Genomic DNA, 113,846 nt, shown 5'->3' with positions numbered 1-113,846 from the left:
AAGAGCGCGAAGGCGAGGCCGCTGATCATCCCGATCTGCCAGTCGGCGAGGCCGAGGTCGGCCTTCATCGGCTCGACGAGGATCGTCACGATCTGGCGGTCGAGCATGTTGAAGGCGTAAACCGTCATCAGCAGGAACAGCGCGCCATAGGGCATGGACGCGGGCCGGGCCGTGTCGGGGGTGATCGTGTCGCTGGTCATCGGCCTCTCCATGGCGGGCGCTTTGCCCGTTCTTCGCAGGCGCCACTCTAGGCTTAGGCTGGCAAGACGACTGGGCGAGAGCGCGAAGGTTGGCCATTATCCCCATGCTGATTTGTCACCCCGCGCGCGCATCGCGCTCGCCGAGGTGTCGTGCGGCGCGCAGACGGGCGGGCGAGGAGAAGCAGCCATGGCCTTCGCGACGAACGGTGCCGTCACCATCCATTATGAGCGCATGGCGGCGGGCAACGGGCCCGTCGTGATCCTGCTGGCTGGGGCAGGGCGTCCGTCGACCGATTTCGATTATGGCTTTTGCGCGCCGCTCGTCGCGGCGGGCTTCGTGCCGATCCGCATCGACAGCCGCGATACCGGACGTTCGACCGCGCTGGTCGATGATGTGCCCGACCTGCATGCGGTCAAGGCCGCGGCGCTGGGGCAGGGCGATGCGCCGCCGCCTTATGGCATCGCCGATATGGCGGCCGATGTGCTTGCGGTGATGGAAGCCGAGAAGATCGGTGCGGTGCATCTGGTCGGACGCTCGATCGGCGGGCTGGTCGCGCAGCAACTGGCGGTGCAGGCGCCCGGGCGCGTGCTCAGCCTGTCGCTGGTGATGGCGATGAGCCGGTCGATGGCCGACGCGGTTCCCGATGCCGCGCTCGACCGGCTTGCTGCCGACCATATCCCCGACGAGAATAGCTATGCCGCACGCCAGCTCGGCGTCGCGCAGGCGAACGGCATGGCGGCGGATTTCGACGCGGGGCGCGTTGCCGAGGAGGCGCGGACAGCCTGGCGCCACGGCGTGCATCGCGGCGGCACCGCACGCCATTTCGCTGCCAGCCTTGCGGCGCCCGACCTGCGCCCCGCGCTCGGCGCGCTGTGCGTGCCGACGCTGATCCTCCATGGCCGCCACGACAAGGTCATTCCGCTCGCGCGCGCGCTCGAGACGGCGGAGGCCATATCGGGTGCGATCATCGAGATCGACGAGCAGATGGCGCATGACGGGCCGCCGCGGCTGCGCGCCGCCTGGGGGGCGCGGATCGCCGCGCATCTGGCGGGTTTGCCACCCATGTCCTGAGCTTCACCGGATATCACATATGTGATATGACCGATCGAAGTCACGCTTTTGCCCGTCCGGCGGAGGCGGGCCGCTATCGTGCGCGCAGCAGAGACCGCCCGCAAGGCGGCAGATTGACCGGCCACAGATGGCTTCAGCGCTGTCGTTGTTGGGGTGGAGAGATGAAGAGAAAACCCGTCAAATCGGCATCGCGCACCTTTGAAGTGCTCGAACTGTTCCGCGACCGCCGCGAGCCGTTGCGGCTCAACGAGATTTATTCGGCGCTCGGCTATCCGCAGTCGAGCACGACCAATCTGCTCAAAAGCATGGTGATCGAAGGCTATCTCAACTATAATCGCAAGACGCGGACTTACCTGCCGACGCTGCAGGTCGCCTCGCTCGGCAGCTGGCTTTACGGCCATGTCGCCTATGGCAATGGCTATAACTGGCTGATCGACGAGCTGTTCCGCAAGACCGAGGAAACCGTCGTCCTCGTCACGCAGAACGACCTGTTCATCCAATATGTGACGATGCGTACCCCCGACCATCCGCACAAGCGCCCGCCCAATCCGGGCGAGATGCGGCTGATGCTCGACGCGACCGCGGGGATGGCGCTGATGAGCCGGATGCGCGACCGCGAGATCGACAAAATCTATCGTTATTCCAACTATTATGAGCTCAATCCCGACAAGGCGATCACGCTGGAGGATGTGATGAGCCGGATCCGCTGGATCCGCCACACGGGCTATTGTTACTGGCCCGAGCATCCGGTGCCGGGGATCGCGTCGATCGCGATGCCGCTGGGCAACAGCAGCCATGGCATCCCGCTGGTGATCGGGATCGGCGGCACGACCGAAAGGCTGTCGCCGCGCCGCGCCGAGTTCGTCGAGATCATGCGCGAGACGATCGCCGAATTCCACCATCGCTTCCCGCAGGATTATCGCGGCGATGACAGCTCCGACGAGAGTGAGGAATTCGCCATCGCGGCCGAATGAACAATCGCATCTGAAATAAGCGGCGGCGCCGGACCGACCGGCGCCGCGCGTTCGCGTGCAGCGGCTATCCTCTGCCGTCACAAGAGGAGAAGATCATGCCCGTCGCCATCGACCTGTTGCCCGCCGGCGTCGCCGGGCTGGGCGAAAGCCCGCTGTGGGATCATCGCAGCGAACGGCTTTACTGGGTCGATTCGATCGCGCCCGAAATCCTGTCGAGCGATGCGGAAGGGGGCGATGTGCGCCGCTGGACGCTCGAACAGCCGGTCGGCAGCATCGGGCTGGCATCGGACGGCCTGATCGCCGCGCTGGCCGATGGTTTTTACCGGTTCGATCCCGAAAGCGGCCAAGAGGCGGCGATCGCGCACCCCGTGATGGCGCCCGCGACGCGGCTCAACGATGGCAAGGCCGACCGCCATGGGCGTTTCCTGACGGCGTCGATGCGCACGGGTTATGACGATGACGCGGGGGCGCTGTTCCGCCTCGATGCCGACGGCGGCTGGGCACAGCTCGAGGGCGGGGTGGCGATCGGCAATGCGATCAGTTTCTCGCCCGATGGCGCGACGCTCTATTTCGCCGACAGCCTCGATGGGCATCTGCGGCGTTATCGCTACGATTTCGAAAGCGGGGCGATCGGGCCGCGCGAGGACCTGGTCGATTGCCGCGAGCAGGGATCGGGCCCCGACGGCGCGACGGTCGATAGCGAGGGGCGGATCTGGGCGGCGCTGGTGCTGGCGCAGGCGGTGGCCTGTTATTCGCCGCAGGGTAAATTGCTGCGCTCGATCCCGCTGCCGCTGCCGTTCCCGTCGTGCCCGGCATTCGGCGGGCCGGGGCTCGACACGCTGTACCTGACGAGCATCGCCAATTCGGGGCATCGGCTGGTGGCGGATCATCCCGATGCGGGGCGGATCACGGCGATCCGCGGGCTCGATGCGCGGGGGATTGCCGAGGGGGTTTACGCTTAGCTGCGTTTTGAACCGTAGCCCTGAGCCTGTCGAAGGGCGCCTGTCAGAGAAGCGCCCTTCGACAGGCTCAGGGCTACGGTAATATCCTCAGCGCAAGGCGATCGAGATACCGCCGTCGACGAGCAGCGACTGGCCGGTGACGAAGCCCGAGCGGGCGCTGTCGGCGAAGAAGAGCACCGCCTCGGCGATGTCCGAGGTTTCGCCGAGACGGCCGAGGGGGGTGCTCGCGACGCGCGCCGCGAAGGTCGCGTCGTCGAGCATCGCGCGCACGCCTTCGGTCGCGACGGTCGAGGGGGCGACGGCGTTGACACGGATGACCTCGGGGGCGAGTTCGATCGCCGACGAGCGCGTCATGCCCTCGACCGCCGCCTTGATCCCGCAGTAGACCATCGCACCCGGCAGCCCCATGTGCGCCGACACCGAGGCGATGTTGACGATCGACCCGCCGCCACGCGTCCGCATATGCTTCGCCGCGGCCTGGGTACCCCAGATAATGCCCGCGATGCCGACCCCGAGCATCTTGTCGAGGCTTTCGGCGTCGATGCCGTCGATCGGCGAATATTTGGTCCACATCGCGTTGTTGACGACGATGTCGATGCCGCCGAGGTCGGCCGCCGCGCTGTCGAACGCCTCATGCAGCGCGTCGCGATCGGAGACGTCGCAGCCGAGCGCGACGGCTTTGCCGCCGTCGGCCTCGATTTGCTGGACGAGGTCTTCGGCCCAATGCGCCTTGCGGTCGAGCAGCGCTACGGCCGCGCCATTGGCGGCGAGCTTGAGCGCGATGTCGCGGCCGAGGCCGCGCGATGCGCCGGTGACGAGCGCGACGCGCCCTGCGAGTATCTTGGTCATGGATGGATTGCCCATAAAAATGGAGCCCGCTTTTGGGGCGGGCTCCAGTGGGAGAGAGATCAGAATTTGTAGCCGACTTCGACCCCGTAGACCCTGCCCTTGTTGAGCGGGGAGAAGGTCGAACCGGCGAAGAAGGGCAAAGGTGCCTCGGTGCCGAAGGTCGCTTCGTTGAGCAAATTGTTGCCGTAGACCGAGACTTTGACCCGACCATGGGTGACCGCGAGGCTGGCATCGACCATCGTCGCGGCGCGGAGCAGGCCGGTGTTCTGATCGTTGTAGAAGGCGGCATCGCGGTGGTTGGCACCGATGCGCGCTTCGGCATCGAAATCGCCGCCGACATTGGTGGCATAGGTGATCGAGCCGCCATAGCTCCACGGCGACAGGCGCGGCAATTTCAGGGCGAAATCGCGGTCGTTGATGACGCCGTCAGCGTTGAGATCGAACAGGATTTTTTCGTACTTGCCCTTGGTGTAGCCGAACTGGCCGGCGATCGTCAGGCCCGACACGGGCTTGACCAGCAATTCGCCCTCGAGCCCCTTGATCGACACGTCGGCGGCGTTGGTGATGATCTGGAAGTTGCCGAAGGGCGCGAAGGGCGCCTGGAACTCGCGCTGGGTGCCGTTGATGCGGTTATAGAAGCCGGCGAGGTTGATCCGCGCGACATTGCCGAATTCCTGCTTCAGCCCGACTTCATAGGCGTCCTGCTTTTCCTGGTCGAACGGACCCGGCGCGACATTGGGGTTGAGGTTACGGAAGTTGTAGCCGCCGCTGCGGAAGCCCTGTGCGAAGGAGGCGTACAGCAAGGTGTCCTCGGTCGGCTTGAACTGGACGCCGACGCGGGGGGTGAAGCCGCTCCAATTGTCCTTGTCGACGAAGTCGTAGGAACAGCGCAGCGTGTCGAGGTTGCAGCCGCCGACGCCGATCGAGCGGACCTGCACGGCCTTTTCTTCGGCCGAATAGCGCGCGCCGACGCTGACCGTCAGCATGTCGGTGATGTTCCAGTCGATCGTCGCAAAGACGCCGCCGGTCTTCTGCTTCTGACGCCCGCCGCCCGAAACGGTGAGCGCGCCGCCCGAGAGCAGGCGCTGTTCGGCGTAGTTGATGTCCTGGTCGAAATAGAAGAGCCCGGTCGTCACGTCGAAGGCGCCGAAGGTGCCCGCGTAGCGCAACTCGTTGCTGATCTGCCACTGCTCGATATTGTTGCGCGAGTGGAGGCTGGTGATCGGCGAGCCGTCGACATCGGCGCCGCTGTCGTTGCTCAGCGCGCGGACCGCGGCGATGTTGGTGATCGTGCCGTCACCGAAGGCGGTGTCGATGTTGATCTCGGCGATGCCCTGATCCCAGTCGGTCTTGGTGAAGCCCGCGTAATTCTGGTTCACGCGGAAGCTGTCGCGCGGGAAGAGGCCGTGGTTGGTGACCGCCGGGCCGTCGCCGCGGATGCGGCCATGTTCGTAGCGCAGGATCAGGTCGAAACTGTCGTTGGGCTGGAAGCGCAGGGCAGGGCGGACGATCAGCGTTTCGCTGCCGCCGATCTTCTTGCCGTCGAAGTCGTTTTTGAACCAGCCGTCGTCGTCATTGTAATAGACTGCGATTTTGCCGCTGAGCACGTCGCCGACGAGCGGGCCCGACACCGAGATGCTCGCGCGCTTTTCGAGGCCGGTCGACAGCGCGGCCTTGGCATCGAGGCGGAAGCGGTTGGTGGGCGTGGTGGTGCGCAGCAAGACCGCGCCGCCGGTGACGTTGCGGCCGAAGAGCAGGCCCTGCGGCCCGCGCAGCACCTCGACGCCCTCGAGGTCGAAGGTGTCGAACAGGACGCCAGCGCTGACGCCGAGATAGACCCCGTCGACGAACACGCCGACGGTCGGGTCGATCGAGGGGATCGAGCTGTTGATACCGAGGCCGCGGATCGAGAAATTGGCGTAGCCCGGGGTGGTGCCGACGCTTTCGAGCGAGGCGTTGGGGACCGCATAGCTGACGCTGGCGATCGAGCGCGCGTGGATGCTGTCGAGTTCGTTGCTGCCGAAGGCGGTGACCGCGATCGGCACGTCCTGGACATTCTGCGCCGAGCCGCGCTTGGTCGCGGTGACGACGATCGCGGTGAGGCCGCCCTCATCGGCCTGCGTCGCTTCGTCCTGCGCGACGTCGTCCGATGCGTCCTGCGCGAAGGCGGGGGCCGCGGTCAGGAGGGCGGCGATGCCGGCGCCCGCCAAAAATATGCTGTGCTTCTTCATCGTCCACTCCCTGATGAATCGCGCTTTCCTTGTCATCCCTCGATGGCGTTCGCCTCGAAGGGGGTGCGCGGGGTTTTAAAGGTCTTGGTGCAGCCCGTCGGGCAGGTTGCCCGGCCCCGTTCGTGGGTTGCGGGGCGAAGGGCAATGCGGGCGGCCCGGCCGCCCCCGATAATCACAAGCGCGATTCCGGAAGCGCGTGTTTCAATCGCGAATGAGATTTTTGGCGCCATGGACGGCTTTCGCGTCCGGTGGCCGCCGCCCGATGCCATGGAGACGGCAACTGGGAGAAACGGATATGAGCAACATTCGCACCGAAGTCGAAAACCATGTCGCGCTGGTCACGCTCGACAATGCGCCGGTCAACGCCGCCGCGCTCGATATGCTGCAGGAACTGACCGACGTCTTCGACAGCTTCAACGACCGCGACGATGTGCGCGTCGCCGTCCTCACCGGCGCGGGCAAATGCTTCAGCGCGGGCGCCGACCTCAAGAACCGGCCCGACCTGTCGATCCCCGGCAAGCGCTGGAACCGCAACCGCGTCGTCCGCGAAGTCGCGTACTCGATCGCCGATTGCGCCAAGCCGGTGATCGCCGCGGTCAACGGCCCGGCGCTCGGCGCCGGCTTCGGCCTCGCCGCGAGCTGCGACATCATCGTCGCGTCGGAAAATGCGGTCTTCGGCCTGCCCGAGATCGACGTCGGGCTGATGGGCGGCGGCAAGCACACCTCGCGCATCGTCCCGCACTCGCTGGCGCGGCGCATGATGCTCACCGGCTATCGCGCCCCGGCATCCGAAATGTATCGCCGCGGCATCATCGAGGCGTGCCTGCCCGTCGACGAACTGCTGCCCTATTGCATGGAGATGGCGGCGGTGATCGCGTCGAAGAGCCCGCTCGCGACGCGCTATGCCAAGGACAGCATGCGCACGATCGAGAATATGACGCTGCGCGACGGCTATATCTATGAGCAGGGCAACACCGCCAAGCTGTCGACCTCCTATGACGCGCAGGAAGCGGTCGCGGCGTTTGTCGAAAAGCGCGCGCCCGTCTTTCAGGGTCGCTGAGCGGAGCCGCCGTCATGGACTGGAATTTCGGCGACCTGCTCGATGCGACCGCGGCGCATGTGCCCGGCGATCGCCCGGCGATCATTCGCGGCGACCATGTCACCAACTGGGCGGATTTCGACGCCCGCACCAACCGGCTGGCGCGCGCGATGCGGGCGGCGGGGCTTTCCGCCGGTGCGCGTATCGCGATCCTGGCGCGCAACATCCCCGAGTTCATCGAGATCGCGGCCGCGGCGTTCAAGGCGCGGCTGACCCACGTCAATCTCAACTATCGCTACACGACGTCCGAGATCGAATATGTGCTGCGTGACTGTCAGGCGGCGGGGCTATTCTATCAGGACGAGTTCGGGCCGGTCGTCGCATCGCTGATCGGCGGCGCGATCGACCATCTGACCTATGCCGTGCAGATCGGCAGCGACGGGGCCTATGATGGCATCGTGGCGGAGGGCGACGCGTCGCCGCTGGGCATCGCGCGTTCGCCCGACGACGGCTATTTGCTCTACACTGGCGGTACCACGGGGCGGCCCAAGGGCGTGATGTGGCGTTCGGCCGATGCGCGGCGCTCGCAGCTCGAATCGCCGGTCGCCGTCACCACGCCCGCGAGCATGGACGACCATGTCGCGCAGGTGCTGAAGGGTGCGGCAGGCCGCGTCATGCCCGCCTGTCCGCTGATGCATGGCGCGGGGCTCAACAGTTCGCTCGCCGAGTTGCTCGTCGGCGGCACCGCCGTGCTGCTACCGTCGGACCGGTTCAGCGCCGAGGAATTGTGGAGTGAGGCCGAACGGCATCGCGTGACCCGCATCCTGATCGTCGGCGATGCCTTCGCACGCCCGATGGCTGACACCTTGCTCGCCCATCCGGGACACTGGGACCTGTCGGCGCTGCGGCTGATTTCGTCCGCCGGGCTGATGTGGTCCGAGCAGGTGAAAGCGGCGCTGCTCGACGCGCTGCCGCAGCTGACCCTGCTCGACATTCTCGGCGCGTCGGAGGCCTCGGGTTTCGGCTATGCGATCACCAACAAGGATCGCGCCACCCCGACCGGGCTGTTCGAACCGGGGCCGCAGACGGTGATCGTCGACCATGACGGCGGCCGCGTCCTCGCCGACGACGAGGTCGGCTCGGGCTGGCTTGCGCGGCGTCCGCCGTTCGGTGCCGGCTATCATGGCGACCCCGAAAAAACCGCGAGCGTCTATCGCATCATCGACGGCCAGCCCTATGCGGTGCCCGGCGACATGGCCGAACGCCTGCCCGACGGGCGGCTGCGCCTGCTCGGACGCGGCAGCATGTGCATCAACACCGGCGGCGAAAAGGTCTTCGTCGAAGAGGTCGAGGAGGCGCTGAAGCGCATCGACGGCGTCGCCGACGCGATGGTGTTCGGGCTGCCCGACCCGAAATGGGGCAGCGTCGTCACCGCGCTGGTCGAAGCGGGCGATGCCCCCGACGACGAGGCGCTGCGCGCCGCGCTGTCGCACGACCTCGCCGCCTATAAGCAGCCGCGCACCATCATCCGCGTCGCCGTGCTGCCGCGCCATGCGAGCGGCAAGAGCGACTATCGCACGGGGATGGACATCGCGCGCGCGCAGCTCGCCGATGCGGGCTGACCCGCGCCGCACCCGATACAAGAATCCCCGGAAAGACTATCATGCAACAGGCTGAAAATATGAGCGCAACCTCTCCCCGCCGCCTCGACGCGCTGATCATCGGCGCGGGTTTCGGGGGCATGTATGCGCTGCACCGTACGCGCGGCATGGGGCTCGACGTCCATCTGATCGAGGCGGGCGACGATGTCGGCGGCACCTGGTACTGGAACCGCTATCCGGGCGCGCGCTGCGACGTGATGAGCATCGATTACAGTTACTCCTTTTCGGACGAGATCCAGCAGGAGTGGACGTGGAGCGAGCAGTTCGCGGCGCAGCCCGAAATCCTGTCCTATGCGCGTTTCGTTGCCGACAAGCTCGACCTCAAGCGTGACATCAGTTTCGAGACGCGCGCGACTGCGGTGCAATATGACGAGGACGCCGCGCTGTGGCGGATCGAGACCGATGGCGGGGTCGTCTACGAAGCGAATTATTGCCTGATGGCGACCGGGCCGCTGTCGGTGCCGAAGCAGGTCGACATTCCCGGCGCCGCCAAGTTCAAGGGCGAGCTTTATCTGTCGGGCAAATGGCCGCATCACGACGTTGATCTCAAGGGCAAGCGCGTCGCGGTGATCGGCACCGGATCGTCGGGCATCCAGATCGTCCCTGTCGTCGCCGAGCAGGCCGAACATCTTACCGTCTATCAGCGCACTCCGAGCTTCACGCTGCCGATGCGCAACCGCAAGCTCGACGCGGACTATGTCGCGCATATCAAGGCGCATTATCCGGGGCTGCGCGCGGCGGCGCGCCACTCGCTGACCGGCGGCGTCCGCCCGATCACGCACCGCCCGGTGTTCAGCGTGACCCCGGCCGAAAGTGAAAAGCTGATGGAGGACGCCTGGGCGCACAGCGGGCTGTCGTTCCTCGGCCTCTTTTCCGACCTGCTGACCAATCGCGAGGCGAACGAGGTTGTCGCCGAATTCGTCCGCGGCAAGATTGCCGAGACGGTGAATGACCCCGAAACGGCGCGCAAGCTGACCCCACGCGGCTACCCGATCTTCGCGCGGCGCCCGTGCCTCGATACCGGCTATTACGAGGCGTATAACCGCGACAATGTGACACTGAAAGATTGCCTCGAGCATCCGATCGTCGAGATCACCGAAAAGGGCATCCGCACCGCCGAAGGCGAGGTCGAGGTCGACATCATCATCGCCGCGATCGGCTATGACGCGCTGACCGGCGCGATGCTGTCGATCGACATCACGGGCAAGGACGGCCGCGCGCTCAAGGACAAATGGGCCGATGGCGGGCGCTCGCACCTCGGCCTGATGATCGAGGGCTTCCCGAACCTGTTCGTCATCGCCGGGCCGAACGGTCCCTCGGCGCTGGCCAATTTCATCATTCTGAACGAACAGAATGTCGACTGGGTGTGCGATTGCATCACCCATATGCGCAGCGAGGGCATCCGCTCGATCGAGGCGAATGCCGACGCCGAGGACGGCTGGATGCAGAAGGTGACGACGCTGGGCTCGCTGTCGCTCTATCCGACCGCCAACACCTGGTACACGGGGGCCAATGTGCCGGGCAAACCGCGCACATTCCCGGTTTATATCGGCGGGCTTGGCCGCTACCGCGAAATTTGCGCCGATGCGGCCGCCGAGGGTTATCGGGGCTTCACGCTGCGATAACCGGCGCCCTGCGTCCCTGTCTGGAAAGGTCCCTCCTGTTGCCCGATCGGCTGTTCGAACCGCTGTCGCTGTCGCGCGGTCCCGCGATACAAAACCGTTTCATGCTCGCGCCGCTGACCAACCGGCAAAGCCATGCCGATGGTCGCTTGTCCGACGCCGAACATAAGTGGTTGGAGATGCGCGCCGCGGGCGGGTTCGGGCTGACGATGACGGCGGCGGCGCATGTACAGCCGGTGGGGCAGGGCTTTACCGGGCAGCTTGGCGTTTTCGACGAGGAGCATGTGGCGGGACTGACCGCGCTGGCCACCGCGATACGGGCGAAGGGCTCGCTTTCGTCGGTGCAATTGCATCATGCCGGCAGCCGCGCCGAGACGGCGCTGGTGGGCGCGCCGGTCGCGCCGTCCGCAGTGCCCGACCGCGGCGTGCGCGCGCTGACCGAGGCCGAGGTCGCGGCGCTGCGCGACGATTTTATCGCAGGCGCGGTGCGGGCCGACCGCGCGGGGTTCGACGGCGTCGAGATTCACGGCGCCCATGGCTATATCCTCGCGGAGTTCCTGTCGGCGGCGTCGAACAGTCGCAGCGATGACTACGGCGGCAGTCTGGAAAACCGCGCGCGCATCCTGTTCGAGATCGTCGACGGCATCCGCGCCGCGACGCGGCCCGATTTCCAGCTCGGCCTGCGCCTGTCGCCCGAACGCTTCGGGCTGGTGCTCGAGGAAATCCGCGATCTGGCGGTGGAGGTCATGGCCGGAGGCAAGATCGATTATCTCGACATGTCGCTGTGGGACGCCCGCAAGGAGCCCGAGGACGACAGGCTGAAAGGGCGCTCGCTGCTGAGCTATTTCGCCGAATTGCCGCGCGGCGACGTTCGCCTTGGCGCCGCGGGCAAAGTGATGACCGCCGAAGACGCGCGCGATATGCTCGACGCCGGTTGCGATTTCGTCGTCATCGGGCGCGCCGCGATCCTGCGCCACGACTTCCCCGAACGCGTCCGCCGCGACCCGGCCTATCGCTCGCCGCCGCTGCCCGCGTCGGTGCCGCACCTGCTCGGTGAAGGGCTGAGCGACGAATTCGTCCATTATATGCGGCGCTGGCCGGGATTCGTCGAAGAGGAAGCGGCCGGATAATCTTTTGCAGGCGAATGACCCGCCGCTCCCATTTTTGCTGATGTCCCGCCGTCGGTCCCCGCGATACTCTCTCCTTCAAAATCACAAGAGGAGGATGCGATGGATCTGGGTCTCAAGGGCAAGAAAGTCATCATGAACGGCGGCGCGCACGGCCTGGGGCTGGCGTCGCTCAAGATTTTCGCCGCCGAGGGCGCCGATGTGGCGTTCTTTTCGCGCGACGCCGAAAAGGTCGCGGCGGCGGTCGCGGCGATCGACGCGGCGGGGCCGGGCAAGGTGTTCGGCGAGCAGTTCGACATGACCGGCAATCCCGACGGCTATCGCGCCTGGCTGGAGAAGGCGCGCGATACGCTCGGTGGCTGCGACATCTTCATCCACACCGCGAGCTCGTCGGGGCAGGGCGCGACCGGCGACTGGCAGCGCGGGCTCGACATGGACGTGATGGGCGCGGTGCACGGGGTAGAGGTGCTGACCGAGGCGCTCGCGGCGTCGGGATCGGGATCGATCATCTTCATGTCGTCGACCGCGGCGGTCGAGACCTTCATCGTCCCGCAGGCGTTCAATGCGCTCAAGGCGGCGCTGATCACCTATGGCTCGCAGCTGAGCCAGTCGCTCGCGGCGCAGAATATCCGCGTCAATATCGTGTCGCCCGGCGCGATCTATTATCCCGGCGGCAATTGGGAGGTCATCAAGTCGGCGGTGCCGGCGCTTTACGAGGGCACGCTGGCGCAGATGCCGCTGGGGCGCTTCGGCGAGCCCGAGGAAGTGGCGAAGGGGATCGTGTTCATGGCGTCGCCCGCCTGTCCGTACATGACCGGCGCGCATCTCGTCATCGACGGCGGTTTCACCAAGCGCGTCCAGTTCTGAGGATCGCGCAATGAAGCTCTATCAGTCGCTCGGCCCCAATCCGCGCGTGGTGCTGATGTACCTCGCCGAGACCGGGGTCGCGGTCGATCGGCAGTTCGTCGACATCATGACGGCCGAGAACCGGCAGCCCGATTTCTGTGCGAAAAGCCCGCTCGGGCACACGCCCTTGCTCGAACTCGACGACGGGGGGTGTCTCGCCGAGAGTGTCGCGATCTGCGAATATCTTGACGAGACGCTGGGCGGTCATGCGCTGCTGGGCGCGACAGCCGAGGAACGCGGGCGGACGCGGATGCTGGTGCGGATCGTCGACCAGCTTGTCGTCGTGCCGATGACCGCGGGCTTTCGCGGTGCCGAGGGGTTGCCGATGTTTCAGAGTCGGCTGCTCTGCCTGCCCGACGCGGCGGCGGACCTGAAGCGACTCGCCGCCGACGGGCTGGCGCAGCTCGACCGGATTGTCGGTGCGGGGCCGTGGCTCGCGGGCGAGCGGTTCAGCCTTGCCGACATCTTGCTTTACAGCTTCGTCGCGTTCGGCGCGATGGTCGGGCAGCCGCTCGATCCGGCGCTGACCAACCTTGCTGCCTGGCGCGACCGTGTTGCGGTGCGCCCCAGCACTGCCGCCAGCGCCAACCCCCAATATGGCATCGGAGAATCTGCATGACCGAGACGATCGATCGCGACAAGTTGCGCGATATCTACACCCGCACGATGCGCGTCGCGCGCGCCGACGAGAAATTCCGTTCGCTGCTGATGACCGGCAAGCTCGCGGTGATCTATTACACCGTGCGCGGCCAGGAACTGGTGTCGGCGGCGGCGATGGCGGCGCTCGAACAGGACGATTATCTGGTCACCACCTATCGCGGCCAGCACGACCAGATCGCCAAGGGCGTGCCACTGAACCCGCTGTTCGCCGAGATCGCGGGCAAGGTCGGCGGCACCTGCCGCGGCAAGGGCGGGTCGATGCACATCACCCATCCGGACTCGGGGGTGATGGTGACGACCGGCGTCGTCGGATCGGGATTGCCGATCGCCAACGGCCTCGCGCTCGCGTCGCAGAACCGCGGCGACGGCAAGGTGACGATCGTCTGTTTCGGTGATGGCGCGACCAATATCGGCGCCTTCCACGAGGCGATGAACATGGCGCAACTGTGGAAACTGCCGGTGATCTTCCTGTGCCAGAACAACCGTTATGGCGAGCACACCGCGTTCGCCGACCACACCAAGGTCGACTCGATCGTCACTCGCGCCAAGGCGTACGGGATGGAAGGTGTGAAGGTCGACGGCAACGACGCGATCCTCATGTACAACACCACCAAGGCTGCCGTGGATCGCGCGCGCGCGGGCGAGGGGCCGACGCTGATCGAGGCGATGTGTTACCGGATGATGGGGCATTTCTTCGGTGCCGACTTCTCCTACATGCCCAAGGAGCATCTCGCCGAGATGGCGGCCGAGGACCCGCTGCCGCGGCTCCGCCAGTTGATGCTCGACCACCAGTTTTCGGAGGCCGAGCTCGACGCGATCGTCGCCGACCTCGATGTGCAGATGGACGCGGCGGCCGAGTTCGCGGCGAACAGCCCGCTGCCGGGGCCGGAGGAAATCCGCAAGGATGTCTTCGAAGAGGAGATTGCGGCATGAGCGCGCAGATCACAGTGACGCAGGCGATCAACCGCGCGATCGACGAGGCGATGGCCGAGGATGAAGGCGTGATCCTGCTCGGCGAGGATGTCGCCGCGAAGCAGGGCGGCGGGGTGTTCAAGATATCGGCGGGGCTGACCGAGAAATATGGCGAGAACCGCGTCCGCGCGACGCCGATTTCGGAGCAGGCGATCGTCGGCGCGTGCGTCGGCGCGGCGCTCGCGGGTTTCCGCCCGATCGCCGAGATCATGCTGATGAACTTCGTGACGGTCGCGATGGACCAGATCGTCAACCATGCCGCGAAGCTGCGCTTCATGTCGGGCGGGCAGACGCATGTGCCGCTGGTGCTGCGCACGACGACCGGGGTCGGGGTCGGGTTCGGCGGGCAGCATAGCGACATGCTCGAGGCCTGGTTCGCGCATGTGCCGGGGCTGAAGGTGGTGACGCCGTCGAACGCCGCCGACGCGCAGGGGCTGATGCGCGCGGCGATCGCGTGCAACGACCCGGTGATCTTCATCGAAAATATCCTCTGTTATGGGCTGAAATCGGACGATCCGGGGCCGGGGCATATTGTTCCGCTGGGCAAGGCGGCGGTGACGCGCGAGGGCAGCGACTGTTCGATCATCACCTATGGTCGCACCGTGCTCGACGCGCTTGAAATCGCCGAGCGTCTGGCGGGCGAGGGCATTTCGGTCGAGGTGATCGATCTGCGCACTATCGCGCCGTATGACGAGGCGACGGTCACGGCGTCGGTCGAAAAGACCGGCCGCGCGCTCGTGCTCCACGAAGCGGTGAAGCAATATGGCACCGGCGCCGAGATCGCCTCGCGGCTCAATGAAAAGCTGTTCGGCAAGCTGAAGGCGCCGGTGACGCGCATCGGCGGTGCCTTCTCGGCGGTGCCGATGGCGAACGCGCTCGAACAGGCGTGGATCCCTAACAAGGACGCGATCGCCGATGCGGTGCGGACCGCGATGAACTGGAAGGGCTGAGGCGATGGCGGAGGAATTGCGCATACCGAAGATCGGCATGTCGGCGACCGAAATGACGCTCAACGAATGGATGTTCGGCGACGGCGAGCGCGTCGAGGTTGGCGACATCCTCTATACCGTCGAAACCGACAAGACGACGGTCGAGGTCGAGGCCCAGGTCGCGGGGATCATCCGCCCGATCGGCGTCGAGGGCGAGGTCTATCCGGTCGGCGCGCTGGTCGGGACGATCGAATGACCCCGCTCGAAGCCAGCAAGGCGATGTACGACGCGGTGCACGCAGGCGATTGGAATGCGGTCGCCGATTTCATGGCCGAGGATTTCGTCATCCATGAACCCACGTCGCTGCCCTATGGCGGCGAATGGCGCGGGCGCGATGCGCTGCAACGGCTCTACACGCATGTCATGGGTTATTGGGACGATCCGGTCGTCAAATGGCAGGAGTTGGTCGGCGGCGAGAAATATGCCGTCGCACTGCTCCATTTCACGGTGACCGCGAAGGCGAGCGGCAAGCGCTTCGAGACGCATATCGCCGAGGTCACCGCGTTCGACGACGCCGGCAAGATGGCGTCGATGCGTATCCATTATTTCGACACGGCCGACATAGTCGGCCAATTGAAGGCATAAGCCATGGCCGAAGCGCCGCATGTCATCGTCCTCGGTACCGGCGGCGCGGGGTTCACCGCCGCGATTGCGGCGCATGAGGCCGGGGCGCGGGTGTCGCTGTTCGAAAAGGGCGAGCAGGTCGGTGGCACCACCGCCTGGTCGGGCGGAATGATCTGGGTTCCGAACAACCATCATGAGGCGACGCTGGGGGTCGAGGACAGCCGCGACAAGGCGCTGACCTATCTGATGTCGATGTCGCATGGGCTGATGCAGCAGCCTCTGGTCGAGGCGTTTCTCGACCACGGGCCGGAGATGGTCGCGTTCCTCGAGGCGAACACCCCGGTGCAGTTCCGGCCGATCCCCGAATTTCCCGACTATCACGCCGAGTTTCCGGGCGGGATGCCGAATGGCGGGCGGTCGCTCGATTGCCCGCTCTATTCGTTTCACGAACTGGGCGAGTGGGCCGACCGGGTCACGCTGTCGCCCTATTATCCGATGCCCTATTTCTCGATCTACGACACGCCACTGGGGCAGGCGAAGCCGCAGCCGCTGACGCCCGAGGAATTGCAGCGCCGGATCGACGGCGACTTGCGCGGCAGCGGGCAGGCGCTGGTTGGCCGTCTGCTGCGGGCTTGCCTCGATCGCGGTATAGAACCGCAGACCGGCCATCGCGCGGTACGGCTGCTCATGGATGACGACCGCGTGGCGGGCGTCGTGTTCGAGACCGTCGACGGCGAGGTCGAGGTCGGCGCCGATGCGGTGATCCTCGCCACCGGCGGCTTCGAATGGGACGCCGACCTCCTCCGCGCCTTCATCCGCGGCCCGATGACGCATCCGCTGAGCCCGAAGACCAATAGCGGCGACGGGCTCAAGATGGCGATGCGCGTCGGGGCGATGCTCGGCAATATGCGCGAGGCCTGGTGGATGCCGGTGGCCGAGGTGCCTACGAACGAAAGTTCGACGGGCAAGACGCTCGTCGCGGGGCAGCGCAGCCTGCCGCATTCGATCATGGTCAACCACGCGGGCCAGCGCTTCACCAACGAGGCGGCGAATTACAATGCGATCGGCGCGGCGTTCCACGACCAGGACGTCAGCGCGTTCGATTACAAGAACCTGCCGTGCTGGCTGCTCTTCGACCAGCAATATATCGACCGCTTCGGTTTCGGCATGATCAGCGGCGAGCGTGGTGTCGCGCCGCCGCAATGGGCGATGCGCGCCGAGAGCCTGTCCGAACTGGCGAAGCGGCTGGAGATCGATCCCGACGCGCTCGAAGGGACGGTCGAGCGCTTCAACGCGCATTGCGCGGGCGGGCGCGACCCCGATTTCGGGCGCGGCGATGCGGCGCACGACCAATGGTGGGGCGATCCCGACGGGCGCGGCTCGACCGCCGCGACGCTCGGGCCGATCGGCCAGGGGCCCTTCTTCGCGGTCGAGATCAAGAGCGGGGCGCTCGGCACCAAGGGTGGGCCGCAGACCGATGTGAATGGACAGGTGCTGAGCGTCGACGGCGGATCGATCCGGGGCCTCTATGCCGCGGGCAATGTCATGGCCTCGGTGATGGGCATGACTTACGGCGGCCCGGGCGGGACGATCGCGCCGGGCATGGTGTTCGGCTTCCTCGCGGGGCGCCATGCCGCGACCGTGTCGGCGAAGCAACTGGAGGGCGCGGCATGAAGAAAATCCTCGTCCTCGGCGCACCGGCCGACCAGGGCGTTCCGCTGCTCACCGCGCTGAAGGCGCGGGGGCTGGAGCCGACCGCCGGCGTGCGGCGCCCCGGCGCGATGGCGACGACCGCGCACCCCGACGTTCCCGAGGTCGCGGCCGACCTCTACGACGTCGCCAGCCTCACCGCCGCCTTTCACGGGCAGGATGCGCTGGCGATGCACCTGCCGTTCGAGTTCGACCGCGCCCGCGCGGCGACGATAGGGCGCAATATTGCCGAAGCGGCGCGTGCGGCGGGACTGAAGAAGATCGTTTTCAACACGAGCTGTTTCGTCGCCGACCGCGACCTCGATCTGTCGGCGCACGACGGGCGGCGCGACATCGAGCGCGCGATCCACGACAGCGGCGTTCCCTATGTGATCATCGAACCGATGGTGTTCATGGACAATATCACCCGCATCTGGTCGCGCCCGGCGATCGTGGGCCGCGGGGTGTTCGCCTATCCGGCGGCCGAGACGCTGAAGATCAGCTGGGTCTGCCTGGAGGATGTCGCGGCCTATATGGTCGCGGCGCTGCTCCATGAGGATCTGGTCGCCGACCGGATCGCGGTCGGCGGGCCCGAGGCGCTCATTGGCGCCGAGGTTGCCGAGCGGCTGTCCGTCGTGGCGGGCCGACCAGTGCGTTTCCAGAGTCTCAGCCCCGACGAATTCGCCGCGCGGATGAGCGAACTTGTGACCGGATCGCGTGAGGTGCAGCCCGCGAGCATCTATGACGGGATGGCGAAATTCTATCGCTGGTACAACGAGCAGCCGGTGTCGCCCGTCGCGCTCGACGCGGTGCCGGCGGCGCGGCTGCTGGGGGTGACACCGACGCCGTTCGCGGAGTGGGCGGCGCGGCAGGACTGGTCGCCGGTGACGGCGTAGTTCCGCTTTTTTTTTTCGCGATTGGATCTCTTGCAAATCCATGGAACGACCGTTTTCGACCGGTTGCGGACGCTCAGTATGCTGGCAAGGTTTTGGCATCGGCAACAGCGTCTTCACCCGCCTGAATGTCGAGAGAATGCACCTCCCAACAGGCGTCGAACCCACGCGCCAATGCGGTTTGTCTCAATTCCGGGAAATCGTCCTTCAACAATGCCAGGAACATCGACCAATGGGCTGCGCTCAACTCTGCTCGCCCAGGGACGCAGTGTCGATCGGGATGGCCCTGTCGAACGGAATATATGGAGCCGAAATCATCTGGTTCGGTAAATTCTGCCATAATCTCTCGGAAAGCCGGGGTAGGCAGGTAAACCAGATAAGCTGTACCGATCAACGTCATGCGCCAGCTTAGATTTAGAAGTGTCCGGTTTCTAGCTATTTCAACCGTTCGATACCGATGCGCATGCGATGACCGCTTTCGGGCGTTGGTTGCCGCGGAAGGAATAATGCTCTCTCCCCTTCAGGGGAGAGATACGCAGGCTTGCCGGTTTACCGGCTAGCCGGAGTTGAGAGGGGCGTGACGATGTCCCCCTCTCCCAACCCTCTCCCCTAAAGGGGAGAGGGCTAAATGCCCGCTCCCCACCCCAAAGCCCACGCTCGTTTCACCGGTTCGCAAAAAAAGATATGCGCACCCTTTTTATGGCAGGTGACCCTCGACATATTTCTCCAGCGTACGGTGGAAATGGCGGATGCGGCTTTCCTGATAATGGCCGAGCTCGATCACGCCGTTGGGCGAGGACTTCATGCCCTCCTGCACATAGGGCAGGTTTTCCATATCCTGGTCGAACACCCCGGCGAGCGCGGCGCCGATCAGGTGGCTGGCGCTGGCGAAGGGCTGGTCGTCGGGGATCAGGTGCATCGGCGCCGATTTGGGGGCCTGCTCGCCCTTGGGCGTGCGCATCAGGATGCGGACCTCCATCAGGCAATGGTCGGTGTCGCCCCAAGGCCGCCAGCGATAGACGATGTTCGGTACCAGCCCGCCCCATGGCGACCAGTTGGGGAAGACATTATAGGTGAAATTGTCGAGCATCTCGCTGTCGGTCGCGTCCGAATAATCATGCCCGTTCATCGCGCCAAAAGCATCGCGGTTCGCCTGCGCCAGCACCTTGCGCGCGAGCATCGGATCGTCGGCGTCGAAGCCCTTGAGGTCGGTCGGATCGCCGGTCGCGCGCCGCGCGCGGCTGTCACCGCCGCCGATGAAATCCTCGAGCGACTTCAGGACATAGAATTGGTCCTTGCCCTTGATGTGCGGCGACATCGCGCCCGCCGGGGTGATCGCGCGGTTGAGGAAATCGCCATAGAGGTCGTAGCGGGTGTTCGCGTCGGCGGTGAAACCGAGGATCTGCGGATGGGTGACGATGCTGTGCCACGCCTCCATGAACGCCTCGGCGACCGCCTTCCAGTTGGCGGGAATGACCCGGCCGACCCACGCGGCGGTGTGGCATTCGTCGAGCCGCCAATTGTCATAATGTTCGACGCCGGGGCCGACCCAGTCGCGGAAAGGCGGCAGGTTATGGTTCTCGGTGACGAGCAGGAAACCCTGCCAGCTTTCGACCTTCAACTCGGGAAGGCTCATGTCCTTGTCGTCGAGATGCTTGAAGTCCCACGCGCACGGCGCTTCCTTGAAGCGGCCGTCGTGGTGCCAGGAAAAGCCGTGGAAGGGGCAGCGCAGATTCACCGCGGGGCCGCTCTCGGTGCGCAGCTTGCGTCCGCGATGGAGGCAGACGTTGTAGAAGGCTTTGACCGACAGATCCTTCTGGCGGACGAGCAAGATGCTCTTTTCGTTGATGTCGTAGACGACGGTGTCGCCGGGGTTCGGCATATCCTCTTCGCGCGCCGCGAACTGCCAGATGTTCGGCCACATCTTTTCGCGTTCGCGCTTTGCCCAATCGTCGCTGACATAACGCTCGATCGCGATCGGCTCGTCGCCGAGCTCCTGGTTCGATTCGGCGAAGAGATAGTCGGGGACGCGCCGCGTGTCGGCGTTGAGCATGTCGGTGTAGCTGGTGCCGGGGCAGCGGTCGTCGCGGGTCTGGTCCTGGGGAGGCGAGAGGTCGTTCATCGGTAACTCCGAAAGGTCAGGCAAGCTGGTCGAGCGGCATGCCGCAAGCGGCGGCGATCGAGCGGTGGACGCCGTGGAGCGCGGGTTCGTTCGCGCCGAGGACGACGCGGAAGTCGGCGGGCGCGGTCATCAGATTGGCATAGCCGTTGCTGGCGACACGATAATCCTCGGTCTGCACCACGGTCGCGGTCATGTCATAGGCCATTTCGCACATTGTGCGATGCTCGTCGCTCTCGACGCCGAACGGCGCATAGACCGCGAACTGGCAGAACATCTTGCCCGGGCCATCGGGGAACAGTCTGAAAACCTGCGTGAAATAAACGCCGGGGGTGACCGCGCCGAAAAAGATCACGGTGTTCGGGAACAGGAAATGCACCCCGCCATATTCGGTCTCGGGCCACTCGCTCTCGTCCTTGCCGACGAGCGCGCCGATCGACAGGTCGGGGAAGCTGACGCGGTGGTGACGGCCGATCGGTTCATAGACGTTGCGGTCGCTGTAATGGGTGCCGCCGATCGTCGAGGCGTGGAGCATCTTGAAATGATAGCTCTCGCCATAGGTGTCGAGCGCGAACTTCCAGTTCGAATCGGCGGTGAGGATGCCCTTTCTGACCGGCTCGGCGCGGTGCAGTTCGAGCTGCGCGAGCACCGGGCCGAAATCGCCCAGATGCGCCTCGGCATCGATCGGCGCGCCGTCGGGATTGGCGCACACGAAGATGAGGCCGAGATGCTCGGTGCAGGGCAGTTCGATGAGGTTGCGGGCGCCGATCTCGCAATCGGCGAAACCCTCCTTGCCCGGCTGACCGACGAGGGTGCCGGCGGGGTCGAAGGTCCAGGCGTGGAAGGGGCAGACGAGGCGCGGGCGCGGGCCGCTCCACGGTTCGGTCTCCTCGACCAGCTTGGCGCCACGGTGGGTGCACATGTTGAGGAAGGCGCGCGCGACGCCGTCCTTGCCGCGCGCGACGAGGATCGACGGGCCGGCCGAGTCGAAAACCAGCGTGTCGCCCGTCTTGGGAATGTCGCCCGACAGGCCGGCGACGATCGGTTCATTGCGGAAAATATGCTGCATCTCGGCCGCGTTGCGGGCTTCGCCGGTGTAGATGCTCTTGTGCAGCGGCAGCGGCGCCTCGGCGCGGTCGGTGCGGTTTTCGGCGACGATCGATACCAGCTTGCGCAGCCCGGTCCGCGCATTGCGCTTGCGGACGGCGGGCCAATCCTTCTGGACGATATGGGGATCGGACTCGGCCATGGCTCTCCTCACATTTTGCCCAGTATGACTCCGGGTCTCGAACAGCTTATCGCACAAAGCCCGGCGCTTGTGCGCTATCGCTTTTGAGGGGGAGAGACCCGATGACCCGACCCGCCACGCTCGCATCGCTGGGCGAGATCATGCAGTTGGCTTTCGTGCCGGCGGATTTCGACGCGGCGCTGAAGCACTGGACCGAGGTGATGGGCGCGGGGCCGTTTTTCCTGCTGCCGAACGTGACGCTTCCCGGCGGGCGCTATCGCGGCGAGCCGAGCGATCCGGTGTTCACCATGGCGCTGGGGTATTGGGGCGAGATGCAGATCGAGCTGATCCGGCCCGAGAATGACGCGAAATCGCTATATCGCGGCGAATATGCGGTGGGCGAGGGGCTGCACCATGTCTGCGTGCTGGTCGACTCGATCGCCGAGGCGCGGGCGCGGTGCGGCGAGGTCGGCGCGGAGATTATTTTCGAGGCGCCGGTCGGCGAAAGCGGCGGGGTGATCTACGCCGATCCGGGGACCGGGCCGGGGACGCTGGTCGAACTGCTCGAACCGCAGGCGGGGACGCGCGAGCTGTTCGCGATGATGCGCGATGCGGCGAAGGGATGGGACGGGAGCGCGCCGCTAAGGTCGCTGGGATAGAGCGCGGACTTTTCGCCAAAAGCTTCGTCATTGCGAGCGAAGCGAAGCAATCCTGAGCGGTTTACGCAGGCTCTGGATTGCCGCGTCGGTTTGCTCCTCGCAATAACGGGGTTTAGCTGTTCGCCCCCAGATACCCCAGTTGCCCGGCCTTGAAGATCGTCTGGGCGCGGTTGACCGAGTTCAGCTTCTCGCCGGCGCGGTGGACGTGATAGCGCACCGTCGCGTGGCTCAGCGAGATGATCATGCCGATCTCGCGATCGGTCTTGCCGATCGCCGCCCAACGCAGGCACTCGACCTCGCGCTTCGACAGCTCGCAGTCCGACGGAATGCGCCTTTTGGTCCGCATCGCCGAGGCATAGCCCGCAATGAAGCGCCGCGTCGCCAGCGACAGCGTGTCGCCGATTTCCGCGAACAAATCGGACAGGTCGTCGATGTCGGGATCGGTCGGATGAAAGCTGTTGGCCGAAATCTGGCCGAACGGCAGATGCACCGGAATAACGATCGCCGCCTTGTAGCGCGGGTTCGCGGCGAAATAGCGCGCCGGGTCGATTTCATCGAGATAGGGGTTCGGCTGCGCGGTGCGGAACCCGTCGCTGTTGCACCAGAAGGGCTCGCTTTCGTAGCGGCACGAGCGCGGCAGTGGCGAATGGAGCGCCAGCCGATGATCTTCCCACCAGCGTTCGCCGTCGCCAAGCCAGCCGAACAGGTCGGCGGCGAGGACGGCACCATCGGCGTCGACCATCGTTTCCTTCGACGCGATATCGTCGCACAGCGCGGCGCGCAGGCCAAAGGCCGCCGCATAGTCGCGCAGCAGCACCGCGGCATCGTGGATATCCTCCACGTTGCGGATCGTGACCGCGTCGACGAGCGTCCTGGCATCCATTGGGGGCGCGAACCCGTCGAGCGGCAGTTTTTCTGCCTGTTCTCCCATGATCGGGACTATTTCATACTGGCCGGCAAGTCGCAATGCATGTGTCATAAGCGGAGCACCGTCTTTGCTATGATGTTTTTCTGAACTTCGCTCGAACCGCCGAATACGGTCCAGGCACGGCTGTTGAGATAGCGCGCGGCGGCGACCTGCGCGTCGGCGTCGCCGATCGGGGGCGGGGCTTCATTGCCGTAGAGCGGGCGGACGGTCGGCAGTTGCAGGCCGTCATAGCCATGGAGGTCCATCGCGAGGCCGTCGATCCGCTGGTGGAGTTCGGACGAGATCAGCTTGACGAGCGAGGTCTGGGGGCCGGCGGGCCGGCCCTTGGCGATGTCGGCGAGGATGCGCAATTCGGTGGTTTCGAGCGCTTCGGCTTCGAGCCGCAGCCGCGCGATTTGCGTCGCGACCTGGATGTCGCCGCCGAGCGAGCCATTGTGCCCGCTCGGCGCTATGCCTGCGAGCTGTTCGAGATGGTCGATCGCGCGGATCAGGCGCGGCGCGTGGAAGGATCCGCCGCGCTCGTTCTCGAGCAGGAATTTGGCGATCGTCCAGCCCTGGCCTTCTTCGCCGATGCGGTTGTCGACCGAGGTGCGCGCGGCGTCGAGGAAGACCTGGTTGACCTCATGGTCGCCGGCCATGGTGACGATCGGGGTGACGGTGACCCCGGGCTGGTCCATCGGCACGAGCAGGAAGCTGATCCCCGCCTGTTTCCTGACCTCGCCGTCGGTGCGGACGAGGCAGAAGATCCAGTTCGCGTGATGCGCGTGGGTCGTCCAGATTTTCGACCCGTCGACGATATAATCGTCGCCGTCGCGCCGCGCGCGGGTGCGCAGCGAGGCGAGGTCGGAGCCGCTTTGCGGTTCGCTATAGCCCTGGCACCAATAATCGGTGCCGGCGCGGATCGCGGGGAGGAAACGGTCCTTCTGCTCCTGCGTGCCGAAGGCGCAGATGACGGGACCGACGAGACGGAGGCCGAGCACCGACAGCGCGGGTGCGCCGGCGATCGCGCATTCCTTTTCGAAGATATAGCGCTGCATCGGGGTCCAGCCGGTGCCGCCGCAATCCTCGGGCCAGTGATAGGCGACCCAGCCCTTGTCATTGAGGATGCGGTGCCAGACGAGCCCGATATCGGGTTCGACAAATACCCCGGGGGTGCGCTTGGCGCCGTCGCGGACATAGTCGGGCAGCGAGGTGCGCAGGAAATCGCGCACCTCCTCGCGAAATTCGAGTTCGTCTTGGGTGAGGTCTAAATCCATGATTTCACTAGCGTTCGAGGATCGCCACCGCCGACAGGCCGGGCGCTCCATAGACATGAGAATAACCGACCTTGGGGTCGTTCGGGACCTGCCGCTCGCCGCCGCGACCGCGCAGTTGCACCGTGTTTTCGTAAACCTGCCGCAGCCCCGACGCACCGATCGGTTCGCCGCAGGCGAGGCAGCCGCCGTCGGTGTTGATCGGCAGCTTGCCGCCGATTTCGCTCCAGCCCTCGGCGAACCATTGTTCCTGGTCGCCGTCGGCGCAGAAGCCGTTTTCGGCCATGTGCATGATCTCGGCGCCCGATTCGGTGTCCTGCAATTGCGCGACCGAGACGTCGCCGGGACCGATGCCCGCCATTTCGAAGGCGGCGCGGCTGGCGACCTCGGTGGGCTTGCCGCCGCCGCCGACGCTGACCGACGGCGCGAACACCTCGAACGATCCCTCGGGGCGGGTGCGGAAGGCGACGCTGGCGATACGCACCGCGTCGGACCCGAGTTCGCGCACCTTCTTCGCGCTCGCGAGCACCAGCGCGACCGCGCCTTCGGCGGGCGAGCAGAACATATATTTGGTCAGCGGGTCGTTGACCATCGGCGCGTTCAATATCGTGTCGAGCTCGACCGGCGAGCGGCGCCAGGCATGGTCGCAGAGCGTGCCGTTGCGAAAGGCCTTTTCGGCGACGAGGCCCAGGGTGCGGCGGCTGATCCCGTGGAGCGCCATGTAACGCTGGATCTTGAGCGCGAAGAATTGCGTCGTCAGCATCATGCCGGTTTCGCCATACCATTCGGGCAGGCCATATTCGGCGGGCTTGGCGTTGAAGGCGCCGCGCGGATGCTTGTCGAAGCCGACCGCGAGCGCGATATCGCACGCCCCCGCCGCGATGGCGTTGCGCGCCGAGGTCAGCGCGCTGCCGCCGGTCGCGCAGCCGTTGGCGACGTTGATGAAGGGGACGCTGGTCAGGCCCAGTTCGTTGACCATGATATCGGCCGACCCCGCCGCCGCCGAGCCGCCATAGGCGAATTCGATATCGCTCCACGCGATGCCGGCGTCGCCGAGCGCCTGCCCTACGGCATAGACGCCCTGGTCGCGGCCCGAGCGGCCGTCGGTGCGGCCGAAGGGGTGGATGCCCGCGCCGATGATATAAACGTCGTCGTTCATGCGGTGCTCCGGGGCCTGAAGGCATAGGTCGAACGGTTGTCGTCGAAGGCGACGACGGCGAATTCCATCGCCATGCCGATGCGCATGTCGGCGGGCGTCGCATCGACGATCCGCGTCTCGACGATCACCTCGCCGGGCAGTTCGACATAGCCGATGAGGAAGGGCTGGAAGGGCTGGGGGCCGCTATAGGGTTGCTTGGGTTCGAAACCCTGCGTGGTCCACGACCAGAGCGTGCCGTGGCGCGCCAGCGCGACCGGTTCGACCAGCGCCGCGGCGTCGCCGTCGGGAACCGGAAAGACGATCTCGCCACTGGCGCGCCGCCCGCCGATCAGCCGGGGTTCGGCCTCGTCGGTCCACAGGCCGGGGGCGATGGGGGTCAATGCGGTCATGCCGCCCTCGCATAGCTGCGCAGGCAATAGGCCTGATCGCCCAATAATTTGTCGAGCAGCATGACGCGTTTCAGCGCATGGCCGATCGCGAGTTCGTCGGTCTGGCCCATGCCGCCGTGCATCTGGACCGCTTCGAGCCCGATCCGCGTCGCCGCTTCGCCGACAAAGGCCTTCGCGCCTGCGGCGATGCGCGGCCAGTTGGCATCGTCGGTCGTCGGGTCGAGCATCGCGGTGCGCAGCACCATCGAACGTGCCTGTTCGAGCGCGGCATAGCATTCGACGAGCCGGTGCTGGAGCGCCTGGAAGCTGCCGATCGCGGCGCCGAACTGCTGGCGCTCGCCGACATAGGCGAGGGTGTCGTCGAACATCGTCTGCGCGAGGCCGAGCATCTCGGCGGCAGCGAGCAGGCGGACGTCGCCGATGACGCGATCAAAGGCGGCGCGCGGCAGGTCAAAGATTTCGGCCGGGGTGCGGTGCAGATCGACGATCGCCGCGTTCGATCCGTCGATGACCGGATAATCCTGCTGCACGATTCCGGCAGCGCCGCTCGCAATCTTCGCGAGCTTCCCGCCGGCGAGCGTCACGAGCAGCGTATCGGCCATCGGCGCACCGAGGACGAAGGTCTTGGCGCCGGCGACATGGTCGCCGTCCGACTTCGTCCCGACGGCCTCGGTCTCATAGCGGCGGCCGGGTTCGGCAAAGGCGACAGCGGCGAAGCGCTCGCCCGCGAGCAGGTCGCCGACTAGCGCCGTTTCACCCACAGCAGCGGCAAGACGGATCGGCAGCACGCCATTTTCGAGCCAGGGATCGATCGCAAGGCCCTTGCCCAGCGCTTCGCCGACCAGCGCGAGATCGACCATCGTCCCGCCCATGCCGCCCATCGCTTCAGGCGCGGCGAAGGCAAGCAGGCCGAGGTCGGCGAGTTGCCGCCAGCGATCGCGCGAATAGCCGCCGGCCTGCCCGCGCATCGCGTGGCGTGCCGCGACGTCGACCGGGCCGAGGAAGCGGCCGATCGACTCGCGAGCCATCTGCTGGCCTTCGTCGAGATCGAAATTCATGCGCGCCGCCCGAAGTTGATCGGCAGGGTGGTGAGCCCGCGCAGCAGCATGTTCGGCGGCCAGCTCGGCTGGTGGCCGTCGGCGACGCGGAAGTCGGTCAGGCGTTTGAGCAATTCGGTGTAGGCGACCGCCATCTCCTTGCGGCTCAGCATATTGCCGACGCACATATGAATGCCCTTGCCGAAGGCGAGGTGGCTGCGTGCATTACTCCGTTCGATGTCGAAACGGTCGGGATCGGGATATTTGGCGGGATCGCGGTTCGCGGCGGCATAGCGCAACTGGACCATCGCGCCCTTGGGGATCGCGACGCCGCCGAGTTCGGTGTCCTTGAGAACCATGCGCCACATGCCCGCGGTCGGGCTTTCGGTGCGCAGCACTTCTTCGACGAGGTTGAGGATCGCGCGCTCATTGTCTTCGTCGACCGCCGCGACCGCCTTCGCCATCTGGTCGGGGTTTTCGATCAGCTGGAGCAAGCCGCCGGCGAGCGCCGAGGTCGTGGTCTCGTTCCCCGCGACCATCAGCTGCTGCATGATCGACAATATTTCCGCGTCTTCGAGCGGGCGTTCGCCATCGACCTCTGCGTAAACGAGGTCGGAGAGCAGGTCCTCGGTGCGGTTGGCGCGGCGCTCGTCGATCTTGGCTTTGACGAAATGCTGAAATTCGACGACTTCGCGTGCACATTCGAGTTCGCGATCCTTGGGGATCATCCGCCCGAGGCGGTCGACGAAGGCGTCGGACCAGCGCTTCACCTTGTCGAGATCGTCGTTCGTCATGCCGATCTGGCTGGCGATCATCGCGACGGGCAGGGGGATGCCGAAATCGCGCACGAAATCGGCTTCGCCTTTTGCCGCCATCTTGTCGATCAGGTCGATCACGACGCCGCGCATATTCTCCTCGATCGCGGCGACGCGCTTCATCGAGAAGGCAAGGTTGACGAGCTTGCGAAAGCGCGTGTGGGTCGGCGGGTCGGCGGTGAGCAGCGTATCGACCTGTGGCCAGCCGTCGGCGAGGATCGCCGCGACATCGCCATCCTCGGCCATCGCGCCCGACAAGGTACCCTGAAAATTGTTCGAGAAGGTTTCGACGTCGCCGGTCGCCTGCGAACAGAGATCGTAGGAGAGGACGAGGAACATGCCCTCCGACAGCTGGACGACCGGGCTCTTGGGCATCCACGCGCGATAATAGTCGAACGGGTCCGCAATCACCTGTGGTTCGAAAAAACTGCCTGCGGCGATGTCGTTCACGCGCCTCTTCCCTCAATCTTGTTCTTATACGCCCGACTATATGCAGCCGCTCCCCGGGCGCGATGCACAATTTCGTTAGGCGACTGCCAAATCGGGGGCGACATAGGCGAGGGCATTGGCGAGCAGGCGGCGGAAGTTCGGGTCGGCATAAGCGGCGGGTCCGTCGCCGGGCTGCAGGTAGACGAGGCGGCCGGCGCCGACGGGTTTTTCCCAGGCGATGAGGTCGGTTTCGGGGCGATGGTCCCAGCCCGTATTGCTGAACATCTGCCCCGCGACGGCCTGCGCCGCCGAATAGAAATTGTCGCGAACGAAGGCGTGGTCGGCGCGGAGCAGCGGTTTGTCCGCGCCCCAGACCGGGGCCAGATACAGCTCATCGCAGAGCGGAAAGCGGGACGGCAGTCCGGCGGTCACGGGATGTTCGGGGTCGAGGACGATGGCGTCGTATTGGACCTCGTGGCGATAGCCCGAGTCGAGATGCGCAGCGCCGTTCGCTTCGCCGGGCGCATAGAGAAAACGCCCGCCGACCATCTCGGCCCACTCGGGCCATTCGGCCCAGCCCGCGATCGCATGGTGCATCGCTACCGCACCGCCGCCGCGGGCGAAATGGTCGGCGATGGCGCGGCGATAGGTGAAGGAGGGCGGCCGCGCCGCCGCCCTGCCACCCTCGAAACGATAGCCGGGCATGTCGTAGAAGAGGATCGCGTCGGCGTCCTGCGCCGCGCCTTCGGCGATCGCCGTCTCGGCCTCGGGGTGGATCAGATGCGTGACCGTCCAGCCGGTGAAGCTCGCGAGCAGGCCGGCGAAGGGTTCGGCCTCATAGGGATGCCCGCCCGAGAGGACGAGAAGTTGCCGTTGCCCCGTCATGCGATCTTCAGGATCATCTTGCCCTGATTGCTGCCCGCAAAGAGCCGCATGAAGGCGTCGAAGCTGTTCTCGATTCCTTCGTCGATATGTTCGTCGGCGACGAGCTTGCCCTGCTGCAGCCAGGCCGCCATCTCGGCGCCGCCTTCGGCAAAGCGCGGGATATAGTCGGCGACGAGTAGCCCGCGGATCGAGGCGCGGTGGACGATGAGCTGCCAGATGTTGCGCGCGCCGATCTTTTCGACGCTGTTATACTCGCTGATCAGGCCGCAGAGGCCGATGCGCGCGCCGTGGCGCAGGTTGTTGAGGCCGGCGTCGAGGATGTCGCCGCCGACATTTTCGAAGATGATGTCGACGCCGTCCGGCGCCTCGGCGCGGATCGCGGCGGTGAGCGCCTGAAGGTCTTTCCCGCGATAGTCGATCGCGGCGTCGAAGCCGTAGCGGCCCGTCAGCTTCGCGCATTTTTCGGGACCGCCGGCGATGCCGATGACCTTGCTCGCGCCCTTGATTTTCGCGATCTGCCCGATGAGCGAGCCGACCGCGCCCGCTGCGCCGGTGACGAGTACGACGTCGCCGGGCTTGGGCTCGCAGACGTCGATATAGCCAAAATAGGCGGTCATCCCGACCGCGCCGAGGACCGAGAGATAGTTGGTTATCGACGGCACCAGCGTCGCGTCGATCGGCTGGGTGAAGCCGCCGACGGTGCCGACCGAATAATCCTCGATGCCGTTGAGGCCGAGTACCCATTGGCCCGGTTCGAACCCTTCGGCCCTGCTCGCCTCGACCACGCCGACGGTCGAGGCGCGCACCGAGGCGCCGAGCGGGATCGGCGGCATATAGCTCGGCGCATCGTCCATCCAGCCGCGGATCGCGGGGTCGAGCGAGGCATAATGGTTGCGGATCAGGAATTCGCCGTCGGCGAGTTCGGGGGTGGGTTCGGTGACCAGCGAAAAATCGTCGGGGACCGGTTCGCCATTCGGACGGCGGGTCAGCAGGAAGCGGCGGTTATCGGGCATGGATAGTCCTCAGGCAGGGGTGATGGCGACCGGGATCGCGCTTTGCAGCGACTGGCCGGTGATCGGGTCGTAACGAACGGTTTCGCTGACGAGGCGGTTGGTCGAATTGCCGCGTGTTCGCACCTGGTCGGGGCCGACATCGGGGCCACCGAACGCATGCGCCATCGACACCACCCCGGGGCGCATGCCCGTGGCGGCGCGCGCCTCGGCAACGACCTCGCCCGCCGCCGAGCGGATGCGGACGATATCGCCCTCGCTGCACGGGATGCGCGCCATGTCGTCGGGGTGGAGGAAGGCGGGGTTGGTGGTGCGCTTGGCGGTGAGCGCGGTCAGGTTCTGACCGGTCGAATTGAAGCGATGGCGGCTGCGCCGCGATACCATGCGGTAAGGGAAGTCGGCGGCGGGCTGGTCGGCGGTGGCATAGGCGATCAGCTGATCGGGCATCGCGCCCGCCGTCAGGTCGAAACGGCCCGGTGCATCGGGATCGCCGGCTTCGACGACCGGGTGGAGGTCGGGATAAATCACCGCCTGGCCATCGATAGTGTCGGCGCGGACCTGGCCCGGCGCGACGACGCAGCCGGCGGTCATCAGGTCGAGGAACGTCTGTTTGCTGGGCTTCTCGTCCATCGGGCAGGGGCCGCCCGCGAGCGGGATCGGGCTTCCGATGCGGCGCGCGAGGCCCCAGAGCATTTCCCACTCCTCGATCAGGTCGCCGGGCGCGTCGATCATCGCCTCGGTATAGCGGGCGTAGGGGATTTCGTACCACCATTCGGACAGGTTGCTGATGTCCTCGCGTTCGAGGCACATCGTCGGGGCGAGGATATAGTCGGAGCGTTTCGCGGTCGCGCTCTCGGCGTTGACGTCGATGCTGACGAGCAGGTCGAGACCGCCGAGCGCGCGGGTCATCTTGTCCTGATCGGGGAAGGCGACGACGGGATTGCCGCCGATCACGATCAGCGCGCGGATCTGGCCCTCGCCGGGGGTGAGCATCTCGTCGGCGAGAACGTTGCACGGCATTTCCATGCCGAGATGGGTGAGGCCGCGGATGCGCGAGGCGGGGAAGCCCTCGCCATAGAGCGCCATCGGCGGCGCGACCTGCGCGCGGCGCGGGCTGACCGCGGTGAAAACGCGCGGGATCGAGCTTTTCTCGCCCTCGCGGCAGAAGCGCCCGCAGAGGATGTTGAGCGACGAGACGAGATATTGGGTGAGGGTGCCCTGGCCCGCCATTTCGGGGCCGGTGCCGGTCGAGACCACACCCTTGGTGCCGGTCGCGAACATGCGCGCGGCGGCGACGAGCTGCGCCTCATCGACCCCGGCGCGGCCGGCGGCGACGGCGGGGGTGAAATCGGCGACGGCACGCTTCAGGTCATCGAGACCATCGACATATTGCTGGACGAAGCCCTTGTCGTAGAGTCCTTCGGACAGGATGACATGGATGATCCCGGCGAGCATCGCGGGGTCTTCGCCGGGGCGCACCGGCAGATGGATATGGGCGAGCGCCGCGACGTCGCTCTCGCGCGGGTCGGCGACGATCAGCTTCAGCCCCTTGTCGAGCGCATCGCGCAGGCGGCGCGAGGGCGAGAAGGGGGGGAGGCCGCCCGGCGGGCCGTAATGCGAGACGATCGGGTTGTTGCCGATGAAAAAGGCGACGTCGGCCTCGGCAAAGGTGTGCATGCCGCCCATCCAGTTGCCGTAGCGCATCGTCGTATAGACCTTGGCGGGCTGATCGAGGGTCACCGAGGTGTAGATGTTGCGCGTGCCGAGCCCCTGCGCGAAGGCCATCGCGCTGCCGACCCCGGCGCTGTTTTGAAAGGCGTAAGTGCCGCCATAGACCGCGACCGCGTGCGGGCCATGTTCGGCGATGATCGCCGACAGCCTGGCGCCGATCTCGTCGAGCGCGGTCTCCATCGCGATGTCCTGAAACGCGCCATCGACGCGTTTACGGGACACCGTCAGCCGCTGCGGGCCGTGATGCGCCTCGGGCAATTGGCGGCCCTTGATGCAGGTGTACCCGCCGAACACCGGGTCGTCGGGGTCGCCCTGCACCTTGGTGACGCGGCCCTCGTCGATGGTGACGAGCATCGCGCAATTGGCGTGGCAGAAGCGGCAGAAACTGCGGCGGACCTCGGGCATCTTCTCTCTCCCTGATCGCACCCTACGCCCCCGGCGGCGTCAATCGACTGGCACTTTTGGCGGTGGCTGACGGCGGGACGCGGGCGCAATTTCCGGACAAAGAACAGGGAGAGTATCGATGCCGACATCGCGCCAATGGCTGCTCAACGGACATCCGCGCGGACGCGGGATCGAGGACGGCGATTTCGTGCTGGCCGAAAAGGAGGTCGGTGCGCCCGGCGACGGCGAATTGTTGCTCAAGACACTCTACCTCGGCTTCGACCCGGCGCAGAAGGGGTGGATGGAAAATATCGCCGACTATGTCGCGCCGATGGCGATCGGCGACGTCATGCGCGGAAGCGGGATCAGCGAAGTCGTCGAGAGCCGTCATCCGGGTTTCGCCGCCGGCGACCTGGTGATGGGCTCGACCGGCTGGACCGAATGGCATGTCTCGAACGGCGACGGGCTGGTGAAGATCGACACCGCGTTGCCGCCGACCGCGATGCTGTCGGTGCTCGGTACCACGGGCGTCACCGCCTATTGCGGGCTGTTCAAGGTCGGGCGTCCGGTCGCGGGCGATACGGTGCTCGTGTCCGGCGCGGCGGGGGCGACGGGATCGGTGGTCGGCCAACTCGCGAAGATCGCCGGGTGCCGCGCGGTCGGCATCGCGGGGGGCGAGGACAAGTGTCGCTGGCTTGTCGAGGAAGCGGGCTATGACGCCGCGATCGATTACAAGGCGGGTAATGTTCGAAAGCAGATCAAGGAGCTTTGCCCCGGCGGCGTCAACGTGATCTTCGACAATGTCGGCGGCGCGATTTTGAACGACATGCTCGGCGAGATCGCAACCGGCGCGCGGGTCGCGGTGTGCGGCGGGATCAGCCGGTACGAGAGCGGATCGCTGCCCGCGGGGCCGCAGAATTACTTCAACCTGATCTTCCGCCGCGGATCGATGGCGGGGTTCATCGTGCTCGACTGGGCAGCCGAGTTTCCGGAGATCCGCAAGCGGCTCGAGGGCTTCGTGCTCGATGGCCGGCTGAATTACCGCGAGGATGTGCAGCACGGGTTCGAAAATGCGCCCGCGACGCTGAAACGCCTGTTCAGCGGCCAGAACCGCGGCAAGCAACTCTTGAAACTCTGAGGAGAACGACATGGGCAGGCTGGCAGGCAAACGCGCCGTCATCATCGGCGCCGCATCGACGGGCAATATGGCGCAGGTGACCGCGCGGCTGTTCGCGCGCGAAGGCGCGACGGTGATGGTCGCGGGGCGTAAGCGGGAACCCCTCGACGCGCTGGCGGCCGAGATCGGCGGTCACGCCGCGCTGTGTGACATCACCGACAAGGCGTCGGTCTTTGCGCTCGCCGATGCGGCGAAGGCGGCGATGGGCGGGATCGACATCGCGATGAACGCGAGCGGCTGGGGGCTACTCAAGCCGCTGCTCGAGGTGACCGAGGAGGAACTGGACGCCATCGTCGCGTTGCAGTTCACCGGGGTGCATCATTTCCTCCAGGCCTTCGTCGGCGCGATGCTGGCGAACGATCCGACCGGCGGGTCGATCATCCAGATTTCGTCGGCGACGACGCGATCGCCGATCGGCAATCACGCCGCTTATATCGGCACCAAGACGGGGTCGGAGGCGCTGATCCGCTGCGTCGCCAATGATTTCGGCGCCGCGGGCATCCGCGCGAATATCGTGTCGCCGGCATTTACCGAGTCGCCGATGACCGAGGGGGCGTTCGCGACCCCGGGGCTCGTCGATGCTTTCCTGCCGCGTTATCCGCTGGGGCGGCTCAACACGGCGCAGGATGTGGCGAATGCGTGCCTGTGGCTGGCGAGCGACGAGGCGTTCGTGACCGGCGAGAATTTGCAGCCCAATGGCGGGCTGGCTTTGCGGGGGAATCCGCAGGAGCATGATATTGCTGCGGCGGTGGGTGCGGCGATGGCGAAGTTGCAGGCGCAATAATAAGCTTCGTCATTGCGAGCGCAGCGAAGCAATCCAGAGCGGTTTACGCAACTCTGGATTGCTTCGCTGCGCTCGCAATGACGACGATATGGGGTGCGCTATCCGATCTGCCGCTCGCGGCCTTCCCAATAGGGAGCGCGCAGTTCGCGCCGCAAAATCTTGCCCGACGGATTGCGCGGCAGCGCGGGGATGAAATCGACCGACTTGGGGCATTTGTAACCCGCGATCCGTGTCCGCGCCCAGGTGATGATCTCGGCGGCGTCGGCGGTCTCGCCGTCCTTCAGCACGACGCATGCCTTCACCGCCTCGCCCCATTTTTCGTCGGGGACGCCGACAACCGCGACGTCGGCGACGGCGGGGTGGCCGTAGATCGCATTCTCGACCTCGGCCGGATAGACATTTTCGCCGCCCGAGATGATCATGTCCTTGACCCGGTCGTGGAGGTAGAAATAGCCGTCCTCGTCGGTGTAGCCGGCGTCGCCGGTGCGCAGCCAGCCGTCACCGTCGATCGTCTCCGCCGTCGCCTCGGGCCGGCCCCAATATTCGCGCATGTTGGCCTGCGCCCGGATCGCGATTTCGCCGATTTCGCGCGGGGGCAGGGCGTTGCCGCTGCCGTCGATCACCCGCATTTCGACCCCGCGCAGCGGCTTGCCGACCGAGCGCATCCGTTCGTTGCCCGCCGGGTCGTGATCCTCGGGCGGCAGCGCCGCGATCGTCCCCGACGTCTCTGTCATCCCGTACATCTGGACGAAGCCGCACTGGAAGATGTCGATACACTGGCGCAGCAGGTCGAGCGGGATCGGCGAGGCGCCATAGGAGATGTGGCGGAGGCGCGAGAAATCGACCTCGCGCGCACGCGGCTGATTGACGATGATCTGCATCGCCGCGGGGACCATGAAGATTTTCGAGATGCCATGCGCCTCGATCAGGTCGAGCACCCCGCCGGGGTCGAATTCGCGGGTGATGACGCCGGTGGCGCCATTGGTCATCACGGTGATGCCGTAACCGGTGCCGCCGATATGGAAGCTGGGCATGGCGACGAGCCCGACGTCGTCTTCGTCCCAGCGCTCCCAATCGGCCTGAAGCGCGGGGTCGCGGTCGAGCTTCGAGCGCAGCACCGACCCGTTCGTGAGCACCGCGCCCTTGGGCTTGCCAGTGGTGCCCGAGGTGTACATCTGGATCACCGCGTCACTTTCGCCGCGCGCGATATCGGGGTCGGTGTCGGGAAAGCCATCGCGCCAGCTGCGGTAGTCGGCGAAGCCGCTCGCCGCGCCTTCGGTCGCGATGACATGGTCGATGCCGGGAAAAGTATCCCGGTTTGTCGCGACCAGATCGGTGAATTCGGGGCCGACCAGCAGGAAACGCGCGTCGCAATCGGCGATGATCCACGCGATCTCGGGCACCGCGAGGCGCCAGTTGACCGGAGTCATCACGCCGCCGGCCTTGGCCACCGCCATCACCGCTTCGAAATAGAGGTCGCTGTTCTTGCCGAGATAGGCGACGCGGTCGTCGGGTTTCAGCCCAAGCGCGATCAGGCCGTTCGCGGCGCGGTTGCTGTTCGCGTCGAAGTCGGCGTAGCGCGTTGTGCGGCCTTCGAAATGGAAGAGAATCTTGTCGGGGCGTTCGCGCCCGTTCCGCCGCGCGACGTCGGCGACGCGCTCGAATGCTGCGACCTTTTGCGTCACCTTTGTCCCGCTCCCTTTATGCGCGCCCTTCGCCGAGCGCCTGCCGGTAGAGCATGGAGTCAGCCGCGTAGAAATTGCAATGGAAACCCGACGGGACGCGGAACGGTATCTGCACCATCGCGACCGGACCCGCCGCGATGTCGAGCGCGTCGAAGATCGCGAGTTCGCTCGTCGCGGCGCCGGCGCGGTGGACGAGCGTCATCGCATAACCGTCGCCCTCGCCTTGCGCGCCGACCCTGGGCGCGAAGATCATCTCGCCGCACGAGGCGCCGTTGCCGAAATGATAATAGTCTTCCTGGCCGCTCACCGTGTCGAACCGCAGCACACCGTCCATTCCCTCGGCGCGGCCGTCGCGGCTGTTCAAGTTGATGTTGGCGAAGCTGTGGCGCGAGGCGCGCGTCATGAAGCGGTCGTCGGGGCGCGGGAACTGGATGTCGCGGTCGTTGAGCGTTTCTTCCTTGATCCAGGTGCCGTTGCCGTTGGTGCCCGGATCGATCGTCCAGCGGCGCAGGCTCTGCTGTGTGTCGCCATGCGTCCTTTTCACACCCGTCTCATCGGGGAAGAGCGCGGTGCCGTTGGCGGCGGCGACATCGGCGACGATCTTGCCGTCCTGTTCCCAGACGTTGAGTTCGTGGAACATGTGGCGCGGTTCATAGTCGAACCATCGGATATCGCTAGCGCTGCCTTCGCGCGGCATCACCCCGAATTTTGTCGGACGGCCGTTGACCCAGGCGGTCATCGGGCCGCCCTTCATGAAGCGACCCAAGTCGGCGTCGATCGGAATGACCGGGAAAACGACCCAGTTTTCGGTCAGGAAAAAGGTGTGCATCAGCGCGTTGTGCGGCATGTCGATGACTTCGGCCCTGCGGACGCTGCCATCGGCGGCGATCACGTCGTAGCGCATTTGCGGGGCGCCCATCGGGCCATTGATCGCCATGCCGATGTTGATCAGTTCGCCGGTAAAATGGTCGATCTTGGGATGGGCGGAGAAGGTGGTGGTGATCGTCCCGCCATAATGTTCCTCGCCCAAAGTCTCGAGCGTGCGCGGGTCGAGTTGGACCGCCGGCGCGCCTTCCATCAGCGCGAGCAGCTTGCCGCCATGGACGATGATGTTGGTGTTGGCGGTGTTGTAGCGCTTGCCGGCGACCGAGGGATCGGCGGTCATCGGGTTGCCGAACAGCCCGAACAGGCGCTTGCCCGCCGCTTTCTCCAGCTCGAATTTCTCGGTCCGCACCCAGCGGTTGAGCATCGCCGCGCGGCCGCCTTCGATGTGGAAGGCATAGACCATGCCGTCGCCGTCGAACCAGTGATACTCGCCCTCGCGCGTCGGATAGAGCGGCTCGGGGCCGTTGCGATAGAAGACGCCGACGAGGTCGGCCGGAATCTCGCCCTCGACGATCAGGTCGGGGGCGGTGCCCTCGAACCGCACCGGCTGGTGGTGTCCTGACAGATAGGGATGGTCGAAAAAGGCCTGGGTCATCGCTGGTCCTTGTGCGGTTCGCTGGGCTTGATCGAACAAGGGGCGGTGCAACGCGCCGCCCCTTGCTCCCCCTTTCTTCCCGTCGTGCCCGGGGCGGGAAGTTTCAATCCGTCAGAAACGGAAGCCCAGTTCGACCCCATAGGTGCGCGGTTGCTGCGCCGCGCCGAAGGTGAAGAGCCCGGCGACCGGCAGGGTCGATGACAGCCCCTTGTGGTTGGTCAGGTTGCGCCCGAACAGCGACATGCTGACCTCGCGATCGTCGCCGAGCAGGAAGGTATAACCGATCTGCGCCGACAGGTTTTCGCGGTCCTCGGTGAAGCAGCGGTTGTCGTTGGTGACCGCGCCGGGGGTGATCGGCTTGTTGGGCGCGATGCAGGTGGCATATTTGCTCTGGTACCGCAGCAGCGTCGAGGCGTCGAAGCGGCCCGACCCGATCTCCTTGCTGTAGTTCAGCCCCGCCGACCATGCGAATTTGGGCGCGCGGCGCAGCGTCAGCGTCGAGACGTCGTCGGGGATGCCATCCTGCGCGCTGCCCGGGGTCAGGCCGACGACATCGTTGAAGAAATTCTTGTAATTGGCGTCGGTGTAGCTGAACGAAGCGTTGAAGCTGAACGCGTCGGACATTTGCGCGATGATCTCGGCCTCGAACCCCTTGATGTCGGCCGACGACGCGTTGCGCACCACGGTTTCCTGCGGGCTAGACGATCCCGGCGGCGAGGGCTGGACGACCTCTTCCTGCTTGTTGTCATATTTGGTGTAGTAGAAGGCGAGGTTGGTGCGCAGCGTGCGGTCGAGCCAGTCGGCCTTCAGCCCGACCTCATAGGCGTCGACCGTTTCGGGCTGGTACGGCCCGAGCGAGGTCGGCGACGCCGCGCGGCCGTTGAAGCCGCCCGAGCGGAAACCGCGCGAGAAGGAGGCATAGGCGAGCTTGCCGGGTTCGAAGGTATATTCGGCATTGGCGCGCCAGGTGAACTTGCCGAAGCTGTCGCTGCCCGAACAATTGTTGGCGGGGCTATAGGCGGGCAGGACGACCCCCGGCGCAGGGCTGATCGTGCCGGTCACCGCGACGCATGTCGTGCCGTCGAAGGTCGGCTGGGTGATCCGGACGAGCGCGCCGATGCGGCCGTAATTGTTGAAGATCGTCTTTTTGTCATCGGTATAACGGGCGCCGAGCGACACTTTGAACTGGTCGCTGAGCTTGATCTGCGCGTCGGCGAAGCCGGCGTAGGATCGTGCGCTATGATCGACATATTGGCGCAGCACCGCCGTCGATCCGCCACCGAGCACGACGCCGAAGTTCGTCGACTGGTCGAGCGTGTAGCCGCTGTCGAAATAATAGCCGCCGACGAGCAGGTTCACCATGTCGAAATCGGCCAGCAGGCGAAGCTCCTGGCTGAACTGGTGATATTTCTGGTTGCGCTTGGTTTCGAAGAAATTCGCCGAGCTGCCGTCGAAATCCTGCGTCACCGACTCCTTGTTCTTGATATAGCCGGTCACCGAGGAAAGGGTGATGGCGTCGCTGAGGTCGATGTCGATATTGCCGGTGATGCTGTCGACATCGTTGCGAACCGGCGCGTCGATGTTGCTGAAGGTCGTATACAGACCGCGGTTGGGCAGCAACGAGCGGTTGCACTCGGTCAGCGGCGAAAAGCCCGGTGCACCTGGCGCGGCGCAAATCACGTCGCGGCGGGTTTCGGACAGCGCCGCGGCGATCGTTTCGCCGCGCTCGCGGCTGTGCTGATAGGTGACCTGCGCGGTGATCGCGTCGCTGGGGGTGATCAGCGCGGTGACGCCGCCGGTCAGCGTTTCATATTTGCCCTCGCGGCGGCCCTTGGTGACGTTGTAATAATAGCCGTCGGTCTTGTCGTAATAGCCGAACGCCTTGAGCGCGATGAAGCCGCCGAGGGTCCCGGTGTTGACCACCAGGCGCCCCCGCTTGGTATCGAAGCGGCTATAGCCGAACTGGCCGCGCACGCCGAAATCGTCGGTCGGTTTGGTGCGGGTGACGTTGATCACGCCGCCGATGGTGTTGCGGCCGAACAGCGTGCCCTGTGGACCGCGCAGCACTTCGAGGCGTTCGAGGTCGAAACTGTCGAGCAGCTGGCCGGTGTTGGTGCCGATGAAGACGCCGTCGACGACGACGCCGACCGCGGGGTCGAAGCTCTTCTCGATATCCTCGAAGCTGATGCCGCGGATCGAGATGGCGGCGGCGCTCGGCCCGGCGCCGACCGAGTCGACGACGAGACTGGGAACGCGGCCGGCGATGTCGCGGATGTCGTCGATCGTCGCCGATTCGAGCGCGGTCTGGTCGAGCGCGGTGACCGCGATCGGGATCGACTGGACGCTTTCGGAGCGCTTCTGCGCGGTGACGACGATTTCGCGGAGCGCGCCGCCGCTGTCGTCGGTGGCGGGGGCGTCCTGCGCGAACGCCGGCGTGGCGATGGCAAGTGCAGCGAGCGACACGGTCGCGTAGACGGCGGGCAGCATTCGGGCATGCGTGGACATCGGATTTCCTCCCTCTCGTGCCGCCGCATAGGCTCGTCGGTCACGTTGGAAGGCAAGGTCCGCTTTATGCCGGGTTTGAACAATCATCAAAAATATCAGGCGTCCCGCAAAGGCGGTCAACGCGTTGAATTCAGGTTCTTTGTGTCGACCCTCCGTCGACAAACAGCCCGTGGCCCGACATGAAACGCGCGTCGTCGGAGGCCAGAAACGCGGCGACGTCGGCAATATCTTCGGGCTGGCCAAGCCGCCCGAGCGCCGCCTTGTCGATCCAGTGCTGCTTGAACGCGGGCACGGCGCCAAAGGCGGGCGCGGTCATCGGCGTATCGATCGCGCCGGGCTGGATGCAGTTGGCGGTGATGCCATGGGCACCGACCTCGGCGGCGATCGATTTGGTCATGCCCAGCACCGCATGTTTCGACGCGCCGTAGGCGGTCATTCCCGCCTCGCCGAAACTCGACATCACCGACCCGATCAGGATGATCCGGCCGTGCGGCGAGCGTTTGAGCAGCGGCAATGCGTCGCGGACGAGCCGGAACACCGCGGTGACGTTGACCGCCATCATCTGGTCGAAAAAATCGTCGCTGTGATCGTCGAGCGGCTGCATGCCGGTGATGCCCGCGCAGGGGATCAGGATGTCGAGCCCGCCGAAACGCGCTTCGGCTTCGGCAATGAAATGCGCGTTGGCGCCCGGATCGGTGACATCGGCGACGATGTCGACCTCGCCGGCGCGGTCGGTCGTCAGCACCCGCGCGCCGTCGGCGGCGAGGCGCCGGGCGATCGCCCGCCCGATCCCCGATCCGGCGCCGGTAACGAGCGCGGTGCGGCCTTCCAGGCGCCCCGCCATCAGAGAGAACTGCCGCCGTCGATGCGAAATTCGGCGCCGGTCGCAAAGGCGGACTCGTCGGAAGCGAGATAGAGGACGATCGACGAGACTTCTTCGGGCTTGCCAAGCCTGCCGACGGGATGTGTGGCGACGAAACCGGCGTAGAGCGCTTCGGGGTCGTCGACTTGAGCCATCACCTTGTCGATCATCGCGGTGTGGATCGCTCCCGGATGCACCGAGTTGCAGCGGATGCCATAGCCTTTGGCGGCATAATGGAGCGCGACCGACTTGGTGAGGTGGGTGACCGCCGCCTTGGCCGCATTATAGCCGGCTAGGTCGGCCTGCGCCCGCACCCCGCACATCGACGACATGTTGATCACCGACCCGCCATGATCCTTCATCTTCGGAATGATGTGTTTGCAGCCGAGGAAGACGCCGTCGACATCGATGGCGAATTCGTGGCGAAAGGCCGCGAGCGTCAGGTCCTCGATCGAACCCATGGTGGTGATGCCGGCATTGTTGACGAGGATGTCGATCTGGTCGCAGGGGCCGAGCGCGGCGAGCCATTCCCCTTCGTTCGACACGTCGAGTTTCACGAAACGCTGGCCGAGTTCGGCGGCGAGCGCCTCGCCCGCGGCGGCGTCGATGTCGGCGATCACGACGCTGGCGCCTTCGGCGACGAAGCGGCGGACGATGTCGAGACCCAGCCCCGATGCGCCGCCGGTGACGAACGCCGTCTTGCCGGCGATCCGCCCGCGATCCTCTGCCATGCCATCCTCCCTGTTTATGCGGGCACTATCATGCCGCCGGCGACCCGAGGGGACTATTTATTGCGCTAGGTGCGAGCGTGCCGCGCCGCTGTCAGGTCGGATGCGAGGAGAGGCGCCATGGCGGAAAGCTGGGATTACATCGTCGTCGGCGCGGGATCGGCGGGCTGCGTGATGGCCGAACAATTGAGCGCCGATCCCGACGTCCGCGTGCTGCTGCTCGAAGCTGGCGGCCGCAACGACAGCCGCTGGGTCGCGATCCCGAAGGGGGTGGCGAAGCTCGTCACCAATCCCGACCATATCTGGGCTTATGGCGTGTCGCAGCCACGTGGCGACGGCGGCGCGCCGGGCGAGGTATGGATCCGCGGCAAGGGGCTGGGCGGATCGTCGGCGGTCAACGGCATGATCTGGAGCCGCGGCGAGCCCGCCGACTATGACGAATGGGAAAAACTCGGATGCACCGGCTGGACCGGCGCCGCGATGACCGACGCCTTTCGCAGCCTTGAGGACCATGGGCTGGGCGCGAGCGAAATGCGCGGGCAGGGTGGCCCGGTCGGGGTCGCGCCGAAGATCCACAGCTATCCGCTCGCCGAGACGATGGTGCAGGCGGGGATGGAGATGGGGTTGAAGCCGGTCGACGACCTCAATGCGTCGACGTCCGACCGCGTCGGCTTTTACGCGCACAATGTCCGGCGCGGGCGCCGTGAGAGTGCGGCGACGACTTTCCTCGCGCGGGCGAAGAAGCGGCCGAACCTGCATGTCGTGACGCATGCCATGGCCGAGCGGCTGGTCGTCGAGAATGGACGCGTGACGGGCGTGGAGGCGAAGGTTGCGGGTCAACCGCGCCGCTTCGATTGCGGCGGCGAGGTCATCGTCTGTGGCGGGACGCTCGAAAGTCCGTTGCTGCTGCAGCGGTCGGGGATCGGTCACGCCGACGTGCTGCGCGCCGCGGGGGTCGAGCCGGTGTTCGATTCGCCCGACGTGGGCGGACGGCTGCGCGAACATCTGGGGTTCAGCATGCCGCACCGGCTGTCGCGCGACGTGGGCAGCAACCGCAGCTTTTACGGCCTCGGCCTGGCGCGGGCGATGGCACAATATCTGCTGACGCGCGGCGGCATCATGGCGACCGGGCCGTTCGAGGTCGGCGCCTTCCTCAACCTGACCAGCCGCGACGGCCGGCCCGATTTGCAGCTCTATCTTGGCGGCTACACCTTCGCGCTCGGCGACGACAAGCATCCGGTGCCGCTCAGCACCATCGACCGCAAGCCGGGGATGACCATTTATGGCCAGTTGCTGCGGCTGACCAGCGAGGGCAGCATCCTGATCGCCGGTCCCGGCAGCGATGCCGCGCCCGATATCAAGCCCAACTGGCTATCGACCAAGGAAGATGAGCGAACGGCAATCGCGGCGGTCCATGCGATGCGACGCTATATGGCGCAGCCCGCGCTCGCCGATCTGGTCGAGCGCGAACTGCTGCCCGGTGCGGCGGTGCAGAGCGACGCTGAAATCCTCGCCGCCTTCCGCCGGCTCGCGACCTGCGGGCTGCACGGGGTCGGTACGTGCCGGATGGGCAGCGACAATCGCGCGGTCACCGACGCGCGGCTGCGGGTCAACGGCGTCGGGGGTCTGCGGGTCGTCGACTGTTCGGTGATGCCGTCGCCGGTGACCGGCAACACCAACGCCCCCGCGATGGCGCTGGCACTCCGCGCGGCGGGGCTGATCCACGATGATCGGCGGCGATTGCGGGCGGTGGCTTAGACCCGTCATCGCGAGCGCAGCGAAGCAATCCAGAGCGGTTTACGCAACTCTGGATTGCTTCGCTGCGCTCGCAATGACGAAGTGGTTGAGCCTCAAACGCTCTCGCGCTCTTTCAGCCAACCGATCCCGCGGCGCAGCAGGTCGTAGAAGACCGCCAGGTCCCACGCGCAGCGATCGACCGTCGGCCACCAGTCCATCATCGGCTGCAGGTCGTAATGCCCCCGGCAATGGCCGAGCGTGAGGTACAGCACCGCGCCCGCGCCATGTTGCTTGATGTAGAAGACCGGATAGGTTCCCGGCGCATCGGCGGCCTCGACGAAGCCGGTGCCCGGCCCGCTACACTCGGTGTCGAGCAGCACGTGCAGGTCGCCATGGGTTTCGAGGTGATAGAGCTCGTCGGTCGTCTCGAAGGGCTCGATGCCTTTGGTCAGCGCATGATCGGGATCGGCGACGCGCACCGTATAGGGTTCGATCGCCGGATGGGTGATGAACTGCGAGCCCAGCAAATCCATCATCAACGGCGCCCAGCGCGGCGCGTCCCAGACGCCGGTATCGAGCAGCCGCAGGATCGAATTGGTGCCGTGCAGCGCATACCAGCGTCCGCCGCGCTTCAGCCAGTCGCGCAGCGCCTCCTGCGCCGGCAGCGACGGGGTGACGTCGCAGGTATAGGTGATGAGGATATTGGCGGCCTCGATCGCGGCGATATTGTCGTAATTTTCGAACACCCGGGTGCGGATGCGCGGATCCTCGGCGAGCAGCTTGAGCAGCTCGAGCCGCGCGAAATCCATGTCGTGCCACACGCCGCCGCAGATCAGCACGCAATCGATGCGGGGCGGATGTTCGCTGTCGCTCATCGTCGGTCCTCTCCTGTTTATGCTTCCATCATGCGAGCCGCGCGGCGGCCCGTCACCTTGCTGTATTGATAGGTTCCTGTCGCGGGCGAAACTGGCAAGAAGGCGAAGAGAGGAGAGGCGCGATGCAGCAACGACTGCGCGACAAGGTCGCTTTGGTCACCGGCGGGACGAGCGGGATTGGGGCGGCGACGGTGCGGCGGCTGGTGGAGGAGGGCGCGCGCGTCGTCTTCACCGGCTCGAACGCCGAAGCGGCGGCGGCGATCGTCGCCGAAACCGGCGCGACCTTCTGCGCGCACCGCGTCGAGGATGCGAGCGCATGGCCCGCGCTGATGGCCGATATTGAGGCCGAATATGGCCGGCTCGACATCGCCTTCGCCAATGCCGGGATCGAGGCGGGCGACGCGAGCGTCGAGGATATCGACATCGCCGCGTGGAACCATATCGTCGCGGTCAACCAGACCGGGGTGATGCTGACCGTCCAGCACGCGATTCGCGCGATGGCGCGGAATCCCGGCGGCGCGGCAGGATCGATCATCGTCAATTCGTCGATGAACGCCCACCGCGCGATGGGCAATTATGCCGCTTACTCGGTGACCAAGGCCGCGGTCGTCGCGCTCGTCAAATCGGCGGCGATCCATTGCGCGGGCAAGGGATACAAGATTCGCGTCAACGCGGTCCTGCCGGGCGTCGTCGAAACCGACATGATCCGCGGCGTCATCGACCGTTCGCCCGACCCCGCCGCCGCGCGCGCGGCATTCGAGGGCATGGCGCCGATGAAGCGCATGGCGCAGCTCGATGAGGTGAGCGCGCTCGTCGCGTTCCTCGCGAGCGACGAGGCGGGTTTCATCTCGGGCGCCGACTATGTCATCGACGGCGCGACCACCGCGGGCATGATGGGGGTTTAACCCCGCTCGATCCGGTACAGCCCGCGATGCTCGCGCGGTTCGCTGCGTTCATATTGCGGCGGCACCGCGATCGTCGCGCCCAGCGCGGCGGCGGCGTGCCAGGGCCAGCGCGGGTCGTAGAGCGCGGCGCGGGCGATCGCGACCATGTCGGCGTCGCCGTTCGCGACGATCGCCTCGGCCTGCGCGGCGTCGGTGATCAGCCCGACCGCGATCACCGGCATCGCGACCGCATCCTTGACCCGGCGCGCGAGCGGGACCTGATACCCCGGCGACAGCGCGATTTGCTGCGCCGGGTGCAGTCCGCCGCTCGACACGTTGATCGCCGCGCAGCCGCGCGCTTCGAGGGCGCGTGCGAAGGCGATCGTTTCCTCGATCGTCCAGCCGCCGTCGACCCAGTCGGTCCCCGACACGCGGACGGTGACCGGCCCCGCGAAAGCCCCGCGCACGGCGTCGAAGATTTCGAGCGGGAAGCGCATCCGGTTTTCGAGGCTGCCGCCATAGGAATCGTCGCGCCGGTTCGACAGCGGCGACAGGAACTGGTGGAGCAGATAGCCGTGCGCGGCGTGGAGTTGCACGGCGTCGATCCCGAGCCGGGCCGAACGCCGCGCGGCGTCGGCAAAGGCGGTGCGGATGCGGTCGAGACCGGGCTGGTCGAGCGCGACGGGCGCATTCTCCGGGTCGAGGAAGGGGATCGCCGATGGCGCGAGCGTTTGCCAGCCGTTCGCATCGCCGGGGGCGATCTGGCCGCCGCCGTCCCATGGCTTCGCGGTGCTCGCCTTGCGCCCGGCGTGGGCAAGCTGGATCGCGACGGGGATGTTGGAAAAGCGGCGGATCGACGTCAGCACCCGCGCCATCGCGGCTTCGGTCGCGTCGTCATAGAGGCCGACGTCGGCGTAGCTGATCCGCCCTTCGGGCGTCACCGCGGTCGCCTCGATCGTCAGCGCGCCGGCGCCCGACATCGCGAGCTGGCCGAGGTGGATCAGATGCCAGTCGGTCATGCAGCCATCCTCGGCCGAATATTGGCACATCGGCGCGATGACGATGCGGTTGGACAGCGACAGCGCGCCGATGTCGATCGGGGTGAACAAATGGGCCAAGATCGCCTCCCGCTGATGATGAGATGGGATGCTCTAAACGAAAATCCGGCGGGACCCATGGTCAATTTGCCGAGTATCTTCGGCTGCAGGGAGGGCAAGCCCCAGCCCAAACCAAAGCCAAACTCGCAGCCGCGATAGCAAGACTATATTTCCTTCACGGAACGCCGTGATAAAGGAAGCGAACGGGCAAACGCGGACGCCCGTCCAGGCGGCTCGCCGCCCAAGTTCCGCTCCACGGGCCGCATTTCGCGGCAGGAGCGCGCTTGGCATGACGAATCTCGAACCTTCTCCCCCTTCGCTCGGACTTTTCCGGCTGTTTCTGAAGTTCCTGCGCTTCGGCTTCCTCGCATTCGGCGGGCCGGTCGCGCAGATCGCGATGGTGCGCCAGGCGCTTGTCGAGGAGGAGCGCTGGATCTCCTCGACGCGTTTCAACCGGCTGCTCGCGGTGATGCAGGTCCTGCCCGGGCCCGAGGCGCATGAACTGTGCGTCCATCTCGGCATGGTCGCGCGCGGGCGGATCGGCGGGCTGCTCGCGGGACTGGGGTTCATGCTGCCGGGTTTCTTCCTGATGCTGCTCGCCGCCTGGCTCTACGACAGCTGGATCGTCGGCCAGCCGGGGACGGCGAGCATCTTTTTCGGTGTCCAGGTCGTCGTGCTCGCGATCATCCTGCGCGCGGTGCAAAGGATCGGCAGTCATATCCTCGAGGATATGCCGCTCTGGATCATCGCGGGGGTCAGTTTTGCCGCGACGCTCGCCGGGGTGCCGTTCTGGATTCCGCTGCTGGCCGGCGGGCTGGTCTATGCCTTGTCGGCGCGCAAAACGCTTGCCGCGACGGTGCTTGTCGCGGCGGCGGCTCTGACGTGGCTGATCCCGGCATCGAACGGCTTCCACCCTGCAGCAAATGTGGCGGCGGCGGGTCCGGCGACGACGCTCGCCCTGTTCATCGCGGGGCTGAAGGGCGGGCTGCTGACCTTCGGCGGCGCCTATACCGCCATTCCCTATGTGCGCGCCGATACGGTCGGGCGCGGCTGGCTGTCCGACGGTTCGTTCCTCGACGGCGTCGCGCTGGCGGGCATTCTGCCCGCGCCGCTCGTCATCTTCGCGACCTTCGCAGGCTATGTCGCCGGCGGGTTCAGCGGCGCGATCGCGATCACAATCGGCATGTTCCTTCCCGCCTTCGCCTTCTCGATGATCTTTTTCGAGCGGCTGGAGGCGGTGGTCGAACATCCGGCGCTGCACCGCGTGCTGGCGGGCGTTGCGGCGGCGGTCGTCGGGGTCATCGCGGCGACGCTGGTCCAGCTCGGCTGGTCGACCGCCGAACGCGCGTCGGGGTTCGTGGCGCCGGTGCTGATCTTCGCGGTCGCGCTGGTTCTGGTGTGGAAATTGAAGGGCAAGTTCGTGATCCCGGCGCTGGTGCTGGCGGGTGGGGTCGCGGGCTGGCTGCTGGGCCTATGAGGCGCGCTCCGCCAGCACGTCATAGTGCCGCCCGAAGCCATAGCGGGTGAAGCGAGCAAAGCCCGCGCCGCGCAGCCGGGCCTCGATCGCCGCCGCGTCGGTCCAGCGGCGGTCGACCTCATAGAAGATCGCGGCGATGCGCGGCAGGTGCGTCGAGGCCGCCAGGGCTTCGATCACGGTTTCCTCATGTCCCTCGACGTCGACCTTGACGACCAGCGGGAAACGTTCGTCGATTGCCGCGTCGACATCGGCGATGCCGAGGATGCGGATCGTTTCGCCGCCCGCGCCGCCGTGGCGCAGGCTGGCCGTGCCGCTGTGCGCGGCGTCGGTGGCGATCGTCGCGGTGCCGGATTCGAGCGAGACCGCGGCATCGACGGCGCACACTTTTTCGCTGTCGCCGTTGAGCGCGATATTGTCGGCCAGCCGCGCGAACGTCGCGGCGACGGGTTCGAAGGCGGTGACCGTGCGGCAATGCGGATTGGCGGCGGCGATCAGGCTGTAGAGCCCCTGGTTGGCGCCGATGTCGACGAAAGAAAAGGGGCGGCGCTGGTCCGCCAGATAGTCGGCAAGGACGCGCCCATAGGTGGCGTGATAGCAATATTGGAAGGTGCGGTCGCGCCAGTTGGCGCGCATCAGCACGCCGTAGCGGGTGCGCACCGGGTCGGCAGCGGTGCGGCGGAGCGCCGACAACAGCCGGGCGCGCCATTTGGCGAGCGTCTTGAACAGGCCATATTCGATGAAAGCGCCGACGGGCGAGGGGGCGACGAGGCCGGTCATGCGCGCCCCATGAAATCGAGGATTGCGGTCGCTGCACGCTCGGACGACGGGCGCGCGTCGAGGTCGAAGCTGTAAGCGAACTGGTCGCGCTGGCGTTGGCGGTCGGCGGGGTCGAGCAACGGCACCTCTTCGAAGGCGGCGGCGAAATCCTCGAGCGTCTCGACCACCGGACCTGCCTGCCAATGCGCGAAATCCTGATTGCCGCGCCAGGCGTGGCCGCGCGGGTTGAGGAAGACGCAGGGGCGCGGGCGGCGGAGAAACTCATAAACCTGGCTGCTCGCGTCGCCGAGGTAGATGTCGGCGGCGTCGGTATAGGTCATGTCGAGGCTGGCCGGGCTGCCGGTGTCGATCAGCATATGGTCGCGGTCGTAATGCGCGGGATCGGGCAGCCGGTTCCAGCCGAGCGCGAAGGGAGACAGCGACGCGGTCACCCGTTTTTGGAACAGCATGACGTGCGGCGCGAAGATCAGGTTATACTGGTTGCTCCGCGCGAACCAGTCGAGGATCTGCGGCCCCATGCGGTACCAACTGGACAGCGCGGGCGAAGGGTGCGGATTATAGAGGACGGTCGGCCGGTCCTTGACGAACAGCCGCGGGCGCGGGTTGCGCGGCGGCAGGTCGAATTTGGGATAGCCGACGATCGCATGGCCGTCCTCGCGCAGCAGTCCGGCGTCGGCCAGCCGGTCGCGGATCTTCGCGCCCGACATCAGCACGAGGTCGAACTTGCCGCTCGCCTTGTCGAAGCCGATCGCGCGGTCACCGGCGCCGTGGCGGGTGTGGACCAGCTTGAGATTGTCGAGCCCGAAATGCGTCTTGAGCAGCAGCGAGGTTTTTTCGGGGACGACGAGCGCGTCGAGGTCGCGGAAATGGTTGAGGTTGCGGCGCAGCACCGACAGCGTGTCGGCGGGCACCGCACCGCCTGTCGCGCGCTGCGCGGTACCGGCGAGGCGCGATGCCGGGCGCAGGCGGACGATGTCGGGGCGCGGTCCCGCTTCGCGATCGACGAGGCGGGTCACCTCGGCTTCGCTGCCCGCGGAGACGAGGATGCGGATGTCGGCGCGGTTCGACAGGCGTCGGAGCGCCAGCGCGACGGGGAGGGCGTGGGCGACCTGATGGCCGCCGCTGTGGTTGAACAGGAAACCGATGCGCATGGGGTCAGTCCTTGGGCTTGCGCCAGTCGAGCACCGGCCAGCCGCGCGCGGCGGCGATGGCGGCAAGCCGGGGCGAAGGGTTCACCGCGACGGGTTCGTCGCAGAGGTCGAAGAGCGGCAGGTCGGAGGCGTGGTCCGAAAAGAAGCGGATATGCGCGGCGTCGCGGGCGATGCCGGCGCGCGCGAGGAAAGCCTGAACCATCGCGCATTTGTCGGCGCCGTAGCAGTTGGTGCCGGTGATCGCGGGGACGAGGTGGCCGTCGCGCCACGACGAGCCCGTCGCGACGACATCGCCGATGCCGAGCCGGCGGGCGAGCGCGGCGGTGTAGAAATGCGGCGCCGCGGTCGCGAGCAGGATGCGGCGGCCGGCGGCGCGTTCGCGCTCGATCAGGGCGAGGCCCTGGCGATAGAGGCCGCGCGCGACGAGGTGCTGGGCGAAGAGGTCGGCGAGGCGCGCGGCCTCGCGCTCGGGCAGCGCACTGCCGAGCGCGACCCGGTGCATCGCCTGCTTCATCCGGCAACGCGGCAGCAGCTTCAGCGCATAGAGCAGCGCGAGAGGCAGCAGCAGCGGCACGAGCAACAGCCGCCACGGCGCGCGCGTGCGCGCCGCGAAGAGGAGGAAGGGGGTGTAGGTCGGCAGGATGGAGAGGGTGCGGTCGAGGTCGAAGACCGACAGCAGGGCCGGGGCCGGCGCGATGACGGCTTGCGGCGTCCGCGCCGCGATATGCATTTCCGCCCGACCCATGTCCTGCTCCTTGTCCGGAGCGAGCCATGGCGGCGGCGGTTATCGCCTTGGTGGGCCGAAGATTTGATTTTGGCCATGTTCGGCATCGCGGGACGAAGATGACGAAAATCAAATGTTCGAAAGCGTGGCGGTGCGCCGCCCGCTTGCCTAAGGGAAGGGGATGCAAATCCTGGTGATCGAGGACGATGCCCGCGTCGCGGAGCATATCGGCAAGGGGCTGAAAAGCGCCGGGCATGTCGTCACGCACGAAGCCGACGGCCGCGCAGGGCTGATCCGCGCCACCACCGACGGTTTCGACCTGATCATCGTCGACCGCATGCTGCCCCATGTCGACGGGCTGACGATCGTGCAGACGATCCGCGCGACGGGCGACGCGACGCCGATCCTGTTCCTGAGCGCGCTGGGGGAGGTCGACGAACGCGTCGCCGGGCTGCGCGCCGGCGGCGACGATTATCTGACCAAGCCCTTCGCGATGTCCGAACTGCTCGCGCGCGTCGACGTGCTCGCGCGGCGCGGGCCGGCGATCGTCGCCGAAACGAAGCTCGCGGTCGGCGACCTCGAGATCGACCTGCTCGGCCAGCAGGTGAAAAGGCAGGGCAAGGCGATCGACCTGACGACGCGCGAATATCGCATCCTGACCTATCTCGCGCGCAACGAGGGACGGGTGGTGACGCGGTCGATGCTGCTCGAACATGTGTGGGACTATCAGTTCGACCCGCAGACCAACATCATCGACCAGCATGTCAGCCGGTTAAGGCAAAAGGTCGATCGCGGCTTCGACGCGGCGCTGATCCACACGGTGCGCGGCACCGGTTATCTGATCCGCGCGGGATGAGCGGCGGGCGCCTGCGACGCGTCCTGCGCAGCCTGACCTTTCGGCTCGGGCTGATCTATGTCGCGCTGTTCGTTACGTCATTGGCCCTGCTGTTCGGCACAGCCTGGTGGATCGGCGTCCATCGCCCGCTGACCGCCGAAGCCGACCGGGTTCGCACCGAAGCCGCAGCGCTGGTTCGCGTCGACGCGACCGAAGGGCGCGCGGCGTTGATCCGGGCGCTCGACCGGCGGCGCGAAGGGGTTGGAAAGACGCGCGCCTTCCACGCGCTGGTCGGTAGCGGCGGCGTCGTCGCGACGGCCAATCTGCCGAGCTGGCCGCGCGAGCAGATCGCGGGATGGCAATTGCTGGAGGCCGACCTTTATTTCGAGGGGCAGGAGATTGATTTCGAAGCGCTTGTCGTCGAGCGCCGCCTGGCCGACGGCGCGCGCCTCATCGTCGGGCGCGATGTCGAGGAGATCGACGACCGCGACGAGATGTTCACGCTCAATTCGGCGTGGATGATCGCGATCGCGGCGCTGCTCGCGGTCGGTGGCAGCCTGGCGATGGGCGCGGCGATCAGCCGACGCATCGACGCGGTGACCCGCACGGCGCGGCGCGTGATGGCAGGCAGCCTGACCGAGCGTATCCCGCTGCGCGGCACCGGCGACGATTTCGATGAGCTGGCCGAAACGCTCAACCTGATGCTCGGGCGGATCGAGGAAGCGGTCGAGTCCGTGCGGCGGGTGTCGGACAATGTCGCGCACGAACTGCGCACCCCGCTGGCGCGGCTTCACGCCGACCTTGACGAACTGCGCACGGCCGACAACGACGCCGAGCGCGAGCGGCTCGCCGAACAGGCGGTCGCCGAAGCCGAACGGTTGCAGGCGATCTTCGATGCGCTGCTGCGGATCGCGCGGATCGAGAGCGGACGGCATTTCGCCGGGATGAAGCCGGTCGACCTGTCGCTGTTGCTCGCCGACGCGGTCGAACTGCACGGGCCCGACGCCGAGGATCATGCCCAGACGATCGCGGCGCGGATCGCACCGGGGCTGACCATGGAGGCCGACCGTAACCTGCTGTTCCAGGCGATTTCGAACCTGCTCGACAATGCGGTCAAATATGGCGGCGAGGGCGGCAGCATCTACGTCGAGGCCGATGCGATCGACGGCCGGATCTGGGTCGCGATCAGCGACAGCGGGCCGGGGATCGCGCCCGCCTATCGCGAGCGGGTGAAGGAACGTTTCTTTCGCCTGCCCGAGACGGCGGGGCGGCCGGGCACCGGGCTGGGCCTCGCGCTCGTCGCGGCGATCGTCGCACTGCACAAGGGCAGCATGGAGATCGGCGACGCCGCGCCGGGGACGAAGGTCGTGCTGACCTTCTGACCCCTATGGTTGCCGCACCGTCCGCCGCGATCGGCGCGTTCGCGTCAGAACAGATGGATGTCGTGCCGCTGCAATCCAATCTGCCAGTCGGTCCATTGATCGGGTGCGGTATCCGCCATCCAATGCGAGGCAAATCCGCCGGTATCGGACACCAGAATATCGTGCCCGGTCGTGCCGGAACCGACGGGCGCCAGGAACAGATCGCCGCCCCAGTCGCCGCCCCAGCCGCCGGACGCCATCAGCAGGTCGCCGGCCGCCGCACCCTGCGCCGCCGGGCTGGCATAGATGAAATCGCCCGACTGCAATTGCGCCCTGGTCACGCCGCGCAGCGTCACCAGATCGCCGCCGCCCAGATCGATGACCGCGTTGCCACCGACATCCTGGGTCGCGTCGATCACCGCCTGATAGTCCAGGAATCCGCGCTGCGAGAGGTCGATCCTGTCGGTTCCCGACAAGAAATCGGTGATCAGATCCTGGCCCGAATCCGCGAAGAAGCGGAAGATGTCGGCGCCGCCGCGGCCGGCGAACTGGTCGTTGCCCTGGCCGCCGACCATGGTGTCGTTGCCCTCCCCGCCGCGCAGCACGAAAGTCCCGTTGGTCTCGGCCGATCCGTCGAAGTTCAGGGTCTCGGTCGCCCCAAGCGGCTTGGCATCGACGATCAGCTGCGCGCCGCTGGCGACATTGCCGTCGACGGTCGTGATCACGTAGCTGTAGCTGTTTCCGGCGGTATCGCGGAAGCTCGTGTCGCTGCCCGACAACAGATTGATGCGCTCGATACTGACCAGGCTGGTCGCGGCGAAGGTCAGGCCCGCGCTGTAATTGCCCTGCAACACAAGCGTGTCGGTGTGGCCGCCGCCATTGACCCGATCCGCGGCGGTCATCGCGGCACCGAAGTAGAAGAGGTCGTTGCCGACAAGCCCCGACACGGTGTCGTCGCCGCCTTGCGACAGGTTGAAGATGTCGTTGGCCGTGGTGCCGGTGATGACATTGTTGGCGCCATTGCCGTGCAGTTCGTCGCCCGGGCCTTCGAGACCGCGGACCAGCACGGTGACCGTGGCGGTCGATCCGCCGACCAGGCCATAGGTGAAGGTGTCGGGTACATAGCCGTTGGCCGCGCCGAGCTGTATCGCCAGCGTGTTCTTGATCAGATAGTCGAACTTGTGGTTCGGGTCGTAGGTATAGGTCCCGTCGCTGTTCACCGTCAGCAGCGCGCCCGAAGGCAAGGTGATCGGGGTGCCGAAGGTGATCACGTCGCCATTGACCGAGCGGACGACCGCGGACTGGCCACCCGATGCCACGATATCGTTGGCGATCAGATTGCCGCTGACGGTCACATTCTCGCGAACCTGCGTCGTTTCGCCGACCGCCGTCGCCCGGGCGCCGATCAGCGCTTCCAGCGCGGCATCGGCCTGGATCAGCCCCCAGCCGGTGTCGATGTCGTAACCCGTGCCCGTGAGCACGCCGATGTTGTGGGTCGGGCGGCCGGTGGCGAGCGCCTGGATATCGATCGCGGTCGTTTCGAGCGCGGCCTGGATTTGCGCCGGGGTCGCATTCGGCGCCGCTTGAAGCAGCAGCGCCGCGATCGCGGCGGCATTGGGCGCCGCCGCCGACGTGCCGTAGAAATTGGGCAAGGTGTCGAGGTCGCTGCTGATGTCGCTGCCGAAGAAGGTGTTGTTGCCGCCGTCGGCCATCGTGATGTCGACCGTGGTGCGCGTCTCGGGCGTCGCCAGCGCATTGCCGTCGGTGTCGAAATAGATTTGCTGACCGCCGCGCGAGGTGAAGTTTTCGCCTAGCGGCGGGCTTTGGCCAAAGGCGGGGGTGTTGAACCAGTCCGCCGCCGCGACGCCGATCGCGCCCGCCGCGTTGGAATGGCCGAACGAGGTCGAGCTGTTGGTGGCATATTCGCTCGCCGACCAGGTGCCGCCGAAGGTGACATATTTGATGAAGGTCGGATTGGTGCCGACAGGATCGACGCCGATCGAGAGGGTGAAGCTGCCATTGCCGTTCAACTGCGCGAGTTCAAGGGCGTCGGCGTTGATATTGTTGCTGTCGATGATCGTGATCACCGTGCCGTTGGTCTGGCGGAAGATAAGCGCCAGGTCGGAATTCCCGCCGACCCCGCTCGCCGAGAAGAAGGATTGCGCCCATTGCAGGTCGTAGATGACCGAGCCGGTCTGCGACATCAACTGGGTCGAATCGACCCCTGCGCCGGGATCGAAATCGTGCAGACGATAGGTGATGCCGTTGGCGGTAAAGGTCTCGCCCGAATCGCGGAACACCGATTCATAGGAGCGCTGCGCCTGATTGCCCGCCGCCGAGAAATATTGGACGCCGCCCGTCGTCACCGCATCGACCGCCTGTGCGATGATGCCGTCCTGGAACATCGGTTCGGCAAAATAGATGATGTCGTCGACGATGATATGGGCGCCGGCGTCGGCGAGGGCCTGGATGCCCGCGGCGAACACCGCCTGACCGCCCTGCGCGGTGTGGAACGACAGAGTCGCGCCCGGCGCGATGTCGTGCGCGAGCTGCATCATCGCGCGGCCTTCGTCGCGGTTCTGGGCGAGGGTGCTGTCGAGCAGCACCTCCACCCCGGCGGGCAGGTCGCCGCTGGCGACGTCCTGCGCATAATGGATGGTCAGCGCGGCGCCCGTGGTGGTCAGCGTCGCGGTGTTGAAGCTGTCGGAGATAAAGCCGATCTTCACACCACTGCCGTCGAGGCCGTAATGATTCTGGACCAGGTCGGCGTTGCCCGAAAAGACGTTCTGGCTTTGCACCGAACCGGCGCTCGACATCGAATAGGCCGGCCGCGCGAAATTCAGGTTGGCGAGCGCCGCCAGATCGTCGATCGCGCTGAGCGGAATATAGCCGCCGACGAGCGCGCCATAGGCGATGCCGCCTTCGAAGCCGAGCGCTTCGAGCTGCGCGAGCAAGGCCGCGCCATTGCCGTCGAGTGCGGTCGCGTCGATCGCGACATAACCCTCGACGACCGGCGCGATGCTGTTGCTGCTCTGAAAATCGGCGAGCGCGCTGGCACGCGCGGCGTCGTTCAGCCCCATCACCGCGAGGCTTGATTCGACGAACAGGTCGCCAAGGCCGAACTGCAATTTGCCGAAATCGGCGTCGGCGGCGACCATGCCGGCTGCCGTCAGGGTGGACAGGTGGGTGGCCGACAGCGCGGACTTGGAGTCACCCCAGCCGACGGTAAAGATCGGTCCGGCATCGACGGACGCGCCGTCCGTGGCGCCCGGTTTCGCGGCCGGCGCTGCGGTGTCGCTTTGGCGCGACGAAAGGGTTTGACGGCCCGCCGACTGGTTGTCGCCCGGCAACGCCCTGTTCGCCCGGCCACCCAATGTGGCCGTGTCATATGCATCGATTTTCATGTCAGCCCCCTGACTATCAAGTTGGCCGCGATGTCCTGGTCCGGCATCGAACGCCAACGGTCGCGACTCGCGCGAACGGAGCATCGTCTCAGAAAAATCGAATCGTTACTAGGGGGTTAACTTCACGGCGCTATTACTTTACTTCTTCTCGACCAGTTCGCGCAGCAGAAAGGCGTGAAGCATCGCGGCGCGGATCGCGTCTTCGGCATGGTCGGCGCCGACCGAATGGCCGCCCTCCATATATTCGTGATAATAGACGCGATTGCCGAGTTCCTTCAGCCGCGCGGCGAATTTGCGCGCGTGGCCGGGGTGGACGCGGTCGTCCTTGGTCGACAAATAGAGGAAGATCGGCGGGTATTTCATGCCCTTCCTGATGTTCTGGTATGGCGAATATTTCGACATGAAGGCCCAGTCGCCGGGCACGTCGGGATCGCCATATTCGGCGACCCACGAGGCACCAGCGAGCAGCTTGTTATAGCGCTGCATATCCTTCAGCGGCGAACCCGAAATGACCGCGCCATAGAGGTCGGGCCGCTGTTCCATCGCCGCGCCGACAAGAACACCGCCGTTCGAACGGCCCGAAATGGCGATCTTGCCCTTAGCGCTGACCCCGGTGGCGACCAGATCTTCGGCGACCGCGTGCAGGTCGTCGAAGCTGTTCTGGCGCTTCTCGCGCAGCGCCGCCTGGTGCCAGGCGGGGCCATATTCGCCGCCGCCGCGGATGTTGGCGAGGACATAGGCATTGCCGTCCTCGACCCAGAAGAGGCCGAGCGGACCGGCGCGATAGGGCTGGCCGGTGAGATAGCCCGGCGTCTGCGCGGCGCGAAAGCCGCCATAGGCATGGACGAGCGCGGGGACGGGGCCGGTGGCGCCGGTCTTGCGGACGAGGAAATAGGGGATTTTCGTCCCGTCCTTCGATGTCGCGAAGCGCTTTTCGACACGCATGCCCTTGGCGTCGAAGGTCGCGGGCAGGCTCTGGACCGCCGCTGCCGCCTTGCCCTCCGACACCGCGTAAAGCGTCGGCGGCATCAGCATCGTTTCGGCGGTCGCGAGGATGATGTCGCGCTTCGCGACGGCACCGGCGATCGTGACCGTCGCATTGTCGGCGAGCGCGACGTCCTTCTGGCTCCATTTGCCGGTCTGGGGGTCGCGGCGCAACGCGAACAGCTTGCCCTCGACATCGTCGAGCGCCTTCACCCACAGGATATTGTCGGTCGCGGCGACGTCTTCGATCGCCTGCGCGCTCGTCGGCGTCATCGCGGTGACGATGGGCACCTGACGGTCGGCCGACATATCCTCGAGCGACAACGACACGAGCGAGCCCGCGGCGATGCCCGCCCATTCCTTGTTGAGGAAGATGACGAGCTGGCCGTCGATGACGTCACGCACGCTCGCGGTGTCGGGGATGATCGTCGAGATAAAGCGCGACGCGTCGATGTTCGGCAGCTTGTAATCGGCGGTGTAGAAGGTCTTGCCGCGGCTGATCATCGGCCAGCGCTTGTCGCCGTCGGTGAAGGCGAAGACGTTCATGCCGACGTCTTCGGTTTCGCCTTCGGCGACCGTCTCGGCCGATGCCAGCGCCGTGCCGCGCTTCCAGCGCTTAACGATGCGCGGATAACCCGACGCGGTCATGCTGCCCTCGCCATAATCGGTCGCGACGAGCAGGGTGTCGGCATTTTCCCACGTCACGCTGCTCTTGGCGAGCGGAACGGTGAAGCCCCCATCGACGAATTGTCCGGTGCTGCGGTCCCATTCGCGGACGATATCGGCGTCGGTGCCGCCGGGGCTGAGCGAGACGAGGCAGCGCGTATAGGCGGGCGCGAGGCAGTCGGCGCCGTGCCATACCCAGCTTTGCTTCTCGGCCTTGCCGAGCGCGTCGACGTCGATCAGCACCGTCCATTCGGGCTTGCCCGCGAGATACGCATCGAGCGGACTCTGCCGCCAGATCCCGCGGGGGTTCGCGGCATCGCGCCAGAAATTGGTGATCGTATCGCCCATCACCTCGCCGGGCATCGCGATCTGACGGTCGTCGTCGAGGATATCGCGCGCGCGCTTGCGATCGGCCTCGAAACCGGGGCGCGACAGGATCAGCGTGTCGGTCTCGGCATTTTCCTTTTTGACCCAGTCGAGCGACTTCTGGCCCTCGATATCCTCGAGCCAGAGATAGGGGTCTTGGGCCTCCTTCTCGGCGGCGACTGCGATGGTGGCGAAGGAACAGCTCAAGGCGAGCCCGGCAAGTGTAACGCGGATCATATCTGGAAATCTCCCCGGGGTGTGCTGCTGTGCTAGCACCTCGATACAGCCCAGGGGAAGAGCCGCCGCTGCAATATAAGCCTCGTCATTGCGAGCGAAGCGAAGCAATCCAGGGCGGTTACCGTACACTCTGGATTGCCGCGTCGCCATCGGCTCCTCGCAACGACGATGAATATCATTGATCGATGATGATCGTCCCCGGATGATGCTTGTCGAGATGCTTCTTGATGATCTTGAGGTTGCGCGTGTTCGACCGGAACAGGAAGTCGAAGGCGTCGCCGACGAGCGGGATCGCGCCGAGCGTCGTGTCGACTCCCAGATTGCCGACCATCCGCCAGATCTTCCATTTCGGCATGCCGAGGTTGCGCGCCTCCCAGATCAGATAGGCGCCCATGACCGCGGTGATGACGTCGCCGACCACCGGCACCAGCCCGACGATCGCGTCGAGGCCGACGGGGCGGTTGATGCCCGGGATGACGAAGCTGCGTTCGAGGATGATCTCAAGCGTCTCGACCCGCTTGCGCAGCGCGGCGGGGTCGCGGCGGTTCTGGATCAGCGCGTCGAACAGCGCGTCGGTGTCGGGAGACGAAGGGGCCATCGGGGTCCTTTCAAACAGCGCTCGAAATGGAGCGCGCCAACATTATTCGGTGTATTAGTTGGGTAGGGCAATCAAGTGATTCAAGGGGTGCTGGCTGCGGCCGTTGGCGCGCAGCCCGGTCAGCCGCTGCGATGCGACCGACCAGCGCAGCGGGGTCGCGATCGGAATGAAGGGCGAATAGCCCGCGAGCAATTGCTCGGCCTCGCCGATCAGGCGCGCGCGGTCGGCGGTGCTGGTTGCGGCGGTCGCTTCGTCGATCCGTTGCTGGGCGTCGCGATGGCACATGGTGTCGGCGCGGCAGGACAGGCGGCGCAGCCCCCACAGGGCATCGTCGTTGGGCATCACTTCGTCGATCAGTCGGAGGTCGGTCTTCGCGGTCATGGCGACGCGGCGGCTGGGCATGCCGATGCGCGTGAAGTCGGCGGCGATATAAGCAAAAAGGATGCGGCCGCCCGGCGAGTCCGGCACCGCGATGCGCAATGGTTCGACGACATTTCCGCTATCTCTCCACGCATCGACGGCGCGTTTCGCCTGCTCGAAGCGCATTTGTTCGGGATAGTCGGCCCAGGCGGGCAGCAGTGGGGTCGGTCCGACGTCGCGCGTGTAAAGGTCGGGGCGCAGCGTGACTTGCGGCTCCCATTCCTGAAGCCCGAACGCACCGACGATCCGCTCGCGTCGGAGCGCGCGCGACAGCGCCTCGCGATTGGCCTGGACGCCGAGAAAACCGTCGATGCTGACGATGCTGAGGCCGAAGAGTCCCGGAACCGGATCAACGACGAGCCGCGAGCGGCCGATGTTTGAGGCGACGAAATAGGGCAGGGTCGAAAAGCGCCCGCCGACGACGCCGTCGGCATAGCCGTTCTTGAAGCGCGCGAGCGCCGCCGCCGCCGAGGTGCCGGTGAGTTCGATCGACGCGGCGGGATCGGCGGCCGCGGCTTCGGCGGCGTCGGGATCCTCGGCGAGCGGATCGGCGACCGGGGTCAGCAGCATCGCGCGGCCGGTGCGTTTCGGGCGCATCGGACCCCAGCCGAGTCCGCGGTTGACGATCGCCATCGACGGTTGGGCGAGCAGTTCGAGCATCCCCGGCTGCGGCACCGACAGGCGGATTTCGATGACGCTGTCGGTCATCGCCTTGATCGTCTCGATCTCGGGAAAATCATCCTTGAGGACATGTTTGCTGCGCGGCGCGCGATAGCCCTCGAGGATGTTGGCGACGTCGGCGGCGGTCACCTTGCGCCCGTTCGCCCATTTGGCCTCGCGGATGCGGAAGACATAGCTGCGTCCGTCGGCGGTGACCGTCCAGCGTTCGGCGAGGCCGACGTCGATCTGACCCTCGCCGTCGAAGCTGACCAGCCCCTGCGAGGTCGCGTCGAGCAGCGCCGCATTGGCGGCGGACAATTCGCCGTTGATCGGGTTGGCGGCGCTATTGAGGGCGCCGATCGCCGCGATCCGCACCGGCCCGCGCTCGCCGAACAGGCCGCAGCTGCCGAGCGCGAGCGCCAGCAGGCCGGCGGCGGTCAGGCGTCCGATGGTTCGCGAAAGGGGAATGTGCAGGGGCATCGCGGTCATCATAGCCAAGCGGCGCGAAACCGGAAGGGTGCTAACGCGCCGCGGGGCCTTGAAGGGTGGGGCGCTGGTGCGGACGCCGGGACTTGAACCCGGATATCCAGAGGATGGCAGATTTTAAGTCTGCTGCGTCTACCGATTTCGCCACGTCCGCCCAGCGATGCCGGTCAAGCCGATGCCCCCGATGAGGTCAAGCGCTGTTTGCGGGTTCACCCGTCCGGTTCCGTCAGCTAGATGACCGCCCATGGAAGCTGTTCTCACCATCGCCGGACTCGGCAAGACGTACAAGAGCGGCCACACCGCGCTGTCGTCGGTCGACCTCACCATCAACAAGGGCGAGATTTTTGCGCTGCTCGGGCCGAACGGCGCCGGCAAGACGACGTTGATCAGCATCGTGTGCGGCATCGTCACCGCGACAAGCGGGACGGTGACCGTTGCCGGGCACGATCATGCCCGCGATTATCGCGCCGCGCGATCGATGATCGGGCTGGTGCCGCAGGAACTGCATACCGACTCGTTCGAGACGGTGATGGCGACCGTCAGCTTCTCGCGCGGTCTGTTCGGCAAGCGCCGCGACCCGGCCTTCATCGAGCAATTGCTGCGCGACCTGTCGCTGTGGGACAAGCGCGATTCCAAGATCATGGAATTGTCGGGCGGCATGAAGCGCCGGGTGATGATCGCCAAGGCGCTGAGCCACGAACCCGAAATCCTGTTCCTCGACGAGCCGACCGCCGGGGTCGACGTCGAGCTGCGCCGCGACATGTGGCAGATGGTCCACGGGCTACGCGAGCGCGGGGTCACGATCATCCTGACCACCCATTATATCGAGGAGGCCGAGGAAATGGCCGACCGCGTCGGGGTGATCAGCAAAGGACAGCTGATCCTGGTCGAAGAGAAGAATGCGCTGATCAAGAAAATGGGACGCAAGACGTTGACGCTGAACCTCGCCGAGCCGCTCGAGGCGGTGCCCGCGGAGCTGGCCGACTGGAAGCTCGAACTGGCGGGCGACGGGCATGAGCTGGTCTATGAATTCGACAGCCAGGCCGAGGCGACCGGGGTGCCGTCGCTGCTGCGCCGGATGAGCGACATCGGGGTGGGGTTCAAGGATCTGCACACTCGGCAAAGCTCGCTCGAGGATATTTTCGTCGGGCTCGTCCACGAGCCCCGGGTCAAGGGAGCCGCCGCATGACCGCGAACTGGCGCGGCGTCCGCGCGATATACCTGTTCGAACTGGCGCGTTTCGGGCGTACCGTCTGGACCAGCCTTGCGCTCCCCGTCATCACCACAGCGCTCTATTTCGTCGTCTTCGGATCGGCGATCGGCAGCCGGATGAGCGAAGTCGGCAACGTACCCTATGGCGCCTTCATCGTCCCCGGCCTGATGATGCTGACGATGTTCACCGAAAGCATCAGCAACGCCAGTTTCGGCATCTACATGCCCAAATGGACCGGCACGATCTATGAGATGCTGTCGGCGCCGCTGTCGCCGCTCGAAACGGTGATCGCCTATGTCGGCGCGGCGGCGACCAAGTCGGTGATCATCGGGGCGATCATCTTTGCCACCGCGCATCTGTTCGTCGACGTCCAGGTCGTCCATCCGCTGTGGATGGTCGCCTTCATGATCCTGATGGCGGTGACCTTCTGCCTGTTCGGGTTCATCATCGGTATCTGGGCGCAAAGCTTCGAGCAGTTGCAGGTGATCCCGCTGCTCGTCGTCTATCCGCTGACCTTTTTGGGCGGCGCCTTCTATTCGCTCGACATGCTGCCCGCCGCCTGGCGGACGATCACGCTGTTCAACCCCGTCGTCTATCTGATCAGCGGCTTTCGCTGGACCTTCTTCGGACAGGGCGACGTCGGCATCGAGGTCAGCATGGGCGCGGTCGCGCTGTTCCTGACGCTCTGCCTGAGCGTGATTTTCTGGATGTTCCGGACCGGCTACCGCCTCAAGAATTGAGCGCGGAATATTGCGCTCCGTCATTGCGAGCGGCGCGAAGCAATCCAGGGCGGTTTACGCCAATCTGGATTGCCGCGTCGCTTCGCTCCTCGCAATGACGAAGTTTTGGGACCTGGGCGACCGTTGGCAACTCAGTCGTTGAGCCGCTCGCGCATTTCCTTGCCGGGCTTGAAATAAGGCACGCTTTTGGCCTGCACATCGACCGCCGCGCCGGTGCGCGGATTTCGGCCGGTGCGCGACTCGCGACCGCGGGTCGAAAAGGCGCCGAAGCCGCGCAATTCGACACGGCCGCCCGAGGCGAGCTGGTCCACGATGGAATCGAAAAACACATCGACGATCTTCTCCACCTCTTCGAGGCGCAGATCGTTGTTTTCGCTAGCGATCTTTTGAACCAGTTCCGACCGGATCATTGGCTTCCCCTATTTTTCACGCGCATCGCTGGATGCAGGCTCCCGGTCTTTGCCGGTTCGGTGCGTGAGACCCCTCCCAACGCGCCGCCAGACTAACATGAATCAAGCGGGGCGCAAAAGATATCGCCGAATCAAAAGGCCCGCCGGACGCATCCGGCGGGCCTTCTGTCTCATTCTGGTGACAAGGGGCTGGGATCAGCCCTTCTTGCCGGCCTTCAGCGCTTCGCCGAGGATGTCGCCGAGCGACGCACCCGAGTCCGACGAACCGTACTGCGCGACGGCCTGCTTCTCTTCGGCGATCTGCATCGCCTTGACCGAGAAGCTGGGCTTTTTCGAGCGGTCGAAACCGATGACCATCGCGTCGAACTTCTGGCCGACCTGGTAACGTTCGGCGCGCTGTTCGTCGCGGTCGCGGCCGAGGTCGGCGCGCTTGATGAAGCCGGTGGCGCCATCGTCGCCGGCCTGGACTTCGAGGCCGTTGTCGCGAACTTCGAGGACGGTGACGGTGATGACGTCGTTCTTCTTCACCGAACCGGCAGCGGCGACGCCGCCGCCAACGGCAGGTGCACCCTTTTCAAGCTGCTTGATGCCGAGGCTGATGCGTTCCTTCTCGACGTCGACGTCGAGAACGACGACCTGCACGGCCTCGCCCTTGCGGTGGAGGTGCAGCGCTTCTTCGCCCGAGATGCCCCAAGCGATGTCCGACATGTGGACCATGCCATCGACGTCGCCCGGCAGGCCAACGAACAGACCGAATTCGGTCGCGTTCTTGACTTCGCCTTCGACGACCGAGCCAACCGGATGCTCATCGGCGAACGCGCCCCAGGGGTTCGACTGAGCCTGCTTGAGACCCAGCGAGATGCGGCGCTTGTCGCTGTCGACTTCGAGGACGATGACATCGACTTCCTGGCTGGTCGAAACGATCTTGCCGGGGTGGACGTTCTTCTTGACCCACGACATTTCGCTGACGTGGACCAAGCCTTCGATGCCGGCTTCGAGTTCGACGAACGCACCGTAATCGGTGATGTTCGTAACCGTGCCCGACAGCTTCGCACCGACGGGGTACTTGGCGGCGACGCCTTCCCACGGATCGCTCTCGAGCTGCTTCATGCCGAGGCTGATGCGCTGCGTGTCGCGGTTGATGCGGATGATCTGGACACGGACATTGTCACCGATGTTGATGACTTCGCTCGGGTGGTTGACGCGCTTGTAGCTCATGTCGGTCACATGGAGCAGGCCGTCGATGCCGCCGAGGTCGACGAACGCACCATAGTCGGTGATGTTCTTGACGGCGCCTTCGATGATCTGGCCTTCTTCGAGGTTCTGGATCAGGCCCGAGCGCTGTTCGGCGCGCGTTTCTTCGAGGATGGCGCGGCGCGACACGACGATGTTGCCGCGGCGGCGATCCATCTTGAGGATCTGGAAGGGCTGCGGCAGGTCCATCAGCGGGCCGACGTCGCGCACGGGGCGGATGTCGACCTGCGAACCCGGAAGGAACGCCACGGCGCCGCCGAGGTCGACGGTGAAGCCGCCCTTGACGCGGCCGAAGATGACGCCTTCGACGCGCGCTTCCTTGTTGAATTCTTCTTCCAGGCGGTCCCAGGCGGCTTCGCGGCGAGCGCGATCGCGGGACAGCATGGTTTCGCCATTGGCGTTTTCGACGCGGTCGACATAGACTTCGACTTCGTCACCGACTTTGATGTCGGCCTTCTGGCCCGGCATGGCGAATTCGCGAAGCGGCACGCGGCCTTCGCTCTTCAAACCAATGTCGATCACTGCCAGGTCGTTTTCGATCGCGGTCACGGTGCCCTTGACGACGCGGCCTTCAAAGCCGCCGTCGGCACCACCAAGCGATTCATCGAGCATCGCGGCAAAATCGTCGCGCGTCGGGAAAGCCGTAGTGGCCATAGATGTGTCTTCCTTACTTCGTTTGTTCCGGCCAAGCGGTTGGTTCCGCTGGTCTTAATGGCCGATATGCCGCGCCTGCCGAATGCATTGCACAGCATCCTCCGGACCTTCATCGGCGAGGGACGGGCAAAGCAAAAAGGGCGCGACGGGTGCGCCCCGTCACGCCCGACGCTCGGAACGAGCGGCGGTTCATCCGTGCCTCGACCGGCAAAAACACCCGTCGGACGCGGCGGCCTATAGTCGAACGGCGCAGCGCGGGCAAGGCGAAAGCACGGATAAACGCCATCGTAAGATGTTGGGTTTAGCGTCCCGCTGCAATCGAGAGGGGTCTCATGCAAACGGCATATCGTGGCAGTTTCGCCGATCCGGCGGTCGAGGCGCGTTTCCAGGAAACGGCGCGGATGCTGCGGCTGCCCTTCGTGCGCATCTATGGCGTGCTCTTCATGCTCGTCGCGCTCGCTTATACGATCGCCAATCCGCTGTTTGTCAGTCACGAGGATACGGCGACGCTCGCGGTCTATTTCGGCTGCATGCTGATCCTCGCCGGCGCCTATATCGGCGCGACCTTCTGGTCCGGATATGTCGCGCGGCCGGGAATCGATTTCGCCGCGCTGCTCGGCATCGTCTTTCTGCTCGGCCATATCAATCTGGTGCTGTTCGACGAACTGATCGACATGCAGGAGGAAATGCACGCGGTCGGCGTCATGAACAGGCTCTCGGTCAGCGCCTTCGCGGCGGTCGTTCTGGCGAGCCGGCCGCGCCTGTTCCTGTTGTGGCTGGCGCTCGATATCGTGGTTTTCCTCTCGACGGTGCTGGCGGTGCAAAGCCACGGCGCGGGGCTGTGGTATGCGCTGCTGTCGTACCTCAGTGGCGCGATGATCATGGTCGCGATCAATTTCGCGATCGACCGGTCGAGCCGCGGAGCCTTCGCGCTGGCCGAAGCGCTCGAGGCCGAGCGCAAGCGGAACGAGGAACTGGTCTACAACATGCTGCCGGTCGCGGCGGTCGAGCGGATTCGCGACGGGCGCCTCGTCGCCGATTCCTATGCCGACGCGAGCGTGATCTTCATCGACATGGCGGGCTTTACCAAGCTGGCGCAGCGGGTGTCGCCGGGGCATCTGGTCGAACTGCTCAACACCTTTTTCAACCACGCCGACCGCTGCGCGGCGCAGCACGGGGTCGAAAAGGTCAAGACGATCGGCGACGCCTATCTGGCGATCGCCGGCGGCAACCTGACCGCGCGCAACAGCGCCGATACCGCGATCGCCTTTGCGAGATCGGTGCTCGAAGTCGTCGACGACCTGCAATCGCTCGCCGGGGTCGAGACCGGGCTGCGCGTCGGCATCCACAGCGGACCGGTGGTCGGCGGGGTGATCGGCGCGACGCGCATGGCCTATGACTATTGGGGCGAGACGGTGAACATGGCGGCGCGGCTGGAGAGCACGGCGCCGGTCAACGGGATCGCGATTTCGGAAAGCACCTGGCTGCGGGCGAAGGACCGCGGCGCATTCGGCCCGCCGCATATGGAAATGTTGAAGGGAGTCGGCGAAACCGCCGTCTATCACGCCGCGCCGGCGAAGCCCGCGGTCGACGCGCTGCCCGAGATCAGCTGGGTCGCCTGACCCGTTCCGTGACGAAGGCGATCGCGGCGGCGATGCCTTCGGCCACATCCATGTCGCTATTGTCGAGCAGCATCGCGTCGGTGGCGCGCAGCAGCGGCGCCTCGGTCCGCCCGGTGTCGCGGGCGTCGCGGGCGTGGATGTCGGCGAGCACGGCGTCGTAGCCGATATCGACGCCGCGCCCGAGCATCTCCGCATGGCGGCGGCGCGCGCGTTCCTCGGCGCTGGCGGTAACGAACAGCTTGGCGTCGGCGTGCGGCGCAATCACCGTGCCGATGTCGCGCCCGTCGAGCACCGCACCGCCCGGCTGGCCCGCAAAATCGAGCTGGCGCTGGAGCAGCGCCTTGCGGACTGCGGGGTGAACCGACACGCGGCTCGCGAGCCCGCCGGTGCTTTCATAGCGCAGCGCCGGATCGTCGAGCAGGGCATCCGGAAAGTCGCAGGCGACGAGCGCGTCGGCGGCATCGTCGGGGTCGCCATGGTTGAGCTGCGTCTGATAGCCCACCGCACGATAGAGCAGTCCGGTATCGAGCACGGGCAGCCCGAAATGCGCCGCGATCGCGCGGGCAATCGTGCCCTTGCCCGATGCGGTCGGGCCATCGACCGCGATGATCATTGCGCAAGTCCGGCGAGCAGCGCTTCGAAATTGGGGAAGCTCGTCGCGATCGGGGCGACGTCGTCGATCGTCACCGGCGCCTTGCTGACGAGGCCGGCAATCGCGAAGCTCATGCAGATGCGGTGGTCGAGGTGGCCGGCGATGGTGGCGCCGCCGGGAAGCGGGTCGCCGCCGGTGCCGTCGATGATCAGGCCGTCTTCGCTCTCCTCGACGCGCGCGCCGATGGCTTTGAGGCCGGTCGCCATCACCGCGAGCCGGTCGCTTTCCTTGACGCGCAATTCGTCGAGGCCGGTCGTCGTGGTGCGGCCCTCGGCAAGCGCTGCGGCGACGAAGAGGATGGGGAATTCGTCGATCATGCTCGGCGCGACGGCGGGGTCGACCGCGATGCCCTTGAGGATGCTGTGGCGGACGCGGAGGTCGGCGACGGGTTCACCGCCGACTTCGCGGGCGCCCAGCAACTCGATATCGCCGCCCATCGCCTGCAGCACCGCGATCAGCCCGGCGCGGGTCGGGTTGAGGCCGACATTGGCGATGAGGACGTCGGATCCGGGTACGATCAGCGCGGCGACGATGAAGAAGGCGGCCGACGAAGGGTCGCCGGGAACGGCGATCGTCTGTGGTTTGAGTTCCGCCTCGCCAAGGATGCGGATGTGGCGCGTGCCGTCGACATCGGTCTCGACACTGAGATCGGCGCCGAACCCGCGCAGCATGCGCTCGCTATGGTCGCGGGTCGGCACCGGTTCGATCACTTCGGTGATCCCCGGCGTGTTGAGTCCGGCGAGCAGGATCGCGCTTTTCACCTGGGCCGAGGCCATCGGCAGGCGGTAGGCGAGGGGGATGGCGGGCGCGAGGCCGCGCAGCATCAGCGGCAAACGGCCCCCCGGCGAGGCGGTGATGTCGGCGCCCATCTGGCTCAGCGGATCGATGACGCGGCCCATCGGACGTCCCGACAGGCTGGCGTCGCCGATGAAGGTGACGGTGATCGGGTGGCTGGCGACGAGACCCATGAGCAGGCGCGTCGAGGTGCCGCTGTTGCCCATGTCGAGCGCTTCCCGCGGCTGGAGCAGCCCGCCGACCCCGACACCGTGGATGCGCCATTCGCCGTCGTCGCGCCGTTCGATGTCGGCGCCCATCGCGCGCATCGCGCTGGCGGTGGCGAGCACGTCATGACCCTCGAGCAGCCCGGTGACGCGGCTTTCGCCGACCGCGAGCGCCGACAGCATCAGCGACCGATGCGAGATGCTCTTGTCCCCCGGGATCGCGACCCTACCTTTGAGCGGAACGGAAGCGGAAAAGCTGCGGGGCGTGGCGGTGTGATCGGTCATGGCGTGCGGCTTTTGACAGCGGCCTTGCAATCTGGCAAGGCGCACGCCGATTTGATGGATGCCGCGCAGGCAACCGTCGCTTTCCAGAAATTCTAATCTCTTTCCAGAAGGTTATGAGGAATTTATGATAAAGGCTGAATGGGGCACGAAGCGTAGCTGCCCGAAATGTGCCACCCGATTCTATGATCTGACCAAGGATGATCCGGTCGCCTGCATCAATTGCGGTTACAACTGGATTCCGGAATCGGTGCTGAAATCGAAGCAACCGATGCCGTTCGAGGAAGCGGAAAAGCCGGGCAAGGTCGCCAAGGAACCCGAGGCCGACGACGATCTGGATCTGGACGTCGATGTCGACGAGGACAGCGATTCGCCCGACAACGACGTCGATCTCGGCGGCGACGACGATCTGGGCGTTGCGACCGCGGACGACGACGACGTCGAAACCTGATTTTTGACGCGGGGGGCCAAAAAGGCATCGTCAGATGCATTTGGCCCCTTGCATCGGTCGCCGGCACTGCTAAAGGCGGCCACCCGATCGCAGTCACCCAGGCGCGATCACGAAGTTGTGGGGCCTTAGCTCAGCTGGGAGAGCGCCTGCATGGCATGCAGGAGGTCAGCGGTTCGATCCCGCTAGGCTCCACCATTTCTCTCCAAAAAGGCCCGCCGACGCGGGCCTTTTTTGTTGCCCGTCCGGTGCATCGGAAATGCGGCAGCGGGATGACCGGTGTCGGGCGGTGGCGGGCGTTTAAATCCTCCCTGTGGCCGCAGGCCATGGGGAGGGGGCCGCTCGCGAAGCGAGGGGTGGAGGGGGCCGAAGGGTAAGCACGACGCCTGACGGCGTCGGCCTCGCGGTTATTCGGTGGCTTCGCTCTCGAACACCGGTTCCATCGCGATCGGATCGGCGAGGTTGATGCGGTCGAGGATCGCGGCGGTGTCGTCGCGCACCTTCAGCATCAGGCTGCGCATCCGGCATTCGGATTCGGGCAGGCAGTTCTTGCAATGCTCGTGCGCGTTGCGCGCGGCGCAGGGCACGAGCGCGAGCGAACCGCGGGTCAGGCGGACGAGGTCGCCATAGCTGATGTCGATCGGCGACAGCGCGAGCTGGTAGCCGCCGTCGCGCCCGCGCTGCGACAGCAGCAGCCCTTCGCGCGCCATTTCCGACAGAATCACGGTCAGGAATTTGGGCGGAATATTCTGCGCCTCCGCAATATCCGCGAGCTGGACCTGCCCCTTGCCCCAATGGTCGGCGAGGTGCTGGAAAGCGCGGATCGTATAGCGGGTCTTTTGCGACAGCATGGTTCATCCTGTGTTACATATTCAGCCTTAATTCAACCTGTCTGGATGACATTCGGGCAAGAGTTGATGAAAATCACAGCGGGTGGCATGAACCGCCCCTACAGGGGTCGCAGGGTGCCCGGTTGCGGGCGTGGTTGCGTGGAGCGGATGGAATGCGAAAAATTTTGACAGCGCCGGCGGTTTTGGCCGCATGTCTGCTGGCGATGGCGCCAGCGCAGGCGCAGTTTGGCGGCCTGTTGCGTAAAGTGACGTCGCCCACCCCGACGCCGAGTCCGAGCGAGAAGGACAATGGCGGTTGCCCCAAGGGCAAGAAGGGCAGCAGCGTCGGGCGCGGCATATTGGGCGGCGTGATCCGCGACGCTGTCGGCGATGCGGCGGGCAAGACCGGTTTCGGCAGTTACCTGCCGACCGCAGAGGTTGCGGGCACGCTGACCGACGCGATCGCGTGCCGCCTCGATCCCGGCGAGCAGTTGCAGGCTGCGGCGGCGACCGAGGAAGTGACGCGTGGAGAAGAGATCGGCGCGACGTCGAACTGGACGAGCGCGACGCGCGAAAATGTCAGCGGGTCGTCGACCGTGGCGTCGATCAATGAGGAAAGCGGCGGTCGCAAGTGCATGAACGTCAACGATTTCATCATCGTCGACGGTGAAGAGACGCAGGTCTCCAAGCGTATGTGCAAGGGACCGGGCGATGCGCGTTATGTCTTGGCGGCGTAAACTACCCCGACTGGCATTGGCGGCCTTCGCACTGGTCGGACTGACCGGCGCGCAGGGCATGGATCCTGCGAACCCGACCTGTCCGCTCAATCCGAACTGGTCGGCCAATCCGACGATGACGCTGAAGGTCGAAAAGCACGGCGACATGAAGGTCATGCTCGCCGAAGGCCGTGTCGATGCGGGACTCCCCGATCGTCTTGCCGCAGCCTTGAAGGCGAATCCCGATGTTGCCGAAGTTTGGCTGCGGTCGCCCGGGGGCGATGCGCGCGCAGGCAATGCGGCGGGCCGGATCATCCGGTCGAACTTCGGACTGGGTACGCGTGTTCCAAACGGTTGGACGTGCTTCAGTGCGTGCAATTTCATATTCATGGGCGGGCAGCCGCGTATGATCGATCCTGGCGGAGTGTTCATGGTCCATATGTTCACGCGCACCGGCGATCGTTCGGCGATCGATATGAGCGTTGCGATGGGCACCGATGCGACCAAGGAACTCATCGGCAATATCGAACAGGATTCGGCGCTGCTCGCGAGTGAAGACAACGCCTTCCTGATCAAGATGGGCGTGTCACGCAAATTGCTGACCGACATCATGTACCGGCAACAGGCCGTCGCGACCGAGGAAGACAAATCGACTCGGCGCTGCCTGACGCTCGACGAGGCTTTGAAGTATGGGGTTACCTATAAGCTTGACTAGGGCGCGCATCTTCGCCGGAGGATTGTTCGGCGTACTGTTGGTTGCGGCCACCCCCGATCGTGCGACGGATTGCACGCCGACCCGTTCGGGATGGGATGCGCCGGTCTTGCAAATGGAACTGCAAAAGCCGGACGGTGTAGAGACGTTATTTCTCGAAGGCCGGATCGGACCGGACCTTCCGATGCGGCTTAAGGCGTTGCTCGCCGACCATCCCGATATCGGGGAAATCCATTACAATGCGTCAGGGGACGACAGGAATAGCGCGATGGAAGCCGGGCGTATTCTGCGGTCGGCGGGGAATTTCGTGGTGCATGTTCCCCCGGGTGCGGGCTGCACCGGCGCGTGTGCCCTGTTGTTCCTCAGCGGGCGTATTCGGTCCGTCGATCCGACGGCTGTGTTCGATCTTGGGCAATTTTATGAGCCGACGGCGACGTCGGTTTCCAGTGCCGACATCGCGCGGCAGAGCCTCGGAATCTCCGATTATCTGATCCGGATGGGGGTCTCGCGCCGACTGCTTACCGGGACGCTCGATCGCGAGAATGCGTCCACAGGCAAGGCGCCGCAACGCCAATGCCTGACGCCCGAGGAGCTTCACGGCTATAACGTTGCAAATTGGAACGAATAATTTAGGCTGCCCGCCAAAACAGGAGAGGCTGCCATGACCGATATGACGCACGACCACGCGAGTTTCCGTTCGATGATCGACGGGACCCAGCAGGACTGGGACATCATCGCGCGCGAGCAGAAGGAGTTCGCGCCGCAGAACGGCAAGCGCATCCTCGAGCATCTGAAGCTGCTCGGCGGCGATTATGGCGGCTTTCCGGTCGACCGGCTCGAACATTGCCTGCAGACCGCGACGCGGGCGCATCGTGACGGGCGCGACGAGGAATATGTCGTGATGGCGTTGCTCCACGACATCGGCGACACGCTGGGCGCGTTCAACCATCCCGACGTCGCGGCGGCGATCCTCAAGCCCTTCCTGTCAGACGAAAACCTGTGGATCGTCCAGCATCACGGCATCTTCCAGGGCCATTATTTCTTCCACTATCTCGGCCTCGACCGCGACATGCGCGACCAGTTCAAGGATAGCCCGCATTATGCGGCATGCGCCGAATTCTGCGAGAAATATGACGCCCCGGCGTTCGACCCCGATTATGACAGCGAGAGCCTGGAGTTTTTCGAGCCGATGGTGATGCGGCTCTGCTCCTATCCGCGCACGAGCATCTACAAGAAGGTGATGGTCGAGGAAGCGGCGGAGTAACTGGAACGCCGCCCCCACGCAGGGTGCCGGGAGTCACGTGCCTCCCGACACGGCCGCTGGCTGTCCTGCTCAGCTTCGCTGCGTAAAACGATAGCGGCCCCCGCTTTCGCGGGGGCGACGCTCTCCTTACTTCCCCTTGAACGCCGTCTTGCGCTTCTCGACGAACGCGAGCACGCCCTCGACCGCATCCTCGCTGTTACCTGCGACGAACTGGCCCTTGGCTTCGGCGTCCAGTGTTTCCGAAAAACTCTGCGACAGGCCGGCGCGCAAAATCTGGCGCATCGTGCCGAGCGACACCGTCGGGCCGTTCGCCAGCCGCGTCGCGAGCGCACGCGCTTCGGTCAGCAGGTCGGCGTCGTCGACGCACTTATAAACGAGGCCCCATTCAGCCGCCTGTTCGCCGCCGATCTTTTCACCCAGCATCATCATCTGCGTCGCGCGCGGCAGGCCGATCAGGCGCGGCAGCAGCCACGACGAGCCGCCATCGGGGACGAGGCCGATGTTGACGAAGGCTTGCAGGAAATAGGCCGACTTGCCGACCAAGGTGAAGTCGCCCGACAGGCCGAAGCTGCAGCCGACGCCCGCGGCGGGGCCGTTGACCGCGGTGACGACCGGGATGTTCAGATTGGCGAGCGCGAGCAGCATCGGGTTATAGTGGTTGCGCAGCGCCTTGCGACTGTTGGCGCCGCCGCCGACCGCCGACGCGGCGCGGTCGCCGCCAAGGTCGGCCCCCGAACAGAAACCGCGCCCCTCGCCGGTGATCAGCAGCGCGCGCGCGCCGAGGACGGGCAGGTGATCGAGCGCGTCGCGAATCTCGTCGGCCATCGCCGGGGGCATCGAATTGAGCCGCTCGGGGCGGTTGAGCGTGATCGTCGCGACATGGTCGGCGACTTCGAGCTTGATCATCTCATAGGTGGGGGTGGTCATGGGGAAGAACTCCTCTCGCGGGTTTTGGCTTTACCTTTACGTTCACGTAAAGTTGTGACCGATTTGCATCGGAAGTGCAAGGGGCGACGGGCGGGTGGATTTGATAGCGGTGGGCTGAAGGGGCCTTATTCTTCGTCCACCCGCACGCGCGCGAAGCGCAGTTCGCCGTCGTTGCGCCGCAGGACGAAGCGGTCGCCGTTCGCGCTGAGGCAGGCGCCCTGAAAATCGACCACGCCCATGTCATTGGGCACCAGCCGCACATGCAGCCGCCCCTTGTCCTCGGGGCCGAGTTCATAGCGCGGCGCGGTCACATCATAGATCGGCTCGCGAAGCTCGACCCAGCGCGGCACACGCTTGTCGTCCTCGGGCATCGTCCAGCCATAATATTGGGTATAATCCTCGACCGGATCGCCGCTGTCGAAACCGATGGTGAAGGTGACCCCCGCGACGCCTTCGCCGGTCGGCCAGCTGACGAAGATCGTCGGCTGCGCGTCATCGACATCGATCAGAGGCGCCTTTTCGAAGGCGGGCGGCACCGGCCGGGGTTCGGTGAACAGGCAGACTGCGTCGCCCCGCTGCTCCCAGCGCCCGCCGGCGCGCTCGTCGAGTGCGCCGGCGTAGAGCGCATAGAGAAAGGTCCCGTCGGGTGCGATCTCCAGCCCCCCGCCAACGTCGGGGCCTTCGGCAAGCTGATATTCGCCGATCAGGCCGGGCGCTGCCGTGGCGGGGACGGCGGGCGGCTGAGCCAACGCGCCGATGGTCGGCAAGGCGGACAGGAACATGGCGAACGGGGCGAGGAAGAGGTTCCGCATGCGCCCAGCCTGCGCCTGTTTGCACCGCGAATCCAGCCCGATCTGGTGGGCCTTTTCCTTTGACAGCGACACGGAGCGTCGCGACGTTGCGGACGGCAGCGGGTTCGATTTGCAAGGGGGCGATGGCGGACGATGACGAAGGCGGCAACGCGTACGAATTCCATGCTCCGCCCTGCAGCGCTGGCGGGACTGCTGCTGTCGGGCGCGGTCATGGCGGGCGGGCAAGCGGCCGCGAGCGGCGAGGTCACGATCGCCATCAGCGGTGAGAGCGACCAGTTGATCGGTCGCCAGACCGAGCGGACCGTGCTGATCGCGGGCGGCAGCGAAAGCGTTCGGCAACTCGAAACCGCCTATACGGTTTCGGGCCACGGCCCGACCGAACTCAGCGATACGCTGCGGATCGCGGTCGATGCCGATGGCCGTCCGCAACGCTGGCGGTGGCGGCGCAGCGTCAATGGCCGCATACTCACCGTCGAACTCGAACGGTCGGGCGCCGCGCTGACGGGGCAGGCCGTCAACGAGGGTGAACGGCACGCGGTGAGCGCCGTCCTGCCCGTGTTGCCGATCGGCGATCCCGACACGCTGGCACCCTTTTTGACCGAACCGTCCGCGCCGCGCAGCTGGTCGATCGCCGAATTCGACCCCGTGACGCTGCAATTCCGGCCGGTCGAGCTGACGCTGGCGAAACGCAGCGGCACCGATCATGCCTGGGTGCTGACGCTGTCGCGCGGCGGGCGGCTGCAGTCGGTGCGCTGGCTCGACTATGCGGATGGCAAGCTGGCCGCGGCGCGCCAGCCGCTGCTCGGCAGTGGGCGGTCGTGGCATCGCGACGAGGGTCCGCCGACCAAAGCGGATATGCTGTCGCGCGGTCGCATCGTCGCGCATGAACAATATCGCCCCAATATCCATATGACGCAGCGCGCGGCGCTTGGGCAGATGCGCTATGTTTTCGGGCTTCCCGCGGACGTGCCCGTCACCGTCCCCGAAACCGGCGAGCAACGCGTCAAGTCGGATGGCGACGGCTGGCAGGTCGACATCTGCCAGGACTGCGGTCCGGCATCCGCCCCGGCGGCGGCCGATCTCGAACGCTGGCGGCGGCCGGGCCAGTGGGTTCAGAGTAACGACGCCGTTTTCAAGGAGAAGGCGGCGCAGGCGCGGCGCGGCGCGAAGACCGACGATGCGGTGATGGCGCGGCTCGCGATCGTCGCCCGCGCGCGGCTGCCGCGCATCGATTTCGACGGTTATGTCTCGGCGCGCACCGCCTGGCGGCGGCGGGCGGGCGATTGTACCGAGGATGCGTTGCTGCTCGCGGCGCTTGGCCGCGCGGCGGACATTCCGGTGCGCGTCGTCCACGGGCTGGTTTTTTCGCCGGGGCGCTACCACGGCGCCAGCAACGCCTTCATGCCGCACAGCTGGGTGATCGCCTTCGTCGACGGGCGCTGGAAAAGCTACGACATCTCGCTGAACGGCTTCGACGCGACGCATATCGCGCTCAGCCTCGGCGATGGCGAGCCCGAAGCGATGGTCGAGGCCAACCAGATCGCCGCGCTGCTCGACTGGCGCGCGATATCCGAGGTCAGGAGGCGGCCGGCCGATCCTTGATCAAAGGCGGGGGATCGCGATCGTCGCGCGTCTTGGCGTCCGTCGGGGCATCGACGGGCGCGGACGCCGGTGTCGCCTTGGTCACCGCGGCCGGCTCGTCGTCATAGACGACCGGCATGTCGGGCAGGCTGCTGTCGAGATCGGCGGTCAGCCATTCGACCTCGCCCGGCTTTTTCAGCCCGCCGACGATGATATAATTATCCTCGAGGCAATATTCGCCGCTGGTGGGTTCGCCGTCGACCGCCAGCACCTCGTCGATCTGGGCATAGGCCGGGGTCGCCATGCTCGCGCTCAGCGCCATCGCGGCGAGCGCCGATTTCACGGGCACCTTGTAACTCACGCAAATCTCGTCGCTGCATCCCGCGACCAGCGCCTGGCGCGCCGCGCCTGACAGATCGGAAATATCATGCACCTCGCGGTGGCAGAGGCGGCAGGTGTCGCCGTCCATGATGTCGCTGAGCTTGCCCTTATAGGGGCAGGGGCTTTGAATCCGCGGGAACAGGGACATGGGGTGTCTCCTTGGTCTGATTTCCGAAGTCTTCACATAAATGGAGCGCTTTGCTAGAGGGCACAAGCTGTCGTGCTGGGTAATTTTATTTTTTCCGAGTCTTGCTGTTCATGAAATGTCCACCACATTCGGCGTACCTAGGTTGGGGTGTTTGGCGCTGGAATGGATTGTTTCTTGTGCGAATTCGATATTCCGCGTACACGCCTTTTTGGCTTTATCAGCCGCATTGATGTTGAGGAGATTATGATGCGTTCAACGGACAACGTCTGATTCGATCAGCGTCTGGCGGCACTGCTGTCCGAAAGGGCGTCCCCTAGAAAAGGGGGCGCCCTTTTCGTTTTTATTGCGCCTAATAAATAATCCAATTATGATTCCGGGTGGGCGAGGGGGAATTGGATGGCATCAATTAAAAGACGATCGATAAAGTGGCTGCTTTCAGTAGCTGCTGTATGCGCGGCGACGGTTGGTTGGAGCAGCCTTCTTTGGCCTCCAGTAAAATTTTACTATGAAAAACCAGGGATTGGTTTTTGGGGGTCTATTTCAGAGCTTTTGAAGCTTCCATCCAATGAAATATTTCCTGATGGATTTGCCGTCGGATATTTGTTTTTCATATCTACATTTATAATATTATTTTTCAATTTTCTTATATTTATCAGAATAGTTGGATATATGATAAAATATATAGAAAATTCAGAAGTAGATGTTTCTCTTATAGAGACAAATTTAACATACAGATTCGAAGATAGGCTGTCGCGTGTTATTGCGACAAGAAACCAAATATTTCATGCAAATAGCAAAAATATTACAGCATATCACTATAATCAGACAGTTGAATCTGAATCGGCTATCATAGATTCTTCAACTTTCGAGATGGATTCAATATTAAATGACTCAAGGATAACCGAAGATTTCATTATAAGATCATCGAAGAAAAATTTTGAAGCTATTGAAATATTCAAAATATCATTGCCAACAAGTTGGATTTCAACGTATTTTCCTGATTGGCTTGTTCTTTTTATGTGGAACCATAGTAAGATTTTGGACAAAATTATTGTAGACAGGCGCGGGCATATTGAGATAAAAAATGAACATGATGGAGAGGATGCGACTATAGAACTTCGCTCTCTCAAGCGTGTGGCAAAGCGGGTGACGCTCACTTTAGATTTTCCTCAGGATTTGGCGCCGCGTTCCCCAGATATCAAATGCTTTATCATTCGAGATAACGTCGTTGTTTCCATACATCCGCGCAGTGAAACGAATGGCACTCGGCGCGTCTATTCCGCATTTTTGGCGGAGTTGGATCGCGCATCAATCCGTTTTCAATGGAATAATAGGCGGTTACATGCAGGTCCGCAGACGGCATCTGTCGATTTGGCGTCAGCCCGGCCAGCGGCCAACCGCACTGGCGTGACAATGGTTCTGTCGCGAATATTGTCGGCAATAAGGGGGGGGTGATATCGGGTTTTCAGGGGGTTGCGCGGAGCTTCGAGCTTGACGTCTTCTCTTCCCACGCTCTGCCGCACCTGCTAACCGCCGCCGCCATGATCGCTCCGCATCCCGACCGCCGCACCTTCGCCATCATCTCGCACCCCGACGCGGGCAAGACGACGCTGACCGAGAAATTGCTCGTCGCCGGCGGCGCGATCCATATCGCGGGCGAGGTCAAGGCGCGCGGGCAGGCGCGGCGCGCGCGCTCCGACTGGATGAAGATCGAACAGCAGCGCGGCATTTCGGTGACCTCGTCGGTGATGACCTTCGAACATGCGGGGCTGATCTTCAACCTGCTCGACACCCCGGGGCACGAGGATTTCAGCGAGGATACCTATCGCACGCTGACCGCGGTCGACAGCGCGGTGATGGTGATCGACGCCGCAAAGGGCATCGAACCGCAGACGCTGAAGCTGTTCGAGGTGTGCCGGCTGCGTTCGGTGCCGATCATCGCCTTCATCAACAAGGTCGACCGCGAGGGCCTGCCGCCGTTCGAGCTGCTCGACGAGATCGCCGAGCGGCTGGCGCTCGACGTGTGCCCGATGAACTGGCCGGCCGGGATGGGCGGACAGTTCGAGGGGATTTACGATTTGGTCGATCCCGCGATCATGAAGCTGGGTGGCGACGCGTCGCGGATGTATGAAGGTCACCGCGCCAAGGTTGCGGGGCTGGACGACCCGGCGCTGGCAGCGGAGCTTTCGGAGCGCGCGCTCGCGCTGCTCAAGGAAGAAACCGAGTTGGCATCGGCCTGCTACGCGCCCTTCGACGTTGCGGCATACCGCAACGGTGACTTGGCTCCGGTCTATTTCGGATCGGCGCTCAAGGAATTCGGCATCATCGACCTGCTGTCGGCGCTCGCCAACCACGCGCCGGGACCGCAGCCGCAGCCCGCCGAACCGGCGCCGGTCGATCCGGCCGACGATGCCGTCACCGGCTTCGTGTTCAAGGTGCAGGCGAATATGAACCCCGCGCACCGCGACCGCATCGCGTTCATGCGACTGTGTTCGGGCAAGTTCGAGCGCGGCATGCGGCTGATGCAGGGCGGCACGGGCAAGGCGATCGCGATCAGCCGCCCGATGCTGTTCCTCGCACAAGACCGCGAAATGGCCGAGGAGGCTTTCCCCGGCGACATCATCGGCATCCCGAACCATGGCACGCTGCGCGTCGGCGATACGCTCTCCGAACGCACCGACATCACGATCACCGGGCTGCCGAACTTCGCCCCCGAATTGCTGCGCCGCGTCGCGCTCGTCGATCCGACCCAGACCAAGAAATTACGCAAGGCGCTCGACGACATGGCCGAGGAGGGGATCATCCAGGTCTTCTATCCCGAAATCGGTGCGAACATGATCGTCGGCGTCGTCGGCCAGTTGCAGCTTGAGGTGCTGATCAGCCGCTTGGACGCTGAATATAAGGTCGAGGCGAAGCTCGAGCAGTCGCCCTGGGAAACCGCGCGCTGGATCGCCTGCGACGATCCGGCGAAGCTCAAGGCGTTCCAGTCCGAACACCGCGGCGCCAGCGCCACCGACCGCGATGGCGCGCCGGTGTTCATGGCGAAGGACGGCTGGGAGGTGGGCTATATCACCCAGCGCAATCCGGACATCCGCTTTACGGCGACGAAGGAACGGCGGTTGGGCGCGTTGGCAGAGTAAGCCGCTCCGATACTCGCCATCCAATATCCAGCGCCTTGCTAAGTATATCGGTCTGAGACTATGTTTCCGATTGGGGAACGGTACTAATCTTCGGAATGATGCGCAGACTAGTGGTGCCTTTTGTGCACTCTGGATTTGGAGCAGACCGCATGGGCAAGCATCTTATCGCGTTGATCGACGGTACAAAGGTCAGTGCTGCCCATACTGCCACGAACAGATCATATTCCAACGTTTTCGAACTGGCTTGCCTGCTGCAGATTTTGGACCGTTCCAAGAGCGGAGGCCCGCAAGTCGTATTTTACCGATCCGGAATATCGTCCCAGCCTGACAGCAGGAATACCTATGACCTGCTGACGGGTAACACGATAATGTCGCAGATCGTCGATCAGTACACAAACATATGCGCGAACTATAATTTTGATGCCAAAATCTCGAAGGACAAAATTTATCTGTTCGGTTTTTCTCGTGGTGCGATGGCCGTGCGGGCGTTGGCGAGCATCATATCGGAATTCGGGCTGCTCGACCCACGCCAGATCCACTTCCTTCCCGAGGTCATCTATGCCTGGGAGCATAACGAGGGAAGGGCGTCACTAAGCAACAAGGTCAACCTGACCACGGTGGAGGTCGAGTTTATCGGTATTTTTGACGCTGTGATGGGCGGCATATCAAAGCTGCCCGTGTTCAATCCTGTTCGTTTTTCCAATCATGACCTTCCGTCGCTCTGTCGGCACGGTATCCACATCATCGCGATCGACGAGGATCGACCTCATTTTACGCACAAGCTCTGGACCGGGGCCAAGTCGCGCGTCCTGCGGGGTGGAAAGGAGGCGCCGAATCCCAGTCTGCGGACGCAATCGTTCCGACAGATATGGATGCCCGGGATACATTCCGACATCGGAGGGACGGGCAACGCATTTTTGGGCAACGTCGCCCTTCTTTCGATGGTCTATTTTATTGAACGACTGACCGGTCTTGCTCTCGATAAGGAATGGATCGAGGACAAGGAGTGGCGGGTGAGGAAGGGTATTGCCGACAAGAAATTTCGAATTTCAGCCAATTATATGGAATTGCCTTACCGTAGGAAATTGGAATCAAACGGTGATTTCAAGCAATATTACCATCCAGTTTGTGAAATAATACAGATATGTAAGTATAAAATATTCCGAAGCAAATATGATTGGAGGAATCGTGTTTTTGAAAAAGAATTCAAGGACAGGGTCATCATGGATGATTTGCTCTATAAATACTTTAGAAGAATAAGCTAAATTTGCTATATTAAGCTCAGCAAATCCGCAGGCGCTTTGGCTTCGCCGTCCTCCTCATCCTCTTCTCCCTCGAACTTGCTGAGGGTCAGACCCAGCAGCCGGATTCCCTGCTCGGTCGGCAGCAGCGGCGCCAAAATCGCTTCGCCCGCTGCGAGCAGCGCCGCGCCGTCGAGGATCGGCGCCGGCACCGACTTCGCGCGCGTGATCGTCCTGAAATCGGCGTAGCGCAGCTTCAGCGTCACTGTCCGCCCGCGCGCGCCTTTCTTGGCGGCACGGTCCCACACCACGCTGCACACATGCGCGAGCGCCTCGCGGATTTCGGTGTCGCCGATCAGATCGTTGAAAAAGGTCCTTTCGCCGCCGAGCGACTTCAGCGGCCGGTTCGACTTCACCCGCCGATGGTCGATGCCGCGCGCCAGGTTGAACAGCCATTCGGCGCTGTTGCCGAAATTCTCCGCGAGCCACATCGGGTCTTTCGCCGCGAGATCGGCGCCCGAAAACACGCCCAGCCCCTCCATCTTCGCCGCGGTCACCGGCCCGATGCCGTGGAAGCGGCGGATCGACAGCGTCTGGACGAACGCCGCGCCCTTGCCCGGCGGGATCACGGTAATGCCGTCGGGCTTGTTCTGGTCCGACGCCAGCTTGGCGATGAACTTGTTGTACGAGACGCCGGCCGACGCGGTGAGCCCGGTTTCCTCACGAATGCGACGGCGGATCAGCTTCGCGGTCGCGGTCGCGCTGCCCAACGCCGCCTTGTCGGCGCTGACGTCGAGATAGGCCTCGTCGAGCGACAGCGGCTCGACCTCGTCGGCATAGTCGCGGAAGATCGCACGGATCTGGTGCGAAATGTCGCGATACACCTCGAACCGCGGCGGCACGAAGATGAGGCCCGGGCATTGGCGTTTCGCGGTGACGCTCGGCATCGCTGACCGTACCCCGAATTTGCGCGCTTCGTAGCTCGCGGCCGCGACGACGCCGCGCCGCGAAGAGCCGCCGACCGCCACCGGCTTGCCGCGCAAGGCCGGGTCGTCGCGCTGTTCGACCGACGCGTAAAAGGCATCCATGTCGACATGGATGATCTTGCGGACCCGGGTGTCCGCGGCATCCCTAGCCTGATCGTCGCCGTCTTCCACGTCCGCCGCCTAGCATGTTGCCCAAATGTTCTCAATGCCGCGCCTGACGCGGCGCTTGACGAAGGCGGACCAAAATGGCAATCGCCGCCGGCCTTGGTGAGCGGGTATAGCATAGTGGTAATGCTCTAGCCTTCCAAGCTAGCTAGGCGGGTTCGATTCCCGCTACCCGCTCCAATTTCTCATACATCGTTGATCGCCATTGTCTGGACTTTCCCCAGAAATCTGCCATATTTGACGCCTGAATTGGTCGCGGGCGTTCGCGATTGAACGCTGGCAGCCGGAAAATCTGGGGGCCTTTTATGGGGGCCTTTTGGGTTTCGAGCCTGTCAGCGAATAAAAAGGCCCCCAACATGGCCCTCACTGATACGGCTATACGCAACGCGAAGCCCGCTGAGCGCGACTATAAACTGGCGGATTCTGGGGGCCTTTTTGTGCTGGTGACGCCAGCGGGCGGGAAGCTCTGGCGGCTTAAGTTCCGAATCGATGGCAAGGAGCGCAAGCTGTCACTGGGGCGCTATCCCGACGTCAGTTTGAGCGAAGCGCGTAAGCGGCGGGACGAGGCCCGCAAGCAAATCGCGCTCGGCGGCGATCCGGCGCGCGAAAAGCAGCGGGAGAAGATCAGAGCGAAGCTGTCGATCGATAACACCTTCGCTGCCATCGCCGCCGAATATTGCGCGAAGCGGCAGCGCGATGGCGAAAAGGGTTGGGCGCAATCGACGGTCATTCGCACTGAATCGCTGCTGACGCGGCTCAACGCTTCGATTGGTCGATTGCCGATTGGAGAGATTGAACCGGCCGACGTGCTAGCGGCGGTGCGCAAGATTGAGGCGCGGGGAAAGCTGGAAAGCGCCCGCCGCACCCTGCAACTGGCGAGCCTCGTCTTTCGCTATGCCATCGCGACGGCGCGGCTGACGTCCGACCCGACGCGCGATCTGCGCGGGGCGCTTACCTCGCCGACCGTCAGGCATTATGGCGCGATCACGGACGCGAAGCGTGTCGGCGAACTGCTGCGCTCTATCGACGACTATGACGGCAGCGGAGCTACCAAGTTGGCGCTGCAACTCGCACCCCATGTTTTTGTTCGCCCCGGCGAACTTCGCCATGCAGACTGGAGCGAAATCGATCTGGAGGCGGCTATCTGGGCTATCCCGGCCGGTCGTACTAAAATGCGTAAGCCACACCATGTACCGCTGTCGCGGCAGGCGGTGGCGATTTTTCGGCAAATTCACGAGGCGACCGGGACTACGGGCTATGTGTTTCCGTCGGTTCGCACGCGCACCCGGCCAATGAGCGAAAACACGCTCAACGGGGCTTTGCGGCGGCTCGGCTATGCCAGCGATGAAATGACCGCGCACGGCTTTCGCGCGATGGCGTCCACCTTGCTCAACGAAAGTGGCAAATGGCATCCGGACGCGATCGAGCGCGCGTTGGCGCATGGCGATCGCGACAAGGTGCGCGCTGCCTATCATCGCGGCGCGCATTGGGATGAGCGGGTCGCGATGGCGCAATGGTGGAGCGACCATCTCGATACGCTTCGAAAAGGGGCGGACGTGGTTCCGATTAGACCCAAGGCAGGAGGGGAGTAGCGCCCTGTTCGCACTCTGCCGCTTGCGTTTATGATCGATCGCCGAATACTGTCGGTGAATGGACGAAGAATGGATTTCGGCAAAAGACGCGCTGGCCTTCATGCAGCGCGCCGCCCCGTTCACCGATCAGCGTGGAACGATCTGCAAGCGAGCGCACGCGGGACTGGTTCAAGCTCGCGCCCAAATACTAGTCCTACCCGACACAAAATACTCGGACGCAAACATTGGCGCGGAGTTTTGGTGGGCTGAGGGGAAGGCTGCGCTGGAGCAGAATTGGGTTACGGGCGATTTCAGCACTTGGATCGATCAGAAATATCAGGTGAAGGCCTTCGGCGTTTCATTCTTCGCGGCGGACATTTACGCTATCGTCCCCGGTGCGCAAATCACGTCTGGCCGGTGGATCAATAGCGGTGATGCGGTGAACCTTGTGGCTGCCGAGGCTGCCGTGACACCGACCGGGGCGCTAGCCGCGATCATTCGCTGTTGCGCCAACCAGCTGTTGGAATCGCGATGCCGTACGCTGAGGTGGCAGTACGCAGACCGGCTAGGTTCTACATTGGATGAAGTGATCGAAGACGATCTAATCCCGGCTTGGTTTTGGTCGTCAAGCGCAAGCCATCCTGACGCTGTGTTAAACTGGAAGTCAGGGAACTTCGCGGGGCCGGGCGAGACCGACCTAGACGAGTACTGCCAAGCGCAGGCACGGGGCGTTGCCTTCGAGCGCGTGGCGTTGTCGGATGCCATCGAGCTGGCTTTGAAATCGAAGCCGACCAAAGCTCCGGTAGCACCCGTTGCAATGGCTGAAGTGGTAGAGGGCGATAAGCCGCCATTGTCAGAAGCCGAGTTGCAGAAATGGTGGACGAAGCGCGCCACGATACGGGATAGCCTCACGCAGGACGAGTTGCTCGCGCTCATTCGGGTAGCATATCCCGATAAGCACATTTCGCGGGAGCGCATCCGTGCATTGACCGGCGAAAGAAAGCGAGGTCCTAAGCCATAACGCGGCAAAGTGCCCGCGAAATTCCCGCCGAACTATCCGCCGAATTTTGCGTCTGCGACTTTCCCTGCATCCGCTGGAACACCAGCGTTCAATGCAGGAGCAAAGCAAATGGACCGCCTCGCCTATTCGATCAATGAAGCCGCCCGCGTGCTGAGCATGGGGCGCACGTCGATCTATGCCATGATCGCAGACGGGCGGCTCGAAGCATTCAAGCTCGGTCGCCGCACGCTGATCCGGGCGGAATCGATCCGGAAACTGGTGTCGGGCGAGGCGTAAGGCCGTGCCCGCCCGGCGGATCAATCCGCGCCTGATCAAAATCCACCGGGCCTACAGTGCGGACGAAGCGGCCCGCGCGCTCGGTGTCCATAAGAACAGCGTGCGCGGCTGGATCAAAAAGGGCCTGCCTATCGTCGATGGCGGGCGGCCGGTGCTGATCCTGGGGCACGAGCTGCGCGCCTTTCTGGAATGTCAGCGAAAGGCCGGGAAGCGTCCTTGCCCGCCCGGCACGATCTATTGTCTGAAGTGCCGCGAACCCCGCGGCCCCGCGCTCGGCATGGTCGAGTATTTCGCACGCAATGCCGCGACGGGCGACCTGACGGCGCTTTGCGAGACGTGCGGGACGATGATGTACCGCCGGGCGCGCCATGCTGACATCGGTGCGATCATGCCCGCGATCGACGTTCAAATCAGGGAAGCGGGCGCACGCCTAATAGAGCGGCCTTCACCTTCCCTGAATTGTGACAATCGAAAGGACTGAGCGGATATGGCAAAGCACAATGGCGCGAACGCCCGGATCAAGCACGAATATTTCGCCTATCTGAAGGAAGCGCAGCGGCGCGACGAGGCGTCGATCGATGCCGTCGCCAAGGCGCTGTCGCGCTTCGAGGAAGTGAACGGGCATAAGGATTTCAAGAATTTCCATCGCGCGCAGGCGGTCGCGTTCAAGCGTAAGCTGGACGAGACGGTCGCGGTCCGCACCGGAAAGCCGCTCAGCCGTGCTACGGTTTATAGCACCCTGTCGGCGCTGCGTGCGTTCTTCGTCTGGCTTGCGGGGCAACCGGGCTACAAGTCGAAGCTGCGCTATTCGGACGCCGATTATTTCAATCTCCCGGAGAAGGATGCGCGGGTCGCCAAGGCGACGCGCATCAAGCCGTTCGCGACGCTCGATCAAATCCACCATGTCCTGTCGGCCATGCCGACCGGAAGCGACATCGAACTGCGCAATCGTGCGTTGATCGCCTTCGCTATCCTGACCGGCGCACGCGATGGCGCGCTGGCGTCCTTCAAGCTGAAGCATGTCGATCTGGCCGAAGGGCGCGTCGATCAGGACGCCCGCGAAGTTCAAACGAAGGCGAGCAAGACCTTTTCGACATGGTTTTTCCCGGTCGGCGGCGAGGCGCTGGCGATCGTCGAGCACTGGTGCGGCTATCTGCGCACCGAATTGCTGTGGGGCGACGACGATCCGCTATTCCCGGCGACCAAAATCGGACTCGGCACGGCTGGCGGCTTCCAGCCGGTCGGGCTGCGGCGCGACGGCTGGGCGAGCGCCGGGCCGATCCGCGACATTTTCCGCCACGCCTTCGAGGCCGCCGGACTGCCATATTTCAACCCGCACTCCTTCCGCAATACACTCGTGCAGCTCGGGCAGCGGCTCTGTACGACGCCGGAAGAATATAAGGCATGGTCGCAAAATCTGGGGCACGAGCAGGTGCTGACGACCTTTACAAGCTACGGGAATCTCGTGCCGCACCGGCAGGGCGAAGTCATGCGAGGGCTTGGCGATGAGAAGCCGGACATGACGGCCGATGCTGCGCTGATCGCGCAAGTCGTCGATGTGATCCGAAAGATGCCGGATCGACGTGGCTGATCTGGACGGCTGCCATAATCGCACGCTATAGGCGGCCATACCGATAGCGAAAAGGCGCGGGCGTTTTTGCCCGTCCGTTGACGCATCGGAACACCCCATGGCTAATATCTCGACCAAAGCCGTCCGCATCATGGCGGAATATGAAAGCGACGGCATCTGGCATGTCCCATTCCTCCCTCGCGAAACGCTGGGCGGTTTCCGAATCAGCCCCGGCCTTTACGCCCGCCTGTAACGCTGGGTGGAGCGATATGCCGAACTGGAACACGCCGAAGGTTTGAGCAGCGATAGATCGCATCCTGGCTGGCCAGAGTTCGACCATGAAGGTTATTCCATCGCCTTCGCGGTTAAGGCGGAACTTCCCGAGTGGCGCGTTTATTATTCCGACGATGGCCTGCTTTTGGACGAGGCTTGCGTCGAGCGACGCTACCGTCTGGTTTATCCCGTCGAGATTCCCGACCATCTTAATTAGCGAACGCGCCCCCTTGGCGTCCGGCCGCGTGCGCTGCTAAGCCCGCGACACCAAGCGGGGAGTCCGGAATGCCGAGTTTGACATGGTTGACGCGCGACGAAGATTTGAAGCGCGCGGCTGCAGTTCCTTATCGCTTGCTGGAGGCCGACCCGGCGCTGTCGCACGGCGACCCTACGGCCGGAAACATGCTGATCCAAGGCGACAATCTGGACGCGCTTAAGGCACTGCTGCCCTATTACAAAGGGAGGGTGAAGTGTATCTATATCGATCCGCCATATAACACGCGGTCGGCGATCTCGATATTTTATGACGATAATCTAGAGCATTCCCAATGGTTAGGAATTATTTATCCGAGATTGATGATTCTAAAAGAGTTATTGTCCGATGACGGCTTAATCTTTATTCAGATCGATGATCACGAGCAGGCTTATCTAACTGTTGTGATGGATGAAGTTTTTGGTCGTTCGAATAGATTGAACACTATATCCGTAAAGATGTCAGAAGCCACGGGCGTTAAAATGTCTCACGTTACGAAAAGACTTCCCAAAATGAAGGAAGCGATACTCGTTTACAAGAATGGGGGATCGCCGAAAATTTCTCCAATTTCGATTCCGCTGAACGAGTGGAATGAAGAATATAAAGAGATAATTGAAGGTCTTTCAATTGATGAAGTTTCGGAATTAAAGGATCTTTTGCGACAAGAATCTGCAAATGAGAGCGATGTCGAGCGCGCGAATTTTATCGTTTCCAAGGCCAGTGTTCGCTCTCTTTCGCAGGTCCGAAAGGAGCTGGAGTTGGACGACGAATCGTTTCAGCGCTATCGCTGGGACAACGCTTGGCGCATCGTGCAGGCTGTCGGCGCAGGAAGTATAAAGTCGGCGGCAATAAAAAATAGGGTCGAGAGCCAACCTATAAGTTCCGTTTTGTCTGCAAGAAAGAAGCTATATATATTTAAAACCAATTTTAACGAAGAGAGTAGAGATCCAAGAATAAGATTCATATTTGCTGATTTCTATTTGACTTACAACCCGGGAGACTTTTGGACTGATATCAAGACGACCGGGGGAGTAGGTCAGGAAGGCGGCGTCGAGTTTCCTAACGGGAAGAAGCCTGAGCAGCTAATCCGTCGAATCATAAACTTATGCACGGCTAAGGGCGATCTTGTTTTGGATAGTTTCTTGGGTTCTGGCACGACTGCTGCCGTTGCTCAAAAGATGGCGCGCCGGTATATCGGAATTGAAATGGGTGATCACGCCCTGACGCATTGCGTGCCTCGATTGCGTAATGTTGTCGAAGGTGAACAGAGCGGCGTTTCTGAAATCGAAAATTGGAATGGTGGGGGAGGCTTTCAGTTCTTTCGGCTGGGGGACCCAATTTTCGACGAGTCGGGTCGAATCCGGTCGGGTATCAAATTTCCTGCGCTGGCGGCGCACGTCTGGTTCTCTGAAACCGGCATATCCTATCGGGGGCTCGCCGATAGCCCATTTTTGGGCACCCACGGCACTCGCGGCTTCGCTTTGCTCTACAATGGCATCTTGGGCGACAAGAGCGTGTCGGGGGGGAACGTACTAACCGGGGCCTTGCTCACGTCGATCCGCGCGGCCGCCGGACACGATGGGCCACTGACCATCTACGGCGAGATGAGCCGGATCGGCGACGCGCGACTGAAGGCCGCAGGCGTGACGTTCAAGCAAACCCCCTATGATGTGAAGGCGCGCTGAGATGGAACTGAAACGCTATCAGACGCGCGCGCTGGACGCCCTTCGCACCTTCCTGAGTGCGGCGAAAGTGAAGTCGCCCGCACTGGCCTATGCCGACGCCATCGCCGGGGCGGACCTCGGCAACTATGCGCTCGGTGGCTATACGCCGGTCGAGGGACTGGAGGCGGTGCCCTATTGTTGCCTTCGCCTGCCGACGGGCGGCGGCAAGACCTTGTTGGCGAGCCACGCTATCAAGGTCGCGGCCGATGCCTACTTAGACCGCGCGCGCGTCCCCGTGATCTGGCTGGTGCCGTCGAACACGATTCAGGCGCAGACGCTCGACGCGCTCAAACAGCCGCGCCATCCGTATCGCGTCGCGTTGGAAGAGGCGTTCGACGGCGCGGTCGCGGTGTTCGACATAAGCGAGCGGCGGCAAATCCGGCCGCAGGATTTTCTGGAAAAGACCGTCGTGGTCGTCGCGACCTATCAGGCGTTCCGGGTCGAGGACACGTCGAACCGCAACGTCTATGCAGACGACGAAAATCTGGAGGATCATTTCCGCGACGCGCGTCGGGGCGAAGGGCTGGACGTCGTGAACGACGGGCCGCGGTGCGGTGAGATCGCACTGTCCTTTGCCAATGTCCTGCATCGGCAGCGCCCACTGATGATCCTGGACGAAGCACACAATTTTATGACGGGCCTGTCGGGCGGAACCAAGGCCCGGCTCAATCCTTCGGCGATCGTCGAACTGACCGCGACGCCCAAACCCGGCTCCAATGTCATCGCCGTTGCGACCGCGATGGAATTGAAAGCGGAGGACATGATCAAGATGCCGGTGCATCTGTCGCAGCACGGAAGCTGGCAGCAAGCCGTCGCCCATGCGGTGCAGAATCGCGCGTGGCTCGCGCGGATCGCGGCGAACGATCCGGCCGGGATTCGGCCGATCGCGCTCTATCAGGCGATGCCCGCCGCCGAAGGCAATGAAGCGACGGTCGAGGTGTTGAAAGCGCACCTGATCGAACAGGAGCGCATTCCCGAAGAGGCAATCGTCGTTGCGACGGGCGATCAGCGCGGACTGGATGGCGTCAACCTGTTCGACCCCGCGTGCAGGATCGAGCATGTCATCACGGTGCAAGCGCTAAAGGAAGGCTGGGACTGTTCCTATGCCTATGTCTTTTGCTCGCTCGCCAGCATCCGGTCATCTGGCGCGGTCGAGCAATTGCTGGGCCGCGTCCTGCGAATGCCCTTTGCGACGCGCCGCGCGTCCGAAGAATTGAACCGCGCCTATGCCCATGTGTCCGAAATCAGCTTCGCGGCGGCGGCGAACGGATTGATGGACCGGCTGACCGAAATGGGGTTCGACGATCGCAGCGCGCGCGAGGCGATATTGGAAATGCCGCCTTCGTTCGATCTGGAGGGTGGTGACATAGGGCCGCTTTACCGCGTGCCCGAGCCGGTCAAGTTGACCGTGAACGAGCGGCCGGACACGAGCGATTGGAGCATGGCGGCGCGGCAGGCGCTGCGCATGGCCGACGACGGCGAAGGCAAGGTGCTCGCCGTGATCGACGCCCATGCCAGCGACGAGGTGAAGCGCGAGATCGGCAAGGCGATGGAAGCGATTGCGCCCGGTGCGGCCGAAGCGGTCGAGCGCAACATCGTCCAGACCGAAGCGGCAAAGTCACCGGCCGTGCGCGGTGTTCCCTTCGCCGTGCCGCAACTCGAAATCGAGGTGCAGGGCGAGCTTGATCTGGCCTATCCCGAATCCTTCGTCGATCTCGCGGGCTGGGACTTGTTGGCGCACGACGCGGAACTGCCCGGCTTCAGCATGACCGAACAGCCCGATAGCTATGAGTTTGATATCCGCGGCGACCGGCTGGTCTACAGCCATATGGCGACGACGCTGGAGCTGGCGCTGGATGGCGCGACCAATTGGGACGAAGCCGCGCTGGCGCGCTTTCTGGACCGCCAGACGCGGCAGGCGCATACGGGGCAGGCGACCTATCTGGAGTATTGCCGCCGCGTCGTGGTCGGGCTGGTGCAGGATCAGGGCATGGCGTTGGCGGCGTTGGTGCGCGGCAAATATGCGCTGAAGCGCGCCGTGCTGGCGCGTGTCGCCGAATTGCGGACATTGACGGCCAAACAGGGCGTGCAGCTCTTTCTAGGCGGCGTTGGCGTTCCGGCCAATCCGGTCGGGGCGCTGCACCATTTCGATCCGAACCGCTATGATGCGCGCAACCCGTATCAGGGCGGCTTCCGGTTCCGAAAGCACTATTATTCCGCGATCGGCGATCTCAAATCGCAGGGCGAGGAATTTGAGTGCGCGCAGGCGATCGACCGGCTCGACGCGGTGAAGCATTGGGTGCGCAACGTTGATCGGACCTATGGAGCCTATCGCCTGCCGACGTCGGGCAATTTCTTCTATCCCGACTTTATCGCCGAGTTGCACGACGGGCGGCAGTTGATCGTGGAATATAAGGGGCCGACCGATCCCGATGCGGCCGAAAAGAACAACATTGGGCTGAAGGCCGAAGAGACAAGTGGCGGGCGGCTACTGTTCCTGATGGCGGTCAAGCGCGATGCCGATGGCCGGGGCGTTACCGAGCAAATTTTGCACAAGATCGGCGCGGGGGTGTAAGCTCTATTGCACAGCATCAAGTTTGATTACCTTGCCTACTTTATTTTGGGTGCTTGCGGGAGGGCCGTAAATGAAAACAGATTCCATTGAAGTCGGTCGAGTGCTGCAAGACAGCCGCAAATTTACCGTCCCCATCTATCAGCGCCAATATGCTTGGAAAGAAGATCGACTTCAGCCGCTTTGGGATGACCTTGTATCGAAAGCCGACGAACTGCTGGAGGGGCCGCCGAAATTCCAACATTATATGGGCGCATTAATCCTCGCCCCCGGTTCCGATGGCTACAGCGTGGGGCGGATTTCCAGCGTGCAAGTGGTGGATGGCCAGCAACGGTTATCAACGTTCCAGCTCTTCTTGGCCGCGCTCCGTCATGTTGCGACGGAGTGGAAGCAAGACGGAATCGTGAAGGCGCTGGACGTTTACATTTTTAATGATGAGCGCAGTGCGGAACCGGACGCAACCCGTGCGGATCGGTTAAAGCTGGTGCCGACGCCCGCTGACCGATCAATTTTCCGAGACCTTATGACCGAATCTTTCGAAACAGTCCGGTCACGCCATTCGCACGCATTCTACAAGAACGGGAATATCATCAAAGGGCAGGCACCGCGTGCGCTGTTAGCGTATCTGTATTTCCGGGAAAAGATCGACCACTACGCCGCTTGGGGCGGGGTCAGCTTCGACGACGACGAACTAGACATTACGCAAGTGGTCGCCGCAATCACCAAGGACGATCCCTCGGCGCAGATGCGGTTGCAGGCTTTGGCTGACGCTCTTCTTATCCAGTTTAAGCTGGTGATCATCAATCTCGAAGAGGGAGACGATGCTCAGGTCATCTTCGAGACGTTGAATAGCCGGGGAGAACCGCTGCTGGCCATGGACCTCGTGCGGAACAATATTTTCCATCGGGCAGAAGCACAAGGCGAACAGGCCGAAGGACTGTTTGAAACGCGGTGGAAGCCATTCGACCAGCTTTTCTGGAAGGAGGATGCGCCACGCGCGAAGCCAAAGAGACCGCGGATTGATCATTTCCTAAGCTATGCTCTCACGGCCCAAACCGGCGAAGAAACGTCGCTGCGAGAGCTCTATGCCGAATACCGGGCTTATGCCCGGCCCAAGGGCAAGGCACGCTTTCCGACCGTTGGCGAAGAGCTAGATGCGTTGTTGCGCTTCAATCCGGTCTATGAGGCGTTAGAGAAGGGGATTGGCGACGCGGATGTGGCATGGCTGGGCCGCAAGCTAGCGACTTGGGAGGTCGCCACCGTTTATCCTCTGGTTTTCGCCACGGCAGTTGCCGAGATGGACGATGCTGAAAAGCGGGCGATCTACCGACTGATCTATTCCTATATCGTGAGGAGGGCGATCTGCAATTTGACCGCCAAGAACATGAACAAGAACTTCACCCGTATAGTCGCAATTTTCAACGAGAAGGGGGCGTCGTTAGAGACATTCCGGGCGTCATTCGTCGGGCAGTCTGGGCCCGCCGTGCGCTTCCCGGACGACGCGGAATTGCGAGAAGCAATCGCCAACCAACCGATTTATGACAATATCCTTCGTGCGGAACGCAAGATCGATATTTTGTGGGAGCTGGAAAAGGCCGTTCGGTCAAAATTTCAAGTGGACGACAAGCGACCAAGCTTCTTGTCCGTCGAGCACATTCTTCCTCAGGCGTGGACGAAGCATTGGCCGTTGCCGGACGGCCGGACCGTACCGGCAACCCGCATTCCGGCGGACGAAGAAATGGCGGTGGCAATGCGAAATCGAGATGCTCATCGGCATCGGCTTGGTAATCTCACACTTGTGACAACGCCGCTTAATTCCTCAATGCAAAATCAGGCCTTTGACGCGAAGCGCGAACGGCTAGGCAAATCGCTCATGGCGCTAAACACAGGTATTGCTGAATCGGCTGTGTGGGACGAAGCGGCGATTGCGCAGAGGGGAGATGAATTGGCCAAGCTGGCTGCTGATATTTGGCCTCACCCTTCCAGCGTCTAACCGTCAATCGCCCTCTGCGAATGCGTTTGGGGGCCATTTTGGGGGCCATTTCTAAATTGCATCCAACGGCAACGGCGTAAAACTGGGGTTTCTTAGGTGCTTTGCGGTTCCCGCTACCGTCCAGCCTCTCCCCGACACTGCTACCCAAAACCGATCGCCGGAACTTTTCCCGGGCGTCGTCGTTTAACCTGCGCACCCATTATTCAGATTATCGAGGCGCGGCCGTTGGTCGTTTCTCTCCGGCAAGGGCGTCATCGCGCTGCTTCGGAGGCTGGTGTGCGCGCCTATCACCGTGCAGTTTGTTGAGGAGACTTCCAATGTTCAAATGGGCTTTGATCTTCGCCGTGATCGCGCTGCTTGCCGCGGTTCTCGGTTTTGGCGGCATCGCCGGCGCGTCGGCCGGTATCGCCAAGATCCTGTTCTTCGTCGGCCTGGCGTTCGTTGCGCTGTTCGTGATCATGGGCGCATTCGCCGCAAAGAAGGTGGTGTAAAAAATTCGGCGCCGCCGGGAACCCATCGCGACCCGCGGCGTTTCATGGTTCTACTTGACCGAAAGTGAGAGTGGAAATTGGTTCTTGTCTTCGGACTGAACCTAGGGAGCCCCGCCGCAGAAATGCGACGGGGCTTACCTGTTTTAGGCGGTGCGTCAGGCCGGAAAGGCGGCGCGGACGCGGCGTTCGAGTACCGCGAGCGGCACCCGTCCGGCGCCCAGCACGACATCGTGAAAGCGCTTGATATCGTAACCCGGCCGGCCGGCGACCTCGTCGCGCACGCGGCTGATCGCGATCTGGCCGACCTTGTAGGCGCAGGCCTGCCCCGGATAAACGATATAGCGGTCGATCTCGGTCCGCGAGGCGGTCGGCGAGGTCGAGGAATTCTCGACCATATAGTCGATCGCCTGCTCGCGGCTCCACCCCATCGCGTGCAGCCCGGTGTCGACCACCAGCCGCGAGGCGCGAAAGGCGTAGGACGCCAGATAGCCGATCTTGCCGAGCGGGTCGTCGTCGTACATGCCGAGCTCGTCGGCGACCTGTTCGGCATAGAGACCCCAGCCTTCGCCATAGGCAGTCACCGACGAGGCCTGGCGGTAGAGCGGCAACTCGGCATCCTCATATTTCAGCGCGCCCTCGAACAAATGCCCCGGCGCGCCTTCGTGATAGGCGAGGGTCGGCAGCGTGTATCGTGGCCATTCGGCGGTATCGCGCAGGTTGATGAAGAAGATGCCCGGGCGCGAACCATCGGGGGTTCCCGCCTGCGCCGACCCGCCGGGCGCGCCGATCTCGATCTCGGGCGGGACGCGGCGGATTTCATAGGGCGCCTTGGGCATGCGGCTGAACACCTGCGGCAGCCGGCCGCGCACGGTGACGAGCAGGCCGTTCAGATAGGCGAGCATTTCGGCGCGGCCGGCGTCATCGTTGGCGAATAATTGCCCCTCGGCCTTGCCGAGCGCAGCGAGCCGGTCGCGGATGCTGCCCTCCTTATAGCCCTGTGCTTTCAGCAACGCGTCCATGCGCGATGTCAGGTTGGCCACCTGCTCGCGCCCGATACGGTGGATTTCTGCGGCGGTCAGGCTGGTCGTCGTATGCTGGGCGAGGGTCGCGGCATAATAGGCCTCGCCATCGGGCAGGCGCGCGACCCCCGCCGCGACGCCGGCGCGCGGAAGCAGCGCGGTGAGCGTCTCGATCTGCCGGGTCAGCGCGGCGCGGATCGGTCCTTCGAATGTTGCGGCGGCGCGATCGCCATAGCCGCCAAGCCCGATTTCGACGCTGCGCCGGGCGATCGACGCGACGAGGGTCTTGCCCGCGACATCGCCGTCGCGCAGCCGCGCGAGTTGCTGGAGCGCCTGGTCGAGGATGAAGCGCGGCGCGACGACCTTCATCGCGGCATTCGCCCTGACGATGTCGGTATCGGCATCGAGCAGGGCCGGGATCGCCGCGAGCCGCGCCATATAGGCGTCGGCGTCGGCCTGGTCCTTCACCGGGTGCTGGCTGTCCATGAAGGTGCTGACCCCGGTGTAGAAGCCGCCAAGCTGGGTGACACCATAGGGCCCGGGGCGATGCCCGAAGCCGCCGCTGTGATAGGTGAAGCGTGCGAGCCGCTGGCGCGCGGCGAGGTCGAATTCGGCGCTGTCGTGGGCGACGCGGGCGGTATCGCCGAGCGTATCAGCCGCGATCGCGCGAACCGCGGCAAGGTCGGTGTCGATGCGCCGTGCCTGCGCCGCGCGTCCGGCCGCCGACCAGTCGGGAAATTGCGCCCGCAGCGCGGCGCGGGCACCGGTGTCGAGGCCGAGCGACGTCGCGCGGGTCGGGTCGTCGCGCAGGCTTTGCTCGAATTGGGCGGAGAGCAACGCATCGAGCCGTGCATCGGCGCTGACGCTCTCCTTCGCGGCGACCGGCCCGGCGATGCCGGCGACGGCAAGGCCGCCGAGGCCGGCCAACAGGGTACGGCGATCGGGCGCGTAGTCGGTCATGCGATTCTCCTCCTGGATTTCGGCAAGCCTAGGGTCGGGGTCCGATCGCCGCAACCGTGGCGGCGCCCCGCGCTTGCGGCAGCATGAACCGCGCCGTCGTTCTGCGACACTTTGCGACAATTTTTCGCCAAACCGGCACGGTGCTGGGACAAGTGGCGCCTAGAAGGGTGTCATCGAGAGCCGGCCCCCTTCGGCTCCGCGACCCGAGGAGTTCGTTACGTGAGAAAGAAATTCACCCTTTTGACGCTGGGCGCCGCGCTGATCGCCGTGCCCGTTCTTGCCGCTCCGGGCATCGGCGCCAAGGCCGACGGCAATGCCACCGTGACCCGCGCCGAAGCGCAGGCCCGCGCAACCGAGATGTTCGCCAAGATGGATGCGAACAAGGACGGTAAGCTCGACGCCGCTGACCGCGCCGCAAAGCGCGCCGAAATGCAGGCGGCCGCCTTCGCCCGCTTCGACGCCAACAAGGACGGCAATATCAGCAAGGCCGAATGGGATCAGGCATCGGCCGATCGCGCCGCCAAGCGCGCCGAACGTGGCGAGAAGCGCGCCGAGGCCGGCGAACCCGGCAAGCGCGATGGTCACCGCATGGGCGGGCATCACGGCAAGCGTGGCGGCCATCATGGCGGTCCCGGTGGTCGCGGCGGCATGATGATGAAGGCCGACACCAATGGCGACAAGGCGATCAGCCAGGCCGAATTCCAGACCGCCGCGCTCGCCCGCTTCGACGCCGCCGACGCGAACAAGGACGGTCAGGTGACCGCCGAGGAACGCCAGGCACAGCGCGCCGCATGGAAGGCCAAGCGCGCCGCTCCGCCGGCGGCTCCCGCCGCCCAATAATCGGCAGCGGACCGGCGGCAACGGCAGGCTCTTCCCCCTCCCTGGCATTGCCTTTGCCGCTGGTCCCTGCCAGCTATCGCCCACCGGTCCCCCGACCGGTGGGCGAACCATTTGCAGGATCGATTTCGATGAGTGACAGCGACGCGCCGCGCATCCTGCTGATCGACGACGAACCGTCAATCCGCGAGCCGCTGACCGAATATCTGACCGCGCAGGGTTTTGCCGTTACCGACGCCGCCAATGCCGCCGAGGCGCGATCGGTGCTGCGCGCGAAGAGCATCGACCTCGTCGTCAGCGACATCATGATGCCGGGCGAGGACGGGCTGTCGCTGACCCGCCATCTGCGCGAGACGAGCAGCATTCCCGTCATCCTGCTGACCGCGCGCGCCGAGGATACCGAACGGATCATCGGCCTCGAGATCGGCGCCGACGATTATGTCGTCAAACCCTTCAACCCGCGCGAACTGGTCGCGCGCATCCGCACCGTGCTGCGCCGGACGCAGGCGGGCGGACGCACGCTCGACCCCGGCGGCACCGCCTTCGCTTTTGGTCCGTGGGTGCTGCGCGAAGTCGAACGCGTGCTGGTCGACGAGGCGGGCGAAGAGGTCGCGCTGTCGTCGGGCGAATATCATCTGCTCCACGCGCTGGTGCGTCATCCGCGGCAGGTGATGAGCCGCGACCGCCTGCTCGACCTCGTGCGCGGTCGCGAGGCCGATATCTTCGACCGCGCGATCGATAATCTGATCAGCCGGTTGCGCAAGAAGATCGAGGCGGACCCCGCCCATCCGCAGCTGGTCAAGACGGTGTGGGGCGGGGGCTATACGCTCGCCTGCGAGGTCAAGCGGCTGGGCGGCGCGGCGTGACATTGCGGCTGTGGCCCCGCAGCCTCGTCGGCCAGATGGTGTTCGCGGTCGCGGTGGCGCTGTTTGTCGCGCAGGCGATCAATTTCACGCTGCTCGCGCGCGGGCAGCGGCAACAGGTCTATGCCAATGGCGGCGGCATGGCGGTGGCGCGCATCATCGACGCGCTCGAACGCGACCGGCGCGGCGCGATGGCCGATCCCGACGAAGGCCTGCCCGGCCGGTCCCCTGAAAAGCGCCATCCGCGGCTGCAGGTCCGCGATACGCCATTCGCGCCGCCGCCGCGCGCGCGCGTCGACGCCGACCTCGCGGCGCATGTCGCGGCGCAACTGGATGAGGCGGGTCTCGACGCCGAACAGGTTCACGCCTGGGTGCTGCCGGAACGGCACAAGACCGAAAAGATGCGCGGTCCCGCGCGCACCGCGATCGTCTCGGCCAAGATCGGCGGGCGTTATGTCGTGGTGCGCAGTTGGCTACCCGCCGAGGGCAAAAGGCTGCAGGGCTTCCTGATCTGGCAGACGCTGTTGCTCTATGTGCTGATCCTCGTTCCCATATTGCTGATCGCGTGGCGCGCGGCGTGGCCGCTGCGCACACTGACGCAGGCGGTGCGGCGCGACCCGATGGGCGATGGTCCGCCGCTGATCGAGCAAGGGCCGTCGGACGTGCGCGACGTGATCGGCGCCTTCAACGCCTCGCGGGCGCGGATCGGGACGATGCTCGCCGACAAGGACCGGATGCTCGGCGCGGTCGGGCACGACCTGCGCACCCCGCTTGCCAGCTTGCGCGTGCGGGTCGAGGCGGTCGCGGACGAGAAACTGCGCGACAAGATGATCGCGACGATCGACGAAATGACCGCGATGCTCGCCGATATCCTCGCGGTCGCGCGCAGCGGCGCGGGCAAGGAGGCGGCGGAGCGCTATGATGTCGCGACCCTGCTCGCGCAGATGGGCGAGGAATATCGCGTGATGGGCAAGCCGGTGACGGGCCCCGATGCGCTGCCGCCACTGCCGCCACTGAGCGGCCGGCCGCTGCTGGTGCGGCGCGCGCTGCGCAACCTGATCGACAATGCGCTCGCTTATGCGGGCAGCGCGACCCTGCTGGTCGAGCAAAGCGGCGGCGAACTGCGGCTGGTCGTGCGCGACGAGGGTCCGGGCATCGCCCCGGCGCTGATCGCCGACCTCGTCGAACCCTTTGCGCGCGGCGAGGCGTCGCGTAATCGCGCGACGGGAGGCGCGGGGCTGGGCCTCGCGATCGCCAACGCGCTGGCCGAAGGCGAGGGCGGGCGGCTGGTGATCGCCAACCGCGACGATACGTCGGGGCTGGACGCGGCGATCGTGCTGCCGGTTTAACCGTCGCCCCCGCGCAGGCGGGGGCCGCAGTCCGCCTGGAGCAGCGACCGAGGGCATAAAACGACGGCGGCCCCCGCCTGCGCGGGGGCGACGTTCGTTATGCGTAGATCGCGATCCCCTGGCTGCCGCTCATCACCGGTTCGCCGGCGCGGTTCCAGATCATCATGTCCTGCACCGAAAAGCCACCGCGCGCGAAGCCGGTCTTTGCCGACAGCAGCCACCAGCCGTCGTCGGTTTCGAGCTTGCCGGTCAGCATGTTGACCGTCCAGTTCATCGAACTGATCGGGCCGAACTCGGTGAACAAGGCCATCGCGGCAGGGGGCAGGGCGTCGCCCATCGCGAGCAGCGCGACCGCGGGATGGCATTCCGGCTCCTCGACGAAGCGCACCCAGGTCAGATAGTCGCCGACGTCGCTTTTCCAGTCGAAACGCGGACCGGTCGTCGGACGCATGTCGAAATGGCGCACGAAGCTGGGGCGTGCCTTGTGGTCGGGCACCGGCTGCAGGCTCTCGGGGGCTGGCGCGTCGGGCATCGTCAGGCTGTTGTGGTCGAGGTGGCTTGGCCGGTCGCCCGAGAAAGCGAAGGTCGCGGCGGTGCCGAAGCCCATGTCGCTCGACACCCCGGCATCGACGAACAGCGAGGATTTCGACTGGCGCAGCACGCGCGTGGCGACGGTGCAATCGCCGCCGACCGGGCCGACGAAGCTGATCTGCGCATAACGCAGCGGGGTGTCGGTGGGGTGCAGCGCCATCGCGCCCGCGAGCGCGACCGCCGAGCTGATCCCGCCATAGGCGGTGCGGCCCTGCATCCAGCCATCGTCGATATGCGCCCTGGCCACGCCCTCTTCGGTACGCAGCGTCGAAAGCAGCGCGTCGAGCGCGCTGGGAGAGGTCGTCATCCTGGTCTTATTCCTCGATTTGGAAGGTCAGTCCGGCGTTGGCGGTCAGCCGGTCGATCAGCGCCTCGCCGAGCAAGGCCCCGGGGGTCCACACCCCGCCGTCGCCCTTGTTCGCGAGCAACGCCATGCCGGTTTCGGCAAGCATCTTCGACGTCGAGCCGTAACCGGGATCGCGGTCGCCCTGCACCGAAGCACGAATGCTCGTCCCGTCGGGATATTCGCCGACGAACAATATGTCGTAGAAGCCGTTCTCGCGCTCGTCCTTGCTCGGCCCCTCGCCGGGCTTGAGCTTGGATTCGCCAAACGGGTTCGCCTTGGCGATCGCCTCGGCCATCGCTTTTCCGGCATCGCCGATCGTCGTCATCATCATCTCGTCATAGACGAGGTCGGCGCCCCATTTATGGCCGAGCAGGAAATTGGTGCGGTGGACATTCTTGGTGTTGATCGTCGCCATCACGAAGGGCGCGGTCCAGGTGCCGGTCGCGCCGTCATACTCCGGAATCAATCCACTCGGCTGCGACGGCCCCTCGAAACCGGGTGTGAGCGCGAAGGAGGATTTGAGCAGCAGGGCGAGCGACGGCTTTTTCGCAATCGCCTTCAGCGTTTCGGTCAGGCTGGCGATCGTGCCGCCCGACGCGCCGCCCGCCATCTTGCGGACCCGGCCCTTGACTCGCGGGGCGGGTTGGCCGTGGCGCTTCACCGCTTCGGCCTGCAGGAACAGCACGCCGAGGTCGAAAGGAATGCTATCGAAACCGCAGCTGAAGGTGATGCGCGCGCCCGACGCCTTGGCGGCGTCCTGATGCGCGTCGATCATCTCGCGCATCCAGCCGGGTTCGCCGCACAAATCGGCATAGGCGGTGCCCGCCTTGACGCACGCCGCGACGACGTCGCTCCCGTAAAGCTGGTACGGGCCAACCGTGGTCAGCACGACCGACGCTCGCGCCGCCATCGCGTCGAGGCTGGCGAGGTCGTCCGCGTCGGCAACGACCAGCGGTGTGTCCTTGGGCGCGCCGATCAGGTCGCGGACCTCGGCCAGCTTGTCGGCGCTGCGCCCCGCCATCGCCCATTTGGGGGCATCGGCGCGGCCGCCATAATGCTGCACCAGATATTCGGCGACGAGGCGGCCGGTAAAGCCGGTCGCGCCATAGACGATGATGTCGAACTCGCGTCCGCTGGCCATGGCAAACCTCCCTTTACGTAAACGTTAAGTGGAAGCTAGCGCAGGCCGACCGCCTTGCCAAGCGCGAAGCGGGTCAGCGCCGCCAGAACGGGCGCTTCTCCACGACCACCGGGGCGCCGACGGCTTCGGCGCGGCCCTCGGCGCGCGCGGCGCGCAATTCGGCTTCGGTCAGGCGCGCTTCGGCATTGTGGCGCGCGAGTTCGTCGCGGCGGCGCTGGCGCAGCGCGTCATAGCTCCAACGCGTATGGCCATAACCGAACAGGCAGAGCAGCCCGCCCGCGATCGCCAGATTCTTCATTGCCGCCATCGCCTGCATCGGATCGGTGAATTCGCGGTGGAAAAAGAGGATGGTGAGCAGCACGAAACCCGCGAGCAGGATCGAAACCAGCCGCGTCGCGATGCCGAGCGCGATGCACACGCCCGCGATCAGTTCGAACAGGCCGGTCGGGATCGCGAGCCCGCCGGGCAGGCCTGCGGCCGAAATCATGGCGTTGGTATCGGCGACGTGGATCAGTTTGTTGATCCCCGACACCACGAAAATCACGGCAATGAACAGGCGGCCGATAAAGACGGCGATCATGGACATGGGTCATCCTCCACTCAGCGCCCCGTCCGCTTGTGCAGACAGGACGCGCGGGAGGCGGGGAGGTTCCGCCGCGAGGGCGGGAGGCTCAGCTCAGGTCGTAGATGATGTCGTCGACATCGCCGTTCCGCTCTCCGCTTCCCCCTCGGGTGCGGCGCGCGGGCACGATGCTGCGCAGGCGCGGCACCGACCAATGCTTGCGGTCGCGGTTCGCCTCGTCGGCATTGTGAGCATTGTGATCGATCATTGTCATGAACCCCTCCAGAACCGGGCGAATATGCGGGATCGGACTTTTATGGTCAAGGAAGGGGCGTCAGCGTCAAATCGTTGATTTCGCAGTCGTCACAAGCGGTGGCGCGCAGGCCGAGGGCATGGCTGCCGGGTTGTAGTGCGATATCGGGCAAGGCGATCGTCGCCCAGTCCCGCCCCGCCGGGACCGCGATCTCGCGGTCGCCCAGCATGACCGTACCGCCCTTGGCCGAGCGCGCGCGGATCATCACGCTGCGGCGTCCGGCGGCGGCCGCGTCGAGGCTGTAGCGCATCCATTCGCCGGTGACGAAGTCGCCGACATAGGGGCTGCCGTCGGCGTCGCGCGCGATGTCCACGCCGTCGTTGCGATAGGTTGTGCCATTGTTCCAGGGGGTGCGTTCGCCGCCGGTCGCCACATGATAATTGGCATCGACGCTGTCGCGATAGGCAACGCCTGCCGGACCCAGGTCATAATCGACCGCGCGGATGGTGAGCGGCGCACCGTCCAGCCGCCGCGCGGTGAAGGGCCTTGCGCTGGCATCGTGCGGCTGGCGGATCATCGCGTCGATGACATCGGGATGCGCGATATTGTTTTCGAAGCGCGTGTTTTCGGCCAGCCGCATCATCGCGGCAAAGGCCTCGTCGGCGCCGGGTTTCGGCCCCTTGCCGGTCGCCCAGGCAGTGATCTTCATCCAGCCGTCGCCGGCGACGATCTCGAGCGGCTGGTTGAAGCCGATCTTCTTGAGCGGCCAGAAATTCCAGCCAATGCCTTCGCCCTCGACGAGGCGGATCGCGTCGCGAAACCAGACATTGCTGTTCTCGCCCGACTCGCCGAGCCACACCGGCCTGCCATAGCTCTGACGCAGCTTGACGATGTCGGCGATGCTCGCCCCGTCGTTGTTGTTCCAATATTTGTGGAAGCTCAGCACCAAATTGGCGTCCCATGCCGCGGGCAGGCCCTTGTAGTTGTTCCCCCAGCAATTGCCCTCGACGATCACGATATGCTTCTGGTCGACGCCGCGGATCGCGGCGGTGATCCGCTGCTGCAGGTCCCACACCGCCCTGTTTTCGGTCTCGTCGCAGCCATTGCCCTTGCCCGGCGTTGCGAAGCTCCAGTTCGGCTCGTTGATCAGGTCATAGCCGCCGATCCATGGCTCGCCGGCATAGCGCGCCGCGAGTTTGGTCCACAGCGCGACTGTCTTGCGCTGGTTCTCTTCGCTCTCCCACAGCGAAGGCTTCGCCGGATCGCGGTCGGAAATCGCAAGGTCATTGCCTTGCCCGCCGGGCGCGGCGTGGAGGTCGAGGATCAGGTAAATGCGGTTCGCCTTGCTCCATGCGAGCAGGCGGTCGATGCGCTGGAAGCCCTCCTCGTGCCAGGTATCGACCCCGGCCTGCGGTTCCTTGTCCACCGGCAGGGTCAACTGGTCGAAATGGATCGGCAGGCGCACCGAGTTGAAGCCCCATGTCGCCATTTGCGCGATGTCGGGCTCGGTCGTATGGTTGTCGAGCCACGCTCGGTAGAATTCCGCCGTCCGCTCCTCGCCGACCAGTTCGACGAGCTTGGCGCGGATCCGGTGCTGCTGCCCGACCTCGCCGAGCTTGAGCATATAGCCCTCCTGCAGCATCCAGCCGCCGAGCCCCATGCCGCGCAGGATGACGGGCTCGCCGCTGCCATCGACGATCTGCGTGCCCTCGACCTTCAGATAACCCCCGGCATGGACCGAGGTGGAGGAAAACAGCGCGGCAAGCGCCAATGCGACCGACCCGAATTTCATGATGGCATCCCCGTTTATGATTTATGGGAACGTTATCAAATTTTGATGAGAGGGCAATGATCGGTTTCTAAACCCCGTCATTGCGAGCGAAGCGAAGCAATCCAGGGCGGTTACCGCGACTCTGGATTGCCGCTTCGCCTTCGGCTCCTCGCAAGGACGATGCTGGTTAAAGCTTCGGCAGCGTGACGCCCTTTTGCCCCATATATTTGCCCGCGCGGTCGGCGTAGCTGATCTCGCACGGCTCGTTGCCCTGCAGAAACAGGAACTGGCACGCGCCCTCATTGGCATAGATTTTGGCGGGCAGGGGGGTGGTGTTCGAAAATTCCAGCGTCACATGGCCTTCCCAGCCGGGTTCGAGCGGGGTGACGTTGACGATGATGCCGCAGCGCGCATAGGTCGACTTGCCGAGGCAGATCACCAGCACGTCGCGCGGGATGCGGAAATATTCGACCGTGCGCGCCAAGGCAAAACTGTTCGGCGGGATGATGCAGACGTCGGTTTCGCGGTCGACGAAATTCTTGGGGTCGAAATTCTTGGGGTCGACGATCGTGCTGTCGACATTGGTGAAGATCTTGAATTCGGGCGCGACGCGCGCGTCATAGCCATAGGACGAGAGGCCGTAACTGATGCACCCGTCGCGGCGCTGCGCCTCGACGAACGGTTCGATCATGCCCTGCGTTTGGGCGGCTTCGCGAATCCAGCGGTCGGAAAGAATGGCCATGCCGCCGTCATGTCGGCGCGGGCGGATTCGCGCAAGCGGTCAGTCGCGAACGAAGCCGAGATCCTTGGGTCCGAAACTGTGCGGTAGCAATTCGCTGAGCCTGTAGCTCGCGACCGTCGAACCGTCGCCCGACGCGCAATGGACGGCGATGTCGGTCTGCGACTGTTCGGCGGCCTCGTTCAGGATCTGGCGGCAGCGTCCGCACGGATGCACCGGATCGCTGCCGAGCAGCGCGTCGCCATCGGGCCGCCCGCCGATGATCGCGACCGCGACGAGCTCGCCGATCCAGCCTTCGTTGGCGATCTTGGCGATCGCCGAGGTTTCGGCGCAGAGCGTCAGGCCATAGCTGGCATTTTCGACATTGGCACCGGTCACCAGGCTGCCGTCCTTGAGCAGCAGCGCGGCGCCGACATGAAAGCCCGAATAGGGCGCATAGGCCCGGCTCGCGGCATCGCGCGCCGCATCGATCAGCGCCTCGACCGTCTCGTCGCTCATTGGATATCTCCGTCGGGGCGCACGACGTTCCAGCCGACGGTGCCGTCGGCGCCCGCAATGCGCATATAGTCGTTCGCCTGCCACATCGCCCAGGGGTGCGCGCCATAATCGGGCGCGAAGAAGTCGCGGCGCAGCCAGGCGGTCCGCGCGATGCCGCTGGTGACGCGGTAATCGGCCTCGAACGCCGGACTGGGCGCGACGAGGCTCGGCTTGCCCATATGCGCCTCGATCTGCGCGAGGAAGGTGGCGAGTTCGCTCAGCAGCAGCGCGCGGGTCGGCCGATCGGGGCAGCGGTCGTCATAGTCGAGCCATACCGCCGCGGGCAGCGCGTCGGCGCGGCGCGGGACATGGCGGATGAAATTCGCCGCCTGATCGGTGGCGAGGCGGCAGAGGTCGTAGCGGTGGATCGGACCGAACTGGACCCCCGCCGCCGCCGCGCCCTTGATGTTGCGCGCAAACATCGGGTCGGCGCGGTCGGCGCCGCCGGTCGCGGCGATATAGGCGAAATCGGCGCCCGCGGCCTTGATCGACCCCCATTGGACCGAACCGTTCGATGCGTCGATCGTCACCCCCTGCCAGGGATATTGATCGCGCGCCGGCGCCCAGCGCGCGGCCCACCACAAGGCGAGGCCGACGCCGAGCAGGATCAGCAGCAGCGCCGCGCCGGTGCGCTTCAGCAGGCGCAGCAGCGCGCCGCGCCAGTCGCGCTTCGGCCTGGCCGGACCTTTCCCGCCGCTCTTGATCGCCCTCGTCGCCATCGTCAGCCCTTGATATGCAGCACGCAGATCAGCGTGAACAGCCGCCGCGCGGTGTCGAAATCGACCGCGATCTTGCCGTCGAGCCGGTCCATCAGCATTTCGGCGGCCTCATTATGCAGCCCGCGCCGCGCCATGTCGACGGTCTCGATCTGCTGCGCGGTCGAGGTCTTGATCGCCTGATAGTATGAATCGCAAATGGCGAAATAGTCGCGGATCGGGCGGCGAAAACGCCCGAGGCCCAATATGATCGCCTCGAGCGGCGAATGGTCCTCGCGTGCGATTTCGAAGATCAGCCGGCCTTCCTCGACGCGCAGGGTCAGCCGGTACGGGCCGGCATAGCCGTCGGCGTGGCCGCGCTGGGGCACGAACTTATTGTCCTCGATCAGGTCGAAGATCGCGACGCGCCGCTCCTGCTCGACATCGGCGTTGCGCCAGACGATCGAGCCTTCGTCGAGGTCGATCGAGATGATGCGCTGTCGGGAAGGGTCGGCGTCGGTCATGCTGTCGGTGCTTCTACTTGGCCGGGCATGAAGGGCAAGAGGACATCCGCCATGCGCTCCACATCCCCGTTCGTGTCGAGCGAAGTCGAGACACCCATAAGGAGCGCGTGCCTTCACGCGTCTCGACTTCGCTCGACACAAGCGGGAGGGGGTTTCCAGACTTATCCCCAAGGCGCCCCACAGCTCTGTCGAAGTGCAAAGCAAGACCGGTTGCGCCCGCCGCGTGTCGGTAGCATGGTGACGTCATGCCAGAGTTAGCCTTGTTTCCCACCCCGTCCCCCGCCGGGGACGACCGCCAATTGCCGCGCAATATCGAGGCCGAGGCCGCGTTTCTGGGTGCGATCCTGATCGACAACCGAGTCGTCGAGGACTTGCCCGTCGCGCTGACCCCCGACCATTTCTTCGAGCCGCTGCACGGGCGCATCTTCCAGCACACGATGGCGCTGATCGAGCGCAACAGCATCGCGACCCCGGTGACGCTGAAGCCCTTTTTCGAGGCCGACGAGGCGATGAAGGCGGTCGGTGGTCCCGGCTATCTGGCGCAGCTCACCGGCAGCGGCGCCGGGCTGATCGGCGCGCGCGACTTCGCACGGCAGATTTTCGACCTCGCGCTGCTGCGCGAACTCGTCGGCGTCGGCCGCGTGCTCGTCGACAATGCGCTCGACACCAGCGAGCGCGTCGACCCGCAGTCGCAGATCGAGGAAGCCGAAACCGCGCTCTACCGCGTCGCGGGCGGCGAGGCCGAGATGGGAACGGTCAAGAGCTTCAGCCAGGCGAGCCTCGTCGCACTGCAGGCGGCCGAACGCGCGCTCAATTCGGGCGGCCATCTGTCAGGGATCACCACCGGCATCGGCAGCATGAACGCCAAGATCGGCGGCATGCACAACAGCGATCTGATGATCCTCGCGGGGCGTCCGGGCATGGGCAAGACCTCGCTCGCCACCAACATCGCCTATAACGCCGCCGAACGCTTTCGCCGCGACGAGGAGGACGGCATTCCGCCCGAGAAGAATATGGGCGCGAAAGTGGCCTTCTTCAGCCTCGAAATGTCCGCCGACCAGCTCGCGACGCGCGTGCTCGCCGAGCAGTCGGGGGTGTCGGGCGAGGCGCTGCGCATGGGCAAGATCAGTAAGGACCAGTTCCAGCAGCTCAGCCGCGCGGCGCAGACGCTGCAGACGCTGCCGCTGTTCATCGACGACACGCCCGGCCTGACCATCGCCGGCCTGCGCACCCGCGCGCGCCGCCTGCAGCGCCGCCACGGCATCGGTTTCATCATCGTCGACTATCTGCAGCTGTTGCAGGGATCGTCGAAAAGCGGCGACAATCGCGTCCAGGAAATTTCGGAAATTTCGCGCGGTCTCAAAACCTTGGCGAAGGAACTTCATGTTCCCGTGATGGCGCTGTCGCAGCTCAGCCGTCAGGTCGAAAGCCGCGAGGACAAGCGCCCGCAGCTGTCCGACCTTCGCGAATCGGGCTCGATCGAACAGGACGCCGACATGGTGCTCTTCGTGTTCCGCGAGGATTATTATGTCGCCGCGAAGGAACCCAAGCGCCCGGTCGAGGGCGACGACGTCAAAATCCATGCTCAGCATGAGGAATGGGCGGCGGAAATGGAGCGCGTCTTCGGCCTCGCCGAAGTGATCGTCGCCAAATCGCGTCACGGTTCGACCGGCAAGATCCGCATGCACTTCGAGGCGAAGACGACCAAGTTCAGCGACCTGGCCGACGACGGCATGGCGTATGACGATTATGAGTGAGGGCCACTAAACCGCCGTCATCCCAGCGAAAGCTGGGATCGCTGGCGTTCTCAAATCATCGCGACCGACAAATCGGACCAGTCGGCATTGCTCGCTTCAATCAGCTCGATTTTCCACTGGCGTTGCCATGCTTTCATCGCTTTTTCGCGCGCGATCGCTTCGCCAATGGTCGAAAACTCCTCGACCAGCACCAATCGCGTCAGTCCATATTTGCGGCAAAAGGCCGAGCCCTGCCCCGTTTTATGCTGGTAGATGCGAGCCGGCAGGTCGGCGGTTACGCCGATGTATAGAACGCCGGCTGGCTTGTTGGTCATGATATATACCCAGCCGCGCTTGCTCATGCCGGCAGGCTAGCATCAGGACGCCAGCGATCCCAGCTTTCGCTGGGATGACGAGATTCTAGAACGCCGGGTCGTTCGCCGGATCGTCGTCGATCGGCGACACCACTTCGTGGATGCCGCATTCGGTCTTGTCCCAGCCGCGCCAGCGGCCCGAGCGCGGGTCTTCGCCCGGCAGGACCTTCGACGTGCAGGGCGAGCAGCCGATCGACGGATAGCCCTCGGCTTCGAGCGGGTGGCGTGGCAGGTCGTGCGCTTCGAAATAGGCGTCGAGGTCGGCGCGCGTCCAGTTGGCGAGCGGGTTGAACTTCAGGCGGCCGGTCGACCCATCGAGTTCGAATCGCGGCAGGCCGGTGCGCGTCGAGGACTGGAACCCCTTGCGCCCGGTGATCGAGGCGTCGAAATTGGTCATCGCCTTTTCGAGCGGCTTGACCTTGCGGATTTCGCAGCAACCGTCGGGGTCGTAGGACCAGCGCAATTCGGTCGCGTCCTTCGCCGTCAGGTCCGCGGCATCCGGGGTCAGGTTGACGATATTGAGGCCCAGCCGCGCCGCGAGTTCGTCGCGGTACGCCAGCGTTTCGGGGAAATGCTTGCCGGTGTCGAGGAACAGCACCGGCATGTCGGGCGCGGCGCGGCTCACGAGGTGGAGCAGCACCGCGCTTTCGGCGCCGAAGCTCGACACGATCGCGGTTTCGCCGAGCAGTCCGGCCCCGATCACGCTGGTCACCACCTCGGCGGCGTCCTGGCCGCGGAACAGGTTGTTCAGGCGAATGACGTCGGCCTGCGTGAAACGCGGCGCCACGTCGATCCGGTCGCGGGAGCGGTCGTCCGGAGAATTCCTCACTTCAGCCATGCCTCAGCTTCCAGATCGGCACCGCGCCGTCGGCGGCGCCCTGATAATGTTCGGGCCAGCGCGCCAGCGCCGCTTCGACATCGGCGGGGTTGAGGTCTTTTTCGGCGGCGAAGCTGTCGAAACCGCAGCGCTTCATATAGGCGATCTGGTCGACCAGCACGTCGCCCTGCGCGCGCAGTTCGCCGACATAGCCCGCCTCGCGCAGGATGCGCGCCGACGAATAGCCGCGGCCGTCGCGGAATTTCGGGAAGGCGACCTCGATCAGCGCGAGCCGGTCGAGATGGGGGATCAGCGCGCGCGCATCCTCGTCGGGTTCGAGGCGCACCGCGGTCGCGTTCGACTGCGACAGAAAGGCGTCGAGGGTGACGGCGGGTTCTTCGCCGTCGGCGTGCACATGCTCAACCATAGATCGCCTCCTTGAACGGGGCCATGCCGATACGGCGATAGGTGTCGACGAAGCGCTCGCCTTCGGCCCGTTCGGCCAGATATTTGTCGGTGACGCGTTCGACGGCGTCGACGATGCCGTCCTCATCGAAACCGGGGCCGGTAATCGTGCCGAGGCTGACGTCCTCCGCGCCCGATCCGCCGAGCGACAACTGGTAATTTTCGGTGCCCTTGCGGTCGACCCCCAGGATGCCGATGTGCCCGGCATGGTGGTGGCCACAGGCGTTGATGCAGCCCGAAATCTTAAGCTTGAGCTCGCCGAGTTCCTTCTGACGGCCAAGGTCCGAAAAGCGCGTCGCGATCTTCTGCGCGACCGGAATCGAGCGCGCATTGGCCAGGCTGCAATAATCGAGCCCGGGGCAGGCGATGATGTCGCTGATCAGGTCGAGGTTCGGCGTCGCCAGCCCTGCGGCGTCGAGCGCCTGCCAGATCGCGTACAGATCGGCCTTGCGGACGTGCGGCAGCACGATGTTCTGCGCGTGCGTCACGCGCAGTTCGTCATGGCTATATTGTTCGGCCAGGTCGGCCATCAGGTCGATCTGCGCCGACGATGCGTCGCCGGGAATGCCGCCGACGGGCTTCAGGCTGATGTTGACGATCGCATGGCCCGGCACCTTGTGTGCGGCGACATTCTGGTCGACCCACACGGCGAAATCGGGATCGCTGCGGTCGATCGCGTCGGGTGCCGACGCGTCGAGCGGTGGCGACACGAATTGCTTCGCGATGCGGTCGAACTCGGCCTTCGGCGGGTCGATTCCCAGCGCCTTTACATGGACGAACTCTTCCTCGACCTGACGGCGATATTCGTCGGCGCCCAGTTCGTGGATCAGGATCTTGATCCGCGCCTTGTAGATATTGTCGCGGCGGCCGTAGCGGTTGTACACGCGCAGGCAGGCCTCGGCATAGCTCAGCATATCGTCGAGCGGCACGAAATCCTTGATCAGCGGCGCGATCATCGGGGTGCGGCCCATGCCGCCGCCGACGTAGAAGGCGGCGCCGTGGACCCCGTCCTTCTCGACGATCTGGATGCCGATGTCGTGCAGGCGCATCGCGGCGCGGTCCTCGTCGGCCGCGATCACCGCGATCTTGAACTTGCGCGGCAAATAGCTGAATTCGGGGTGGAAGCTCGACCATTGGCGGAGCAGCTCGGCCCAGGGCCGCGGATCGGTGATCTCGTCGGCGGCGGCGCCCGCCCATTGGTCCGAGCTGATATTGCGGATGCAATTGCCGCTCGTCTGGATTGCATGCATCTCGACCGACGCGAGATCTTCGAGAATCGCGGGCGCGTCCTCCAGCTTGATCCAGTTATACTGGATATTCTGGCGGGTGGTGAAATGGCCGTAGTCGCGGTCGTACTTGCGCGCGATATGCGCGAGCATGCGCATCTGGCGCCCGTCGAGCGTCCCGTAAGGCACCGCGACGCGCAGCATATAGGCATGAAGCTGGAGATAGAGCCCGTTCATCAGGCGCAGCGGCTTGAACTGGTCTTCGGTGATTTCCCCCGCCAGGCGGCGCTTCACCTGATCCGAAAATTCGGCAACGCGGGCGGCGACCATCGCATGGTCATATTCGTCATATTTATACATGTCAGATCACCCAGTCGCCGGCCGCGGGATCGGCGGGTTTCAGTGTCAGGTCGGGGCGCACGGTGGGGCCGAGCGCGCGGATGCGGTCCTTGATATGCGCAGGGCGCGGGCCTTCGGCGGTCGCTTCGCCGTTGATGATATAGGGCGCGTTGACGCGGCGGGCGCCTTCCTCGGCGGCGAGGGTCGCTTCGCCATGCTCGCCGACATCGGCGGCGTCCTCGATGTGCAGCGACCAGTCGCTGCCGGTCCACCAGGTAACGAACCCGGTCTTCAAATCATTGCCCGTGAGCAGTTTCATGCGAGATTTCCTGTTAAAGCGGCGACGCCGGGCGCGCCGAGGCAGTCGAGCGCGTCGGCGCGCGCCGCGACCTTGCCGACGATGATGAGCGCGGGGCTGGCGACCTTTTCGCGAACGACGAGGTCGCCGAGGTCGGTGAGCAGGGTACGCAGCACGCGTGCGTCGGCGGTCGTGCCGCGCTCGATCACCGCGACGGGCAGGCCCGGCGAAACACCATCGGCGATCAGCTTGTCGGCGATCGCGCTGGCGGTCGCGAGGCCCATGTAGATGACGAGGGTACGGCCATGCCCGGCAAGTCCCGACCAGTCCTGATCGCTGAGGTCCTTGCACTGGCCCGCGACGAAGCTGACCGCGCTCGCATCGTCGCGATGGGTGAGCGGAAGGCCGGCCTGCGCGGCGCAGCCAGCTGCGGCGGTGATGCCTGGCACGACTTCGCAGGCGACGCCGGCTTCGCGCGCTGCATCGAGTTCTTCACCGCCGCGACCGAAAATGAACGGATCGCCGCCTTTCAGGCGCACGACCTGCTTGCCGGCCAGCGTTTCGCGGACGAGCAGGTCGTTGATCAGTTCCTGCTTCATCGTGTGGCGGCTGCGCTGCTTGGCGACGCTGATCCGCTCGACATGCGGCGGGATCAGCGCGAGCACTCCGTCGCCGACCAGCCCGTCATGGACGACCAGGTCGGCGCTTTCGAGCAACCGCGCGGCGCGCAGCGTCAGCAGGTCGGGATCGCCGGGACCGGCGCCGACGAGCCAAAGCTTGCCAACAGGAGGGGGAGTCTTTTCCATAAAGCGTAGATGGGCCGCGACCGCCCGCTTGGCAAAGCAGCCTTTATTGACGGCGATGAAGGTAAAATTGACCCCGCTTCCCAGCCCTTCGTCATTGCGAGCGTAGCGAAGCAATCCAGAGCGGTTTACGCCTGCTCTGGATTGCTTCGCTTCGCTCGCAATGACGCGCTTTCAGAGATATTTCTTGGTCACCAGCTGCGATTCCTCGGGATCGCGCAGCCCGACGCCGATCGAGGCGCGCACCGCGTCGCTTTCGCTGCTCGCGACCGGATAGGCGCAATAGTCCGCGGCATAAAAAGCGCTCGGGCGATGATTGCCCGACAGGCCGACGCCGCCGAAGGGCGCCGCCGACGAAGCGCCGTTGGTCGGACGGTTCCAGTTGATGACACCCGCGCGGGCGTTGGCCCAGAACTGGTCGTACAGCTGTGGCGAGCCACCGATCAACGCCGCCGACAGGCCGAAGGCGGTGTTGTTCGCTTCGGCGATCGCGGCCTCGAAACTGTCGACGCGGACGACTTGCAGCAGGGGGCCAAACAATTCGATGTCGGGGCGCTCGGGCATGTCGGTAACGTCGATTATGCCGGGGGTGAGGAAGGGGCGGCCCTGCACCGGGCGGGTCATGTGGCGGATCACCTTGCCGCCGTTCGACATCAGGATCAGGAAGCTCTCGGTCAGGCCGTCGGCGGCCTCATTGTCGATCACCGGCCCCATATAGGGCGGCGGGGTGGCGAAGGGTTCGTCGACGATCAGCCGCCCGGTCAGCTTGCGCACCTCCTCGACCAGCCGCTCGGCCATGCTGTCCTTGACGATCAGGCGGCGCGCGTTGGTGCAACGCTGCCCGGCGCTGAGGAAGGCCGATTGGACGACGAGGATCGCGGCGGTGTGGAGGTCGGGGGTGTCCCAGACCACGACCGGATTGTTGCCGCCCATTTCGAGCGCGAGGATCTTGTCGGGGCGGTTGGCGAACTGGCGGTTGAGTGCGAGCCCGGTGCGCGCCGACCCGGTGAACAACAGTCCGTCGATGCCCGCATGGCCGGCGAGCGCCTTGCCCTCGTCGGGGCCGCCGATGACGAGACGCAGCACTTCCTTCGGCACGCCGGCGCTGTGGAACAGGTCGACGAGCATCGCGCCGGTCGCGGGCGTTTTCTCGGACGGCTTGAAGACGATCGAATTGCCCGCGATCAACGCCGGGACGATATGGCCGTTGGGCAGGTGCGCGGGGAAATTATAGGGGCCGAGCACCGCGAGCAGCCCGTGCGGTTTGTGGCGTACCGCGTTGCGCAGCCCCATCGCACCCTCGATGCGGCGGTTCGGGGTGCGCTCGGCATAGGCGTTGATCGAAATATTGACCTTGTTCGCGACCGATTCCACCTCGGTGCGCGCTTCCCAGAGCGGCTTGCCGGTTTCGCGCGAGATCAACGTCGCCAGCGTCTCGGCCTCGGCCTTCACCCGGTCGGCGAAGCGGCGCAGCGTTTCGGTGCGGAAGGTGAGGGGCTTTGCCGCCCATTCGGGCCAGGCGCGGCGGCCGATTTCGACCTCATGATCGACGTCGCTGATTGCGCGGCGCCAGATTTCGTCGCCGGTCGCCGGTTCGTGGCTGACGAGCTCCGCCGTCATGACGTCATGCACCGCGCCCGGCGGTCTTTGCGGGGATGGACGAGGGTGATGTCGGGAAGCGGTCGCTGCATTGCCCCAACCTCTTATCGGTGAAAACTTGGGGCGGCAAGCCGAGGACCAAGCATCGCTTGCGCGGCCGCGCCGGGTTGGCGATAGATGGCGCGAATCCGCGGGCGCGCGGCAGGCGAAGAAGGGAAGCCGGTATTTCGGTCAAGCAGGATATTCGCGGTGACGGGCGCCGCGACTGGTCGGACCATTATTGGTGGTCGCTCGACGGGGTGCGGCTGCACGCGCGTGTCTATGCCGGCCCCGCCGACGCGGCGGATGCGCCGCCGATCCTGTGTCTGCCCGGCCTGGCCCGCAACGCCCGCGATTTCGAACAGCTCGCACCGCATCTGGCGCAATATCGCCGCGTCGTTGCCGTCGAGTTTCGCGGCCGGGGCGAGAGCGCCTATGCCAAGGATCCGATGACCTATGTCCCGCTGACCTATGTCCAGGACGTCATCGCGCTGCTCGATGACCTGAAGGTCGATCGTTTTGCGACCGTCGGGACCTCACTCGGCGGGCTCGTCTCGATGCTGCTCGCGGCGACCCAGCCGGGACGGCTGGTCGGCGCCGTCCTCAATGACGTCGGCCCCGAACTCGAACTCGCGGGGCTCGAA

The 113,846-nt window shown here is 64.8% G+C and carries 106 protein-coding genes and 3 tRNA genes (2 of these 109 cut by a window edge); 53 read left to right on the top strand and 56 right to left on the bottom strand.

Annotated elements, in window-relative coordinates; genetic code table 11:
* On the bottom strand, positions 1-200 hold the beginning of the coding sequence (locus tag EEB18_RS01575; protein WP_187140391.1) for a spinster family MFS transporter. Its footprint begins 1,129 nt before the window's first position; the window shows 200 of its 1,329 coding nt (coding positions 1-200); its start codon is at positions 198-200; the stop codon falls past the left edge of the window.
* Between the two features lie 187 nt (positions 201-387).
* Here EEB18_RS01575 and EEB18_RS01570 point away from each other — a divergent pair, with 187 nt between their 5' ends.
* The 3 genes from EEB18_RS01570 to EEB18_RS01560 all read left to right on the top strand — a co-directional run bounded on the left by EEB18_RS01570 (position 388) and on the right by EEB18_RS01560 (position 3,208).
* Complete coding sequence (locus EEB18_RS01570) at positions 388-1,272, top strand: alpha/beta fold hydrolase (protein ID WP_187140390.1); 885 nt, start codon at positions 388-390, stop codon at positions 1,270-1,272.
* Between the two features lie 161 nt (positions 1,273-1,433).
* Positions 1,434-2,246, top strand: a complete 813-nt coding sequence (locus tag EEB18_RS01565) for an IclR family transcriptional regulator (RefSeq protein WP_187140389.1) — start codon at positions 1,434-1,436, stop codon at positions 2,244-2,246.
* Between the two features lie 95 nt (positions 2,247-2,341).
* Positions 2,342-3,208, top strand: a complete 867-nt coding sequence (locus EEB18_RS01560; RefSeq protein ID WP_187140388.1) for an SMP-30/gluconolactonase/LRE family protein — start codon at positions 2,342-2,344, stop codon at positions 3,206-3,208.
* Positions 3,209-3,295: 87 nt separating this feature from the next.
* On the opposite strand, the gene EEB18_RS01555 is transcribed toward EEB18_RS01560, so the two are convergent.
* Both EEB18_RS01555 and EEB18_RS01550 read right to left on the bottom strand, forming a co-directional pair.
* The gene (locus EEB18_RS01555; RefSeq protein WP_187140387.1) at positions 3,296-4,057 is read right to left on the bottom strand and encodes an SDR family NAD(P)-dependent oxidoreductase; all 762 of its coding nucleotides are present in this window, start codon (positions 4,055-4,057) and stop codon (positions 3,296-3,298) included.
* A gap of 59 nt (positions 4,058-4,116) precedes the next feature.
* A complete protein-coding gene (locus EEB18_RS01550) occupies positions 4,117-6,288 on the bottom strand; it encodes a TonB-dependent receptor (protein WP_187140386.1) in 2,172 nt (723 codons plus the stop codon).
* A gap of 295 nt (positions 6,289-6,583) precedes the next feature.
* Here EEB18_RS01550 and EEB18_RS01545 point away from each other — a divergent pair, with 295 nt between their 5' ends.
* The 12 genes from EEB18_RS01545 (at position 6,584) to EEB18_RS01490 (ending at position 18,413) form a co-directional block, all read left to right on the top strand.
* A complete protein-coding gene (locus EEB18_RS01545; RefSeq protein WP_187140385.1) occupies positions 6,584-7,348 on the top strand; it encodes an enoyl-CoA hydratase/isomerase family protein in 765 nt (254 codons plus the stop codon).
* Between the two features lie 14 nt (positions 7,349-7,362).
* Positions 7,363-8,949, top strand: a complete 1,587-nt coding sequence (locus tag EEB18_RS01540; RefSeq protein ID WP_187140384.1) for an AMP-binding protein — start codon at positions 7,363-7,365, stop codon at positions 8,947-8,949.
* Positions 8,950-9,008: 59 nt separating this feature from the next.
* Positions 9,009-10,613 (top strand): flavin-containing monooxygenase, encoded by a 1,605-nt coding sequence (locus tag EEB18_RS01535; RefSeq protein WP_262408063.1) that lies wholly within the window; start codon positions 9,009-9,011, stop codon positions 10,611-10,613.
* A gap of 38 nt (positions 10,614-10,651) precedes the next feature.
* Complete coding sequence (locus EEB18_RS01530) at positions 10,652-11,740, top strand: NADH:flavin oxidoreductase (protein ID WP_262408062.1); 1,089 nt, start codon at positions 10,652-10,654, stop codon at positions 11,738-11,740.
* A gap of 99 nt (positions 11,741-11,839) precedes the next feature.
* Positions 11,840-12,604: an SDR family NAD(P)-dependent oxidoreductase gene (locus EEB18_RS01525; RefSeq protein WP_056350405.1), complete on the top strand. Its 765-nt coding sequence runs from the start codon at positions 11,840-11,842 to the stop codon at positions 12,602-12,604.
* Between the two features lie 10 nt (positions 12,605-12,614).
* A complete protein-coding gene (locus EEB18_RS01520; protein WP_187140382.1) occupies positions 12,615-13,262 on the top strand; it encodes a glutathione S-transferase family protein in 648 nt (215 codons plus the stop codon).
* The gene (locus tag EEB18_RS01515; RefSeq protein ID WP_187140381.1) at positions 13,259-14,236 is read left to right on the top strand and encodes a thiamine pyrophosphate-dependent dehydrogenase E1 component subunit alpha; all 978 of its coding nucleotides are present in this window, start codon (positions 13,259-13,261) and stop codon (positions 14,234-14,236) included. The genes EEB18_RS01520 and EEB18_RS01515 overlap by 4 nt, the downstream gene beginning before the upstream one ends.
* Entirely contained in the window at positions 14,233-15,225 is a 993-nt protein-coding gene (locus EEB18_RS01510) for an alpha-ketoacid dehydrogenase subunit beta (protein ID WP_187140380.1), read from the top strand. The genes EEB18_RS01515 and EEB18_RS01510 overlap by 4 nt, the downstream gene beginning before the upstream one ends.
* A gap of 4 nt (positions 15,226-15,229) precedes the next feature.
* Entirely contained in the window at positions 15,230-15,460 is a 231-nt protein-coding gene (locus EEB18_RS01505) for a biotin/lipoyl-containing protein (RefSeq protein WP_187140379.1), read from the top strand.
* Positions 15,457-15,849 carry a nuclear transport factor 2 family protein gene (locus tag EEB18_RS01500; RefSeq protein ID WP_187140378.1) on the top strand — a complete coding sequence of 131 codons (393 nt, stop codon included), beginning with the start codon at positions 15,457-15,459 and terminating at the stop codon, positions 15,847-15,849. The genes EEB18_RS01505 and EEB18_RS01500 overlap by 4 nt, the downstream gene beginning before the upstream one ends.
* A gap of 3 nt (positions 15,850-15,852) precedes the next feature.
* Positions 15,853-17,502 carry an FAD-dependent oxidoreductase gene (locus EEB18_RS01495; protein WP_187140377.1) on the top strand — a complete coding sequence of 550 codons (1,650 nt, stop codon included), beginning with the start codon at positions 15,853-15,855 and terminating at the stop codon, positions 17,500-17,502.
* A complete protein-coding gene (locus EEB18_RS01490) occupies positions 17,499-18,413 on the top strand; it encodes an SDR family oxidoreductase (protein WP_187140376.1) in 915 nt (304 codons plus the stop codon). The genes EEB18_RS01495 and EEB18_RS01490 overlap by 4 nt, the downstream gene beginning before the upstream one ends.
* A gap of 73 nt (positions 18,414-18,486) precedes the next feature.
* Here EEB18_RS01490 and EEB18_RS01485 read toward each other — a convergent pair whose 3' ends face one another.
* The 3 genes from EEB18_RS01485 to EEB18_RS01475 form a co-directional block, all read right to left on the bottom strand.
* Complete coding sequence (locus EEB18_RS01485) at positions 18,487-18,810, bottom strand: hypothetical protein (RefSeq protein ID WP_187140375.1); 324 nt, start codon at positions 18,808-18,810, stop codon at positions 18,487-18,489.
* 297 nt (positions 18,811-19,107) lie between these two features.
* On the bottom strand, positions 19,108-20,532 hold the full coding sequence (locus EEB18_RS01480) for an aromatic ring-hydroxylating oxygenase subunit alpha (protein ID WP_187140374.1): 1,425 nt from the start codon (positions 20,530-20,532) through the stop codon (positions 19,108-19,110).
* Between the two features lie 16 nt (positions 20,533-20,548).
* A complete protein-coding gene (locus tag EEB18_RS01475; protein ID WP_187140373.1) occupies positions 20,549-21,778 on the bottom strand; it encodes an aromatic ring-hydroxylating oxygenase subunit alpha in 1,230 nt (409 codons plus the stop codon).
* Between the two features lie 101 nt (positions 21,779-21,879).
* Here EEB18_RS01475 and EEB18_RS01470 point away from each other — a divergent pair, with 101 nt between their 5' ends.
* Entirely contained in the window at positions 21,880-22,416 is a 537-nt protein-coding gene (locus tag EEB18_RS01470) for a VOC family protein (RefSeq protein WP_187140372.1), read from the top strand.
* Positions 22,417-22,528: 112 nt separating this feature from the next.
* On the opposite strand, the gene EEB18_RS01465 is transcribed toward EEB18_RS01470, so the two are convergent.
* From EEB18_RS01465 to EEB18_RS01425, 9 genes are all read right to left on the bottom strand, one after another.
* Entirely contained in the window at positions 22,529-23,347 is an 819-nt protein-coding gene (locus EEB18_RS01465; protein WP_262408061.1) for a helix-turn-helix transcriptional regulator, read from the bottom strand.
* Between the two features lie 44 nt (positions 23,348-23,391).
* The gene (locus EEB18_RS01460; RefSeq protein ID WP_187140371.1) at positions 23,392-24,600 is read right to left on the bottom strand and encodes an acyl-CoA dehydrogenase family protein; all 1,209 of its coding nucleotides are present in this window, start codon (positions 24,598-24,600) and stop codon (positions 23,392-23,394) included.
* 7 nt (positions 24,601-24,607) lie between these two features.
* Positions 24,608-25,756 (bottom strand): thiolase family protein, encoded by a 1,149-nt coding sequence (locus EEB18_RS01455; RefSeq protein ID WP_187140370.1) that lies wholly within the window; start codon positions 25,754-25,756, stop codon positions 24,608-24,610.
* Positions 25,753-26,145, bottom strand: a complete 393-nt coding sequence (locus tag EEB18_RS01450; protein WP_187140369.1) for a Zn-ribbon domain-containing OB-fold protein — start codon at positions 26,143-26,145, stop codon at positions 25,753-25,755. Before EEB18_RS01450 ends, EEB18_RS01455 begins: the two co-directional genes overlap by 4 nt.
* Positions 26,142-27,203: an acyl-CoA dehydrogenase family protein gene (locus EEB18_RS01445; RefSeq protein ID WP_187140368.1), complete on the bottom strand. Its 1,062-nt coding sequence runs from the start codon at positions 27,201-27,203 to the stop codon at positions 26,142-26,144. The genes EEB18_RS01450 and EEB18_RS01445 overlap by 4 nt, the downstream gene beginning before the upstream one ends.
* A complete protein-coding gene (locus EEB18_RS01440) occupies positions 27,200-28,447 on the bottom strand; it encodes a cytochrome P450 (RefSeq protein ID WP_262408060.1) in 1,248 nt (415 codons plus the stop codon). The genes EEB18_RS01445 and EEB18_RS01440 overlap by 4 nt, the downstream gene beginning before the upstream one ends.
* A 75-nt stretch (positions 28,448-28,522) precedes the next feature.
* On the bottom strand, positions 28,523-29,311 hold the full coding sequence (locus tag EEB18_RS01435; protein WP_187140367.1) for a ThuA domain-containing protein: 789 nt from the start codon (positions 29,309-29,311) through the stop codon (positions 28,523-28,525).
* Complete coding sequence (locus EEB18_RS01430) at positions 29,308-30,324, bottom strand: NADP-dependent oxidoreductase (RefSeq protein ID WP_187140366.1); 1,017 nt, start codon at positions 30,322-30,324, stop codon at positions 29,308-29,310. Before EEB18_RS01430 ends, EEB18_RS01435 begins: the two co-directional genes overlap by 4 nt.
* Before the next feature lie 9 nt (positions 30,325-30,333).
* A complete protein-coding gene (locus EEB18_RS01425) occupies positions 30,334-32,457 on the bottom strand; it encodes a molybdopterin-dependent oxidoreductase (protein WP_187140365.1) in 2,124 nt (707 codons plus the stop codon).
* Between the two features lie 118 nt (positions 32,458-32,575).
* Here EEB18_RS01425 and EEB18_RS01420 point away from each other — a divergent pair, with 118 nt between their 5' ends.
* Both EEB18_RS01420 and EEB18_RS01415 read left to right on the top strand, forming a co-directional pair.
* Positions 32,576-33,574, top strand: coding sequence for an NADP-dependent oxidoreductase (locus EEB18_RS01420; RefSeq protein WP_187140364.1), 999 nt, complete (start codon positions 32,576-32,578; stop codon positions 33,572-33,574).
* 10 nt (positions 33,575-33,584) lie between these two features.
* The gene (locus EEB18_RS01415; protein ID WP_187140363.1) at positions 33,585-34,397 is read left to right on the top strand and encodes an SDR family NAD(P)-dependent oxidoreductase; all 813 of its coding nucleotides are present in this window, start codon (positions 33,585-33,587) and stop codon (positions 34,395-34,397) included.
* A gap of 98 nt (positions 34,398-34,495) precedes the next feature.
* Here EEB18_RS01415 and EEB18_RS01410 read toward each other — a convergent pair whose 3' ends face one another.
* The 5 genes from EEB18_RS01410 to EEB18_RS01390 all read right to left on the bottom strand — a co-directional run bounded on the left by EEB18_RS01410 (position 34,496) and on the right by EEB18_RS01390 (position 41,660).
* Positions 34,496-36,082: a fatty acid--CoA ligase gene (locus tag EEB18_RS01410; RefSeq protein WP_187140362.1), complete on the bottom strand. Its 1,587-nt coding sequence runs from the start codon at positions 36,080-36,082 to the stop codon at positions 34,496-34,498.
* Positions 36,083-36,098: 16 nt separating this feature from the next.
* Positions 36,099-37,562, bottom strand: a complete 1,464-nt coding sequence (locus EEB18_RS01405; RefSeq protein WP_187140361.1) for a carotenoid oxygenase family protein — start codon at positions 37,560-37,562, stop codon at positions 36,099-36,101.
* A 111-nt stretch (positions 37,563-37,673) separates the two neighbouring features.
* Positions 37,674-40,067 carry a TonB-dependent receptor gene (locus EEB18_RS01400; protein ID WP_187140360.1) on the bottom strand — a complete coding sequence of 798 codons (2,394 nt, stop codon included), beginning with the start codon at positions 40,065-40,067 and terminating at the stop codon, positions 37,674-37,676.
* Between the two features lie 130 nt (positions 40,068-40,197).
* The gene (locus EEB18_RS01395; RefSeq protein ID WP_187140359.1) at positions 40,198-40,911 is read right to left on the bottom strand and encodes an SDR family NAD(P)-dependent oxidoreductase; all 714 of its coding nucleotides are present in this window, start codon (positions 40,909-40,911) and stop codon (positions 40,198-40,200) included.
* On the bottom strand, positions 40,911-41,660 hold the full coding sequence (locus tag EEB18_RS01390) for a glucose 1-dehydrogenase (protein ID WP_187140358.1): 750 nt from the start codon (positions 41,658-41,660) through the stop codon (positions 40,911-40,913). The genes EEB18_RS01395 and EEB18_RS01390 overlap by 1 nt, the downstream gene beginning before the upstream one ends.
* A gap of 117 nt (positions 41,661-41,777) precedes the next feature.
* Here EEB18_RS01390 and EEB18_RS01385 point away from each other — a divergent pair, with 117 nt between their 5' ends.
* Complete coding sequence (locus EEB18_RS01385) at positions 41,778-43,415, top strand: GMC family oxidoreductase (protein ID WP_187140357.1); 1,638 nt, start codon at positions 41,778-41,780, stop codon at positions 43,413-43,415.
* A 92-nt stretch (positions 43,416-43,507) separates the two neighbouring features.
* Here the strand turns inward: EEB18_RS01385 and EEB18_RS01380 are convergent, their stop codons facing one another.
* The gene (locus tag EEB18_RS01380; RefSeq protein WP_187140356.1) at positions 43,508-44,269 is read right to left on the bottom strand and encodes a ThuA domain-containing protein; all 762 of its coding nucleotides are present in this window, start codon (positions 44,267-44,269) and stop codon (positions 43,508-43,510) included.
* 122 nt (positions 44,270-44,391) lie between these two features.
* On the opposite strand from EEB18_RS01380, the gene EEB18_RS01375 reads away from it, so the two are divergent.
* Entirely contained in the window at positions 44,392-45,174 is a 783-nt protein-coding gene (locus EEB18_RS01375) for an SDR family NAD(P)-dependent oxidoreductase (RefSeq protein WP_187140355.1), read from the top strand.
* Here EEB18_RS01375 and EEB18_RS01370 read toward each other — a convergent pair.
* A complete protein-coding gene (locus EEB18_RS01370; RefSeq protein ID WP_187140354.1) occupies positions 45,171-46,271 on the bottom strand; it encodes an NADH:flavin oxidoreductase/NADH oxidase in 1,101 nt (366 codons plus the stop codon). The genes EEB18_RS01375 and EEB18_RS01370 overlap by 4 nt on opposite strands.
* A gap of 268 nt (positions 46,272-46,539) precedes the next feature.
* Here EEB18_RS01370 and chrA point away from each other — a divergent pair, with 268 nt between their 5' ends.
* Positions 46,540-47,727, top strand: coding sequence for a chromate efflux transporter (chrA, locus tag EEB18_RS01365; RefSeq protein ID WP_187140353.1), 1,188 nt, complete (start codon positions 46,540-46,542; stop codon positions 47,725-47,727).
* Here the strand turns inward: chrA and EEB18_RS01360 are convergent.
* Genes EEB18_RS01360 through EEB18_RS01350 form a run of 3 tightly spaced genes read right to left on the bottom strand, consistent with a single transcriptional unit; the run spans position 47,722 to position 50,400 of the window.
* The gene (locus EEB18_RS01360) at positions 47,722-48,504 is read right to left on the bottom strand and encodes an FkbM family methyltransferase (protein ID WP_187140352.1); all 783 of its coding nucleotides are present in this window, start codon (positions 48,502-48,504) and stop codon (positions 47,722-47,724) included. The two genes, chrA and EEB18_RS01360, sit on opposite strands and share 6 nt — an antisense overlap.
* Positions 48,501-49,655 carry a hypothetical protein gene (locus EEB18_RS01355; protein WP_187140351.1) on the bottom strand — a complete coding sequence of 385 codons (1,155 nt, stop codon included), beginning with the start codon at positions 49,653-49,655 and terminating at the stop codon, positions 48,501-48,503. The genes EEB18_RS01360 and EEB18_RS01355 overlap by 4 nt, the downstream gene beginning before the upstream one ends.
* A gap of 4 nt (positions 49,656-49,659) precedes the next feature.
* Complete coding sequence (locus EEB18_RS01350) at positions 49,660-50,400, bottom strand: HAD family hydrolase (protein ID WP_187140350.1); 741 nt, start codon at positions 50,398-50,400, stop codon at positions 49,660-49,662.
* A 160-nt stretch (positions 50,401-50,560) separates the two neighbouring features.
* Here EEB18_RS01350 and EEB18_RS01345 point away from each other — a divergent pair, with 160 nt between their 5' ends.
* Both EEB18_RS01345 and EEB18_RS01340 read left to right on the top strand, forming a co-directional pair.
* A complete protein-coding gene (locus EEB18_RS01345) occupies positions 50,561-51,235 on the top strand; it encodes a response regulator transcription factor (RefSeq protein ID WP_187140349.1) in 675 nt (224 codons plus the stop codon).
* A complete protein-coding gene (locus EEB18_RS01340) occupies positions 51,232-52,596 on the top strand; it encodes a sensor histidine kinase (protein ID WP_187140348.1) in 1,365 nt (454 codons plus the stop codon). The genes EEB18_RS01345 and EEB18_RS01340 overlap by 4 nt, the downstream gene beginning before the upstream one ends.
* A 44-nt stretch (positions 52,597-52,640) precedes the next feature.
* Here the strand turns inward: EEB18_RS01340 and EEB18_RS01335 are convergent, their stop codons facing one another.
* The 5 genes from EEB18_RS01335 to EEB18_RS01315 all read right to left on the bottom strand — a co-directional run bounded on the left by EEB18_RS01335 (position 52,641) and on the right by EEB18_RS01315 (position 60,550).
* On the bottom strand, positions 52,641-55,979 hold the full coding sequence (locus EEB18_RS01335) for a S8 family serine peptidase (RefSeq protein WP_187140347.1): 3,339 nt from the start codon (positions 55,977-55,979) through the stop codon (positions 52,641-52,643).
* Between the two features lie 138 nt (positions 55,980-56,117).
* The gene (locus EEB18_RS01330; protein WP_187140346.1) at positions 56,118-58,232 is read right to left on the bottom strand and encodes a prolyl oligopeptidase family serine peptidase; all 2,115 of its coding nucleotides are present in this window, start codon (positions 58,230-58,232) and stop codon (positions 56,118-56,120) included.
* A 175-nt stretch (positions 58,233-58,407) separates the two neighbouring features.
* On the bottom strand, positions 58,408-58,830 hold the full coding sequence (locus tag EEB18_RS01325; RefSeq protein WP_056350477.1) for a DUF4112 domain-containing protein: 423 nt from the start codon (positions 58,828-58,830) through the stop codon (positions 58,408-58,410).
* 54 nt (positions 58,831-58,884) lie between these two features.
* The gene (locus EEB18_RS01320; protein WP_262408059.1) at positions 58,885-60,399 is read right to left on the bottom strand and encodes an ABC transporter substrate-binding protein; all 1,515 of its coding nucleotides are present in this window, start codon (positions 60,397-60,399) and stop codon (positions 58,885-58,887) included.
* Between the two features lie 65 nt (positions 60,400-60,464).
* A tRNA-Leu gene (locus EEB18_RS01315) sits at positions 60,465-60,550 on the bottom strand.
* A gap of 90 nt (positions 60,551-60,640) precedes the next feature.
* Here EEB18_RS01315 and EEB18_RS01310 point away from each other — a divergent pair.
* Positions 60,641-61,585: an ABC transporter ATP-binding protein gene (locus tag EEB18_RS01310; RefSeq protein WP_187140344.1), complete on the top strand. Its 945-nt coding sequence runs from the start codon at positions 60,641-60,643 to the stop codon at positions 61,583-61,585.
* Complete coding sequence (locus tag EEB18_RS01305) at positions 61,582-62,349, top strand: ABC transporter permease (RefSeq protein WP_056350481.1); 768 nt, start codon at positions 61,582-61,584, stop codon at positions 62,347-62,349. Before EEB18_RS01310 ends, EEB18_RS01305 begins: the two co-directional genes overlap by 4 nt.
* Positions 62,350-62,480: 131 nt before the next feature.
* Here EEB18_RS01305 and EEB18_RS01300 read toward each other — a convergent pair whose 3' ends face one another.
* Entirely contained in the window at positions 62,481-62,759 is a 279-nt protein-coding gene (locus tag EEB18_RS01300; RefSeq protein WP_056350482.1) for an integration host factor subunit beta, read from the bottom strand.
* Positions 62,760-62,954: 195 nt separating this feature from the next.
* A complete protein-coding gene (rpsA, locus tag EEB18_RS01295; protein WP_056350484.1) occupies positions 62,955-64,667 on the bottom strand; it encodes a 30S ribosomal protein S1 in 1,713 nt (570 codons plus the stop codon).
* A 332-nt stretch (positions 64,668-64,999) separates the two neighbouring features.
* Here rpsA and EEB18_RS01290 point away from each other — a divergent pair, with 332 nt between their 5' ends.
* Entirely contained in the window at positions 65,000-66,289 is a 1,290-nt protein-coding gene (locus tag EEB18_RS01290; protein ID WP_187140343.1) for an adenylate/guanylate cyclase domain-containing protein, read from the top strand.
* Here the strand turns inward: EEB18_RS01290 and EEB18_RS01285 are convergent.
* Entirely contained in the window at positions 66,273-66,902 is a 630-nt protein-coding gene (locus EEB18_RS01285; RefSeq protein ID WP_187140342.1) for a (d)CMP kinase, read from the bottom strand. The genes EEB18_RS01290 and EEB18_RS01285 overlap by 17 nt on opposite strands.
* Positions 66,899-68,227, bottom strand: coding sequence for a 3-phosphoshikimate 1-carboxyvinyltransferase (aroA, locus tag EEB18_RS01280; protein WP_187140341.1), 1,329 nt, complete (start codon positions 68,225-68,227; stop codon positions 66,899-66,901). Before aroA ends, EEB18_RS01285 begins: the two co-directional genes overlap by 4 nt.
* A 124-nt stretch (positions 68,228-68,351) precedes the next feature.
* Here aroA and EEB18_RS01275 point away from each other — a divergent pair, with 124 nt between their 5' ends.
* The gene (locus EEB18_RS01275) at positions 68,352-68,675 is read left to right on the top strand and encodes a TIGR02300 family protein (protein WP_187140340.1); all 324 of its coding nucleotides are present in this window, start codon (positions 68,352-68,354) and stop codon (positions 68,673-68,675) included.
* Between the two features lie 119 nt (positions 68,676-68,794).
* Positions 68,795-68,870, top strand: a tRNA-Ala gene (locus EEB18_RS01270).
* Between the two features lie 209 nt (positions 68,871-69,079).
* Here EEB18_RS01270 and EEB18_RS01265 read toward each other — a convergent pair.
* Positions 69,080-69,523 (bottom strand): RrF2 family transcriptional regulator, encoded by a 444-nt coding sequence (locus EEB18_RS01265; protein ID WP_187141454.1) that lies wholly within the window; start codon positions 69,521-69,523, stop codon positions 69,080-69,082.
* A 245-nt stretch (positions 69,524-69,768) separates the two neighbouring features.
* On the opposite strand from EEB18_RS01265, the gene EEB18_RS01260 reads away from it, so the two are divergent.
* The 4 genes from EEB18_RS01260 to EEB18_RS01245 are packed head-to-tail and all read left to right on the top strand — an operon-like array spanning position 69,769 to position 72,194.
* Positions 69,769-70,239 (top strand): hypothetical protein, encoded by a 471-nt coding sequence (locus EEB18_RS01260; RefSeq protein WP_262408215.1) that lies wholly within the window; start codon positions 69,769-69,771, stop codon positions 70,237-70,239.
* A gap of 16 nt (positions 70,240-70,255) precedes the next feature.
* Complete coding sequence (locus tag EEB18_RS01255; protein WP_262408058.1) at positions 70,256-70,933, top strand: hypothetical protein; 678 nt, start codon at positions 70,256-70,258, stop codon at positions 70,931-70,933.
* Positions 70,934-70,955: 22 nt separating this feature from the next.
* Entirely contained in the window at positions 70,956-71,558 is a 603-nt protein-coding gene (locus EEB18_RS01250; RefSeq protein WP_187141456.1) for a hypothetical protein, read from the top strand.
* Positions 71,559-71,591: 33 nt separating this feature from the next.
* Positions 71,592-72,194: an HD domain-containing protein gene (locus EEB18_RS01245; RefSeq protein ID WP_187141457.1), complete on the top strand. Its 603-nt coding sequence runs from the start codon at positions 71,592-71,594 to the stop codon at positions 72,192-72,194.
* A gap of 126 nt (positions 72,195-72,320) precedes the next feature.
* Here the strand turns inward: EEB18_RS01245 and EEB18_RS01240 are convergent, their stop codons facing one another.
* Together EEB18_RS01240 and EEB18_RS01235 are read right to left on the bottom strand one after the other, a co-directional pair.
* Positions 72,321-73,121: an enoyl-CoA hydratase-related protein gene (locus EEB18_RS01240; protein ID WP_056350503.1), complete on the bottom strand. Its 801-nt coding sequence runs from the start codon at positions 73,119-73,121 to the stop codon at positions 72,321-72,323.
* Between the two features lie 125 nt (positions 73,122-73,246).
* Positions 73,247-73,933, bottom strand: a complete 687-nt coding sequence (locus EEB18_RS01235) for a hypothetical protein (RefSeq protein ID WP_056350504.1) — start codon at positions 73,931-73,933, stop codon at positions 73,247-73,249.
* A 162-nt stretch (positions 73,934-74,095) separates the two neighbouring features.
* On the opposite strand from EEB18_RS01235, the gene EEB18_RS01230 reads away from it, so the two are divergent.
* On the top strand, positions 74,096-75,535 hold the full coding sequence (locus EEB18_RS01230; protein ID WP_222943135.1) for a transglutaminase domain-containing protein: 1,440 nt from the start codon (positions 74,096-74,098) through the stop codon (positions 75,533-75,535).
* Here the strand turns inward: EEB18_RS01230 and EEB18_RS01225 are convergent.
* Positions 75,510-76,043 carry a hypothetical protein gene (locus EEB18_RS01225; protein WP_187141459.1) on the bottom strand — a complete coding sequence of 178 codons (534 nt, stop codon included), beginning with the start codon at positions 76,041-76,043 and terminating at the stop codon, positions 75,510-75,512. The genes EEB18_RS01230 and EEB18_RS01225 overlap by 26 nt on opposite strands.
* 396 nt (positions 76,044-76,439) lie before the next feature.
* Here EEB18_RS01225 and EEB18_RS01220 point away from each other — a divergent pair, with 396 nt between their 5' ends.
* The 3 genes from EEB18_RS01220 to EEB18_RS01210 all read left to right on the top strand — a co-directional run bounded on the left by EEB18_RS01220 (position 76,440) and on the right by EEB18_RS01210 (position 80,448).
* Complete coding sequence (locus EEB18_RS01220; RefSeq protein ID WP_187141460.1) at positions 76,440-77,498, top strand: hypothetical protein; 1,059 nt, start codon at positions 76,440-76,442, stop codon at positions 77,496-77,498.
* Between the two features lie 86 nt (positions 77,499-77,584).
* Positions 77,585-79,183 (top strand): peptide chain release factor 3, encoded by a 1,599-nt coding sequence (locus EEB18_RS01215; RefSeq protein WP_187141461.1) that lies wholly within the window; start codon positions 77,585-77,587, stop codon positions 79,181-79,183.
* 149 nt (positions 79,184-79,332) lie between these two features.
* Positions 79,333-80,448, top strand: coding sequence for a T6SS phospholipase effector Tle1-like catalytic domain-containing protein (locus tag EEB18_RS01210; protein ID WP_187141462.1), 1,116 nt, complete (start codon positions 79,333-79,335; stop codon positions 80,446-80,448).
* Positions 80,449-80,453: 5 nt separating this feature from the next.
* Here the strand turns inward: EEB18_RS01210 and dinB are convergent, their stop codons facing one another.
* Positions 80,454-81,581 (bottom strand): DNA polymerase IV, encoded by a 1,128-nt coding sequence (gene dinB / locus EEB18_RS01205; protein WP_187141463.1) that lies wholly within the window; start codon positions 81,579-81,581, stop codon positions 80,454-80,456.
* 100 nt (positions 81,582-81,681) lie between these two features.
* On the opposite strand from dinB, the gene EEB18_RS01200 reads away from it, so the two are divergent.
* The 12 genes from EEB18_RS01200 (at position 81,682) to EEB18_RS01150 (ending at position 93,319) form a co-directional block, all read left to right on the top strand.
* Positions 81,682-81,755: transfer RNA gene (locus EEB18_RS01200), tRNA-Gly, on the top strand.
* 176 nt (positions 81,756-81,931) lie between these two features.
* Positions 81,932-83,167: a tyrosine-type recombinase/integrase gene (locus EEB18_RS01195; protein ID WP_187141464.1), complete on the top strand. Its 1,236-nt coding sequence runs from the start codon at positions 81,932-81,934 to the stop codon at positions 83,165-83,167.
* A 58-nt stretch (positions 83,168-83,225) separates the two neighbouring features.
* Positions 83,226-84,167, top strand: a complete 942-nt coding sequence (locus tag EEB18_RS01190; protein ID WP_187141465.1) for a hypothetical protein — start codon at positions 83,226-83,228, stop codon at positions 84,165-84,167.
* A 108-nt stretch (positions 84,168-84,275) separates the two neighbouring features.
* Positions 84,276-84,443 carry a helix-turn-helix domain-containing protein gene (locus EEB18_RS01185; protein WP_187141466.1) on the top strand — a complete coding sequence of 56 codons (168 nt, stop codon included), beginning with the start codon at positions 84,276-84,278 and terminating at the stop codon, positions 84,441-84,443.
* Between the two features lie 4 nt (positions 84,444-84,447).
* Positions 84,448-84,924 (top strand): helix-turn-helix domain-containing protein, encoded by a 477-nt coding sequence (locus EEB18_RS01180; protein WP_187141467.1) that lies wholly within the window; start codon positions 84,448-84,450, stop codon positions 84,922-84,924.
* Positions 84,925-84,930: 6 nt separating this feature from the next.
* Positions 84,931-86,034, top strand: coding sequence for a tyrosine-type recombinase/integrase (locus EEB18_RS01175; protein ID WP_187141468.1), 1,104 nt, complete (start codon positions 84,931-84,933; stop codon positions 86,032-86,034).
* A 97-nt stretch (positions 86,035-86,131) separates the two neighbouring features.
* Complete coding sequence (locus tag EEB18_RS22615; RefSeq protein WP_262408057.1) at positions 86,132-86,266, top strand: hypothetical protein; 135 nt, start codon at positions 86,132-86,134, stop codon at positions 86,264-86,266.
* A gap of 6 nt (positions 86,267-86,272) precedes the next feature.
* Positions 86,273-86,503 (top strand): hypothetical protein, encoded by a 231-nt coding sequence (locus EEB18_RS01170; protein ID WP_187669057.1) that lies wholly within the window; start codon positions 86,273-86,275, stop codon positions 86,501-86,503.
* Positions 86,504-86,571: 68 nt separating this feature from the next.
* Positions 86,572-88,224: a site-specific DNA-methyltransferase gene (locus tag EEB18_RS01165; RefSeq protein ID WP_187141469.1), complete on the top strand. Its 1,653-nt coding sequence runs from the start codon at positions 86,572-86,574 to the stop codon at positions 88,222-88,224.
* A gap of 1 nt (position 88,225) precedes the next feature.
* On the top strand, positions 88,226-90,838 hold the full coding sequence (locus EEB18_RS01160; RefSeq protein ID WP_187141470.1) for a DEAD/DEAH box helicase: 2,613 nt from the start codon (positions 88,226-88,228) through the stop codon (positions 90,836-90,838).
* A gap of 70 nt (positions 90,839-90,908) precedes the next feature.
* Positions 90,909-92,828, top strand: coding sequence for a DUF262 domain-containing protein (locus EEB18_RS01155; RefSeq protein WP_187141471.1), 1,920 nt, complete (start codon positions 90,909-90,911; stop codon positions 92,826-92,828).
* Between the two features lie 317 nt (positions 92,829-93,145).
* A complete protein-coding gene (locus tag EEB18_RS01150; RefSeq protein ID WP_082545186.1) occupies positions 93,146-93,319 on the top strand; it encodes a DUF1328 domain-containing protein in 174 nt (57 codons plus the stop codon).
* A gap of 155 nt (positions 93,320-93,474) precedes the next feature.
* Here EEB18_RS01150 and EEB18_RS01145 read toward each other — a convergent pair whose 3' ends face one another.
* Positions 93,475-95,298: a DUF885 domain-containing protein gene (locus EEB18_RS01145; protein ID WP_187141472.1), complete on the bottom strand. Its 1,824-nt coding sequence runs from the start codon at positions 95,296-95,298 to the stop codon at positions 93,475-93,477.
* Positions 95,299-95,517: 219 nt separating this feature from the next.
* On the opposite strand from EEB18_RS01145, the gene EEB18_RS01140 reads away from it, so the two are divergent.
* The 3 genes from EEB18_RS01140 (at position 95,518) to EEB18_RS01130 (ending at position 98,347) form a co-directional block, all read left to right on the top strand.
* Complete coding sequence (locus EEB18_RS01140; RefSeq protein ID WP_056350546.1) at positions 95,518-96,138, top strand: hypothetical protein; 621 nt, start codon at positions 95,518-95,520, stop codon at positions 96,136-96,138.
* A 128-nt stretch (positions 96,139-96,266) separates the two neighbouring features.
* Complete coding sequence (locus EEB18_RS01135; protein ID WP_056350548.1) at positions 96,267-97,001, top strand: response regulator; 735 nt, start codon at positions 96,267-96,269, stop codon at positions 96,999-97,001.
* Complete coding sequence (locus EEB18_RS01130; protein ID WP_187141473.1) at positions 96,998-98,347, top strand: sensor histidine kinase; 1,350 nt, start codon at positions 96,998-97,000, stop codon at positions 98,345-98,347. The genes EEB18_RS01135 and EEB18_RS01130 overlap by 4 nt, the downstream gene beginning before the upstream one ends.
* Positions 98,348-98,444: 97 nt before the next feature.
* On the opposite strand, the gene EEB18_RS01125 is transcribed toward EEB18_RS01130, so the two are convergent.
* The 9 genes from EEB18_RS01125 to EEB18_RS01085 all read right to left on the bottom strand — a co-directional run bounded on the left by EEB18_RS01125 (position 98,445) and on the right by EEB18_RS01085 (position 105,506).
* Positions 98,445-99,245, bottom strand: coding sequence for an acyl-CoA thioesterase (locus tag EEB18_RS01125; RefSeq protein ID WP_187141474.1), 801 nt, complete (start codon positions 99,243-99,245; stop codon positions 98,445-98,447).
* Positions 99,246-99,252: 7 nt separating this feature from the next.
* On the bottom strand, positions 99,253-100,425 hold the full coding sequence (locus tag EEB18_RS01120) for a saccharopine dehydrogenase family protein (protein ID WP_187141475.1): 1,173 nt from the start codon (positions 100,423-100,425) through the stop codon (positions 99,253-99,255).
* 73 nt (positions 100,426-100,498) lie between these two features.
* Positions 100,499-101,011: a DoxX family protein gene (locus tag EEB18_RS01115; protein WP_187141476.1), complete on the bottom strand. Its 513-nt coding sequence runs from the start codon at positions 101,009-101,011 to the stop codon at positions 100,499-100,501.
* Between the two features lie 85 nt (positions 101,012-101,096).
* The gene (locus tag EEB18_RS01110) at positions 101,097-101,261 is read right to left on the bottom strand and encodes a hypothetical protein (RefSeq protein ID WP_187141477.1); all 165 of its coding nucleotides are present in this window, start codon (positions 101,259-101,261) and stop codon (positions 101,097-101,099) included.
* 46 nt (positions 101,262-101,307) lie between these two features.
* On the bottom strand, positions 101,308-103,032 hold the full coding sequence (locus EEB18_RS01105) for a cellulase family glycosylhydrolase (RefSeq protein WP_187141478.1): 1,725 nt from the start codon (positions 103,030-103,032) through the stop codon (positions 101,308-101,310).
* Positions 103,033-103,198: 166 nt separating this feature from the next.
* Complete coding sequence (dcd, locus tag EEB18_RS01100) at positions 103,199-103,753, bottom strand: dCTP deaminase (protein ID WP_187141479.1); 555 nt, start codon at positions 103,751-103,753, stop codon at positions 103,199-103,201.
* Between the two features lie 39 nt (positions 103,754-103,792).
* Positions 103,793-104,248, bottom strand: coding sequence for a cytidine deaminase (locus EEB18_RS01095; RefSeq protein ID WP_187141480.1), 456 nt, complete (start codon positions 104,246-104,248; stop codon positions 103,793-103,795).
* Positions 104,245-105,006, bottom strand: coding sequence for a glycoside hydrolase family 25 protein (locus EEB18_RS01090; protein ID WP_056350563.1), 762 nt, complete (start codon positions 105,004-105,006; stop codon positions 104,245-104,247). Before EEB18_RS01090 ends, EEB18_RS01095 begins: the two co-directional genes overlap by 4 nt.
* Before the next feature lie 2 nt (positions 105,007-105,008).
* On the bottom strand, positions 105,009-105,506 hold the full coding sequence (locus tag EEB18_RS01085) for a UPF0262 family protein (protein ID WP_187141481.1): 498 nt from the start codon (positions 105,504-105,506) through the stop codon (positions 105,009-105,011).
* A gap of 245 nt (positions 105,507-105,751) precedes the next feature.
* On the opposite strand from EEB18_RS01085, the gene EEB18_RS01080 reads away from it, so the two are divergent.
* Entirely contained in the window at positions 105,752-107,263 is a 1,512-nt protein-coding gene (locus EEB18_RS01080) for a replicative DNA helicase (RefSeq protein WP_187141482.1), read from the top strand.
* Between the two features lie 50 nt (positions 107,264-107,313).
* On the opposite strand, the gene EEB18_RS01075 is transcribed toward EEB18_RS01080, so the two are convergent.
* The 7 genes from EEB18_RS01075 to astD all read right to left on the bottom strand — a co-directional run bounded on the left by EEB18_RS01075 (position 107,314) and on the right by astD (position 113,184).
* Entirely contained in the window at positions 107,314-107,604 is a 291-nt protein-coding gene (locus EEB18_RS01075; RefSeq protein ID WP_187141483.1) for a GIY-YIG nuclease family protein, read from the bottom strand.
* Between the two features lie 58 nt (positions 107,605-107,662).
* Positions 107,663-108,454, bottom strand: coding sequence for a phosphoadenylyl-sulfate reductase (locus EEB18_RS01070; protein ID WP_187141484.1), 792 nt, complete (start codon positions 108,452-108,454; stop codon positions 107,663-107,665).
* Entirely contained in the window at positions 108,447-108,860 is a 414-nt protein-coding gene (locus EEB18_RS01065) for a DUF934 domain-containing protein (RefSeq protein ID WP_056350571.1), read from the bottom strand. The genes EEB18_RS01070 and EEB18_RS01065 overlap by 8 nt, the downstream gene beginning before the upstream one ends.
* Positions 108,853-110,484 carry a nitrite/sulfite reductase gene (locus tag EEB18_RS01060; RefSeq protein WP_187141485.1) on the bottom strand — a complete coding sequence of 544 codons (1,632 nt, stop codon included), beginning with the start codon at positions 110,482-110,484 and terminating at the stop codon, positions 108,853-108,855. The genes EEB18_RS01065 and EEB18_RS01060 overlap by 8 nt, the downstream gene beginning before the upstream one ends.
* A 1-nt stretch (position 110,485) precedes the next feature.
* Positions 110,486-110,782 (bottom strand): DUF2849 domain-containing protein, encoded by a 297-nt coding sequence (locus EEB18_RS01055; protein ID WP_056350575.1) that lies wholly within the window; start codon positions 110,780-110,782, stop codon positions 110,486-110,488.
* Positions 110,779-111,567, bottom strand: coding sequence for a uroporphyrinogen-III C-methyltransferase (gene cobA / locus EEB18_RS01050; protein WP_187141486.1), 789 nt, complete (start codon positions 111,565-111,567; stop codon positions 110,779-110,781). Before cobA ends, EEB18_RS01055 begins: the two co-directional genes overlap by 4 nt.
* A gap of 171 nt (positions 111,568-111,738) precedes the next feature.
* Complete coding sequence (astD, locus tag EEB18_RS01045; RefSeq protein WP_187141487.1) at positions 111,739-113,184, bottom strand: succinylglutamate-semialdehyde dehydrogenase; 1,446 nt, start codon at positions 113,182-113,184, stop codon at positions 111,739-111,741.
* A gap of 221 nt (positions 113,185-113,405) precedes the next feature.
* On the opposite strand from astD, the gene EEB18_RS01040 reads away from it, so the two are divergent.
* Positions 113,406-113,846: the 5' end (the start) of an alpha/beta fold hydrolase gene (locus EEB18_RS01040; protein ID WP_187141511.1), read on the top strand. Its footprint extends 450 nt past the window's final position; the window shows 441 of its 891 coding nt (coding positions 1-441); its start codon is at positions 113,406-113,408; the stop codon falls past the right edge of the window.

This window comes from Sphingopyxis sp. OPL5, assembly GCF_003797775.2.
GTDB lineage: Bacteria > Pseudomonadota > Alphaproteobacteria > Sphingomonadales > Sphingomonadaceae > Sphingopyxis.
Note: the sequence above shows the minus strand (reverse complement) of the source record. Positions and strands in the feature narration are given on the sequence as shown.

Bases quoted from the DNA above. Each gene is read 5' to 3' on its own strand.
- EEB18_RS01275 (WP_187140340.1), top strand. From the start codon at position 68,352: ATGATAAAGGCTGAATGGGGCACGAAGCGTAGCTGCCCGAAATGTGCC.
- EEB18_RS01150 (WP_082545186.1), top strand. From the start codon at position 93,146: ATGTTCAAATGGGCTTTGATCTTCGCCGTGATCGCGCTGCTTGCCGCG.
- EEB18_RS01110 (WP_187141477.1), bottom strand. From the start codon at position 101,261: ATGACAATGATCGATCACAATGCTCACAATGCCGACGAGGCGAACCGC.
- EEB18_RS01550 (WP_187140386.1), bottom strand. From the start codon at position 6,288: ATGAAGAAGCACAGCATATTTTTGGCGGGCGCCGGCATCGCCGCCCTC.
- rpsA (WP_056350484.1), bottom strand. From the start codon at position 64,667: ATGGCCACTACGGCTTTCCCGACGCGCGACGATTTTGCCGCGATGCTC.
- EEB18_RS01375 (WP_187140355.1), top strand. From the start codon at position 44,392: ATGCAGCAACGACTGCGCGACAAGGTCGCTTTGGTCACCGGCGGGACG.
- EEB18_RS01335 (WP_187140347.1), bottom strand. From the start codon at position 55,979: ATGAAAATCGATGCATATGACACGGCCACATTGGGTGGCCGGGCGAAC.
- EEB18_RS01480 (WP_187140374.1), bottom strand. From the start codon at position 20,532: ATGAACGACCTCTCGCCTCCCCAGGACCAGACCCGCGACGACCGCTGC.
- EEB18_RS01195 (WP_187141464.1), top strand. From the start codon at position 81,932: ATGGCCCTCACTGATACGGCTATACGCAACGCGAAGCCCGCTGAGCGC.
- EEB18_RS01220 (WP_187141460.1), top strand. From the start codon at position 76,440: ATGGCATCAATTAAAAGACGATCGATAAAGTGGCTGCTTTCAGTAGCT.
- EEB18_RS01460 (WP_187140371.1), bottom strand. From the start codon at position 24,600: ATGGATTTAGACCTCACCCAAGACGAACTCGAATTTCGCGAGGAGGTG.
- EEB18_RS01435 (WP_187140367.1), bottom strand. From the start codon at position 29,311: ATGACGGGGCAACGGCAACTTCTCGTCCTCTCGGGCGGGCATCCCTAT.
- EEB18_RS01350 (WP_187140350.1), bottom strand. From the start codon at position 50,400: ATGGGTCGGGCGGAAATGCATATCGCGGCGCGGACGCCGCAAGCCGTC.
- EEB18_RS01395 (WP_187140359.1), bottom strand. From the start codon at position 40,911: ATGGCGGGGCGCCTGGAAGGCCGCACCGCGCTCGTTACCGGCGCCGGA.
- EEB18_RS01105 (WP_187141478.1), bottom strand. From the start codon at position 103,032: ATGAAATTCGGGTCGGTCGCATTGGCGCTTGCCGCGCTGTTTTCCTCC.
- EEB18_RS01495 (WP_187140377.1), top strand. From the start codon at position 15,853: ATGGCCGAAGCGCCGCATGTCATCGTCCTCGGTACCGGCGGCGCGGGG.
- EEB18_RS01085 (WP_187141481.1), bottom strand. From the start codon at position 105,506: ATGACCGACGCCGACCCTTCCCGACAGCGCATCATCTCGATCGACCTC.
- EEB18_RS01405 (WP_187140361.1), bottom strand. From the start codon at position 37,562: ATGACCCAGGCCTTTTTCGACCATCCCTATCTGTCAGGACACCACCAG.
- EEB18_RS01360 (WP_187140352.1), bottom strand. From the start codon at position 48,504: ATGACCGGCCTCGTCGCCCCCTCGCCCGTCGGCGCTTTCATCGAATAT.
- EEB18_RS01290 (WP_187140343.1), top strand. From the start codon at position 65,000: ATGCAAACGGCATATCGTGGCAGTTTCGCCGATCCGGCGGTCGAGGCG.
- EEB18_RS01525 (WP_056350405.1), top strand. From the start codon at position 11,840: ATGGATCTGGGTCTCAAGGGCAAGAAAGTCATCATGAACGGCGGCGCG.
- astD (WP_187141487.1), bottom strand. From the start codon at position 113,184: ATGACGGCGGAGCTCGTCAGCCACGAACCGGCGACCGGCGACGAAATC.
- cobA (WP_187141486.1), bottom strand. From the start codon at position 111,567: ATGGAAAAGACTCCCCCTCCTGTTGGCAAGCTTTGGCTCGTCGGCGCC.
- EEB18_RS01500 (WP_187140378.1), top strand. From the start codon at position 15,457: ATGACCCCGCTCGAAGCCAGCAAGGCGATGTACGACGCGGTGCACGCA.
- EEB18_RS01190 (WP_187141465.1), top strand. From the start codon at position 83,226: ATGGACGAAGAATGGATTTCGGCAAAAGACGCGCTGGCCTTCATGCAG.
- EEB18_RS01400 (WP_187140360.1), bottom strand. From the start codon at position 40,067: ATGTCCACGCATGCCCGAATGCTGCCCGCCGTCTACGCGACCGTGTCG.
- EEB18_RS01210 (WP_187141462.1), top strand. From the start codon at position 79,333: ATGGGCAAGCATCTTATCGCGTTGATCGACGGTACAAAGGTCAGTGCT.
- EEB18_RS01555 (WP_187140387.1), bottom strand. From the start codon at position 4,057: ATGACCAAGATACTCGCAGGGCGCGTCGCGCTCGTCACCGGCGCATCG.
- EEB18_RS01560 (WP_187140388.1), top strand. From the start codon at position 2,342: ATGCCCGTCGCCATCGACCTGTTGCCCGCCGGCGTCGCCGGGCTGGGC.
- EEB18_RS01305 (WP_056350481.1), top strand. From the start codon at position 61,582: ATGACCGCGAACTGGCGCGGCGTCCGCGCGATATACCTGTTCGAACTG.
- EEB18_RS01430 (WP_187140366.1), bottom strand. From the start codon at position 30,324: ATGCCCGATAACCGCCGCTTCCTGCTGACCCGCCGTCCGAATGGCGAA.
- EEB18_RS01535 (WP_262408063.1), top strand. From the start codon at position 9,009: ATGAGCGCAACCTCTCCCCGCCGCCTCGACGCGCTGATCATCGGCGCG.
- EEB18_RS01485 (WP_187140375.1), bottom strand. From the start codon at position 18,810: ATGACGTTGATCGGTACAGCTTATCTGGTTTACCTGCCTACCCCGGCT.
- dcd (WP_187141479.1), bottom strand. From the start codon at position 103,753: ATGGCCATTCTTTCCGACCGCTGGATTCGCGAAGCCGCCCAAACGCAG.
- EEB18_RS01565 (WP_187140389.1), top strand. From the start codon at position 1,434: ATGAAGAGAAAACCCGTCAAATCGGCATCGCGCACCTTTGAAGTGCTC.
- EEB18_RS01120 (WP_187141475.1), bottom strand. From the start codon at position 100,425: ATGGCCAGCGGACGCGAGTTCGACATCATCGTCTATGGCGCGACCGGC.
- EEB18_RS01425 (WP_187140365.1), bottom strand. From the start codon at position 32,457: ATGCCCGAGGTCCGCCGCAGTTTCTGCCGCTTCTGCCACGCCAATTGC.
- EEB18_RS01545 (WP_187140385.1), top strand. From the start codon at position 6,584: ATGAGCAACATTCGCACCGAAGTCGAAAACCATGTCGCGCTGGTCACG.
- EEB18_RS01515 (WP_187140381.1), top strand. From the start codon at position 13,259: ATGACCGAGACGATCGATCGCGACAAGTTGCGCGATATCTACACCCGC.
- EEB18_RS01465 (WP_262408061.1), bottom strand. From the start codon at position 23,347: ATGGGAGAACAGGCAGAAAAACTGCCGCTCGACGGGTTCGCGCCCCCA.
- EEB18_RS01240 (WP_056350503.1), bottom strand. From the start codon at position 73,121: ATGACCACCCCCACCTATGAGATGATCAAGCTCGAAGTCGCCGACCAT.
- EEB18_RS01310 (WP_187140344.1), top strand. From the start codon at position 60,641: ATGGAAGCTGTTCTCACCATCGCCGGACTCGGCAAGACGTACAAGAGC.
- EEB18_RS01055 (WP_056350575.1), bottom strand. From the start codon at position 110,782: ATGAAACTGCTCACGGGCAATGATTTGAAGACCGGGTTCGTTACCTGG.
- EEB18_RS01345 (WP_187140349.1), top strand. From the start codon at position 50,561: ATGCAAATCCTGGTGATCGAGGACGATGCCCGCGTCGCGGAGCATATC.
- EEB18_RS01455 (WP_187140370.1), bottom strand. From the start codon at position 25,756: ATGAACGACGACGTTTATATCATCGGCGCGGGCATCCACCCCTTCGGC.
- EEB18_RS01490 (WP_187140376.1), top strand. From the start codon at position 17,499: ATGAAGAAAATCCTCGTCCTCGGCGCACCGGCCGACCAGGGCGTTCCG.
- EEB18_RS22615 (WP_262408057.1), top strand. From the start codon at position 86,132: ATGGCTAATATCTCGACCAAAGCCGTCCGCATCATGGCGGAATATGAA.
- EEB18_RS01215 (WP_187141461.1), top strand. From the start codon at position 77,585: ATGATCGCTCCGCATCCCGACCGCCGCACCTTCGCCATCATCTCGCAC.
- EEB18_RS01570 (WP_187140390.1), top strand. From the start codon at position 388: ATGGCCTTCGCGACGAACGGTGCCGTCACCATCCATTATGAGCGCATG.
- EEB18_RS01115 (WP_187141476.1), bottom strand. From the start codon at position 101,011: ATGTCCATGATCGCCGTCTTTATCGGCCGCCTGTTCATTGCCGTGATT.
- EEB18_RS01245 (WP_187141457.1), top strand. From the start codon at position 71,592: ATGACCGATATGACGCACGACCACGCGAGTTTCCGTTCGATGATCGAC.
- EEB18_RS01540 (WP_187140384.1), top strand. From the start codon at position 7,363: ATGGACTGGAATTTCGGCGACCTGCTCGATGCGACCGCGGCGCATGTG.
- EEB18_RS01075 (WP_187141483.1), bottom strand. From the start codon at position 107,604: ATGAGCAAGCGCGGCTGGGTATATATCATGACCAACAAGCCAGCCGGC.
- EEB18_RS01450 (WP_187140369.1), bottom strand. From the start codon at position 26,145: ATGACCGCATTGACCCCCATCGCCCCCGGCCTGTGGACCGACGAGGCC.
- EEB18_RS01165 (WP_187141469.1), top strand. From the start codon at position 86,572: ATGCCGAGTTTGACATGGTTGACGCGCGACGAAGATTTGAAGCGCGCG.
- chrA (WP_187140353.1), top strand. From the start codon at position 46,540: ATGACGAATCTCGAACCTTCTCCCCCTTCGCTCGGACTTTTCCGGCTG.
- EEB18_RS01135 (WP_056350548.1), top strand. From the start codon at position 96,267: ATGAGTGACAGCGACGCGCCGCGCATCCTGCTGATCGACGACGAACCG.
- aroA (WP_187140341.1), bottom strand. From the start codon at position 68,227: ATGACCGATCACACCGCCACGCCCCGCAGCTTTTCCGCTTCCGTTCCG.
- EEB18_RS01505 (WP_187140379.1), top strand. From the start codon at position 15,230: ATGGCGGAGGAATTGCGCATACCGAAGATCGGCATGTCGGCGACCGAA.
- EEB18_RS01145 (WP_187141472.1), bottom strand. From the start codon at position 95,298: ATGACCGACTACGCGCCCGATCGCCGTACCCTGTTGGCCGGCCTCGGC.
- EEB18_RS01340 (WP_187140348.1), top strand. From the start codon at position 51,232: ATGAGCGGCGGGCGCCTGCGACGCGTCCTGCGCAGCCTGACCTTTCGG.
- EEB18_RS01520 (WP_187140382.1), top strand. From the start codon at position 12,615: ATGAAGCTCTATCAGTCGCTCGGCCCCAATCCGCGCGTGGTGCTGATG.
- EEB18_RS01175 (WP_187141468.1), top strand. From the start codon at position 84,931: ATGGCAAAGCACAATGGCGCGAACGCCCGGATCAAGCACGAATATTTC.
- EEB18_RS01090 (WP_056350563.1), bottom strand. From the start codon at position 105,006: ATGGCGACGAGGGCGATCAAGAGCGGCGGGAAAGGTCCGGCCAGGCCG.
- EEB18_RS01510 (WP_187140380.1), top strand. From the start codon at position 14,233: ATGAGCGCGCAGATCACAGTGACGCAGGCGATCAACCGCGCGATCGAC.
- EEB18_RS01300 (WP_056350482.1), bottom strand. From the start codon at position 62,759: ATGATCCGGTCGGAACTGGTTCAAAAGATCGCTAGCGAAAACAACGAT.
- EEB18_RS01420 (WP_187140364.1), top strand. From the start codon at position 32,576: ATGCCGACATCGCGCCAATGGCTGCTCAACGGACATCCGCGCGGACGC.
- EEB18_RS01285 (WP_187140342.1), bottom strand. From the start codon at position 66,902: ATGATCATCGCGGTCGATGGCCCGACCGCATCGGGCAAGGGCACGATT.
- EEB18_RS01380 (WP_187140356.1), bottom strand. From the start codon at position 44,269: ATGAGCGACAGCGAACATCCGCCCCGCATCGATTGCGTGCTGATCTGC.
- EEB18_RS01325 (WP_056350477.1), bottom strand. From the start codon at position 58,830: ATGGCCCCTTCGTCTCCCGACACCGACGCGCTGTTCGACGCGCTGATC.
- EEB18_RS01160 (WP_187141470.1), top strand. From the start codon at position 88,226: ATGGAACTGAAACGCTATCAGACGCGCGCGCTGGACGCCCTTCGCACC.
- EEB18_RS01155 (WP_187141471.1), top strand. From the start codon at position 90,909: ATGAAAACAGATTCCATTGAAGTCGGTCGAGTGCTGCAAGACAGCCGC.
- EEB18_RS01355 (WP_187140351.1), bottom strand. From the start codon at position 49,655: ATGCGCATCGGTTTCCTGTTCAACCACAGCGGCGGCCATCAGGTCGCC.
- EEB18_RS01390 (WP_187140358.1), bottom strand. From the start codon at position 41,660: ATGGCAGAGGATCGCGGGCGGATCGCCGGCAAGACGGCGTTCGTCACC.
- EEB18_RS01265 (WP_187141454.1), bottom strand. From the start codon at position 69,523: ATGCTGTCGCAAAAGACCCGCTATACGATCCGCGCTTTCCAGCACCTC.
- EEB18_RS01060 (WP_187141485.1), bottom strand. From the start codon at position 110,484: ATGTATAAATATGACGAATATGACCATGCGATGGTCGCCGCCCGCGTT.
- EEB18_RS01080 (WP_187141482.1), top strand. From the start codon at position 105,752: ATGCCAGAGTTAGCCTTGTTTCCCACCCCGTCCCCCGCCGGGGACGAC.
- EEB18_RS01320 (WP_262408059.1), bottom strand. From the start codon at position 60,399: ATGACCGCGATGCCCCTGCACATTCCCCTTTCGCGAACCATCGGACGC.
- EEB18_RS01415 (WP_187140363.1), top strand. From the start codon at position 33,585: ATGGGCAGGCTGGCAGGCAAACGCGCCGTCATCATCGGCGCCGCATCG.
- EEB18_RS01095 (WP_187141480.1), bottom strand. From the start codon at position 104,248: ATGAGCGACGAGACGGTCGAGGCGCTGATCGATGCGGCGCGCGATGCC.
- EEB18_RS01125 (WP_187141474.1), bottom strand. From the start codon at position 99,245: ATGACGACCTCTCCCAGCGCGCTCGACGCGCTGCTTTCGACGCTGCGT.
- EEB18_RS01470 (WP_187140372.1), top strand. From the start codon at position 21,880: ATGACCCGACCCGCCACGCTCGCATCGCTGGGCGAGATCATGCAGTTG.
- EEB18_RS01065 (WP_056350571.1), bottom strand. From the start codon at position 108,860: ATGGTTGAGCATGTGCACGCCGACGGCGAAGAACCCGCCGTCACCCTC.
- EEB18_RS01475 (WP_187140373.1), bottom strand. From the start codon at position 21,778: ATGGCCGAGTCCGATCCCCATATCGTCCAGAAGGATTGGCCCGCCGTC.
- EEB18_RS01445 (WP_187140368.1), bottom strand. From the start codon at position 27,203: ATGAATTTCGATCTCGACGAAGGCCAGCAGATGGCTCGCGAGTCGATC.
- EEB18_RS01225 (WP_187141459.1), bottom strand. From the start codon at position 76,043: ATGTCCCTGTTCCCGCGGATTCAAAGCCCCTGCCCCTATAAGGGCAAG.
- EEB18_RS01385 (WP_187140357.1), top strand. From the start codon at position 41,778: ATGGCGGAAAGCTGGGATTACATCGTCGTCGGCGCGGGATCGGCGGGC.
- EEB18_RS01230 (WP_222943135.1), top strand. From the start codon at position 74,096: ATGCTCCGCCCTGCAGCGCTGGCGGGACTGCTGCTGTCGGGCGCGGTC.
- EEB18_RS01330 (WP_187140346.1), bottom strand. From the start codon at position 58,232: ATGATCCGCGTTACACTTGCCGGGCTCGCCTTGAGCTGTTCCTTCGCC.
- EEB18_RS01185 (WP_187141466.1), top strand. From the start codon at position 84,276: ATGGACCGCCTCGCCTATTCGATCAATGAAGCCGCCCGCGTGCTGAGC.
- EEB18_RS01235 (WP_056350504.1), bottom strand. From the start codon at position 73,933: ATGCGGAACCTCTTCCTCGCCCCGTTCGCCATGTTCCTGTCCGCCTTG.
- EEB18_RS01070 (WP_187141484.1), bottom strand. From the start codon at position 108,454: ATGGCTGAAGTGAGGAATTCTCCGGACGACCGCTCCCGCGACCGGATC.